Raw genomic sequence first — 115,343 nt, forward strand, 5'->3', positions numbered from 1 at the left:
CATTGCCTGGACCACCAATAAAGCGGTGACCATTTACATGAAGGTGCGGCCTTACAACTCACCAAAAGAAATTACCGTGAACCTGATGCTGGACCTGAGCAGCCAATAGGCCGCCAGGACCAGCCTGCTGTAACCGGAACCGAATAACCAGCCAATTGAGGGCAAAACCATGCGTTTATCTGGAATGAATTTTAACGTGCACATGGGCGACACGATGATCCATGTGGACACCGCCACCCTGACCATTACCGACAACAGCGCTGTGGTGCAAACCGCCGGGGTGCCGGATGGTGCCGTAGACGGTGACGTGTCAGCCAGCGGCGAACTGAACGTGAACGCCAGCCAGTTTGCGCTGATTTCAGCACAGGCGAAAAAGGCCGGTGCATGGCGGGCCATGGGCACCTTCGACATTATGTTTTACGGAAAAACCGCCCAGGACGAAACTAAAGTGGAAGCCTTTGGCTGCCGCATCAAACTGAGCGACATTCTGGACCTTGACCGCAAAGGCGGCCAGGCACAGCTGTTCAAACTACCGTTTGACGTAACCAGCCCAGACTTTGTGCATATCGACGGTGTGCCGTACCTGCGCCCGGACGAAATTGAAAACATTAAGCAGTAAGGGCGGCAGGTAACCATGACAAAGGTGAATTTTGATTTTATCGCAGAAATGGAAGGTGGCCCCGTGTTGCGTGGCTACGTGCCAGACCCTGAGTATTCAAAATCAGGCGTCACCATTGCCACGGGTTTTGATTTGGGGCAGTGCTCAGAAGACGATTTAATCAGGCTGCTACCCAAAGGCTGCGAGCTGGTAAACACGCTGGCCCCGTATTGCCTGCTGAAAAAAAACAAAGCGGTGGCAGCCTTGCAGGCTGCGCCGCTTCGGATCACGTCTGACGACGCCCACACCATTGACCAGTGCGTGAAACAGCAAAAGCTGGCGCAGCTGGTCGAGCGATATAACCGGGCTTCAGAACTGTTTTTTGAACAGCTGCCAGAGCCGGTGCAAACCGTTGTTGCCTCTGTGGCCTTTCAATACGGCGATTTAGCTAAACGCTGCCCGTTGTTTTGGAAAGCGGCCATTGCGGGAAACACACAGGCAATGGTGGCCGAACTGAATAACTTTGGTGATCGCTACCCGTCGCGCCGCCGCCGTGAAGCCAGGTATTTAGCGGGGACCGTATGAACTGGAAAGACATTGCAGGGGTAGTGGGTGACGTGGCGGGTTCCGTTGCGCCCTTGCTGGGCGGGCCTTTGGGTTTAGCAGTCAGCATTGGCAGCCAGATTGCTGGCGCCATTGGTACACCGAATAAACCGGATGCCGTCGCCGCAGCGCTGAAAAACGACCCGGGCGCTGCACTGAAACTGCAGGAGTGGGCCACGCAAGAGCGGGAGCAAATCCGCCAGGCGAATATTGAGCTGCAGCGCATTGCACTGGATGAACATAAAGCCATTCTGGCCGACCGCCAGAACGCCAGGCTGATGCACAAAGACCACTGGATGCCGTCAGCCATCACTTTATTACTTTTGTTCGTGATGTTTGGCGAATTAGTCATGTTGTTTTTCCTGAAAATTCCGCCGGAAAACAGAGACCTGATTGTGAGCATTTCGAGCAACTACCTGCCATTTGTTGCAGGTGCCGTTTACTACTGGGTCAGCAGCACCAAAGAAGCCAACGACCGAGAAAAGCAGCAGAACGGCCAGCCACAGGAGAGAAAAACATGGAATTAATCAACTGGCTGATGGTGATCATTGGTTTTCTGAGCCTGGTTGTTGCGGTCATGGTGCCGTTGATTTCTCACCTGTATGGCGTGGTGCATACCACCAGCAGTGAGCTGAGCAAACACCAGACCCATGTGGCCGAAAACTACTCCACCAAAATCGAAGTAGAAAAGCTGGCCTACCGCATAGAACGCCAGATGCGAGACGGCTTTGACAACCTAAAAGACTTATTAACAAACAGAAGAGAGAAGGACGCAGCATGAAACAAGCCATCACTTTAACCATTGCCGGCACGGATTTTACCTTTAACGTCACGGCACAGGACCACAGCAACTTTGTGGATGCTACCGCACGGCGCGAGTCGATTTCGGCCGCTGCCCATAACTTTGTGGTGCGTACCATTGCCCAGGAGCAAAAGGACGAGCTGAAAGCGTTGCTGGACAAATCCCCTGGTGCAGCGGTGCAAATCACCTCGTTACTGGGTGAGGAATTCAGCCCTGTACTGGAAATTGCCGTAAAAAAATAACGGATCTGGCTGACGCTTTAGAGCGCAACCAGATAGAGCAATTACTCACCCTGCGCCGCCACTGGTTGCCGGGTGAGGACGACAGCGAACAGTCATTGGCCAGGGCGCTGTGGTTACACAAAAACCAAGCGCAGTCGTTAGAGGCCATTGTGGCCAATGGCGTCAACCGTGCCTTTGGTGGCAAGTAGTCAAAGAAAACAGCTGCAGTGCAGTCAGCAATGGCTGCACTGGCCATAGCCTAAAGCCAGTAAAAAGGGCATCAGTAAAAGGGCCGCAAATGAGCTTACCAAAACCGCTAATGTTCACAGTGGGCCTGATTGACCAAATCACCAAGCCTATTGCGAAAATTACCCATGGCCTCGGCAAACTGACCGACGGTTACCAGCAAGGCACCATGAAAATGGCGGCGGGTGTCGGTGGCGTGGCGGCCAGTGGTTTTGCCCTGCAAAATGCCTTAATGCCAGCCATTGAAATGGGCCGTGCATTAGGCGAGGTTCAGTCTCTTGGGGTGCAGCAAAGTGCCCTGAAAATGCTGGCCGACACGTCTTACGACTACGCCTTAAAGTATGGCGAAAGCTCTACCGAATTTGTCCGCTCTGCCTACGACATTCAATCTGCCATTGCCGGGCTGAACGACACCGACCTGTCACGCTTTACCATGGCATCCAATGTGCTGGCCAAAGGCACCAAAGCCGATGCGGCCACCATCACCAGCTACATGGGCACCATGTACGGCATTTTTAAAAATGATGCCAAAGCCATGGGCGAGGGTGCCTGGGTTGAACGCTTAACCGGCATGACGGCGCTGGCGGTTCAAGCCTTTAAAACCGACGGTAAAAAAATGGCCGATGCCTTTGGCGCTTTGGGCGCTTCGGCTGGCCTTGCACCACTGCAAGAGCAAATGGCCATCATGGGCACCCTGCAATCCACCATGCAAGGCAGCGAAGCCGCCACCAAATACAAGGCGTTTTTGGCAGGGGTGGGTAAGGCCCAGGAAAAGCTAAACCTCAAGTTCACCGATACCCAGGGCAACATGCTGCCCATGGTCGACATACTGAACAAAATTAAAGGCAAATACGGCGATGTGATAAGTGTTGCCGAAGGTGACGCGCTGGCGGCAGCCTTTGGTTCGCAAGAGGCAACATCACTGATTGGCCTGCTGCTCAAAGACGTCAACGGTCTGGCGGGTTCTATCGACCAGTTGGGCAAAGTGAACGGTATGGAGCAGGCAGAAAAAATGGCCGCCGCCATGACCGACCAAAGCCAGCGCCTAAGCCAAAGCTGGTATGTTATTCGGGCCGCATTTGGCTCAGCCGTGTTGCCAGCGTTTAATGAATTTGTCGGCAAGCTGGCAGATATGAGCCGTTCAGTTATCGACTTTACCAGCAAATTTCCCAATATCACCCGCTGGCTGGGGTACTTTGCAATAGGACTGCTATCCATCGTTGCGATAGGTGGCTTAATCACCATTGCAATGGGTGCGTTGAAAATGGCCATGGTGACAGGGGGAGTTGTCACTGAAGCCTACAGTTGGATAAACACAAAAGCAGCGGCCACCTTGAAGTGGCTGCGCGGGGCAATACTAGCCGCAAACATGACCATGAACATGTGGAGCATCAGCACCGCTGTCGCTACCGCAAAAACATGGCTATATGGCGCAGCCAACAAAGCAGCAGCGGCCACCGTGTGGCTGTTTGAGGTGGCGCTGAAAGCGGGGAGGCTGGCGATGATGGGCCTGAATTTAGTCATGACCGCCAACCCAATAGGCCTGCTGGTAGTAGGCATTGGTTTAGCCATCGCCGCAGTGGGGGCCATGATTTACTACTGGGACGACCTACGGGCCAGCATGAGCGAATGGGGCTGGCTGCAAGCGCTGGGCGAATTTGTTGGCACTATCTGGCAAGGCATGAAAGACGGTTTTATCAGTGCGTTTAACTGGATAGCCGAAAAGCTCAATATGCTTGGGTTTGATATTCCAATCACGCCTGTCGTTGCACAGTTAGACACGCCAAAAATGCAGAGCATGGCCAACCAGGCTGATTTTGTGCAAAACGCTATGCCTGAGTGGATGCAGCGAAATGCCGCCAACGACTCTGCGAACTACGTCTATTCACCGGAAGCATTAAGCCCACTTAAAACAGCAGCGCTGAAACAATCCATTGATGTACAGCGTAATCTGCCAGCGACGTACACCCCGCCGGCACTGAAACAGCCGTTGCAGGTACAGCGGATCATGCCACCCGAGCAAACACCTGCGGCACTGACGCAACAGCTCAACGTACAGCGCAACCTGCCTGCGGCCTACGCACCGGACGCTATGCAACAGTCGTTGCAGGTACAGCGGATCATGCCACCCGAGCAAACACCTGCGGCACTGACGCAACAGCTCAACGTACAGCGTAACCTGCCGCCAGCCTACGCGCCGGACGCTATGCAACAGTCGTTGCAGGTACAGCGGATCATGCCAGCGGCTTATGCACCTGAATCGCTAAAACAGGTCATTGAAGTACAGCGCAAGCTACCGAAATCACTGGCACTGGACGACCTGACACAAACCGTCGCCATGCAACCTGCCGCCAATGAAACGTTGGCCAGCATCATTACGCCAAAAGTGGACCAACAAGCAGCTGCGACCGCCAACGCCAAACGCAGCAGCCAGAGCAACGCCATACCGTCTAAATCATTAAGTTTTGGCGATGTGATCATCAAGAACCCGCCGAAGGGGTTCAGCCTGGCAGAAATTGCCGAGCAGCAAGAGCTGTTGGCGGGGTAAGGCATGGAAAAGTACAGCGATTTATTTATTGAAGGCGGCGGCCTCGCTATGAACAGCATCAGCCAGCCGGATTTAATTCACAGCAGGGCCAGCATAGCGCAGGACGTCAAACACCGGCTGTTAGAGTCGGGATTAGTCACCAAGCTGTTGGCACAGCGCAGCAGCGCCTTGCGTAACGACGTATTTACCGAAATGGAACTGTTGATTGAAACCGACACCCGATTAAGGCCTGGCACCATTGAAATTACCGAGCAGGCCAGCGGCAGGGTGCTGATCACGGCAGAAACCTATGAATTTGGCAGCATCAGTACAGAGGTTATCACCAATGCGACCAACAGTTGATTTTGAAAGCATATTAAAAGACCAGGGTGTGCCGGTGACCAGTGACGAAGTGATAGCCATGGTGAATACCGACGTGACAGCGGCCAACTCCATCATATCCAACAACAGCGCCTTAAGCCCGTTCTGGCGGCTGTTCACTGCTTGCATAGTCAGCCCAGTGCTGTGGCTGATTAAAACACTGCTGGCCAGACATGTATTGCCGGCCATGTACGCCGCCACCGCGACAAAAACGTATTTGGAGTTAAAAGCCTGGGACGTGGGCATCAGCCGCAAAGCAGCGGTGAAAACCAAGGGATATATCGTCTTTACCAAAACCGATGTGAATGCAGCCATTGCCATACCGGCCGGTACGTTGATCCAGACAGACAGCACTTTAGGCGCTGTCTACAAAATGCGGGTGTTAACAGCCACGGTGATCCCAGTCGGCACATTAAGCCAAGCCATTTTATGCGAAGCCGAAAACACAGGTGCCGGTTACAACCTGCCAGCGGGTTATTACAACGTGCTACCGGTGCCGGTCGCAGGTATTGAGTCGGCCAGCAATGGCGCGAACTGGATTGAAACCGCAGGCGCTGACAAAGAAAGCGAGGACGCCCTGGCGCTACGTATACGCGATAAATTCGCCAGTGTGGGCAACTACCACATAGACGCCGTGTACCGTGCGGCCATTGCCACATTTGCCGGAATTCGTTCCGACCTGTTGTTTTTTGAACACGACGCACCACGTGGCCCAGGAACAGCCAACTGCTATGTGATGATGCCAGTTGGCGAAACACCGGCCAGCCTGATAGACGAAATAAACGACTATATCAGTGTGCAGGGCTACCACGGCCACGGCGACGATTTACTGGCCATTGCCATTCCGCCAGCACCCACGGCGCTGAGCTTAGAGTTTTGGCACAAAGACAACCTGAGCAGCGACGAAATTACCGTGCTTGAGGCCGCTATTGAAGCACGGGTAAGGGCTGCTTTTCGGGAATCAGACTTATACCAGGAATTAACCAGAACGCTGCCGCGCAGTGTGTTTGCCTTCTCGCGGCTGGGGCAGGAACTGCATAACGCGTTACCAAATTTAAAGAGTATTCGCTTTTTAAATGACGATTTAGAAAGCGGTTTAGAGCTACCGCGGATCAGCAGCTTAACCATCAGTAACGAGGGGCCAGCCCAGTGAGCGACGCACCAAAACTAACCAGCCTAAAACTGCCGTTTTGGATGGACGGTAAAACCCTGACTGAAAACGGCACCGAGCAAGAACCCGCCATGCTGAGAAACGGTGTGCAGAGCTTTTGGCAGCGTATGCGCGACTGGTTTTTGTGGCCACTGACACAGACGGACCCGCTGAGCTGCAACCTGGAATTACTCGATTTGCTGGCCTGGGAGCGTGGCATTACCCGCTTTAGCAATGAACCACTGTGGCTGTATCGCAAGCGCGTAGCCTTTGCTTTTGTAAACGCTGAGGATGCAGGCAGCACTCAGGGGTTTATCAACATCATGAGCCGCTTAGGGGTGCCGGTACTGGCAATTAGTGAACGCCAGGTTGGAATGGATTGGGACATTGTTTCAATTGAACTGGATGACAGCATTGTTTCTAGCGCCGCCTTGCTGGGCACCATTATTCAGGACTATGGCCGCACCTGCCGCCGTTATGAATACGTCTCAAACAAAGCCACTGCTTGCTATGTGGCAGCCACCGAATGCAATAACGATTACCAAACATTAACTGCGAGGGCCAGCTGATGGCGCGTTTAACCACCACAGGCCAAAACCTAGTGGCTGCAGCTGTGGCCAGTGGACCACAGCTGGAAATTACCAAATTTGTATTTGCCAATATTCCGGGGCTGGTTCACACCACGCCGGAACCGGCTGACGAGCCGATGCCAAACCCAGCATATGTGGTATTTGAAAGGGCACCAACTCGCCAAGGGATCATTGACGAAAACAGAGTGACCTATAGCCAAATGATGATGACCGATGTAGGTAACTTTTCATTTAACTGGATAGGTTTGGTGTACACAGACCCAGTTGAAGGCGATCAATTGGTAATGTTTGCGTATGTACCTCTGACACAAAAAATTAAAACCGAGGGTACGACTGCAGGCAATGTCCTGACTCGAAATTTAGTCATAGAGCACCTTGGCATTGCTAACGCCACGCCAATTGAAGTATCGGCTGAAAGCTGGATGTTCGACTTTGTCGGGGAAATTAACGCAGTTAGAAACAAAGCAGTAAATAAATTTGAGTACAACCCAGCAAGCCATGTGTGTAAAGGGATAGCTCAACGAGAAATCATCGTATTCGATGAGGGTCAAAATGAAACCGTCACTCTGGATGCAGCAGTACTTGTTGCAGGTGATGTTGTTGAAATTCAGAAGCTGAACACGTCAGGACGTATCGATATTGTGGGATCTGTAGAAATTACATTGCCGAATGGTATTAGTGAGATAAATCATTGGCTGCCGGACGGAAAGGTCGGAACCTTAATTTTTGAATGTGTCGCTGAAAACGAATTGCGGTACGCAGGAGGGTATTGATGGATTTAAGTGCATTAGGCGGGGGTGGGATTAAATCAGTTCAACGCGGTGTGACATCAATCGCAGCTCCGGCAGCCGTAATCAATGTCACTATTTCACCAGTAAATTTGTCAAAGGCCGTTGTCATTTCAAATTACGTTGCAGGGGGAAACTCGGGCGGCTCAGTGACATTCTCGGGCAGTGGTGCGGCAAGGCTAACGTCAGCAAGCAATCTTAGTGTACAGGGCGCACGGACAGGTGCAGATGGAAACATATCAATTCAGGTGTTTTGGCAAGTTTTGGAGTACTTCTGATGGTTTCATATGCACACGTAATCGGGGAAACTGTAGTCGGAATCTATCAGTTAACGAAAGCCGTCCAAAATGAAAACTACATTTTGTTACCTGCAAACGTAGATATTGATGTTGGTTGGCAATATCTAGATGGCGAATTTTCACCTCCAGCAACAGAGCAGATGTGATGCCTTGGGTAAATGCATCAGCCACATGGCCAGCTTCAGCGCTGGCCATTGCCGACAGTGCCGACGGCGTACTAAGCAACGTCGAATCTGCCATGGGCGAGGCGGTCGGGCGGGTGGAATCAGCCGGCGGCAAAGCCAGCTACACAAAGCACGATTTAAGCGCCGATGCAGCAGGGCTGCTGAGCCTGCGCAACGACCTGAAAGATTTACTGGTAACAGCAAAAATACTAACCGTTACGCCTGCCACCTATGGCCTGAGCAACCAGCCGGGTTATCTGTCTACTCAGGAAGCAGTCAACGCCTTAGCAGCCAAGCTGAACGACAACGCCGACCCACACAAACCAGCCAATCAGGCCCATGCCTTGGTGCTGTTGTTTAGTGACCAGTCACAGGGCCAGTTGCTGAACCAAATGACGCCCATAGCAAACCTACTGGCGTTGCCGTCGTTGCTGGCCTGTCAGCGCAGCCTGCAAAAGCTGGTGGCACTGGACACCGACAAAATGCAGCAGCCAAAAGCTGCATTAACACCACGTTGGAAAGCCAAAGGCCAGTTAAACTGCCAGCCACTGCGTACCGCATCAAACCTGATGGGCGCCCAAATAGCGCAGTTAGAATCTCTGGCGGCCGATGCACAAACCCCAGCGCAAAAGCTGAGCGCACTGGCCGACAAACGCAGCGCCATGCTGACACAACTGCAGTCAGATTTAACTGCACTGCAGAGCGTAACCGGCAGCGTATGGAAAATGACATTTGAAGGCTCAGCAGCACAATTGGCGGTGGAATTACAAACCACCGAACCACCAGTAAAAGCGCCGTTCAGTGCGGCGGTGGTGGTGAGCAGCAGCCAGCCACTGACATTTTTGCAAGAACTATTACCGTAAGGCTAAAGCAGTTACAACCTTGAGGACGCACTTACAATGGCCCAAATAGCGTTAGACGGCGAACTGATCAACCTAAAAAGCTGCCGCGTGGAACTGTCGATGCAGCTGGCGGATCAGGACCAGTCCGGCCAAACGTCTGGCACTGGCAGCACAGAGCAGGGCGACAAAGCCAAAGAGCTGAAAATTACCGGCCTTATTCCATTTACCGACCAAACCCAGCTCGCCCGTTTATTTGAGCTGGCAAGCGCCAGGGATGATGCAGGCAACCGGGTTATTCGCCGCATTGGCGCTGGTATTGCCCGTACTGCCAAAATTCGGCAGGTCAAGTTTTGCGGCAGTGTCACAGCGCCGGAACACGGCACCTTGCTGGCGTGGAATGTCAGTTTTAACCTGCGGGAACATTTAAGCGTGCCAGAGGTGACCGAGCAGCGCCAGGCACAAGCGACCGCAAGCACAGCACAAACCAGCGACCAAACTGCCAGCGCCATACCAACCACAGCAGCCACCGACGCGCCGCCAGCGGTTGAGCTTTCCTCAATGGAAAAATTCTTAAAAAGCATAGACGACGCCATTGGTGCGCCGTCCACAGGTGAAACCAATGAAACTGCTTAAACGCCTGACCATTGGCAGTGAAGTACGCGAACTGGTAGACCACCAGGTTATTCTGGAGCTTTCAAGCGGCGGCAGGGGCATTGTCACCGTCAAAGGCGACGCCACCAAAGGCCAGTTAATCAGCCTTGATTTAGGTTACAACAACCAGCCTGTGCGCTGGTTTACCGGCTATATCACCAAAGTAACACCAGCAGGCAACGGCACCAACCGCCTGGTGGTACGCGAACTGGCAGGCATATTGGCTGAAAACTGGCCGCTGTCTATTCAGCACCCCACGTTAAAACAGGTAATCACCCAACTGGCCACCGACACCGGCCTTGGTTTTGTGCTGCCAGAACAGGCCGACTACACCAATAAACCCATAGCCAACTTTACCAGCCAGGGCACCGGCTACCAGCTGCTGGCCAACCTGTTCAAAGCGTTCAATGTGCCGGATGGCGTGTGGTATCAGCAGCAAGACGGCCAGATATTTGTAGGCAGCTACCAGCACAGCCGCTGGGCCAGCAAACCGGTAGAAATACCCAAAGAATTAAGCCAACAGCAAACCAACAACAGTTGGAAGCTGCTGGCCATGCCCGCCATGCGCCCGGGTGCGCTGGTCAACGGCAACAAGGTCAACCAGATTGAGCTGCAAGGCGACAGCATGACGTTAACCTGGCTAACCAGCCAGCAAGACAACAGCCAGTTGCAGCGCCAGATAAAAACCGCCTTTCCGGAAATTGCCGGCGGCTACCATGTACCACGCTTCGCCGTGGTAACGGCCATCAGCGACAAAGCCAGCGCAGGCGATAGCAACAACCCATTTCGCCCACGCTACGCGGTAGACATTCAGCTGCAAAACGAATTCGGCCAGCCAGACGCCACAGTGCCAATTTACAAAGCCATTCCACTGCCGGTGATGTTTGCCGGAACAGAGCAGGGGCTTTTACAGTTTCCGCTCGAAGGCACAATAGTTGAAGTCGGCTTTGCCTACGGTCGACCAGATAAACCATTTATTCGTACCATCCTTGGTGCTGGCTGGTCGTTACCAACCATAGAGCCAGGCGAACAGCTGCAACAGCAACGCGCCGAAGTATTCAGCCGCACCGACACCGCAGGCAACCAACACCAGGCCACAGACCAAACCCAAACCAGCACCGCCTGGCAAAAAACAATTCAGGCCGACAGCTACCTGGCCGAACTGGGCCACAGCGAAACCCACGTACAGCAGCATTCACTGGAAACCATTGGCGGCAAAAAGCTAATTGAAGCGCTGGGCGCTATCGACCTGCTGGCCGGTGACGACATAACCCTGGGCAGCCTGGGCAATATGCACATAGCCACCGCAGGCGAACTGATAGAAACCGTGGGCAAACTGCGCCACTCAGTGGCTGAAGAACTGCAAAAAATTCAGGCACCCAAACACTGGGCCGGTGACGATGCCACCAACATTTACGACCTGCTAAAACAGCTGATGGACTGCGTTTCACAACTGGCTGACCACTGCGCAAACCACAAACACCTGGTAGGCACCACCATGTCACAAGCGCCAGACATAGCCAGCAGCATGACCAGCCGAAAATCACAGGCCAACGGCCTCAAAGACACCCTGACCCCGCTACTCGGATAAATCCAACGATTAAATAATTCAACCAAAAAGGTTGAATTCATAAATTAATCTGGTATTGTTATGGTGCGCTTATGGACTAAGCGCGCCAAAAACATAATTTATATTCACGACAGCATTTCATGAAATTGGAGAAAGAAACATGGCACTTACAGAGTTTGGTAAAGAGGTAAGAAAAGCCAGGATTGATGCAAATGAAACCTTAGTAACTATGGCAAAAGCGTTAGATACCACTCCGGCTTTTTTGAGCGCAATGGAGACTGGCAGCAAAAAAATTGCCGACAAATGGGTAACTGCAATCACAGATTTCTTTGAAAAAAGAGGTATCGCATTAACAACATTGAAAGAACTGGCAGCATCAGCCAATGAAGTTGTTTCTGTAGAGGGGTTAACTCACCAACAGAAAATGCTCGTTGCTGGCTTAGCAAAGTCACCGTTTAATCCAGCGCAGCTAAAGCAGTTTGCTGAATTACTGGAACAATTAAATAACCAACAAGAAGGAATTGAAGATGTATCAACTAAGAGGCCAAAGAGTAGAAGCCCTGTCTGAGGAACATATCCGACGAACAGCAATGTCGTTCTGCAACTTCTTCGGTATGAAACCAACGAAGGGCCGGAACAAAAGGTACGACAAGAGCCTGGAAAAATTAAGTAGTTACGGTATCACAATAAACCCTGTTGATGATGCCGAATGGTCTGCAGCACTTCACGGTCTGATCTCAGGCCATTACGATCCACAATCTGCAACAATTAGTGTCCCAGAACATATCTATCTGGAAGCTTGTGCAGGTGACAGAATTGCACTGTCGGTTGTCTTGCATGAGATTGGACATATGGTGTTGGGCCACCAGCCGCTAATGCACTTTTCATCGGTGCCAGCGACAGAAAACGAAGACGCTGAGTGGCAGGCAGATGCCTTTGCTGAACACGCACTTAAATTTTTGGGGTACGACTCAATGCAGTTATCATTCGAATTTTATTAAAAAAGCCCTATTGGCTAGGGCTTTCGGGGGCGGTAAATGTTGACGCATTCACCGTGTGTTATGGAGGAAACCCAACCACGACACTTGTTAATTGGCGTTCGCAAGTTTAGTGGTTCTCCCAACAATTCGCAAATATTTGTGGGTTCAGTGTTTGCGTACATCGTAGGAGAAGCCTCATGAAGACATGTATTTGTCCAAAGTGCGGTGAAGCTTGCGAGGTGATCTTCCGACGTTACATCGTGAAGAACGGTAAGACTATCTACCCAAAAAGTGGCAACGTCTTTCCAATCCCTCTGTGCAGCTGTAGTAAAACAGAGTAGTTTCTAAGCAATCCAAAAAAGCTGCCTCTCGGCGGCTTTTTTACATCTGCAGTAAAGCCAGTCTGACTACACCACCAGGTCACAAAGCCGCCGCTAACTACGCTGGACATAACGTTGTCCACCACAGTCAATTCCAACTACACATTCCGGCACTAGTAGCCAGCAATGGCTACGCTATCGACCAATCCATGAAAATGGGTTAGCGTGTGTATTCCTTGGGGGAACAAAAGGTAATTAAGGATGACTAAACGCAGAGACCTAGCTCAGGCAGAGTATGAAAAAGCATTGAATTCATTGTTAGGCATCATAGAAGGGATCACCATTGATAGCCTGATAAACAATGACGAAATCCAGTTTTTAGAGAACTGGATGAACGACCACCGCATAAACGAAAACCAGCCGCCATACAACGAATTGCTGCCGACTATCGCTGAGGTTCTATCTGATGGAGTTCTGACCCATGAGGAACTACAGTTGATTAAGCGGCTATGCAACGAATTGGCTACACATGAGTACTACAACCAAATAACCGCGGATATACAAAGGCTGCATACATTGCTGGCAGGAATTGCGGCAGACGCTGTTATATCACCAGCGGAGCTAACAGGCCTGTCCGAGTGGTTAGACGAACACGACCACCTAAAGAATGAATACCCATATAGTGAAGTGAAAAATAAGATAACCAAAGTTCTAGCAGACAAAAAGATAGACAGTGCAGAACATGAATCCATGATGAAACTGTTTAGTGAGTTTGTCTCTATGTATGACGACAAAACAATAACGAATCCAACCATTAACGATAACAACCTATGTGATACCAACCCGGTCATTAACTTTGGTGGACTGTTCTGTTTCACAGGAAAGTCGTCACGATATAGCAGACCAGAATTCAAGAAAGTAATCATCGAATTGGGTGGTCAATTCACAGACGATGTAACGACCAGAATCGACTATCTGGTGATAGGTGACAAAGGCCAGCCGCAATGGAAGTTCGGCAGCTATGGCGACAAAATAGATAAGGCCATTAAGCTACGTAAGAACGGCCATTCGCTCCTGATCATCCATGAAAAAGAAATACACAAAGCCATAGACGCTTTGAAACAGTAGTTACCACCACCAATAAAAACGGCCGCCGCAAAAAGCGGCCGTTTTTATTTCACCAGGACCAACTACGGCAGCCATCATCACGGTGGCTGTACTACCCAAACCGAAACCACCAGCTGTAACGCACCACAACGCCACCAATCCGCCAGCATGAAAACCGAAAGAGCAGGGCGCTGATCACCTGCCAGCGGCCCAACCACGCGCACAGGGGCGACATTCACCCCGCACCACGGAAACCGCCAGCCACTGAAACCACGCCACGGAAAGCGCGCTCTTCCACGCCCTCCTGCGCGCTCTTTTTGGTGCATTTTTTTCAGTTTTTTGGTGCTGCAAATCATAGGTCCAGACCGCGCCATTTCTAAAGGCTTGCGAGGATCGAGGATCTGAAAAAATTGCTCTTTTTTTCAGTTTTTTGAAATTTTGCCGCCTGAAATTTGACGGACTGAATTTTGTAAGTGGCTGAATATAAATAAGAAGTGCTGGTTTCCGTGGGGTTTTACGTGAAAGGGTGGTTTTTGGAGAAATCAATAACGCATTGAAAATAAACAAAAAACGCGAAAATAAAACTGAAATAAAAAACGCAGTAAAAGGATCTGAATAAAAGCGGCGCACAAAACGCACAATTGAAAAAGGCACCAAATTGACGTACATTAAGCAAATATGAGTAAGCAACGGAGGCAAACAAAATGAGTGCCATGTTAGACATGAAACAAGACCGGATTAATTTACGGTTAAAGCCAAGCGCAAAACGCGATTTAGAACGTGCTGCCAGCTTCGAAGGTAAAACTGTCAGCAGTTTTATTCTCAGCAGCGCTTTGGCACATGCAGAAAAAACGATCCACGAACACGAAACCATGCGCCTGAACAAACAAGACTCAGAGGCATTCTTCAACGCGCTGGCAAAACCAGTGCAGTTTAACAATGCACTGACTGCGGCATTTGCAGAACATGAAAAACGTGTGACCACTAAATGACTGAACAGCAAAACCTAATCATAAGGCCATTGGACGGCCAGCACGACAAAGCAGCATTTAGCTGTGGCACACAATCACTGGACCACTACATACAAAAGCAAGCCAGTCAGGATGAAAGACGGCGCATCAGCCGGGTGTTTATCGCCAGTACCGAGCTGAAGCCAGACAAAATAGTGGGGTACTACACACTATCCACGCTATCCATAGAGTTAAACCATTTACCGCCTGAACAAGCTAAAAAACTACCGCGCCACCCAGTGCCGGCCGCATTGCTTGGGCGTTTGGCCGTCAGCAAAGAAGCGCAGGGAACGGGTGTAGGTAAAATGCTGTTGGTCGATGCCATAAAGCGCACATTAGCTATCAGTAGCGAAATAGCCATTTACAGCCTGGTAGTGGATGCCATAGACGAAAACGCCCAAAAATTCTACGAAAAGTACGGTTTCACCCGCTTAAACACACAAAGCAACCGCTTGTGTCTAACGCTTCAAAACATCTAAATCAAAGGGCACTCTACGTGCCCAAATCAACTGCCAGTCAACTCCATCAGCAACTGGTTCAGGCTGGCCGCCGTACTTAAAAGCTGCTGCATTTTTTCCGTAGACTGCATTTCGCGGATCTGCGCCTTCGCCGCCTGCAAAGAACGGTTCGCCGCCGCGCCAGACCACTTATAGCGCCACAGCATGGCAATATCACCACTGGTACAACTGCCAAACGGCGTGTGCAAAACACCGTCTGCATCTATGCGGTACTGCGACCATGCACCGTTAGCAAAAGGCAAATAACCAGCGTGATGCACCTGCAGCAGTCGGTGAGCGGTGACGAGCGGCGTCTCGTCATACCAGGCTTTGCAGGTATCCGCCGGAACGCCAAAAAACTCAGCAGCTCGTTCATGCTTTTGGTCATCCATGCCAAAGGCATCACGGTACATCACACAAAAATCACCCAGCTTTTCTTTAATTTTCCGCTTCGGTTTGGCTGGCTTAGCCTCAGTATTGGCAGCAGAGTCGGCAGTAGTAGTTAAATTTTCCTCAGAATTTATAGATTTAATTTGAATGACCATAGCGTTACTTATTCCATGTAGTTATCAAAAACGAGAATTTCCCGCTAAAAGGTAACTGCATAAAACACGCCTTATCCTATGCGTTTTAACTAAAGTCGTAGAATCCCTGATTAACCTGAATTGATCATAATATTTGCGAAAATGGGGCTGTTCGCAAAATAGGCAATTAAAACAGTAACTTGAGATTTAACATAATGGAAATTAAGCGCACTTATTATTTCATAGCTCTCAGGCATATCCTTCTACAGGATTTGCCTTGGGATCTGCGTTTATTGGCCCTTTACAGCGTATATACACCACAATGGATTTGACTGTGTTTTTCGTCCAGAACCTGGATGTTGTCGTAATCCAGGCCAGGTTCGTTGGCTTTGATATGGCCGGTAAAACGATCTGCAGCCTGGCCAATTTTTTCGCCTTGTTCCGTTAACTGGTCGATATTGGGCTGGTATTGAGCAACCAGTTTTTCGATGTCGCTGGCGATCAGTTGTTGCTGGGCGATTTTGCTTTGGTCGATCACTATTTTGCCGTCTTTGTGTTCCACCACGGGTTCACCCAATTGCTTCATGGCGAGCTCATGCTTTTTCATTGCCAGCTCAAAGTCTTTCATGGGTAACTCAAAGTTTTTCATTTGAGTGCTCATGGCTTCTAACTGTTGGTGCGCAGCCAATTCGTCTTTGGTCATGGCACGTTGTTTTACAATTTTGCAGTCTTTCATAAATGCCAGTTGACTGGTCTGGCTGTTGTTCTCTGCATTGGCGCTGCTGCAAGCTGTGATGGCGGCAACTGAACTTAACGCCAGCATCAGGAACAATGGGTACTTTTTCATAACAGGCTCCGGTATCGTGCTTTAGATACTGTTAAGTCGGTACTCTGCGTCAAATAGTTGGAAGCCCAATAAAAAAAGCCGGAAAAATCCGGCTTCTTATTGATTTCTATTGAAAATTAATTAACGGCTGATGCGCTTATAGCTGCGGTATTCTGGTTTCCAGAAGTTCTTTTCAATACGTTGTTTCAGCTCGTCGTCGCTGATTTCCAGCGCCAATCCCTGCGCCATCGCTATTTTTGCGACTTCAAAAGCAATTTGCTTCGACAAACCGGACAAGTCTGACAGTGGCGGCAGCAGGCCGCCCTGCCCTGTATTGGCCAGCGGCGACGCCGCAGCCAGTGTTTCGCTGGCGGCTCGCAGCATTTCATCGCTGATTAAACGGGCTTTTACAGCAATCACACCTAAGCCAATACCAGGGAAGATATAGCTGTTGTTACACTGGGCAATTGGGTAGCTTTTGCCTTTGTACGTTACAGGTTTAAACGGGCTGCCGGTGGCAATAATTACTTTGCCTTCGGTCCATTTAATCACCTGCTCAGGTGTGGCTTCGACCTGACGTGACGGGTTGCTTAATGGGAAAATAATAGGCAATTCGCAGTGCTTTTTCATTGCGCTGATCACGGCTTCGGTAAATAAACCGGGGACACCGGACACACCAATCAGAATATCTGGTTTGGCACAGTTCATCACATCACGCAGTGACGCGTAGTCGCCGCTGTAGCTCCAATCAGAAACAGCCGATTTTTTCTGCACTAAAGCGTCCTGGAAGTCACGCAGGTCCGGCATGCCTTCGGTCAGTAAACCAAAGCGATCCACCATATAAATCTGGCTACGTGCAGTTGCTTCATCCAGGCCTTCGACCACCATTTGCTGGATCACCTGCTCGGCAATACCGCAACCGGCAGAACCCGCGCCGACAAATACTACTTTTTGGCTGGACAGCGCCACGCCTTTGCTGCGACAGGCGGCCAGCAGAGAGCCCACTGTGACAGACGCAGTGCCCTGAATGTCGTCATTGAAGCAGCAGTAGGTGTCGCGGTAGCGTTTTAAAATAGGCATGGCATTTGGCTGAGCGAAATCTTCAAACTGCACCATAGCTTCCGGCCAGCGGCGTTTGACGGCTTTCATAAAAGCGTCAATGAATTGTTCGTATTCTTCGCCGGTGATCCGCTTGTGCTTCGAGCCCATGTACACAGGGTCATTCAGCAGTTTCTCGTTGTTGGTGCCCACATCCAGCGTTACTGGCAAGGTGTAAGCCGGGCTGATGCCACCACAGGCGGTGTACAGCGACAACTTACCGATGGAAATACCCATACCGCCGACGCCCTGGTCGCCCAGGCCTAATACGCGCTCACCGTCGGTGACGACAATCACTTTCACTTTAGATTTGGTAACACTACGCAGAATATCGTCAATGTATTCGCGTTCGTTGTAGGACACAAAAATGCCGCGGGCGCTGCGGTAAATCGCAGAAAACTTCTCACAGGCATCGCCCACTGTCGGGGTGTAAATAATCGGCAGCATTTCTTCCAGGTGTTGCTGCACCAGGCGGTAAAACAGCGTTTCGTTTTTGTCCTGAATATTGCGCAGGTAAATGTGTTTGTTAATCGGCTCGCCGAAGCTTGAATACTGCATATAAGCGCGTTCCATCTGCTGTTCGATGGTTTCATAACGCGGAGGTAACAACCCAATCAGGTTAAAGGCGATACGTTCTTCTTTGGTGAAGGCACTGCCTTTATTCAGTAACGGCGTTTCTAATAAAGCCGGACCAGCATAATAGGTATACAAAGAGGGCTTGTTGCTCATGTTCACTACTCGTTATGGCGCAGTGCTGACTGCGGACGGAAATTGGCGGCGATCATAACAGCTCAGCCAGCCTGAGCAAGCTGATGCCAGATAAAGTGTGGTTATTTGACGACTTTTTGCTGCTGGTCAGAGCTGTTCGGTGCCTCAAAATCAGCCTCAGCGCTTAAATTTGGTTTCCAGGATCACCGCCGAGTCGGTGCGCTCTACCCCTTCCAGATTGCCAATATCATCCAGCAACTGGCTAAGCTGAGCGGTGTTTTGCGCCTGCAACACCGCAATCAGGTCGTATTCACCGCTAATGGCGTAAAGTTCCGAAATTTGCGGTATTTGTTTTAGCTCCACATTGGTTTTGGTGGTCAGCTTCTGCTTCACTTTGATGGACACATGGGCCGACACCAAAGAACTTAAATAGCCACTGCCATACTGCAGCACATAGCCTTGGATAACGCCGTTCTGCTCCAGCCTTTGCATCCGGTTTTGCACTGTGCTGCGTGACAAATTCAGCACCCGCGCCAGGTCCGAGATGCTGGCGCGGGCATTGCTACGTAAGATAGAAAGTAAGCGTTCGTCTTCATCAGTGATCATTTTGATAATTAATTCCGTCAATTTGATAAGTTTGCAGCACAAATATGCCAAGAATGATACTGCACTCTGGTAAGTTCGGCCAATATAATGAAAGGAACTGGTAGAAATGCGGCCCCTGCCGCCTGTACTTAAGGACTACGAAATGCAAGTCAGCAGAAGTTTATTTGATGAAGTGATGGTACCCAACTACGCTCCGGCGCCCATGATCCCGGTCAAAGGTCAGGGGTCTCGTTTATGGGACCAGTCCGGTCGTGAATACATCGACTTTGCCGGTGGTATCGCGGTGAACTGTCTTGGCCATTGCCATCCTGCTCTGGTGTCTGCATTAAAAGAACAAGCTGACAAGCTGTGGCACTTATCCAACACCATGACCAACGAACCGGCTTTACAGCTGGCCAAAGCACTGGTCGACGCGACTTTTGCTGAAAAAGTGTATTTCGCCAACTCAGGCGCTGAAGCCAACGAAGCCGCACTGAAACTGGCGCGCCGCTGGGCCAAAAATGAATTTGGCGAACAAAAGAGCCAAATCATTGCATTCAAACAAGGCTTCCATGGCCGTACTTTCTTTACGGTGACCGTCGGTGGTCAAGCTGCTTACTCAGACGGCTTTGGTCCAAAACCTGCGGACATCGTGCACGCGGAATACAATAACCTTGACAGCGTCAAAGCGCTGATCAACGACAATACCTGTGCTGTGATGCTGGAGCCTCTGCAAGGCGAAGGCGGCATTATCACACCAACCGCTGAATTTATTCAGGGCGTACGTGCGCTCTGTGACCAGCACAACGCACTGCTGATTTTTGACGAAGTGCAGTCTGGTGTGGGTCGTACTGGTGAGCTGTATGCCTATATGGGCCTGGGCGTCACCCCGGATATCCTGACCACAGCCAAAGCGCTGGGCGGCGGTTTCCCGATCGGCGCTATGCTGACCACTACGGCTATTGCCAAGCACCTGGTGGTGGGCACCCATGGTTCCACTTATGGCGGTAACCCGCTGGCCTGTGCCGTCGGTCTGGCTGCTTTCAATACAGTTAATAGCCCTGCGGTACTGCAAGGTGTGAAAGAGCGTGAGGCGGTGTTCCGTGAACACCTGCAGGCGCTGAACGCCAAATACAACATTTTCACTGAAATCCGCGGTCAGGGTTTGCTGCTTGGTTTTGCGCTGAATGAACAGTACCAGGGCAAAGCCCGTGACTTTATGCTGGCAGCGGCCGACGAAGGTCTGCTGATGCTGGTGGCTGGGCCTAACGTGGTGCGGATGGCGCCATCGCTGGTGATCCCACTGGACGATATCCATCAGGGCATGGCGCTGCTGGATAAAGCCGTTGCCAAACTGGTCGCCAAGGCCTGATTTTATTTTGACAACAAGGCGGCAACAGCCGCCTTTGCAGGAACCCTAAGCGCTTATGTTAGTGATCCGCCCTATCCGACAATCGGATTATCCTGTGCTGATGCAGATTGCCGAAGAATCTGGCGCAGGTTTTACCTCATTGCCGGTCAATGAGCAGAAACTGAAAGCAAAAATTAGCCGGTCGGAGCAAAGCTTTGCGGCTGCCATCGACAGCCCCGGCGACCAGGGTTACCTCTTTGTGCTGGAAGACACCAGCACAGGTGAAATTGTCGGTACCTCCGGCATAGAAGCCTCGGTCGGTCTGCAAACCCCGCTGTACCATTTCCACAAAAGTACTGTGGTGCATCACTCGAATGAGCTGAATGTGTTTAAACAGGTGGAAATTCTGACCATGTGTAACGACTACACAGGTGTCAGTGAAATTTGCACCTTGTACCTGCGCGACCATTACCGCCAGGGCTTAAATGGCCGCTTTCTGTCGAAAGTCCGGTTTTTATTTATGGCCGAGCATATGCAGCGTTTCTCCAAACTGGTGATCGCCGAAATGCGCGGTGTGGCGGATGAAACCGGCCTGCCCCCCTTCTGGAAATGGCTGCAGTCGTATTTCTTCAGCATTGATTTTCCAACAGCGGATTACCTGATTGGCGTCGGTAACAAAGGTTTTATTGCCGACTTAATGCCACGCCACCCTATTTATGTCAGCTTACTGCCGGAAACGGCGCAGCAAGTGATAGGTGAAGTGCACCAGCACACTAAACCCGCGTTAAAACTGCTGGAAAACGAAGGTTTTTTCCACCGTGGTTATGTGGATTTATTTGATGCCGGCCCGACAGTGGAATGCCAGTTACGCCAGGTTCAGTCGGTCCAGCAAAGCAAACAGGCCCAAGTGCGGGTACAGCAGGTATCTGCCGAGCAGACGCTGGCGATTTGTAATAGCAGCACCGAAAACTTCCGCGCTGTGTTTAGTAAAAATGCGGCGATGAACGAGGCGCAGGAACTGCTGGTAAGCCCCGAACTGGCAGAAGCACTGCAGGTGCAGACCGGCGATATGGTCCGGTTTCTGCCGCTTGATAAGGTCACAGACTAAGGTAACAGACTCATGACAGCACCCATTCAATACATCGCTGGCCAATGGCTGGCTGGCGAAGGTCAGGCCTTCCACTCTCTTAACCCGGCCACAGATAAGGTCATTTGGCAAGGCCAGGCCGCCTCTGAGGTGCAGGTTGACCAGGCACTGACCGCCGCCCGTCAGGCGTTTTACCTGTGGTCAGCCCAGTCGCTGGAACAACGTCTCGCCATCGTCGAGCGTTTTGCAGCGTTGCTGCAGGACAACACCGAACGCATGGCGCGTGCTATTGCCGAAGAAACCGGTAAAGCCCTGTGGGAAAGCCGCACCGAAGTAGCGGCAATGATTGGTAAAATCGCCATCTCCAAACGCGCGCACAGCGAACGCACCGGCACGGTAGAAAACCCGATGCCAGGCGCCAAAGCCTTTATCCGCCACAAACCTCATGGTGTGGTCGCCGTATTCGGCCCGTACAACTTTCCGGGTCATTTACCTAATGGTCATATAGTACCAGCGCTGATTGCCGGCAACGTGGTGGTATTTAAACCCTCGGAACTGACCCCTATGGTGGCAGAACTGACGGTGAAACTGTGGGAACAGGCCGGCATTCCGGCTGGTGTCATCAGCCTGTTGCAAGGCGAAGTGGCGACTGGCAAAGCGCTGGCCGCCCATGCGCAGCTCGACGGTCTGTTTTTCACTGGCAGCTCAAATACAGGCCATTTCCTGCATCAGCAGTTTGCTGGTCAGCCTGGGAAGATTCTGGCGCTGGAAATGGGTGGCAATAACCCGCTGCTGGTCAATGAAGTCGCCAATACCAAAGCCGCGGTGCACGACATTATTCAGTCGGCGTTTTTAAGCTCGGGTCAGCGCTGTACTTGTGCCCGTAAACTGTTTTTACCGAACAGCGCCAACGGCGACCAGATCCTGGCCGAACTGATTAGCGCAACCCAAGCTATTGTGGTGGGCGATCCGCTGGCAGAGCAACAACCCTTTTACGGCAGCATGATTTCTGCAAAAGCCGCGGCCGCTATGGTGAAGGCTCAGCAGCAACTGGTAGAACTTGGCGGTAAAGTGCTGGTGGAGTTAAGCGCTGATGGTGCCTTTGTCCGTCCAGGTATTGTCGATGTGACTGGTGTGACTGGTATCCCGGATGAAGAAAATTTCGGTCCTTTGTTAAAGGTATACCGCTACGACGATTTTGACGCTGCCATCGAGCTGGCCAACGCCACCAAATACGGCTTGTCTGCCGGTTTGCTGGCGGATTCTGCAGAGCACTATCAGCACTTCTTCAGCCGTATTCGCGCCGGTATTGTCAACTGGAACAAACCTATCACAGGCGCGTCCAGCGCAGCGCCTTTTGGCGGCATTGGCGCCAGCGGCAATCACAGAGCCAGCGCTTATTACGCGGCTGACTACTGTGCCTACCCTGTGGCTTCGGTCGAGGCCGAGTCTGTAGCATTACCGGCCAGTTTAAACCCTGGTTTATCGCTGTAATTTTGGATTTGGATCAATAAAACGCGCCAGCAGTTAAGTAACACTGCTGGCGACAAAAACAACCATCTTACCCGGACCACAACTATGCATACCAACGTAAAAGACCTGTTTGACAACCTGTGGCAGAACTACCTCGAAGTGACACCATCGGCGAAGAAAATCCATCAAATTCTGGGCTCAACGCAACAAGACGATGTGATTAATGACCACATTGCGCTACGCACCTTTAACATCGAAAAAGTGGGCCTGGACAAACTGGCGGCTCATTTACTGGCGCTGGGCTATACCGAAGGCGGTGAATACCACTTTGAAGCGAAAAAGCTGTATGCCAAGCATTTTGAGCACACAGACCCAAGCTTGCCTAAAGTCTTTATCTCTGAGCTGCTGCTGGAAAAATGTTCCGAGCAGTTGCAAAGCATAGTGCGCAAGCTGGTTGAGCAGATCCCAGCAGACGCTGTGACTGCAGATAACTTTTTGTATTCAGGCCGCCACTGGCAGATTGACCAGACAAGTTATGAAACCTTATTGCAAGAAAGCGAATACGCCGCCTGGATGTCAGTGTGGGGTTACCGCGCTAACCATTTCACGGTTAGCGTCAATGCGCTTGCCAATTATGAAACGCTGGAATCCGTCAATCAGGCTCTGAAAGACGCCGGTTTTGCGCTCAACACTTCAGGCGGTGAAATCAAAGGCACGCCGGAAGTTTTACTGGAGCAGTCGTCGACACTGGCCGACGAAGCACCGGTGCAATTCACCGATGGCAGCCGCAATATTCCAAGCTGCTTCTACGAATTTGCCCGCCGTTACCCAATGGCCAATGGCCAGCTGTACGGTGGTTTTGTCGCTGCTTCTGCCGACAAAATTTTTGAAAGTACCAACGTGCGTTAATCGCCTCTTTTAGCAAAAAGCCCCGCAAATAAGCGGGGCTTTTTTATTTGGCTGAGTCTGACAGCCAGCGCCTGACCTCAGACCAAAAATGCTGTGCTGCATCCGCCTGGTAATTTGGCGATAACGGGTTCACAAAACCATGGGGCTGCGGCGTGCTTTGTATGGTCAGCCAAGCTTTGCCTTTAAGCTGTTCAAGCAATTGTGGCATCGAGAAATGCTGCTCCTGCTGACAAAACAGTAAGGTTACCGGGCACGCAGGCTGTAAGTCGCTGTAGTCGCGGATTTGCCCGCCATAGAGCCCAAACACCTTATTCAGCTTGAGCCTTTTGTCTGCCGCACAAACCCAGGCTGCGCTGGCACCGGCACTAAAGCCAAGCAGGCTGACCGGCTCCGTCGCATCAGCAAGCTGCTGTTGCAGTTTGTCGATGTAAGCTGTCATGCCGCCTGCGGCCAGAAAGGCATGGTAGGCGGCGTCCTCAGTCTGAAAGGCGGGCATTTGCTGCTGGTAGGGTTGCACCAGATGGTAATCAGCGCCCAGCGTCGCCAGTTGCTGACGCAGCGGCGGCTGATCACCGAAAATATCGGTGACAACCCATAAACTCATAGCAGGTTTACCGGTAGCTTCAGGTACACCTTGCCGTCTTCTGCCGGTGGAAACTGCCCTGCTCTCATATTGACCTGCACAGACGGCAACATCAGTTTGGGCATACTCAGGGTTTTATCACGGCTTTGGCGCATCGCGACAAACTGCTGCTCTGTGGTACCAAGCTTTAAATGAATATTCTCTGCCTGCTGAGCGGCCACTGTGGTTTCATAGCTAAATTCGGCACGCCCGGGCGCTTTGTAGTCATGGCACATAAACATCCGGGTCGACGCTGGCAACGCAAACAGACGCTGCACCGACTGATACAAGGTGGCGGCGTCGCCGCCCGGGAAGTCACAACGTGCAGAGCCGTAATCAGGCATAAAGAGCGTGTCACCTACAAAGACAGCGTCTTCGACCAGATAGCTGACACAGGCTGGCGTATGACCTGGTGTAAACAACACCTGGATGGACAAGTCTCCCAAAGGCAATTGCTGGTTATCGTCCAGTAACAGGTCAAAACAGCGGCCGTCCGGGACCACGTCAGTGGCCTGAAAGATCGGCACAAAAATCTGCTGCACTTCACTGATGCGTTTGCCAATGGCGATACGACCACCCAGCTGGGACTTCAAATAAGGCGACGCGGACAAATGATCGGCATGCACATGGGTTTCCAGCAACCATTGCAGATGAAGCCCGTGCGCCTGCACCCGTTCAATCCAGTGATCCGCCATCTGGTGTGCAGTGCGGCCTGAAGGCGCGTCAAATTCCAGCACAGGGTCAATAATAGCGGCCTGTCGGCTGCTACTGTCCCAAATCAGGTAGCTGTAGGTATTGCTGTCCGGGTCAAAGGCATGTTCGAGCATCAACATCTGCGTTGTCCTCCACTCTGTTTTACTCAGAGTAACAAAATCCGAATATTCCCGAAAGATATAAGGTTATTCTTTTCGGCTATTTATAAACTTCTAAACGCCATCGTTATGTCATAAAAATTTAACGGTATGACTCCAAAATGCGGTCGCCTTTCCAAAAACTGTGCCGGAGTAGTATGAATATCGCACGTAAATTAACCCTTGGGGCTGGGGTATTGGTGGTGTCGGCTGTCATGGTGTCGGCCACATTAAGTGGGGTTCTGGCATTATCAGAAAGCTCCACAGCACTGAAAAAAGCAACAGAACAACAGTTTCTTGCCTTAACTTCAGGCCGCCACAGTTTATTGACACAGGAATTGGACAGCCAGAAGCAATTGCTCAGTGCAATGGCCAACAACAGACTCACTCAGGATGCGCTGTACGCATTTAAAAACCCTTTTGTGTCTTACCGTTATGAAGTACAAGCCCCTTCACTTGATGTGCTGAAGCAACAGGTTGGCCACTGGTATCAACAGAACTTTCAACCTTATTATCAACAACAGACACAAGGACAACCCTTTCCGCTTGACAACTATCTGGCGCAAAGCAAGCTGGAAAGCCTGTTACTGCAACAGTATTACGTGGTCAGCAATGACAAACCTCTGGCCCAACAGTATTTATTGGATGACCGCAGCGATGGTTCGGTGTACGGTCAGCAGCACCGCAAGTACCACCACAGTTTTCTGGAAATTCTGCAACGATACGGCTATCAGGATTTAATGCTTGTGGATGCCGCCAATCTCAATGTGATTTATAACGTCTCGAAAGGGCCACTGTTTGCCAGCAATTTACAACAAGGACCTTTTGCCAAAACAGAGCTGGCATCACTACTCAGCCGTATGCAAAAAACACCCAAAGCAGGCCTGCAGATCTCGGCCATTTCTGCCTACCCAGGATCGTTGCTGCAGCAGGTACTGTGGTTGGCAGTGCCGGTGATGGCGCCCGGCAGCCAGGAGCTGTTGTCCGGTTTTTTGGTGGCACAATACCCGGTCAGCCGTTTTACTCAACTGATGACAGCTGGCCAGAAGTGGGGCGAGCTGGGTTTAGGCCAAAGCGGTGATCTGTATTTAATCAATGACGAGCGTAAACTGGTCACCGAGCTGCGGCCTTATCTGGAAAACCCAACCGAATTTTTGCAACAAAATCCGCAGTTTCAGGCCGGACCTTATGGTCTGGGCGGCATCAACAGGCTGGATTCGGCCGAAGCTGAACTGGCATTGCAAGGCCAGTCTGGCATTGCCGAGGTGACAGATCATCGAGGTAACGCGGTACTGAAAAGCTGGACTCCCCTGCAGATTGGCACCCATCAGTACGCCTTGCTGGTGCAGCAGGACAGTGACGAAAGTTATGCGCCTGTGTCAGATATCCGCTGGTCCTTGATCCTCAGCAGTACCCTGGCGGTATTGGTGTTGGGGGTAGTCGTGATGTGGTTGGTGTACGTGGCGGCCCGTCGTTTTGCCAGCCCACTGCAGCGGCTAAATCAGCAAATTGACGATGCAGCACAGCAGCATGATTTAACAGTGCAGTTTGCCCACCGATCTGGCGATGAAATTGGCGCCATCAGCAGCGCCATGACCAGCCTGTTCCGCTCGTTCCGCGATTTAATCAGCCGGATCAGCAGTGCCACCGAACAAACAGCGTCTGCCGCCAGCCAGAACCTGCAAATCAGCCAGCTGTGCCGCGACGCCGCAGAGCGGCAAGGTGCAGATATGCAGTTGCTGGAGCAACAAAGTGAACTACTGGACCGTCAGTTGCAGCAGTCTGCTGAAGTGCTGCGTCGGTCCGCTCAGCAAGCCAGCCGTGCCGCAGAACAGGCTGAACAAGGTTACGAAGACATTGAACAAGTGGCACTGAACATTCGCCAGCTGTCGGGTCAGGTCAGCAATTCCAGTCAGAGTATGTCGGCGTTGCGTGACGCAGCGACAGCCATTGTGTCGGTACTGGACACCATCAAAGGCATTTCAGAGCAAACCAACCTGCTGGCATTAAACGCCGCCATTGAAGCGGCACGCGCCGGTGAGCATGGCCGCGGCTTTGCTGTGGTGGCCGACGAGGTACGGCATTTATCCGGCAGCACTCAGAATGCCACTGCAGAAATTCAGCAGATGCTGCGCCGCCTGATGAGTACAGTGGACGAAACTGCATTGGATTTAGCCAAGGAACGTGAAAGCGCAGAGCAGTGCCTGCAAGGCTCAGAACAGGCGCTGAATGCCTTATCCTCTATTCGCAGCCTGATTGGCACCATAGGCCAACATAGCGCCGAAGTCGCAACTAATGGTGAAGCTCAGTATCAGGCCAACCAGCGTCTTCGTGCCAAGCTGACAGCAGTGAAACAAGCCGCAGAGCATACGGTAGCCTCGATGAATGAGTTGTACCACACGGCCAGCTCGCAGGAGCGTCTGGCCATTCAGATGCTTGAAAGCAGTCGGGCTTTTAAGGTCTGATCCTGGCAGGGTCCTGTGCACCAGCAACACGGATAACAAGGGCCGACACTGCGGCCCTTCCGTTCCTTAAAAAGGCTTTAGCCTAACAGGCTGCGCAACATCCAGGCGTTTTTTTCATGCACTTGCATACGCTGCGTCAGTAAGTCCAGCGTCGGCTCATCCGAGGCTTTATCAGCCACCGGCACAATGGCACGGGCGGTTTTCGCCAATGCTTCCTGGCCCTGCACTAAATCTTTAATCATATCGACCGCGCTTGGAATACCTTCGGCTTCTTTAATACTGGTCAGTTTGGCGAACTCTTTGTAAGAACCCGGAGCAAACTCGCCTAAAGCGCGGATACGTTCAGCAATCAGGTCCACCGCCGCAGAGAGCTCAGTGTACTGAGTTTCAAACAATAAATGCAGGGTCTGGAACATCGGGCCTGTCACGTTCCAGTGGTAATTGTGGGTTTTCAGATACAGGGTGTAGGTATCTGCCAGTAAAGTCGCCAGCCCATGCGCAATAGCTTTGCGATCGTTTTCTTCAATACCAATATTGATATTCATCCTTTGACTCCTTGCGGTTCTGATCCGGTATTACAGTACCATATGGGGCTTTGGCTTCTCAAACCAAAGCCTTGTTGTAAAACAAAAAAGCCCGGAATAATCCGTAATGCCGATCAGATAAGCAGTTTTTATTCAAAAACTGCTTATCTATTCACGAGTTGGTTCAGTTGCAGCGGAAAAGGCAAAGCCCACGCAGACACGCCGTGAATACGTTCCCTGTAGGCTCGGCTTTGGCATCCATGCCAAAGACGGTCTGCTTAGTTTTTTACCTTTCCTCGCTTTGGATAGATTCAGTTCGTTTACTGTTTTAGTTCAGGTGAATTCTGATACTGTGCGGTAAAAAATAATGCCAGTCAGTTTAACTGACTGGCATTAGGAATAATCCGAGCTTTTTTTATCAGAACACCAACGCTAAGATTAACGGCCTTGTTGCAGCGCGTCCTGCTGCGCCAGGTAATCGTCGTAGCTACCCACGAAGTTACGCACGTCTTTATCAGTGATTTCGACAATGCGGCTGGCCAGTGAGGACACAAATTCACGGTCGTGGCTGACAAACAGCAAAGTGCCTTTGAACATATCCAGCGCCATATTCAGCGACTCGATAGATTCCATATCCAGGTGGTTGGTCGGTTCATCCATGATCAGAATGTTTGGTCGTTGCAGCATTAACTTACCAAACAGCATGCGGCCTTTTTCACCACCAGACAGCACCTTGACCGACTTTTTGATGTCGTCTTGCGAAAACAGCAGACGACCCAGAATGCCACGAATCGCCTGTTCGTCGTCCGACGGTTGTTTCCACTGGCTCATCCAGTCAAACAGGCTCATATCCGCTTCAAACTCATGGGCATGGTCCTGCGCGTAGTAACCGATATTGACGTTTTCAGACCACTTCACAGTACCGCCGCTGACGGCTTCGTCACCCACCAGACATTTTAGTAAGGTGGTTTTACCAATACCGTTGGTACCAAGGATGGCAACCTTTTCGCCGACTTCAATCATCAGGTTGAGGTTTTTCAGCACCTGATGCTCGTCATAGTTTTTCGAAAGATCAGTGACTTCAAGTGCCAGGCGGTACAGCTGCTTTTGCTGCTCAAAGCGGATAAATGGGTTCACCCGGCTGGAGGCTTTTACTTCGTCCAGTTTGATCTTATCAATTTGCTTGGCACGTGAGGTGGCCTGACGTGCCTTAGACGCGTTGGCCGAGAAACGGGCCACGAAGGTTTGCAGCTCAGCAATCTGGGCTTTTTTCTTGGCGTTGTCCGACAACAGACGTTCACGGGCCTGAGTGGCCGCCAGCATGTATTCGTCGTAGTTACCCGGGTAGACACGCAGCTCGCCATAATCCAGGTCAGCCATGTGGGTACAGACTGAATTTAAGAAGTGACGGTCGTGCGAAATAATGATCATGGTGCTGTTACGTTCCGCCAGCACGTTTTCTAACCAGCGAATGGTCAGAATGTCCAGGTTGTTGGTCGGTTCGTCCAGCAGCATGATATCCGGATCGGCAAACAGCACCTGCGCCAGTAACACCCGCAGTTTCCAGCCCGGTGCCACTGCCGACATAGGGCCGTAATGCTGTTCCAGTGGAATACCGACGCCCAGCAGCAGCTCACCGGCACGGGACTCGGCGCTGTAACCGTCCATTTCGCCATAAGCGACTTCTAAATCCGCCACACGCAGACCATCCTCTTCGCTCATATCCGGTTTAGCATAAATGGCGTCACGCTCAGCTTTGACCGCCCATAATTCGGCATGGCCCATAATCACGGTGTCAATCACGCTGAACTCTTCAAAGGCGAACTGATCCTGATGCAGCTTGGCGACGCGGAAATTCGGTTCGACCGACACATTACCACCGCTTGGGTCCAGCTCGCGGCTCAGAATTTTCATAAAGGTGGACTTGCCACAACCGTTGGCGCCAATCAGGCCGTAACGGTTGCCACCACCAAACTTCACAGAAATATTTTCAAACAGTGGCTTAGCGCCAAATTGCATGGTGATATTAGCGGTGGAAATCACGGTCGGCCTCACTCTGGTTAAACGCCGGCTCAGCCCGGCAAAAAGCGCGCTACTATACGCGTTTTTTGCGCGTCAGACCAGTAAAAAAGCCGTCTGAAACGGGCCAGCTGTCAGGCGAAACGCCGGCCAAGCGCGATACAGCCCACCACAGCACCAGCCAGCATCAGTTGCGCAGCAGACACAGTTTCATGCAGTGCTACTGCCGCTAAAAACAGCGCCACAAAAGGCGTTAACAGCTGCAGTTGACTGACCTCGGCAATGCCCCCCATGGCCAGACCTTTGTACCAGGCAAAAAAACCAAGAAACATACTGAAAATGGACAAATACGCCAGCCCCAGCCAGCCGCTGCGGCTGACGGCGCTCAACTCCTGCGGAAAATACCACCAGACCAGAGGCAACAGCAGCGGTATGCCCATCACCAGTGCCCAGCAGATCACCTGCCAGCTGCCAAGTTCTTTGGCAAGTACAGCGCCTTGCGCATAGCTGTAACCGCAAAGCAGGCAGGCCAGCAGCAAATACAAGTCGGCCAGATGTAAACGGCCATCGCCACTGTACAGGGCGTAACCAGTCACCAGCGCAGTCCCGGTCAGCGCACAACACCAAAAGCCCAGACGTGGCCAGCGCCGCGTCAGCCAGGCACCGAATACTGCGGTAAATAATGGCATCACACTGCTGACCAAAGTGCCATGGTTGGCGCCCATTTGTTGCAATGCCAGTGCTGATAGCAATGGATAGCCCATCACAGCACCAGCCAACACCCCGGTCAGCCCTTTCCATTGCACCCGGTTTGGAATGGGCTGACGGGTCAGCCACAACAGGGCCAGCGCCAGAGCGGCCGCTATCAGTGCCCTGGCCGCGCCCACAAAGACCGGGTCCAGGCTCAGCACGGCCGCCCTGGTGGCTGGAATTCCCCCGGAAAACATCAGCATACCGGCCAGACCATAACACCAGCCTTTCATTTTTTCTCTGGACACAACCTGGGGTTGGGCTTGCACACTCATCACTCTCTCCTTGCGCCTGGCGGACTGGACTTTCGCTTTCTTCTGGCACTATAGTGAATCTTTTGCCATGACAATCAGGACAGTTATGCAAAGATGCAGTCAAACTGTACAGGTGGTAAACCCATGACAATTACCTTATTGCAATGGCAACTGGACAAAAGCGCCCGTCAAAGCTTTGTCGAGCAGTTGTTTGTGCAGGCCAAAACCGCGATAGAAACCGGACGCTGGGCCGCCGGTGAACGCTTGCCTTCTATTCGCAGCCTGGCGACTGAACTCGGTGTCAGTAAATTTACTGTGTCTGATCTGTACGACCGGCTGGGAGCGGCCGGACTGGTGCAGGCCCAGGTCGGCCGCGGCGTCTATGTGCGGGCGCCGCGCCTGATCTCGCTGCAACTGGAAGCCGAACACCAGCAGAGTGAACATGCCTCAGACGTGCTGCTGATGCGCCAGACCCTGCAGCGTGAGTCCGACTGGCTGAAAGTGTCGGCCGGCTGGCTGGGCCCGGACTGGCTGCCGGATACCTTGATCCGCCAGGGCCTGCGGGAGCTCGCCCGGCAAGGTCAGACGCTGACCGACTACGGCCCGGCTCAGGGCTATTTCCCGCTGCGCCAGCAACTCACTGACCGGCTAAAAGCCTTTGGTATGGAACTGAGCCCTGCCCAGCTGCTATTGACCCACAGCGCCTCGCATGCGCTGGATTTATTGTTACGCCAACTACTGCGACCAGGCGATGCGGTGCTGGTGGACGACCCCGGCTTTTACAACTTTTTTGCGCTACTGAAGCTGCATCAGGCGGTGGTATTGCCAGTGCCCCGTACGCAGGATGGGCCGGACCTTTCTGTACTGGAGCAGCAGCTGCAGCAATTCAGGCCCAGGCTTTATTTAACCAATTCAATGTTGTCGAACCCCAGCGGCGCCAGTGTAAAAAGCCACAGAGCCTATCAGGTGCTGCAACTGTTGAAACAGCATCAGGTGCTGCTGATTGAAGATGATATTTACGCCGATTTTGAAAGCACGCCCGGACCACGTTACGCCAGCCTGACTGGCCTGGTGGACAGTGTGTACCTTGGCAGTTTGTCGAAAACCCTGTCGGCTGATTTACGGGTGGGCTTTATAGCAGCAGCACCGTCGCTGATCGCCAGCCTGACGGACTTAAAACTGATCACCGGCATGTCAACCTCGGCCGGTATCGAGCGCCTGATGTATCTGGCATTGACAGGCGGCGGTTACAAGCGTCATCTGGAGCAGCTGAGGCGGCGCTTGTCAGAAGCCCGCGCTAAAGTCCAACACGAACTGCTGGCGCTTGGCTGCAGCCTGCCGCTGCAACCCGATGGTGGTTTTTTAATTTGGGTGCGGCTGCCCACAGGTATCAGCAGCGCCTTGCTGGCCGAACGGCTGGCGATGCATCAGGTGATACTGGCGCCTGGACGGCAGTTCAGTAGCCAGCCTGACGCCGACCAGTTTACCCGGCTGAATGTAACTCAGTGCCTGAACAGTGAGTTTTGGGCCTTACTGGGCAAGGAATTGCGGCGCCTTGCGCTGGATCAGCAGAACGCGCACGAAAACCGACTATAGTCGCACAGACAAAACTGCGGCGACTCCGTAGTGTGAGGATATATGGCAAAAAAGACCAACTCCCTGCCCTGGCAGGATTTATTACAATCAGGCAACCGGATCTTTATTGGCTCCCATGCGGCAGCGCCGCAAGCGCTGCTGGCCGATCTGATGGCACACGCCAAAAATTTGCACGATATTGAACTGGTGCAGATGATGGTGCTGGGCGACAACCCCTGGGTCGAACCCGGTCTGAATGATTTGTTTAAGGTCAACGCGCTCTTTATTGGTGGGGATCAAGTACGCCAGGCCGTGGCAGAGGGCCGGGCTGACTACACGCCCTGCTTTATGTCCGAAATTCCGTCGTTATTTAAACAGGAAGTGTTACCCCTTGATGCCGCGCTGGTGATGGTCAGCCCGCCAGATGAGCTGGGCTATTGTTCATTAGGGGTATCGGTCGACGTGGTGTCAGCCGCGGTGCGCTCGGCGAAAAAGGTCATAGCGCAAATTAACCCGCTGATGCCCCGTACCAGTGGTTACACCTTTATCCATCAAAGCCAAATTCATGCTTTTATCGAAGCCAAACAGGCGCTGCCGCAACTGGACGCACCTAAACTGGACGCTGTCACAGAGCGGATCGGCCAGTACGTGTCGATGCTGGTCGAAGATGGCGCCACTTTACAGCTGGGCATTGGTAAAATTCCGGAAGCGGTGCTGCGCTACCTGGGCAACCATAAAGACCTCGGCATTCACAGCGAAGTGATTTCTGACGGCGTGATGGAGCTGGTGCGCAAAGGCGTGATTAACAACAGCAAAAAAAGCTTCCATCCGGGCAAAACTGTTACCAGCTTCTGCATGGGTAGCCAGGCGATATACGACTTTGTGCACAACAACCAGCACGTCGAGTTTTACCCCAGCGAATACGTCAATTCGCCCACCAACATTGCCCGTAACGACCAGATGGTGGCCATTAACAGCGCCATTGAAGTCGACCTGACCGGCCAGGTGGTGTCTGACTCCATTGGCCATAAGTTTTACAGCGGTATTGGTGGTCAGGTGGATTTCAGCCGCGGCGCCTCGATGAGCAAAGGCGGCAAACCTATTATTGCACTGCCCTCCACCGCCAAAGACGGCTCGGTGTCGCGTATTGTGCCGCAGATCAGCGAAGGCGCAGGTGTCGTCACCTCCCGCGGCCATGTGCATTATGTGGTCACTGAGTTTGGTGTGGCGTCACTGCGCGGTAAGAGCATTCGCGAACGTGCGCTGGAGCTTATTCGGGTGGCACACCCGAAATTTCGCAAAGCGCTGTTGGAGCAGGTACGCCAGCATTATTGGGTGCCGCATTATCAGAAAGATTATCCGAAAGACGTGCCTGAGCTGGGTAATCTTGGGGTGAAAACCTTAAAAATAGCCGGCGAAGAATTTGATTTACGGCCGCTTAACCCAGCCGATGAACGCCGTTTGCAGGAGTTTTTCTATTCGCATACCAAAGAAACCCTGCTACTGCGCTATAACCACCACCCTAAACAAATGAGCCGGGAGAAATCCTGTACCCTGGTCAGTGTCGATCAGTCGCGTGACCTTGCGCTTTGTATCGTTAAACAAAAAGGCTCCATCCTGGAAATTCAGGCCGTTGGCCGTTATTACCTGAATGACGCCGATCAAAGCTGTGAGGTGGCCTTTGTCACCCGGGAAAAGCACCAGGGCAAAGGTATGGCCAAACGCTTGTTGCTGGAAATGATTGAGATTGCCCGGGTGCGCCAGCTTCACCGTATGCTGGCCTATGTACGGGCCGACAATAAACCTATGCAAAAAGTCTTTGAAAAAGCCGGATTTAAACGCCTGCGCAGTGGCGATCCGGACGAAGTTTTCCTTGAGCTGCTGCTACAGCCTGTTGAGAAACAACCCCAATGAGTATTTGTATCTTCAGTCATGGCCGCTGCCTGCAGTACGACGTCGGCCATGACCACCCCGAATCTGCATCACGCTTGCACGCAGTGCAGGACCAGCTGCTCAGTTCCGGCCTGGCCTATGTGGTGGAACAACGGGATAGCCAAGAAGCCAGCCGCGATGAGCTGGCATTGGCGCATGACCCCGCCTATGTCAACTCCTTATTTGAACGGGTGCCATCACAAGGCCATATCTGGCTGGATGACGACACTCAGTTGAACGCAAAAATGCTGCGGGCCGCGCTCTATTCGGCCGGTTGTGGGATCAGCGCCATTGACTACCTGATGCAAGGGGTCGAGCGCAAAGCCTTTTGCCTGGTACGCCCGCCGGGCCACCACGCCGAGCGCGCTGCCGCCAAAGGCTTTTGCTTGTTTAATAACATCGCGATAGCGGCGGCTTATGCGCTGCAGCACTATGGCATCCAGCGTATTCTGATTGTTGATTTTGATGTGCACCATGGCAACGGTACTGAAGATATCTTCCAGCATGAGCCCAGAGTGCGGTTTTTTTCATCCTTTCAGCACCCCTATTACCCCTACACAGACCCGGTCAGCACCAGCGCCTCTGTGGTGAAAATGCCACTGGACGCCGGTACCACGGGCGCCCAGTACCGCCAGCGCTGGCTGGACGAATGGTTACCGCTGATGCAGCAGTTTCAACCTGAACTGGTGCTGGTCTCCGCTGGCTTTGACGCTCATATGGACGATGAAATGGGCCAGATGAAACTGACCGATCTGGATTACTTCTGGCTCGGTCAGCAGCTGGCGCAGTTAGCGGCCCAGTACAGTCAGGGCCGGGTGCTGTCGATGCTCGAAGGCGGTTATGAGCACAGCCCGCTGGCCCGCTCTGTGGTGCAGTATTTAAAGGGCCAGCTTTAATCGCAAAGCGGGCTCCAATCTTTATACAATCTTTACAGCAAAGGTCGGTCAGATTTTATAAGCTATTCTCAGCATTCAATTTTCTGTTGGGCCATTTAGAGCTTTTATGTCTGTCCCCTCGTTGACGCTTGCATCCCCGCTCAAGGGCACAGGCTATCAGATGATTTGTAAAGTGCTTGGGCATTTGCTGCTGATCTTGTCCTGCGTGCAGCTGGCGGCCACTGCCGTCGCCGTGATTTTCCGCGAACCTGTGTTTTGGGTCTTCCTGGGCTGCGCTTTTTTTACCTTGTGTTGTGGCTACCTGCTTAAATACAAAGGGCGTAACGCCCACCAAATTAAAAACCGCCAGCTGTTTCTATTGACCACCTTAAGCTGGCTGTCACTTTGTCTGTTTTCGGCTTTGCCACTTTACCTGCTGGTGCCAGGCTGCACTCTGACCGATGCAGTATTTGAAACAGTCTCTGCCGTCACAACCACCGGCTCTACCGTGTTTTCCGGCCTGGATACTATGCCCAAAGCCGTTTTGTTCTGGCGGGCAGTGCTGAACTGGATGGGTGGCATTGGGATTATCGTGATGGCCATTGCCATTTTACCGGCGTTAAAAATTGGCGGTATGCGGCTGTTTAAAACCGAAAACTCCGACACCTCAGATAAAATACTGCCACGCAGCTCCTCCTTGTCCGCCGCCATCGGCCTGGTCTACCTGTTTTTGACGGTGCTGACCGGCAGCAGCTATTACCTGGCGGGCATGGCGGGCTTTGATGCACTGACCCACGCCATGACCACAGTCGCCACCGGCGGTTTCGCCAATTACGATGCCTCCTTTGGGGTCTACAAAGACAAACCTCTGGTGCTTTGGCTTAGCAGTCTGTTTATGCTGCTGGCGGCACTGCCCTTTGTGCTCTTTGTCAGCTGGTTTAAAGGTGACCGTCATGCCATTTGGCGTGACCCTCAGGTGCGGGTGTTTTTGCTGCTGGTGTTCAGCTGCGCTTTGGTCCTGACCTGTTACCAGGTCTGGCATAACCAGCGCGGCTGGTTTGAAGCCGCTACCCACAGTGTATTTAACGTGGTGTCAGTGATCACGACCTGTGGCTATGCGTCGGAGGACTACACGCTGTGGGGCAATATGGCCATCATGCTGTTTTTTTACCTGACCTTTGCCGGTGCCTGCTCTGGCTCTACCTCGGGGGGCCTGAAAATTTTCCGTATTCAGCTCTGTGCGCTGCTGCTGTTTAAACAGCTGAAACTGCTGGTGCACCCCAAAGCCGTCTGGCACCCGACCTATGGAGGCCGTCGCATCGACGATCAGTTACTGGGCAATGTGTTGTCGTTTTGTTTTGTTTATTTCGCCACTATAGGCTTTATTGCGATGATGCTGGCCTTTTCGGAGCTGGACCTGGTGACCGCAGTCACAGGCGCTGCCACGGCGGTGGCCAATGTCGGCCCAGGGCTAGGCAACATCATTGGCCCGGCCGGTAACTTCTCCAGCCTGCCGGATGCAGCCAAATGGTGGTTAAGTCTTGGCATGTTATTAGGACGACTGGAAATTATGACCCTGCTTATTCTGTTTACCCCTGCGTACTGGCGGTACTGATGCGTTTTGCTTTCTGGATCTGGACGCTTGCGCTCTGCTGCCCTGTGCTGATTGGCGCGGTGCTAATGCCGTTTCGTTCGTCCATCAGCCCGACCGACGTCGCCATGTTGCAGCTGCTGTGGCTGGTGTATCTGGCGCAGCGCAGCGGCTACAAACCGGCGCTGCTCAGCACCCTGATGGCGGTACTGGTGGTGAACTGGTGTTTTGTGCCGCCCTATTACACGCTGGCGGTGCATGACGCCAGTTTTGTCATCAGTTTTTTTGTGATGGCATTTTTTGGTGTGATGGTGAGCTATTGGGCCGATCAGGCCAAAGCCCGGCGACAACGGGTGCGACATCTGCGCCGGCAGGCACAAAAAGCCTCAGTGCAGGCACGTTTGGAGCAGCAAAAGGCTATGCTGCTGCGATCCTTGTCGCACGATTTACGCACCCCGCTCGCCACCATTATGGGCGCCTCCAGTATGCTGGCTGACGATGAACTGCCATTAAGCCCACAGCAGCGTCAGCAGCAGGCGCAAAATATTTATCAGCAAAGTCTCTTACTCAGCCAACACTTCGAGAAAGTATTAGAGCTGTCGAAAACCCAGCTGACCGGCTCGCTTTCGGTAAGCAGTTTCAGCTCGGACGATTTAGTGGCGGCAGCCCTGGCCCGCCGCGGCGAGGACTTAACCGCGCTAGCGGCTCAGCTGCAGCTCTCTGGTGTGCTGGAGCTGACGGGGGATATGGAGCTTTTGGAGATCTTGCTGGCGAATTTGCTGGAAAACGCCTGGAAGTACGGACAAACGCCCTTTGTATTGCAGTTCCAGTTGCTGAACCAAAGTTATCAGCTGACGCTTAGCAATGCCGTCGCCGTCAGAACGCAGCAAGCCGATAGCGGCTATAACTTGGGGCTGGCCATTTGTCAGAGTATTGCACGCCTGCACAAAGGGCAGTTTGAGTTTCAGCTGGACGGTGAGCAGGCTGTAGCTCAGCTGGAGTGGCCACGATGAACACACAAATCCTGCTGCTGGAAGATGACAGCGCCTTACAAAGTTTTTTACAGACGCTGCTGGAAAGCCAGGGTTATCAGGTCGAAGTGCAGGCCTATGGCCAGAAGGGTTTGCAGTGGCTGGGCCAGCATCACTGCGATTTATTGCTGCTGGACTTAGGGCTGGCCGACATGGATGGCATTGCGGTATTGCAGCAATTGCGCAGTTGGTCTGATCTGCCGGTCATCGTCATTTCCGCGCGAGGCAAAGAGCAGGATAAAGTCAAAGCGCTGGATTTAGGTGCCAATGACTACGTGACCAAACCCTTTAGTTCCGCCGAGTTACTGGCGCGTATTCGCGCTTCGCTGCGGGTGCCGAGGGGCCAGAGTCAGCAGTTTCAGTTTGGAGACATAGTACTGGACCCGGTGCAGCATCAGGTCAGCAGAGCCGGTACGGCCGTGCATCTGACCAAAACCGAATACGAGCTGCTGCTGATGCTGTGCCGTCATGCCAATCAGGCGCTGACCCATAACCAGATCCTGAAACATGTCTGGGGGGAAACCTATCAGGACAGGCCCGAGTATGTGCGGGTGCATATGGCGCAGCTGCGGCAAAAACTGGAACAGCAACCGGCCACACCACGTTTCCTGCGAACCGAAGCCGGTGTCGGTTACCGGCTTTGTATTGACTAGCTCACGCGCTCTGCTGCAAGCCACAGAAAACTCAGATCATCCAAACACACACCGCAGAAAATAAAAAACCGGAGTAAAACTCCGGCTCTTTTATCGGGCTGAGTCGATATTACTCGTCGTCAGCTGGCACGTCATCTGCGTCTGACTCCGCATCAGCCGCATCATCGGCATCGACCACCAGCGCTGCAGCTTCTGCGCGCGCTTCGGCTTCCGCGGCTTCCAGCTCTTCCTGATCCTGAATTTCGTCAATGCGCTGTACGCCCACGACTTTTTCACCTTCGATGGTACGGATCAAGATAACACCAGCGGTGTTACGGCCAACCAGAGACACTTCTTTCACCCTGGTACGTACCAGCGTGCCTTTGTCTGAAATCAGCATGATTTCATCCAGCGCACTCACCTGCACAGCGCCAACGACGGCGCCGTTCCGCTCAGAGACTTTGATCGACACCACACCTTGGGTGGCGCGGCTCTTCTGCGGGTACTGGTCCAGCGGCGTGCGTTTACCATAACCGTTTTCGGTAACGGTCAGAATGGCACCTTCGGCTTTAGGCACAATCAGGGAGACCACTGAACCACCTTCGCGCAGACGGATACCACGCACACCTGTGGCGGTGCGGCCCATACCACGCACTTGTTCTTCGTGGAAACGCACCACTTTACCGTCGTCCGAGAACAGCATGATCTGGCTGTTGCCGTCGGTGATATCCACACCAATCAGCTGGTCGCCTTCGTTCAGGTTCACCGCAATAATGCCGTTTGAACGTGGACGCGAGTATTCAGTCAGGGCGGTTTTCTTCACGGTACCGTTGGCGGTTGCCATAAACACATACTTGCCTTCTTCGTATTCACGAACTGGCAGAATAGCGGTAATACGCTCGTTTTCTTCCAGCGGCAGCAGGTTCACAATAGGCTTACCACGGGCCTGACGCGATGCCAGCGGCAGCTGGTACACCTTCAGCCAGTACAGACGGCCACGGTCAGAGAAACACAGAATGGTGTCATGAGTGGACGCAATCAGCAGCTGATCAACGAAATCTTCGTCTTTCACTGTCGTCGCGGCTTTACCACGGCCACCACGGCGCTGCGCTTCATAGTCAGACAACGCCTGGTACTTGGCATAACCCAAGTGAGACAAGGTCACCACCACGTCTTCTTCGGCAATCAAGTCTTCCATATTGATATCCAGCGCATCGGCCTGAATATCAGTGCGGCGGGCATCGCCGTATTGAGCTTTCGCCGCTTCCAGCTCTTCGCAGATCACTTCCATCAGACGCTCAGCGCTTGACAGGATATGCAGTAACTCTGCAATCAAGGCCAGCAGCTCTTTGTACTCGTCGAGGATTTTTTCGTGCTCAAGACCGGTCAGTTTGTGTAGACGTAAATCCAGAATGGCCTGGGCCTGCTGTTCGGTCAGGTAGTAATAGCCATCACGAATACCAAAGTGCTCTTCCAGCCACTCTGGGCGGGCCGCGCTCTCACCGGCACGTTCCAGCATTTCCTGCACATTGCCCAGCACCCAACCGCGGGCGACTAAGCCTGCTTTGGCGTCAGCCGGACTGGCTGAAGTTTTGATCAGCTCAATAATCTCGTCGATATTCGACAGCGCAATCGCCAGACCTTCCAGGATATGGGCACGGTCACGGGCTTTACGCAGGTCGTACACTGTGCGACGTGTCACCACTTCACGGCGGTGCAGTACGAAACATTCCAGAATTTCTTTTAAGCCCAGCAGCTTCGGCTGGCCCTGGTCCAGCGCCACCATATTGATACCAAACACGGTTTGCATTTGGGTATTGGTATACAAATGGTTCAGCAGTACATCGCTGGATTCGCCACGTTTGACTTCAATGACGATACGCATACCGTCTTTGTCCGACTCGTCCCGCAGTGCACTGATACCTTCAATGCGTTTTTCTTTCACCAGCTCGGCGATTTTTTCAATCAGACGGGCTTTGTTTACCTGGTACGGAATTTCGGTGACGATAATAGACTCACGGCCGGTTTTGTCATCGGTTTCAACGTGAGTTTTGGCACGGATATACACCTTGCCACGACCAGTCCGGTAGGCTTCTTCAATACCACGGCGGCCATTGATAATAGCGGCGGTCGGGAAATCCGGCCCCGGAATGTGTTCCATCAGCTCGGGAATGGTGATGTCCGGGTTGGCGATAATCGCCAGACAGGCATTGATGACTTCCGTAATGTTGTGTGGCGGAATATTGGTCGCCATACCGACGGCAATACCGCTGGAACCGTTGATCAGTAAGTTCGGGATCTTGGTCGGCAGTACCGCAGGAATTTGTTCGGTGCCGTCGTAGTTCGGTACGAAATCAACGGTTTCTTTATCCAAATCAGCCAGCAATTCCTGGGTGATCTTGGCCATCCGCACTTCGGTATAACGCATGGCTGCTGCGGAGTCACCGTCCACCGAACCGAAGTTACCCTGACCATCCACCAGCATATACCGCAGTGAAAACGGCTGAGCCATCCGGACTATGGTGTCATACACGGCGCTGTCGCCATGCGGGTGGTATTTACCTATGACGTCACCAACCACACGGGCCGATTTTTTATAGGCTTTGTTCCAGTCGTTACCCAGCTCCTTCATCGCGAACAACACGCGACGGTGCACCGGCTTTAAGCCATCACGCACATCAGGCAAGGCCCGCCCTACGATTACGCTCATCGCGTAGTCGAGGTAAGAATTCTTTAATTCCTCTTCAATATTAATGGGAACAATTTCTTTGGCCAAGTTAGTCATAAACAGCTTTTTTCCCTTAAATCAATAAGATAACCTGCGTTTTTTACTGTCATAGGTCGCAGGACAAAGGCGGATTCTACCACCAGAACGAGCACCTTGCCATGGCGAACCGCTTTTGTACAGCGCGACTGACGATTGCTCAAACAGCTACAGGCTTTATAATGCCGAAAACTTTTTTCAGGACTGGTTATGACTTCTGCATCTAACGTCGACTCCACCGAAATTGCCAAATTCAATGACATCGCTTCCCGTTGGTGGGACCCTCAGGGTGAGTTCAAACCACTGCATCAACTAAACCCCACCCGCCTGAGTTATATCTCTGATCAGGTGCAAGGCTTATTTGGTAAGAAAACCATTGATGTCGGCTGTGGCGGCGGCATTCTGGCCGAGTCGATGGCGCGGGCCGGTGCTGAGGTCACAGGTATTGATATGGCGGATGAAGCTTTAACTGTGGCCCGCCTGCATGCACTGGAAGCTCAGATTACCATCAGTTATCAGCAAAGTACCGCCGAAGCTTTTGCCGAAGCGCAGCCGGCGTCTTTTGATTTGGTCACCTGCATGGAAATGCTGGAACACGTACCAGACCCAGAATCGGTGATCCGTGCTTGTGCCGCGCTGGCCAAGCCAGGCGCCACCCTGGTGTTTTCCACCTTAAATAAAACCTGGAAAGCCTATGCGCTGGCCATAGTGGCAGCGGAGCGGCTGTTAAAGCTGGTGCCACAGGGCACGCATGAATTTAACAAATTTATCCGCCCGTCTGATTTAATGCGCGCCATCGAAAACGCCGGGCTGGAACTGGTCGATGCGACCGGCTTGCATTACAACCCAATCAACCAAAGCTTTAAAACCGGTCCTGGCCTGGATGTGAACTACTTTGTGGTGGCGCGCAAGCCATGTTAAAGACGAACCAGGCGGTGCTGTTCGACCTGGATGGCACCTTAGTAGATACAGCACGCGATCTTGGTGCAGCGTTAAACCATGTGCTCCAGCTGCATGGCCAACCTGTCACTCATTATGAGCAGTACCGGCCGGTCGCCTCCCATGGCGTGCGTGGTTTGCTGCAGCTGGGCTTTGGTCATTCGCTGCCGGATTACCCCTATGAGTTGCTGCGCACGCAGTTTCTGGATCACTACCAACTGCACAACGGCGACACCAGCCTGTTATTTCCAGGCGGTGCTGAACTACTGACGTATTTACGTGAGCAGCAGATCCCCTGGGGCATTGTCACCAACAAACCCTACCGTTTTGCTGCGCAAATCTGCCGGGCATTGCAACTGAGCGACTGCCGTATTCTGATTGGCGGCGATTCACTGCCAGTGCGAAAACCTGATCCGATCCCACTTTGGGTGGCTGCCCATCAGCTGGGCATAGCACCAGCGGCATGCTGGTATCTGGGCGATGCAGAACGCGATATAGAAGCAGGCCGGCGGGCTGGCATGCGAACTGTATTGGCAGGCTTTGGTTATCTGGCAGACAGCGACCAACCGGAGTTATGGCAGGCCGATTGCCGAATAGACAGTTTGCTGCAACTGACAGATTTCCTTCACAAATCTGTTTGATTTTTCAGCAAAATGGCCAGTGTCTAGACACTGGCTTTTTTTCAGCCAGGTAAAAAATCGTCGATCAAATTCTGAAGTTTTTTTCTTAAGATCCCTTGCATCCTGAAGGTGGGTTTTGGTTACGCATTTTCGGCGTTAGCAACCACTAACATGCTGCTTTTTTCGCCGCCGTAAAGGGCTTGCAATCAGGGTTCAACCCCTCTATCTTGTGATCCGTTCACCTGTAAACCCTAGATATTGTGTCCCGCCGTGCGCTATCACCCCAGGACACACATTGGGTTGAATTGATCGTTCTTTTCTTCAGAAAAAAGCGGTAGAAAAAAAGATAACAATACAGAAGGAATCTTGGCGGAAATGACTCAACCATTATACGTAACCAAAAGAGACGGTCAGCGTGAAGCGCTGGACCTAGACAAAATCCATCGTGTCATCGACTGGGCGGCAGAAGGTTTATCGAACGTCTCAGTGTCTCAGGTTGAGTTAAGGTCACATATCCAGTTTTACGACGGCATTAAAACCTCGGACATTCACGAAACCATTATTAAAGCGGCTGCTGACCTGATTTCTAAAGAAACGCCGGATTACCAATACATGGCCGCCCGTCTGGCCATTTTCCATTTACGTAAAAAAGCCTATGGCCAGTTTGAACCACCAAAGCTGTATGACCATGTGGTCAAAATGGTGGAATCCAAACGCTACGACGCACACATTCTGGCCGACTACACGCCAGAAGAGCTGGCACAGCTGGATGGTTTTATTCATCATGAGCGGGATATGGATTTCAGCTATGCGGCAGTCAAGCAGCTGGAAGGCAAATACCTGGTGCAAAACCGCGTCACCGGCGAAATTTACGAAAGCGCCCAGTTTCTGTATATCCTGGTTGCCGCCTGTTTGTTTGCCAATTACCCGAAAGCGACCCGGCTGGACTTTATCCGCCGTTTCTACGACGCGGTGTCCACCTTTAAGATTTCTCTGCCTACGCCCATTATGTCCGGCGTACGCACCCCAACCCGTCAATTCAGCTCTTGTGTACTGATTGAATGTGGTGACAGTCTGGATTCGATTAACGCCACCAGTAGCGCCATTGTGAAATACGTGTCTCAGCGCGCTGGTATTGGTATTAACGCCGGTCGTATCCGTGCCTTAGGCAGCCCAATCCGTAACGGCGAAGCTTTCCACACAGGTTGTATTCCGTTTTACAAGCATTTTCAGACTGCAGTAAAAAGCTGTTCGCAAGGCGGCGTGCGTGGCGGTGCAGCCACCCTGTTCTACCCACTGTGGCACCTGGAAGTCGAATCTTTACTGGTACTGAAAAACAACCGTGGCGTTGAAGAGAACCGTGTGCGTCACCTGGACTACGGCGTGCAGTTTAACCGCCTGATGTACACCCGGATGATCAAAGACGACATGATCACCCTGTTCAGCCCATCCGATGTACCAGGCCTGTACGACGCCTTCTTTGAAGATCAGGAAAAATTTGAAGCGCTGTATGTGCAATACGAAAACGACAGCAGCATCCGTAAGAAACGCATCAAGGCGCTGGAACTGTTCACGCTCTTTATGCAGGAGCGCGCCAGCACAGGCCGTATTTACCTGCAGAACGTGGACCACTGCAACACGCACAGCCCGTTCAATCCAAAATACGCACCGGTACGCCAGAGTAACCTCTGCCTGGAAATTGCCCTGCCGACCAAACCATTGGAAGATGTGAACGATCCAAATGGTGAAATTGCACTTTGTACCCTGTCGGCTTTTAACTTAGGCGCCATTTCAAACCTGGATGAGCTGGAAGAATTAGCTGAACTGGCGGTACGTGCGCTGGATAGCCTGCTGGATTACCAGGACTACCCAATTCCGGCCGCTTACCACGCCAGCATGGGCCGCCGCACTTTAGGTATTGGTGTGATTAACTACGCCTATTACCTGGCCAAAAACGGTGTGAAGTATTCAGACGGTTCGGCCAATGGTTTGACTCACCGTACCTTTGAAGCCATTCAGTACTACCTGATGAAAGCGTCGAACAAGCTGGCCCGTGAGTTTGGTGCCTGCCCGAAATTTAATGAAACCACCTACGCCGAAGGTATCCTGCCAATCGATACCTACAAAAAGGACCTGGACAAAGTCTGCGCTGAACCACTGCAGTATGACTGGGAACAGCTGCGTAAAGACGTGGTGCAATATGGCCTGCGTAACTCCACACTGTCTGCGCTGATGCCGTCGGAGACCTCGTCTCAGATCTCAAATGCCACCAATGGTATTGAACCGCCACGTGGTCATATCAGCATCAAAGCCAGTAAAGACGGTATTCTGAAGCAAGTGGTGCCCGAATATGAACGTCTGAAAGACAGCTACGAGCTGCTGTGGGATATGCCAGGCAACGACGGTTACCTGAGCCTGGTGGCTATTATGCAGAAGTTTATCGATCAGACCATTTCTGCCAACACCAACTATGACCCGGGCAAGTTTGACGGTGGCAAAGTGCCAATGAAGCTGTTATTAAAAGATTTGCTGACCGCTTATAAACTGGGTGTGAAAACCATGTACTACCACAACACCCGGGACGGCGCGTCCGATGTGCAGGAAGACTTAAAACCTGCGGTGGAAGACGATGGCTGCGCCGGTGGCGCTTGCAAGATCTAATGTGTAACCGGGGCCTGTACAGGCCCCGCTGTTGTTTCAGTAGTGGCACGAATAATAAGAGAATCGCGTAAATGACTTACACCACCTTTAACCGGACCAATAACGACCAGTTAAAAGAACCGATGTTTTTTGGTAACCCTGTCAATGTGTCGCGTTACGACCAGCAAAAGTACGGCATTTTTGAAAAACTGATCGAAAAGCAGCTGAGTTTTTTCTGGCGTCCGGAAGAAGTGGATGTCAGTAAAGACCGGATCGACTTTCAGCATTTGCCAGAACATGAAAAACATATTTTTATCAGCAACCTGAAATACCAGACCCTGCTGGACTCTGTGCAAGGCCGTTCACCAAACGTCGCGCTGTTACCTATCGTCTCCTTGCCTGAGCTGGAAACCTGGATTGAAACCTGGGCCTTTAGTGAAACCATCCACAGCCGCAGCTACACCCACATTGTGCGCAATATCACCAATGAACCTCACAAGGTGTTTGATGATATTCTGGAAAACGAACGCATTATCGAACGCGCTGACGAAGTCACCAAGTACTACGACGATCTGATTGAAGCCATCAATGTGTATCACCTGCATGGTATCGGCACGCACCAGATTGACGGCAAAACCCACAGCGTCACCCTGCGCGAGTTAAAGCGTAAGCTTTACCTTTGTGTGATGTCAGTGAACGTGCTGGAAGCCATTCGTTTTTACGTCAGCTTTGCCTGTAGTTTTGCCTTTGCCGAGCGTGAGCTGATGGAAGGCAACGCCAAAATCATCAAACTGATTGCCCGCGACGAAGCATTACACCTGACCGGCACCCAGCACATGCTGAATATTATGGCGGGGGGTGAAGATGACCCTGAAATGGCCGAAGTGGCCAAAGAATGCGAAGAGCAAGCCTATGCCATTTTCCGCCGCGCCGCCGAGCAGGAAAAACAGTGGGCTGAATTTTTGTTTAAAGACGGTTCGATGATCGGTTTGAACAAAGACATTTTGTGCCAGTACGTCGAGTACATCACCAATATCCGGATGGCGGCTATTGGTATGAAACCTGTGTTTCCGACCACCCAAAACCCTATCCCGTGGATCAATGCCTGGTTGGTGTCTGACAACGTTCAGGTGGCACCGCAGGAATCCGAAATCAGCTCTTATCTGGTAGGCCAGATCGACAACGAAGTCGACAGCTCCGACTTCGGCGATTTCGACCTCTGATATGCCCAAGGTACTGGTGAATGGCCAGCTCTGTGTTGTATTCAGCGCGGAGCAAGGCAGCCTGCTCGACGCATTAGAAGCCGGTCAGCAGCAGGTCAATTACCAGTGCCGCGAAGGCTACTGTGGTGCTTGCCGCTGTAAATTGCTCAGCGGTAGCGTCAGCTACCTGAATGAACCTCTCGCTTTCGTCCGCAAAGGCGAATTCCTGCCGTGCTGCAGCATCCCTGTGACCGATATTGAAATAGAAGTACCTTAAACCTCGCCTATCAGCTTTTTGTTAAGAACCATCAAAAAAGTCAAAAAATTTATTGATGATTTATTGACCATTTCCATTTCTACAAATACGCTCTGTAAGCGCTTTCAAATGACGCAGGCAGTTTCACTCATCCGGGGTAACTGACCATATAACGAAATAACAACAGGGCAAGAATTATGAATAGACGGACCATTTTGGTTGATGCGTTCTGCATCAGCCTATTGTCGCTTGGTATCTTTGGGTGTGGCGGCGGCGCCGAAACCCAGACAATACCTGACAAAGTAGACCCAACAGAACCCGTATCTTCCTGGACTTTAGTCTGGAGTGACGAATTTAGTGGCAGTGCTATTGATGCCAATAAATGGAACTTCGAGGTCAATTGTGCCGGCGGCGGCAATAACGAAAAACAGTGCTACACCGCAGAAAAAGAAAACGCTTTCATCAGCGATGGCATGTTAAATATTGTTGCTAAACCTGCAGCAACCGGGGCGGAAAAACCTTATACCTCAGCCCGACTGACCACCAAAAATAAAGCAGATTTCAAATACGGCCGCTTTGAAATGCGCGCCAAACTGCCATTCGGTCAGGGCTCCTGGCCAGCCTTCTGGATGATGCCTGCCGATTCTGTTTACGGCGATTGGCCACGTTCAGGTGAAATTGACATTATGGAAGCCGTCAACCTGAAGGTGACCGACAGCACAGGCCAGGCCGAGGCCAATGTGCATGGCACTCTGCACTATGGCAAACCCTGGCCAGCGAACCAAAGCTCCGGCAAAAACTATGCGCTGCCCAATGGCGCCAGTCCGGCCGATGACTTTCACAATTACGCGCTGGAATGGCAACAAGGTGAGCTGCGCTGGTACGTAGACAACTATCTGTTTGCCACCCAGCGTCAGTCCGAGGTGCGCTTCAACAGCAAAGGCCAGGCGGTTGGGCTGAAACACAAAGGCTGGTTCACTGAGTACTTTGATCAAACCGACGGCACCCTGAAGACGTTCTGGAGCAGCGCGCCTTTTGATCAGGATTTTTTCCTGATCCTGAACCTGGCGGTTGGTGGCAACTGGCCGGAAAACGTCAACAACAAAGGCATAGACGCCAGCGCCTTTACCAATGGCCAAAAATTTATTGTCGATTATGTCCGGGTTTACCAATGTGCAGCCAATCCGGATACAGGCAAAGGCTGTGAAACCATCAGGCCGGGGTACGATAAACCGGAAGACGGCCTGGTTGAAGGCAAAGCCCCGGTTCCAGTGCCTCCTTCGGATGGTGTGGCGAGAAACCTGACCATTTTTGATGGTACGCCAAATCCAAACTGGGCGGCCTGGGATTGTTGTGGTGGTACTACCCCATCCGTTGTCACCGACACGCAACAAGGCCAAGTGATGGAATTCAGTGTTGCCGCAGCACCTACCGTGAATGGCTTTACCACCAGAGCAGAATTTATTACCGACCCGGCCGGTGTGCCCTCGCCTTTTGATGCCTCTCCATTACTGGAAACCGGCAGTTTAAGTTTTATGATGCAAATGGTGTCGGCCCCTAACAATCAGGCTGCGGCCTGGAAACTCAAAGTAGAAAGCAATAATGCCGCAAGTGCTGTGGAGCTGGATTTATCCGCCAGCAGCGAAGGCATGGCTCCGGCGACCGGCGTCTGGCAACGCTACACTTTTCCGCTCAAACAGCTGGCAGCCGCTGGGCTGGACTTATCTGCCATCGACGTGGTGATGATTTTCCCGGCATGGGGCAGTGGTGAAGGTGCAGTCTATCGCATCGACGATCTGACTATTGCAGGCCCTGCCACCACCAAACCTAAGCTGGTGCTGTTTACCGATCAGGAAAACCCGGATTGGCCAATGTGGGATTGCTGTGGTGGCTCAGATCCAACCGAACAAATGGACGACAACAGCCACGGCATGACCGCCGAGTTTCGCATTGGTACCACACCGACCGTGATGGGTTTCATCACCCGTTCGGCCAACGGCGGTTCAGACAAACCTTTTGACGCCACCGCATTACTGGACGGCGGCATGCTGCGCTTTGAGATGAAAGTGGTGAATGCGCCTTCAACAGCCGGGGCTGCCTGGATAGTGAAACTTGAATCGAACAACGCAGCTGAAGCCGTGGATTTTAATTTAAGCGAAAGTACCGAAGGTCAGGCACCTGTCACAGGCCAGTGGCAAACCTACAGCTTTCCCGTGGCCAAACTGGCCGAAAAAGGCCTGGACATCAGTGCCATTGACGTGGTGATGATTTTCCCTGCCTGGGGTGCAGGCGAAGGTGCGGTCTACCGGGTCGATAACGCCCAAATTTACGACCCGACGGCTGACGCAGAACCAGGCCTGACGTTATTCGCCGATCAGGTCGCCGAGCAATGGAGCATCTGGGATTGTTGTGGCGGCTCAACCCCGACAGTCGAGCAAGACGACACTGACCATGGAGCCACAGCGCAATTTATCATCGGCGCCGCACCAACAGTCATGGGTCTGTTGGCGGATGACGATGTGTATTACGACGCCAGCGCCCTGCTCTCTGGCGGTATGGTCAGTTTCGATATGAAAGTGATCTCAATGCCGAATGATTCCTCGGCCCAGTGGCTGTTCAAAATTGAAGGATTTGATGCCGCTTCGGCTGTTGAGCTCAAACTCAGTGACAGCCTGGAAGGCAAAAACCCGACACCTGGTCAGTGGCAGACTTACAGCTACCGGCTACAGGATTTAGCAGACAAGGGCCTCGACGTCAGTGCGATAGACGTGCTGATGGTTTTTCCGGCCTGGGGCGCTGGCAATGGTGCCGTGTATCGCCTCGACAACGTCAAAATAAGCCAACAATAACAATGAATAACATCCGCACAGAGGCGCTGAAGCGACGCGTCTTTGCTGCGAACAAGCAACAGGTTTAATTATGAAAATCAAACAATTTACGTTGAGCCAGACGGCAGTTGCTGTCGCCATGGTCCTGGCAACGGCGCCTCTCCCCGCAGTACATGCCCAAGAGCAAGCGACGGTAGAATCGAAAGAAAAAAATGTTGAAGTGATTCAGATCAAAGGGATCCGTGGCAGCCTGATCCGCTCCATGGATATGAAACGGGAATCCAATGGCGTGGTGGATGCAATTTCGGCCGAAGAAATGGGTAAATTCCCGGACACTAACCTGGCCGAATCCTTACAGCGGATCACCGGTGTCTCGGTCAGCCGATCCAATGGCGAAGGCAGTCAAATTACCGTGCGTGGATTCGGACCGGATTTTAACCTTATTACATTAAACGGCCGCCAGATGCCGGGTACCGGCTATACCCGCTCCTTTAACCTGGAGAACCTGTCGTCCGAAGGGGTTAGCGCGCTGGAGATCCAAAAAACCGCCCGGGCGGAGAACCCTAGCGGTGGCTTAGGAGCGACAGTCAACATCGTTACCACTAAACCGCTGTCCAATCCGGGCCAGCACGGTTCAGTGTCTGCCAAAGGATTGTATGACAGCTCCAATGTCGCCGGCGAAGACGTCACGCCAGAGTTTGCAGCTGTATACAGCAACACCTTTGACGATGAGCGCTACGGCATCGCGTTTTCGTTCTCCCATCAACAACGCGATTTTCAAAAGCAACAAGCCAATATCCAGGGCTGGCAGGCTAATGTGGCCCTACCCGACCTGGACCCTGAGTTTGTGGTCGACCGCAGAGCCACAGGCGCAGATGGCGAGAAGCTGGGGAATTACTATTTCCCTAAAGATATGAACTACGGCATTGAAGATATTGAACGTGAGCGTACCAATGGCCAGCTGACCCTGCAGTTTGCTCCCACCGACAATTTTGTCGCGACGCTGGATTACACTGCCAGCAATGCAGTGACTGGCGTCGAAAGTATTGGCTGGGGCGTCTGGAACGAATTTGGTGGCAATATCAATGCCTATGAGCTGGATGAAAACGGCACGGCTGTGTATGCCGACATAGGCGGTAATGACGGCTCCTTCACGGCCAACCGTGGCACCACAGAAATTAAAGCCGAATCTGTTGGGGTGAACTTTAACTGGACTGCCAATGCCGACTGGCAGTTTGAGCTGGACTACCACGATTCCAACAACAAAGCCGACAATGGAGCCGACAAAGGCCTGGGCAGTCAGGGCCAAATCATTTTAGGTTCCGATCAGCTGATCACTAAATACTACGATTACCGCACCGGCGATGTACCGCAAGCCTGGATCCTGTGGAAAAACGGCACCAATGAACTGGCAGCAGGAGAAATTGACTCCAACTTCAGTCAGTTTACCCATTCTCCCGGCGAAACCAGCATTGAACAGCTGCAGCTGAACGGGCAATGGACCAACAATGATTTCCAAATCCCATTGGTGAATGTCAAATTCGGCGCCGCCCGCACTGAACAAACCATGGGAGGCCATTCAGGCTGGAGTGGACTGCGTGGTGGACCTGGCTTTAACCCGGCTTACCCACAAATTTTTCCGGATCAGATGTTTATCCGGCATAGCACGGACGGCTTCCTTGATAGCTTTAACATGGGCAGCCTCAATCCGCATTACTACTACAGCTACGACTTTGACGAAGCACTGGCACGTCAACTGGCCTTTCTGACCGAAGATGTGATGGGCGCTGACGTTTATTCCATCGATCCTTATTTCGACGGCATTGACAGCGAAAGTTATGTCGAAGAAGTGACCAATAGCCTGTTCCTGCAATCGCAGTGGGATACCGAAGTTGCCGCCATTCCGCTGCAATTTAACATTGGCGTGCGTTACGAAGAAACCGACGTCACCAGTACAGTGCGTCAACGGGTAGAAACTCAGGTCAACTGGGAAAGCCCTTCGGAGTGGATCACCCAGTACGAGCAAGGTGGCACAGACAACTTCCTGGAGCAACAAGGCAAACATGATGTCTTGCTGCCGATGTTTGATTTGAAAGCAGATCTGACCGACGAGCTGGTGGCACGTTTTTCCTGGGGCAAAACCATTTCCAGAGCGCCACTGGGCTTTTTAGCAGGCGGGCGTTCCTTGAGTGGCAGTCCGAAACCGGGCTCTCGTAGCGGCAGCCAGGGCAATACCAACCTGCTGCCGTTTGAATCCACCAACCTGGATTTCACGCTGGAATACTACTATGCCGAAGGCAGTTATGCCGCCATCGGCTATTTCCGCAAAGACGTCGACAACTTTATTCAAACCACCATTACAGAAACCACCATCGAAGGCTTGCACGACATTCTGAATGGCCCACGCTACCAGCAGGCAGTGCGGGACATTGAGGCGCGTGGCGAACAGGCCACCAGTACCGCCATCTTTGAACAGATGTTGGCCAATGGCAACGGCAATGCGGACGGCAAAATAGAACCCGATGCGGCCGATCCATTGATAGTCTGGCAAATCAGTCAGCCAGCCAATACCGATGCAAAGTCGGTCGACGGTTTTGAAGTGGCAGTGCAACACTTGTTTGGCGAGTCTGGCTTTGGCTTTGGCGCCAATGCCACCTTTGTCGATGGCGATGTGAAATTTGACGTCAACAGCCTGCAACAACAGGCTCCACTCACCGGCTTAAGCGATTCAGCCAACGCTCAACTGTTCTACGAGCGTGACGGCTTATCGGTCAAATTAACCTACGCCTGGCGGGATGAATACCTGATTGGTGTGGGTCAGTCACAAGGCTCCGCCGATGCGCCGCCGCAATTTGCCGAAAATTATGGCCAGTGGGACTTCAGCGTCAATTATGAGCTGACGGATGAACTGACCGTTTTTGCCGAAGGCATCAACCTGACGGATGAAACGGAACGCGGTTATGGCCGCTTTAAAGAACAGTTCCTGTTTGCCCGTCAATACGGTCCCAGGTACACATTAGGCGCTCGCTACCGCTTCTGAACGCTCGTTTAAGCGATAGAATAAAGCCCCATTTCGGGGCTTTATTCTATCGTGCTCTTACTTACGTACGCCTTCAACCACCAGATCCAGATAGATGCTTTCTGAGGCTGGGCCTAAGATGTTTTTAATACCAAAGTCTGTCAGTTTGATTTCTGTAGTGCCTTGGAAACCAGCACGGTAGCCACCCCAAGGGTCTTTGCCTTCACCGGTTTTGCTGGCGGCGATAGTGATTTCTTTGGTCACACCGTGGAAGGTGAAGTTACCAACTACATCAAACTTACCGTCTGCTTTAGGCACGATTTTGGTGCTGCTGAAGCTGGCTTTTGGGAAGTTGTCGACGTGCAGGAAATCTGCGCTGCGTAAGTGCTTATCACGCTCGGCATGGTTTGAATCCACACTGGCGGTGTCAATTTCCAGCTGGATTTTTGCGTCAGCCAGCTTGGCTTCGTCATAGCTGAAAGTACCTTTGAAGGTATTGAAACGGCCATGCAACCAGCTGTAGCCCAAGTGGCTGACTTTGAAATTAACAAAGGCGTGAGCACCGCTGGTGTCAATGTCATAATCAGCTGCATGTAAAGCTGGAGCAGCCATAGCTGCAGACAACAGAGTTGCCAGAATTAATTTTTTCATTACTTTGTTTCCTCGTTTAAGTTTGAGCTAAGCATACGTTTTAACGTCAGGTCTTTATCTACAAAATGGTGTTTCAGCGCCGCCAGACCATGGACAACCGCAAATCCAATTAGGCTGTAAGCCGCAAATTGGTGTACTAAGCCAGCTCGGTCGGACTGCTGATCAAATAACTGCCCAAGCGCTGGCACTTCAAACCAGCCAAAAACATCGATACCACGGCCGTCAGCCGTCGAAATCAGGTAACCACTGCTGACAATCACCACCAACAACAAATACAACAGCGCATGTGCCAGATGGCTACTTTGGGTGACCAGCTTGCTATGGCCAGGCACAGGGTCAACAGCGCCCTTTTTCAGCCGTAGCAGCAGACGCCAGACGACCAGCGCAGCCAACACGACCCCGACACTTTTGTGCCAGAATGGCGCTGTCTTGTACCAAGGGCTGTAATAGGTCAGTTCAACCATCCAGAAGCCTGAAGCGAACAAGCCCACTACGACCAGTGCAACTATCCAGTGCAGGCTGATTTGCAGCCGGCTATAGCTTTTCATTCGGTACTATCCTCTTCTGTCAGATGATTCAGCTTATCTTTTCGTTTTATTGTTTTAAATCGCTAAATTTAGCTTATTTAGTTCTAATTTATAGAATAAATGTGCCAATTTGTTTTCCTCTAAAAACTTAAGACAAAAAAAAGGAGCCCAAGGGCTCCTTATTCATCTGTTGTAGCGACTTAGAACTCTACTTTCCCGTCGCGGATATGCTGCTCGCCACGACCTTTGGCCAGCTCAATTTGTTTTTGACGCTCGGTAAAAGAGGCACGCTGTTCATCACTGATTTTGTCATGACAATGCGGGCAACTTAACCCTTTCACGTAAAGCGATGATTGCATGTCGTCTACAGACAATGGCATCCGGCAGGCATAACACTGATCGTAGCTGCCTTGCTCAAGACCATGTTTCACCGCAACGCGTTGGTCAAACACAAAACATTCACCTTGCCATAAACTGTTTTCTTCCGGCATTTCTTCCAGATACTTCAGAATACCGCCATCCAGGTGATAAACGTTTTCAAAGCCCTGCTCTTTTAAATAAGCCGTCGACTTTTCGCAGCGAATGCCGCCCGTACAAAACATGGCTACTTTTTTATGTTTGGTTTTGTCCAGATTGTCGGCCGCCCACTGAGGGAATTCTCGGAAACTGGTGGTGTTTGGGTTCACTGCATTTTTAAAGGTGCCAATCGCCACTTCATAGTCGTTACGGGTATCGACCAAAATGGTGTCCGGGTCTGAAATCAACTGGTTCCATTCGTCACCTTTCACATAGGTGCCGACAATATGAGCCGGATCAACGCCTTCCACACCCATAGTGACGATTTCTTTTTTCAGTTTGACCTTGGTACGGTAAAACGCCTGAGTTTCCGCAAAGGATTCTTTGTAAGACATGCCGGCAAAGCGGCTGTCCTTAGCAAACCAGTCCTGCATGGCATTAATACCTTCACGCGGACCGCAGATGGTGCCATTGATCCCTTCCTCGGCCAATAATAAGGTCCCTTTGACCTTATTCAGCACCAGGTGTTGATACAAGGCATCACGCAACTCTTCGTAATCGGGTAAACGGACAAACTTATATAAAGCGGCTACAACAAACATCAGATTTTCCTTCTGCAAAAGCCGGATCGCAAATCCGGGGCAAAAAAGCGGCCGTTATTATAACCAAGCACGTTTTAGACGCAAGCCAGAGCCTGGTTTGCCACGCCATTAATGCAACAGCGTCGGAGCAAATGTCAGCTCCAGGCTATGCTGACCGTCGGTGATCAGCAGCTGGTCGCCATCCCGCCACACATCAAGCTGCATATGGCCTTGCAACATCTCACAGAAGCTCAGCAGTGACTCATGTGTCAGTAAGGTACAGATCAGGTTGGGGAAGTGTCGGCGATAACTGCCTTTGCTTTTGCGATAATCCAGCTCGTCCACCAGCAGCAAAACCTGCTCAGCCTGGTGACTGGCGCGCTGCATCAGTTTTTCATCCAGCACATCGACAGCGCACCACAGCCGCAACTGGCTGTATTGATCTTCAATATACAAATCCGGACTTTTGCCCCGGCCGTCCTGCCGGGCTATTGCAGGAGAGTGTTCAAACAACGACAGATACGCCAGGATGCGACGGGCAAAATGCTCTGCGCTTTCTTCTTTAAAAGGCGCCAGATAGGTGGTGGTCTTGCGGTAATAATGGCTTTGCTCTGAACTGTAATTCAGATCAAGTCGAATTACTTTACTCGCCAGTTGCATACAACCTCCGCTCTGGCTCCAAGTCAGTTTGAGTGTAGTTCAGAACGCCAGATTGCGGAAATCTCGGCATTGCCTGTGCCAAACACAGCAAATTATCTAGTCGCTAAAACGACGAAGACCCTGCGTTGCAGGGCCTTCGTTTCCTTTAATCCGGTGAATTATTGGCCTTTAGCAAAAAGACCTACTGATTTATCTTCCATCGCTTCGCGATAGCCGCCGAGCCATTGGCATCGGGCGTCGAGGTTTTGGTAAGGGCAATTGTCTTTGGAGCGACCAGTGACAGCAGCGCGATAACCCTGGGCGTGGGCTCTTTCTAAACGATCTCTTTTCTGTCTTTTCATAATGGAGTATTCCTCGATCTGATCTGATACAAGCAACTGGCGTTGCTTATTTATAGATAGTCGAGCACAGAAAAAGGTTCCAGCGGATTAATTCCACAGTCAGGCTTGACAATAGCTAACAACCTGAACTGCATTACAATTTGATGGCAAATTTTTTAAAAATTTTTTATTGAAGGATATAAAAAAAGAGGCGGATTGTTATCCGCCTCTTTTCTGCTTAAAAATAACGACGTCGCATCCAAGCCAGCGGCACCAGCAGTACCATCAGCCAGGAAGAGCTACCACTCTTGCGCTCATAGGTTTCACCGTCATCGCTGCCAGAACTGCAATCATCCACTGTGCCATTGGCAACAGGCTTTAATAACACAGTGCGGGCCACACTTTCCATCACCGGGTTACCGGCGCTGTCACGTACCACTTCACCTAATGAATCGCGGCCTTCGACCGACTTCACAACAGTGGCGACAATTTCATTGTTCTCATTGATATCGCGGGCATCAACAACATTGTAAGTACTGTTGCATGGCAGCAAGGTGTTCAAATCTGTAAAGGTGTCTGCAGCAATGTCATACAGAAAGGCCACCTGGCGTCGTGTGGCAGAATCGGACAGAAACACTTCGCCAGCACCAACCACCATACCATGGTCATTGACAGCTGTTGGCATAGTACCTGAGCTGACAAAGAAACCTGTAGGGTATTTCACTGTATTGGTGTTGTAGTCAAAGACAAACATCTTGCTGCGAGTGGTGCCATTAATGTTCTTATAGGCGGTTCCAACGACAATATTTTCGTTGTTAATATCAACAGCCGAACTGCTGATCCATTCTAGCGGGTCCACGACAGGTGACACTTCGCCCTCATGGAATACAGTCGCATGCACCTGGTTATAAATGTCCCGGGATTTGTCGGTGTAAGAAGAGTAACCGACAGCAACACCATTATTATTGACCGATAATGCACGGCTGAGGTAGGTCAGGCTGATGCCTTCTTCGTTAATTTCAGGACCCAAGAAGCCGTACTCAACAGGAGCACCAATCTGACCAGAACTGTTCAGTTGCCAGACCAAAGCCCGTTCAGTATAACTGCCGGCGTAGTTTGCCTGACAAATAGCAATTGGTGCGCTGTCGCCTGTACAGTTGGTCTCAATCTGCTCGACCACAGTATCCGACATCCCCACACTGCCTGAACCAGCAATGTAATTGTTGCCACTGATTTTCTGCGCCACGGAAAAACCGCCGCCGTTTTCAGCATAAGGAATAGGCAAAGCCTGGCGGCTGCCACCATTGAGTAAATAGGCTTGTTGATACGGGTTTTGTGGTACCCATAAGGTGACAGTTTCCGGAGATGGATCATCGTCTGTCGCTGCAGGCGTAAAATCTTGTTTCTGATACACAGGCGTCGCCATACCTATCGCGTTGCCAAGATTATTGATGTCGTATAAGTATTCACGACTGGTTGGCACTTCACCTTGATCGCGAATTTTGACCTGTTCGCCAGTATCAAAGTCAAACGCCTGCACGTCGCCAACCCGCTGCACTTCATAACTGGTTGGGTTCATAAAGAAACTCAATAGCTTTGAGTTTAATGCCGCATTGATATTACCAATTTTGATGTTTTCAATTTCTTCTGTGGTAAAGGCGGCTGTCACCACAGTGGATTCAAGATCCAACGCATCCAGGTCAAATGGCTGGTTATAGACATAATTTGCTGAACCAACGATGTCGCCGTTATCATTTAATGCATTACCAAACTGGGAGCGGACCGTGGTGATCTCAGGCAATTCCTGCACCTGGTAAACGGCCGCATTGGCTGAAACGGCACAGGCCGAAAGTACAGCTAAAACTACGGGTGATAATCTCATTCGGGTCCCCTGACTACGAATTCATGGCTTCTAATTGTTCCCAACGCTCATAAGCGTGCGCGAGCTTCGACTCAGCCTCGTGCAATTGGTTCAATGTCGCCTGGGTACTGATGGCATCTTGCCGGAAAAACTCAGGATCGTTCACTTGCTGCTGTAAGCTGGTAATTTGCGCATCCAGCTCTTCAATCAAGGCAGGTAACTGCTCGAGTTCGCGTTTTTCTTTGTATGATAACTTCTTAGCTGCTACGGATGAAGTCTGATTTGGTTTTTCTTCCTGCTGTTTTGTTAACTTCTGTGGCGTTTCCGTCAATTTTTGTTGATTCGCCTGGCGCTGCTGGTAGGCCAGCACGTCTTCGTAATCGCCAGCGATATCGACAATACGGCCCTGACCAGCAAAATACAGCGAACTGGTCACTGTGTTATTAACGAATTCCCGATCGTGACTGACTAACAGCACAGTGCCCTGGTATTGCTGCAGAATATCTTCCAGCAGCTCCAGTGTTTCCACATCCAAATCGTTGGTCGGTTCATCGAGAATAAGCAGATTGCTTGGCCGGGCAAATAAGCGGGCGAGCAACAGACGGTTTTTCTCGCCACCCGACAGTGCCCGTACCGGTGTGCGGGCACGTTCAGGCGCAAATAAGAAGTCTTGCAGGTAGCTCAGTACGTGGCGGGTATGGCCATTCTGATTGATTTCCTGTTTGCCGTCGGCGACATTGTCCTGGACTGTGGCATCCAGGTTCAACTGCATGCGGTGCTGGTCAAAATAAGCCACTTCCAGGTTGGTGCCCCGTTTGATTTCTCCACTGCTGGCCTGATAGTCACCCAACAGGGTTTTAATAAGGGTCGATTTACCCACGCCGTTCGGCCCCACCAGTGCAACCCGATCGCCGCGCATAATCAGCAGGTTGAGATCTTTAATCACCGCCTCACCATCAAAGCTGACGGTAACGCCTTGGGTCTCGAATACAAGCTTGCCGGATTTTTGCGCCTGCTCGATGGCAAACTCTACTTTGCCTTGCTGTTCGACACGGGCCGCACGTTGCTTGCGTAACTCTTTCAGCGCCCTCACCCGGCCTTCGTTGCGGGTGCGACGGGCTTTAATGCCCTGGCGGATCCAGACTTCTTCTTCCGCCAGCTTTTTGTCGAACAGCGCATTGTGCTGCTGCTCCACGTCCAGTGCTTTTTGTTTACGCTCCAGATATTCAGCGTAATTGCCTGGGTGCGAGGTCAGCATACCCCGGTCCAAATCAATAATGCGGGTAGCAAGCGCGCGGATAAAAGCCCGGTCGTGCGAAATAAAGATGATGGCGCCCTTAAATTGTTTCAGGAACTGCTCCAGCCACTGAATAGCCGCGACGTCCAGGTGGTTGGTGGGCTCGTCCAGCAGCAGCACATTCGGCTCCGCCACTAAGGCCTTGGCCAGTGCCGCCTTACGTAACCAGCCACCAGATAAACTGGCCAGCGTGGCCTCCGGGTCCAGTTCAAACTGCAAACATAAATCCTGAATGCGGCCTTCCAAAGCCCAGGCACTGCGAGCATCCAATTCATGCTGCAAGGTGCCAAACTCACGCTGTTCGGCGTCCGACGCGTCCGCCAGGTGGTCAGCCAGATGGTAAAAACGCTGCAGTTTCTCAGGCAGATCACCGGCGCCTTCACGGATAAAATCAGCCACTTTGACATCAATACGAGCCGGCGGGTCCTGCTCCAGACGCGCCACCAGCACATTGCTTTGCCGAACTATCTGTCCATCATCCAGATTTTGATGTCCGGTCAGCAATTTCAGAAAGGACGATTTACCGGCACCGTTGCGACCAACCAGACAAACCCTTTCTTCGGTGAACAGACTGAAATCGACGTGGTCGAGAATAGGATGGGTACCAAAAGCCAGACTGGCCTGCTGAAAACGTATCAGTTCCATAACACTCTACTTGGTTTGCTGACCGAAATGCTGCACATCGATCAGATTAAATGGCCAAAATAACTCACGCTCACCGTCGACCAACACGGGAATATGCACGCGGTAGCGCTCAAATAATTCTGGATGGTCCACAATGTCCAGCACCTGGCAGTACTGCAGCAAGCCGGCCTGCTGCAGCAGCAACTGAGCGTCTTCGCACAAGTGACAACCCCAGGTGCTCATCAACTGCATTAATCATCCGCCTTGGTCAGTTCGAAGCACACATGAATCGTCGGATTACGCTTGAAATCTTCCGGCAAGCTAGCAGCACTGATGTCCTTATAGGACCAGCCCGCTTCACGAAGCGCTTCGGCATCCAGCTTAAACTTCCGTTTGTTGTTGGAAAAAATCACTTTGGCACCAGGCGCCAGCACCCGACCAATCAACGTGAGCAACTTTAAATGGTCGCGTTGTACGTCCCAGGTGTCTTCCATCCGCTTGGAGTTGGAAAAGGTTGGCGGGTCAACAAACACCAGGTCAAACTGATTTTTGCACCCTTTCAGCCAATCCAGCACGTTGTCCTGCACAAACTGATACTGCTTACCAATCAGGTTGTTGAGCTCAAAATTACGTTTGGCCCAGTCCAGATAGGTATTGGACATATCGACGGTAGTCACTGTTTTGGCACCGCCAAGCGCGGCATGCACGGACGCAGAGCCGGTGTAAGCAAACAGGTTCAGCACACGCTTACCTGCCGACTGGCGCTGAATGGACAATCGTGTGGTGCGGTGGTCTAAAAACAGGCCAGTATCCAGATAATCGCGCAGGTTCACGTAGAACTTGGCGTTGTATTCTGACACTATTTTATGCTGACCCGTCCGGCTCAGCGCCTGGTACTGGTCTTTACCTTTTTGCTTTTCACGTACTTTCAGGATCAGTTTATCGCTTGGGATCTCCAGAATACGCGGCGTCAGATTCACCACATCAAACAAGCGTTTTTGCGCAATTTGTTCGTCAACATTGGCTGGAGCTGCGTACTCGTGAACTACCACCTCGCCGTCGTACCAGTCAACAGCCACGTTGTATTCAGGAATATCTGCATCATAGAGTCGGTAACAGCTGACGCCTTCGCGTTTAGCCCATTTATCCAGCTGCTTCAGGTTCTTCTTCAGGCGGTTACCAAACGACTCACTTTCGGCAAAGAACAACGCCGGCGCCGAGCTGCTGCTTTGCACCTGCTTTTCCGTCAGGTCAAATAAGGTGAATTCACAGTCCAGCGGACCATTGCTGAATTTGTATGTCTTCAGACGGGATAATTTTAGTGCCCGCAATAAATCCGGGCTCGAGGTAATAATTGCCAAGCGCCAGCCCTGGTAAAATTTCTTCAGACCTAAGGCAAAATCTGCGTACACCGGGATCAGCGCCGGCATATCGCTTAAACGCTCCCCATAAGGCGGGTTGGTCAGCACCACACCCGCTTGTTCAGCCACCACTTCGCTCAGCTGAGTGGCGTCTGCCACCCGAAACTCAATAAAATCGGCCACGCCGGCTGCTTCGGCATTCTTGCGCGCTTTTTGTAAGGTGCGCTCGTCGTTGTCACTGCCAATAAACTGGCAGCCATCCGCAATCGCTTTGCGGGCGCCAAAGGCTTCGGCACGCACTTGCTGCCATAAGGTTTCCTGATCGCCTGGCCAGCGCTCAAAAGCAAATTCAATCCGCTTTAAGCCAGGTGCAATCTGCCGCGCCATCAACACGGCTTCAATCAATAAGGTGCCGCTACCACAGAACGGATCATACAACGGCTGGTCGAAATTCCAGCCTGAGCGTTTGATCAAGGCTGCCGCCAGGTGCTCTTTTAACGGCGCCTGGCCCTGCTCTTTACGATAACCACGCTGATGCAATGACGGACCGGAAAAATCCTGCAGAAAATGGAAGTACTGTTTTTCCAACCGCACCTGAAAACGCAAGTCCGGGTCAACCCGATCCACGTCCGGGCGTTTTTCATACTGCTGGCGGAACTGGTCAACAATCACGTCTTTGACGCGCTGCGCGCCATACTGGGTATTGTCGATCGTTGGGTGTTTACCGACACATTCCACCGCAAAGCTTTGACTCAGACGCATCTGACTTGGCCAGTTTAAATGGCTGGCAACCTGATACAGATCTGCATCTGCAGTGACGGGCTCTGACGCTAAATGCCGCAAAATCCGGGTGGCGAGGCGGGACCACAAACACAGCTGATAGGCTGTTTTCAGCTCAGCATTAAAACGGACCACACCTATGCCCAGTTTAATGACTTCACCGCCCCATTGACGGACTTCGTCCGCCAACAACTCTTCGACCCCTTTGGAGGTTAACGCCCAGAATTCCAACATAAAATCTGCCTGTATCAAAAACGGCGCACAGTATAGCAGAAGCCGTTGGAACAGAGTCTGCTGTTTTCTGGTAGATCTTAGCTTTCCAGCTTTTTCTTCAGCGGGCCTGCCAGGCGGATCCCAAGCAACATACAGAGAATAAATATCGCCGCATCGCTAAAACCCGCGCCAAGCAGCACCAGCGCCGGCCCGGGACATATTCCGGCCAGGCCCCAGCCAATGCCAAATAAGACACTGCCAACCAATAAAGCGGGTGAAATCTGACTGGCTTGCGGCCAGTGAAAATCATCCTCCAACGCCGGTTGTTGTCGTGATTTGCTCCACCAAAAGGCCAGCATGGCAACAGGAATGGCCGCCGTCATCACCAACGCCAAAGATGGATCCCAATCCCCTGTTACATGAAGAAACGCCAGCACCTTGGCCGGATTGGCCATCCCCGCCAGAATTAAGCCGAAGCCAAACACCAGACCCGCGGCAAATGCTGAAATAGCTGAACTGATGCGCTGTTTCATCATACGCCCCCCAGGTTAGCCATAACAAAGACCGTCAGCATGGCCATGCCCATAAAGATCAGTGTTGCCACAATGGAGCGCTTCGACAAACGGGCTATACCGCAGACGCCGTGCCCGCTGGTACAACCCGAGCCTAACTGCACGCCCATGCCAACCACTAACCCAGCCACGGCTAACATCACGGGCGATGCCTGCATGCGGATGTCTGGCAAAGGCGCCAGCAACTGCCAACAGGCAGGCGCCGCCACCAGGCCCACAACAAAAGCCAGTCGCCACCATTGCACCTGCGACAAGTTGGTTACCAAACCGCCACAAATACCGGAAATACCTGCAATCCGGCCATTCACAAGCCAAAGTAAGGCCGCAGCGCCCCCTATCAACACGCCTCCCGCCAGGGAGGTCCAAGGGGTAAAGGAGCTCCAATCGATCATTTGCATCACCTCATATTTAATTATGGAATAAGCATATTCACAAATGGAATATAAAGCAAGTTTGTGTCGTTAGATACCGCTCAGTCTGAATCGGGTTTGATCAAAAAATCCAACTCGCTCCTGGAATTGAAGCTAAAACATACCAGCTTAATATGGTTAGGTACCTGGACGGACGAATTTCAGACACAAAAAAACCAGCATAAAGCTGGTTGATTTGTTGGTTGCGGGAGCCGGATTTGAACCGACGACCTTCGCCCGGGGTTATCAATAGGAGCCCGACGGACGGCACGAGTGAGCCATGTCCATATCGTAAAGTGGCAATCACAAATTTCAGAGACAAAAAAACCAGCATAAAGCTGGTTGATTTGTTGGTTGCGGGAGCCGGATTTGAACCGACAACCTTCGCCCGGGGTTATCAAGAGGAGCCCAACGAGCAACCAGGCTGCTCCATCCGACATCTACGCCACGTTCGCGTTTCAACAAATTTCAGACACAAAAAAACCAGCATAAAGCTGGTTGATTTGTTGGTTGCGGGAGCCGGATTTGAACCGACGACCTTCGGGTTATGAGCCCGACGAGCTACCAGGCTGCTCCATCCCGCGTCCGTGGTGTTTGCAAACTTCGTACGATGTTAATTGGTTGCGGGAGCCAGTTTTTACCAGCGCCCTTCGCTTCGGGGTTATAAAGAGGAGCCCGTTGAGCTTTCTACTTTAGAACTCAGTTGCGAATTGGTTGCGGGAGCCGGATTTGAACCGACGACCTTCGGGTTATGAGCCCGACGAGCTACCAGGCTGCTCCATCCCGCGTCCGTGTTTGCGGGGCGCATAGTAGAGCTTTCATTTCATTCGTGCAAGGCTTAATTTCTAAAGTCGCACTGACTGCCGAATAATTAAACTATCTGCCTGTTGTTGCAGCAGATTTGCAGCCCTTTCAGGCTAACTCTGCTGCAACAGACTTTCCAGGCAGTGTTCTTTGATGCCATAGAAAGACTTAATTTGCTGAATTTGCTCAAGAACCAACCCTGATGCTTTGGTGCCCTGATTTTTCACCGCCAGGATCATTTTGTTTTTGCTGGTGTGTTCCAGCGAGATAAATTCAAACACCTGGGTATCGTAACCATTGGCTTCCAGCAGCAAGGCCCGCAAGCTGTCGGTCAGCATCTCAGCCTGCTCACCCGCATGAATGCCATGTTTTAACATAGGGGCCAATACCGCAGGGCTTTTTAACTGAGGCCGGATTTGTTTATGGCAACAAGGCGAACACAGGATGACAGAAGCTCCAGCCCGAATGCCCATGTGGATAGCGTAATCGGTGGCAGTATCGCAGGCATGCAAGGCAATCATCACATCCAGCCCGGTCTGCTGATAGTGCTTTACATCGCCCTGCTCAAAGCGAATACCGGCTAACTGCAGTTGTTGTGCGGTCTGATTACATAAATCCACCAACTCCTGGCGCAGCTCCACACCTATGACGTCGACATTGGCATTTAACTGTTCCGTCAGGTAATGGTGTAAGGCGAACGTCAGATAGGCTTTGCCTGAGCCGAAATCAGCTACCTGCAACGGGGAGCGTTTAAGCAACTCTGTCTGCTTCAAGGCCGCAGCAAAGACTTCAATAAACTTATTGATTTGCTTCCACTTACGCGACATGGCCGGGATCACCTGATGCCTGGCATCTGTGACCCCCAGCTTTTGCAGGAAGGCCGCATGTTGGTTGATATAGCGCAGCTTTTCTTTGTTATGGCTGACCAGGTCTGCTTTGCCGCTCTGGTCGGTCTTTTTATGTTCAGACAGCAGAATTTTGCCTTTTTTACTGATCCCTAACTGAACATCAGCAGCAACGCTGCTGAAATGAGCCGCTTTAAAATCAGCGCTTAATAAGGTCGAGACTAGTGCCAGACCTTCGTCATAACTGTAATTTTTGGTGATATCGCGGGTTTGATAGCGGTATAAAAAACTCAGCACTGGGCTTTTTAACTGCACAGGCCGCACTTCAACGCGCTGCAAGGCGGCGTCATCGCCCTGGTATTTACTCAGCACCAGCTTTTGCCATTGCTGCGCCTGTAACGCCTGGTGTAACCGGTCTGTGAAGTCGTTTAATTGAAAATCCGCCACAACTGCCCCCTGCTTTCAAAGCGCGCCAGTATAAAGATCTGTCCGGCCTTACTCCAGCCTGTCTGCCAGCTTTGGGTCTATCTCCAGTTCCAGCTCGGCTTTCTCGGTAAAATATTCCGGTAATTCCGCCTGAATGGCCGGCGTCAACAACTTAAACTCATTGACCTGTTTGACCAGGTTCGCTTTGCCGTTGACCAGCTGCCCTTCGGCCGCTTCATAAGCGTCCTGCGCGCGTTGCAGGTTTTCCCGAATTTTGACAAAGCTCTGTAAAAAAGTGCGTAGCTTGTTAAACAAATTGTCCGCACGTTTGGCCAGTTCAGCGCTGTGTTTGTGCTGCTCTTCAAAGCGCCATAACTGCCGCACAATATTCAGGCTGGTTAATAAGGTGGTCGGTGTGGCCACCAGAATATTCTGGTTCAGCGCTTGCTGGAAAATTCGTTCGTCCGAGCGCAGCGCATCAACAAAGGCTGATTCAACCGGCACAAACATAAACACCAGGTCGGGCGAATTGAAGCCCGGCAGTTTGCTGTAATTTCGTTCTGCCAATTCTTGGATACGTGCCGAAATGGCGGCAATATGTTGCTTCAGTGCCACAGCACGCTCAGCGTCATCCTCGGAATTGATATAGGTCGTGTAAGCGTTGAGCGAGACTTTGGCGTCAATAATCAAATGTTTATTCTGTGGAAGGAACACCACGACATCGGGGCGCTGGCGATCGCCTTCCTGGTTTTGCCGGCTGACTTCCCGCTGATAATCGACACCTGCACGCAAGCCTGAACGCTCCAGTACATTCTCCAGCACCAGCTCGCCCCAGTTACCCTGAGCTTTTTTCTGTCCCTTCAGTGCAGTAGCCAATTGATGGGCCTCCAGCGTCATTTGCTGATTCAGCTGTTTCAACTGCCCCAGTTCATGCTGCAACAAGGTTTGCTGTTGGCTTTCCTTCAGATGGATATCTTCGACTTTCGTTTTAAAGGCATCCAGTTGTTGCTGGAAAGGTGTCAGCAGCTGGCCGAGCAGTTGCTGCTGCTGCCCCTGAAAACTCTGCTGTTTCTCGTCAAAAATCCGCTGTGCCAGCTGGGAAAACTCAAGACTCAGTTGCTGCTTGTTCGACTGCAATAACGCCTGCTGCTCAGCAAAGCTTTGTTGTTTCTCGCGCAAGCTGGTAGCCAAGGCGCTATGGTCCTGTAACAATTGCTGGTAGTTTTGCTGCTGCAGTGCGCTTTGTTGCTTTAGCTCCTGCCAGAGTTGCTGCAGTTGTTGGTATTGGCTTTGTACCCGGCTGAATTCAGTGTCTTTGTGCTGTAACTGCTGGCGCAGTGTTTTATGTTCCTGCTCAATCAGCAGCAACTGATGCAGCTGTTGCTGCTGCAAGGCCAACTGCTGGCGTTGTTGCAATAGCCTCCACGCCAATAGCAATGTGGCCAGAAATAAAACGGCGGCGACAACGGCCACCGCCCACAGATTATCCGTCATAACTAGGGCTCCGGCTGATCAGCGGACATCCCCCTGATCGAACACACATTGAGACTGCTGACAACTGGCCATAGGTGCCATCAGCATTTGACAGGTCGATACCAGTCCCAACTTATCATTTTGTTTACGTTTTAACTGCTGATAGCGCTCCGCCGTGTACTGCAGCATTTTTTCGTCGGTTTGCCCTGTGGAATACAGCATATAGACCTCAGGACCACCGCAAGGACGCGCTCCCACCGGGATCACCTTGCATTGATTGTCATGGCTGCAGCTTTTGTCTTCGGTCAGCTTGTCCAACCGTAACTGCAGTTGTCGGGTATCCAGCTGCAGCTGCGCCAGAGGACCGTCCAGTTGAGTTTTTAAAACATTGGAATTTTCCGGCACAGTGGCGCAGGCAGATAACCCCATTAACATCGCAATCAGTGCGGCTTTATACATAAACTACGTCCTTCTTTGCCAGTATTTTTTGCTTTGTTATCAGTGGGATCAGACTGACATAAAGTTGCATTGGCTGAAAAGAAATATTTTGTAAACAAATGATGTACTTAATGTTCCTGCTATTCCGGCATACCGTACGTCCTGTACATAAAAAAGGCCGGGAGTTCCGGCCTTTTCTGATTTAGAGTTTCGCTTCGAGCTCTGGGAGCGCCGTAAAGAGGTCAGCCACCAGACCATAATCAGCCACCTGGAAAATCGGTGCTTCCGGATCTTTGTTGATGGCGACTATCACTTTAGAATCTTTCATACCGGCTAGATGCTGAATAGCGCCGGAAATACCGACAGCAATATACAACTCTGGCGCCACAATCTTACCAGTCTGACCAACCTGCATATCATTAGGCACAAAACCGGCATCTACAGCGGCACGTGACGCGCCAATAGCGGCACTGAGTTTGTCGGCAATACCGTCCAGTAACTTGAAGTTCTCGCCGTTTTGCATGCCACGGCCGCCCGAAATAATCACCCGTGCAGCAGTCAGCTCAGGACGTTCAGATTTAGTCAGCTCTTCGCTGATAAAGCTGGAAACGCCTGCATCCTTCACCGCAGTAACTGGCTCAACAGGCGCGCTATTGCCTTCAGCCACCGCATCAAAGGCCGCAGAACGCACTGTCATTACTTTAATCGCATCGGCACTTTGCACTGTGGCAAGGGCATTACCGGCATAAATTGGACGGACAAAAGTGTCGGCACTTTCTACCGCAATAATGTCGGAGATCTGTGCCACATCCAGTAAAGCGGCCACCCGAGGCAGGAAGTTTTTGCCCGTGGTGGTAGCACTTGCAAGAATATGGCTGTAGTTCGCGCCAAGCTCAGCCACCAGCAGACTGACATTTTCGGCCAGCTGATGCTGATAACAAGGCTGGTCTGCCACCAACACTTTGCTGACGCTTTGCAACGAGGCAGCTTGTTGAGCTACAGCATCACAGCCCTGGCCTGCAACCAGCACATGAACATCACCGCCAATCTGCGTGGCTGCACTGATCGCTTTGGCCGTATCGGCTTTTAACTGCTGATTGTTATGTTCTGCAATTACTAAAATAGCCATCAGATCACCTTCGCTTCTTGTTTTAATTTCGCTACTAACTCGTCGACTGAGCTCACCATCACTCCGGCACTGCGGCTTTGAGGCGCTGTCACCTTTAAGGTGCTGACCTTACTGGTCAGCGCCACGCCAAAACTGTCAGCGGCTTTCACGTCCAGCGGCTTTTTCTTGGCTTTCATAATATTTGGCAGTGACGCGTAACGTGGTTCATTCAAACGCAGGTCTGTCGATACCACTGCTGGCAACGTCAGTTCAACCTGTTGCAGGCCGCCGTCGATTTCGCGGGTGACCTTGACCTTCCCGTTTTCTACCTGAACTTTTGACGCAAAAGTACCCTGACCCATGCCAGTTAATGCAGCCAACATCTGGCCAGTCTGGTTATTGTCGGAGTCAATCGCCTGTTTACCTAAAATCACCAGCGAAGGTTGTTCATCCTGCACTACTTTGGCCAGCAGTTTCGCCACTTGCAGCGAATCCAGCTGTAATTCAGTGTCAAGCTGGATAGCCCGATCAGCGCCCAGCGCCAGAGCAGTGCGCAGTTGTTCCTGCACAGCAGCAGGGCCAATCGACACCACCACCACTTCCGTGGCAACGCCCGCTTCTTTTAAGCGCACCGCTTCTTCCACCGCAATTTCACAAAACGGATTCAGTGCCATTTTGACATTGGCTAAATCCACTCCGCTCTGATCGGCCTTTACCCGCACTTTTACGTTGTAATCAATGACCCGTTTTACCGGAACTAAAATTTTCATATAAACCTCATTGGCCGCAGCGTCAGAACGTCAGGTTGACGTGAAGGTAAAGCTCTACCCTTTTTCGACGCCCAATCTACTTACTGTTGACGTTAACGTCAACCTGAAATACCCTTAAGCAAAGAATTCTTCCAATACAAGAACAACAGTATTTTCCAGTGCCTGTGCAGAGGCCTGTTAACTCAGGGGTGGGTCGTGATCGAACGTGAATCAATGGACGTAGATGTAGTCATTGTGGGCGCCGGCCCTGCTGGATTAAGTTGTGCTATACGCCTGATGCAACAAGCAAAAGCAGCCGGCACTGACTTACAAATAGTCGTTGTAGAAAAAGGCTCAGAAGTTGGCGCTCATATTTTATCTGGCGCCGTATTAGAAACGCGCGCCTTAAATGAACTGCTTCCTGACTGGCAAAGTATGGGTGCCCCCATTACTGCCGCTGTCAGTACTGACCATATCTATTTGCTGAATAACGCCGAGAAAGCCACCCGCATGCCGAACTGGTTGGTGCCTAAGACCATGCACAATGAAGGCAATTACATTGTTTCGATGGGCAATGTCTGTCGTTGGCTGGCACAACAAGCCGAATCTCTTGGAGTAGAAGTTTTCCCTGGTTTTCCAGCGGCTGAACTGATTATTGAAGACCATGTCGTTAAAGGCATTGTGACCGGCGATATGGGTATTGGCGCCGACGGTCAGCCTAAAGACAGCTTTACACCGGGGATGGAGTTACGCGCTCGCTATACGGTATTCGCAGAAGGCTGCCGTGGCCATTTAGGTAAGCAGCTTATTCAGCAATTCCAGTTGGATGAAGGGAAAACTCCACAGCATTACGCACTGGGCTTTAAAGAAATTTGGGATATTCCAGCCGAACAGCATCAGCCGGGTCTGGTGGTGCATAGTGCGGGCTGGCCACTGGATATCAACACTGGCGGTGGCGGCTATTTGTACCATGCTGAAAACCAGCAAGTGGTGGTGGGTCTGATTATCGATTTGAACTACAGCAATCCGCACCTGAGCCCATTCGAAGAATTCCAGCGCTACAAACAACACCCTGCACTGAAGCAGTATTTGCAAGGTGGTAAACGGGTTAGCTATGGTGCCCGCGCCATTGCCAAAGGCGGATACAACAGCCTGCCCAAGATGAGCTTCCCTGGTGGACTGTTAGTAGGTTGTGACGCTGGCACCCTCAACTTTGCAAAAATTAAAGGCAACCATACGGCGATGAAGTCCGGTATGTTAGCAGCTGAATCTCTGTTCAGCGCCTTGCAAGCAGGTCGCGGTGCCGATGATGTCACCGAATTTGCCAGTCACTTCGAACAAAGCTGGCTCTTTGACGAGTTATTCCGCAGCCGGAATTTTGGCCCGGCCCTGCATAAATTCGGCACCTTGATGGGTGGTGCATTTAACGTGCTGGACCAAAACCTGTTCGGCGGTAAACTGCCACTTACCATCAAAGATTGGGGTAAAGATCACCAGAGTCTTAAACTGGCCAGCGAATCTGACCCCATCCAGTACGCCAAGCCTGACGGTATTCTGAGCTTTGATCGGCTGTCTTCTGTGTATTTGTCTAACACCAACCATGAAGAAGATCAGCCTTGCCATCTGAAGCTCTCTGACAGTTCTATTCCGGTTCAGGTCAACCTGGCCCTGTACGACGAACCGGCGCAGCGCTATTGCCCTGCCGGAGTGTATGAAATTGTTGGCCAGGACAGTGGCGAAGCACGATTGCAGATCAATGCGCAGAACTGCATTCACTGCAAAACCTGCGACATTAAGGACCCGAAACAAAACATCCAATGGGTCACGCCGGAAGGCGCAGGCGGCCCCAACTACCCGAATATGTAAGTCACGGTCAGGGAAACGGGATCAGAAGTCAGAAGGCCTAACAAAAAACTCACTTCTGATCCCGCTCTATTTACATGCTTGCCTGCCAGTTCCGTTACCTTACTGAAAGTTCGATAAAAACTTCGGTTTCCTGCTGAGATTTTTCTGTACTGTCTATCTCTCCAATTGTAATAATAGCCGCACAAGACTATGGTTAATTCAGTGCGCGTTCATACTAAAAGTTAAGCCCGGAAGGTTCTGCATGAGTACAAAAGTTATAAAAAGCAACGCAGGTAAAGATGATGTCAGTGTCGCAATCCGGCCCTTTGTTTCCTCGGAGACTGAAGCAGACTTAAACTTTGGTTCTGGTCGCTACATGTATTTTACCGAACGCGACATTAATAAGATCCTCGCCAACCTGGATGCGTTGCGTAACAGCGTTTTCCCGGTTCAAAACCAGGAAATTGAAGGGGTTAGTCGTAAGCAGCAATTCCCCTCTGTCTGTTTAATTGGCCTCGGCCGCTGCGGTTCTAATATCGCGCTTGAAGTCGCGTCGCTGGTGTACAACGCCCGCACCTTCTATATGAGTGAGTTCAGTCAGGAAGAGAAAGCGCAGAAAGAGCAGGAATACCGCCCCGTACGCTGGATTAAAAAAGGCCTGAACCTGGATAAATCGCATCAGGTAAAACCTGTTTTCTTAATTGAACCTCTGGTGATGCTGGGCGATTTGGACAAAGACATTGAGGGCCGTATCCGCTTCTCTAACCGCGGCGAAAAATCGACCTTCCTGCAGGATTACAACAAAATGAAAATCATGGACTTGTCAGAAGTCCATGCCGGTGGTGCCGGTAACGCACCAATTCTGGGTCAGTACCTGGCGAAAATTATCCTGAACAAAGACACCCATAAGTTCTCCAACGCGGATTGGAAATTTATCCATTCTTACCTGATTGATTCCTGTGGCATTAAAGCCAACCAATCCCGGCTGTATTTTTATATCTTCTCCGCAGGCGGAGGTACAGGTTCTGGTATGGCATCTGAATTTGGCCTGGCTCAGCAATACGCCTATATGGCCAAAACGTTCGACACCAGACCCGAGCTGGAAAACGAAGCGAATTCAGGCCACTCCTTTGTGTTTGAGCCTATTTTCACCAGCGGGATCTGTATTCTGCCGAACATTACCGACCACGGTGTTGAGATGTCTGAAGCACTGCATATCAACTCTGGGCGTCTGCTGTGTAAATACCTGTCGGAAGAATGGGACTTCTCCTACAACCTGGAGAATGAAGACAGTAATGAATCCAGCGTGATGCAGCGTATCCGTCCATGGAACGCCATGATGCTGATCTCCAACGACATCATGCGTTACGCTGAAGAAACCGATGACGGTGAAATTCAGCACATTGATGTTAACGCGATGGAGAAATATGCCAACCAGTATATTTCCCAGCAGATTTTCAACATTCTGACCGCCCAGGCGGTGACCACCGACTACGATGAGAATTACTTCCGTCGTGCCGGTATCGATATTGGTGAAACTATTCGCCTGGACGCCAACGACCTCTTTATGAGCCTGGCCGGTCCGGTTGCCGTGGCCTATGCAGAATCTGTGGTGCCCACCCAGCCTGCCTCAGTCGATAAGCTGAAGCTGTTTGATAAAGCGAACAGTGGCCTGAATATTGACGACCTGTTCTTCCGCTCCATTGACCTGCCACATTTTAATAAAGTAACGCAGGCCATTGAAGGCATCAGCTTACTGCCGATCGAATCAGGCCGTTACCGCGAGGCGTTGGCCTCCTATGTGAAAAATGGCTATGACCCTAAAGATTTAAAAGACCTGCATTTCTTTAAAAACTGCTCGTCCGTGGTCTCCATTATTTCGCTGCCAAAAGACTACAAATTGTCCTATATGGACCTGAACCGGTTGAAGAGCCATCTGAACGCGCTGTTCCCGAACACCACGTTAAAACGCTATGCGCTGGTGATTGGAGCATCCGCCAATATCTCGCTGACGACGCTGATTGTGAAAAGCCCTTGTCTGAGCGACGATTTCCTGACTCTGATTGTGTCCTTTATTAAACGCTGTTTCGCTAAAGACGATTACCGCTTTGACGACTCGCTGGACAAAGCCATGCTGGACTTTATCCGCTCTGATGAGTTCGATGAAGAACGTTTGGACAATATGCTGTTCGAATACGAAAACCCGGCCAAGATCCTGGACACTAACTGGTATGCAATCAAACCTATGTACGAGAAGAAGTACCGGGAGCTGATCCGCGATAAGAACAAGTTTGTTTCCATCAACGACATTCGGCTGTCCCGCGACAGTGTGAAGAAAGCCATTCACTACCTTCGCGAAATTTACCGGCATAAGATCAGTAAGACCAAGGTGATTTCTCTGAATGGTCCGGCAAAACCAGCCGAATAAAGCCAAACAGCCATGCATACAAAAAAGCCTGCTAACGCAGGCTTTTCTTATGGTGCGGAGTTTAAGGTAAAGCGTGGCCTCTGGCGGCCACATATAGCGCATACCAATGCTCACGGGTTAACTGCAACCCAACGGCCTCGCGGCAAGCGCGGATCCGCTGCGGCGACGTAGTCCCGATCACGGGCTGAATGCCTGCCGGGTGTCGCATTAAAAACGCCAGCACTATGGCTTCAGGGCTGCATTGATAACTGGCCGCCAGCTGCTGCACCAAAGTTGCAGTCGCCTGATCTGCCGCGGACGTCAGTTCACCACTTCCGCTGTACAGGCCCTGCGCCAGACTGCCCCAGGATTGCACCTGTACTTTGTGTTGTTGGCAGTATTCCAAGGTTCCATAGGAGAAGAAATTGGACGCGCCTTCCGCCATACCGGTCAGCACGTTTTGTTCCAGCCACTGGTGCTGTTTCAGGCTCATCTGCAACTGATTCACCACAAGCGGCATCAGGCAGGCGCTTTGTAATAACTGCAACTGCGGCCAGCCAAAATTGGACACGCCAAAGTGCTTCACTTTGCCCTGCTCTTTCAGCCGTTGCAGTACAGACGCCACTTCATCCACCTGCATCAATGGATCGGGTCTGTGCAACAGTAGCAAGTCCAGGTAGTCCGTTTGCAGTCGGCGTAATGAGCCTTCGACCGATTGGCGAATATAATCGGCACTAAAGTCATAACGGCCTACAGAGGCTTCATCTGCAAAACGGATGGCGCATTTGGACTGCAGGAGAAGGTTGTCGCGCAGTCCGGCATGATGTTGTAAATAGTCGCCAAACACCTGCTCTGCTTTGCCTTTGGTGTAAATATCGGCGTGATCAAAAAAGCGGTAACCTGACTCCAGTGCCGCGTCGAGAGCCTGATAGTCTTTTTGCCGCTGCTCAGCGCTGGTAGAGCTTGCATCCCAGCTGCCGCCTAAACCCATACACCCAAAAACCAAAGTATCTGCCGAAGGAAAATAAGTTGAGATCGGCTGCATTATGTTGTCCTTTGATCAATAAAAACCGCAGCATAGCATGAGTGGGCGGCAAAGAAAGCCACCACAACTGACTCGCCTTTCTGCTGATCTGACTTGTCGCGTCTCCCGCAGCGCCCTACACTAGCCGCACTTTTACCGATCCCGGAGCTCAGGTGCCACGCGTACGCCGCCCTATCCCGCTACTATTGGCCTTGTATCTGCTGATGCTGGTGCTTTGCGCCATGCTGACACAAAGCTGGTTGCTGCATAGCGTCGAACAAAAAGCCAGCGAGCAACGGGCCATGATCGCTGCCTTTATTCGCTACGAAATTGGCCGCTACGCCAGTTTGCCGCAAGAATTGACGGGCTCGGTGCTACTGCAACAATTAGCGCGCACGCCTGGGGCTGAATTAAATGATTACCTGAAACAGCTGCAGCGTAGCGCCAACATCGCCGATTTATACCTGGTGGACAGTTCCGGACTGGTCTTTGCCAGCAGCAATACCGATCAGCCCCATTCCTATTTAGGCAAAGACTTTGGCTTTCGCCCTTATGTGCAACGCGCGTTGTTGGGCCAGACGGGGTATTACTATGCGCTGGGGCACACCAGCGGCCGCCGTGGCGTCTACTACAGCGCCCCACTGCTCAACAACAAAGCAGTGTCGGCCGTATTGGTCGCCAAGCTAGATCTTGAACCTATTGAAAACCACCAGCAGGAAGTAGCAGGCCTGTCCAACCACCACTTTATGGTGACAGGCCCTAGCCAGGATATCTTTTTATCTGACGTCGAAGCCTGGCGTCTGACCCGACTGACTGACGCCTCACCGTCCATCCAGGAGCAACAGCGTTATCTGACCGGTCAACTGGCGCCCGTCGGGCTGGAACAGCGTCGTTCCTGGTTACAACCCTGGCAACAATATTGGGTGCTGCCTTACCGTGGCAAGCCACAATCATTTATTACAGTGCAGCAGGAATTGCCTGAGTTTGGCTGGGTGCTGACTGTGCTGACGCCCGCGCACAGCACAGTGCCAAACCTGCTCTGGGCGTTATTGGCTTTTTCTTTGCTCTACCTCAGTGCCGTCTTGCTGTTTGGCTTACGACGGGAGCGTCGAAAACGACACCAGCAATTGCTCGCCCATAACCAACAACTGGAACAACGGGTTATTGCCCGGACCAAAGATTTGGCCGACAGCAACCGACAACTTATCCGTCAGATTGAACGGCGCGAACAGACAGAATCGGAACTGGCACAAACACAGCAGGAACTGATCCAGGCCGAACGCCTGGCCACCATTGGCGCGTTGTCGGCGTCATTAAACCATGAATTGAATCAGCCACTGACTGCATTAAACAGTTACGCGCAGACCACCGAAAAAATGCTGGATAAATCCATGTGGCAAGATGCCCGGCAAAATCTGAAAGCCATGCAGCAGCTGGTGCAGCGGTTATCCGCTATCGTGGCGCAGTTTAAGGATTTCAGCCGCAAATCTGCCAGCAAGAGTGAGCCGCTGCCGGTCAATAAGTTAGTGATGGATGCGCTTGGCATCGTGCATCCGCAGTGTCAGCAGGCTCAGGTCCGCTTGCGTCTGCAACTGCCAGAACAAAGTCCTGTGGTGCTGGCCGATGCGATACAGCTGGAGCAGGTGCTGGTCAATATCCTCACCAATGGTATTCAGGCAATGGCGGCGTCTGCGGATAAAGAACTGACAGTGACGGTCCGGCAACAGCCTGATGCAGTGCAAATTCTGATCCGGGACCAGGGGCCTGGCATTGAACCGCACCATCTGGAAAAAGTCTTTGAAGCCTTTTTTTCCACCAAACAACGCGATGGTCTTGGCCTTGGGCTGGCGATATCCCGACGGATCGTTCACTCACTGCACGGTACACTGCAAGTGTGCAACCATCCCAAAGGCGGTGCTGAGTTTGTGATCAGCCTGCCTGTTCAACCGACCGGATTGACCTTATGACTGCACAAGTAATTTTTATTGACGATGAACAGGACATTGGCCTGGCGGTCAGCCAACTGTTCCGCCTGGAGTCCATTGATTGCCAGCACAGTACCAACCCAGGAGCTGTGCTGAAACAGCTGAGCCCCAGCTGGCCTGGCATTCTTATCACCGACATTCATATGCCCGCCATCAACGGTCTGGAGCTGATGGAGAAAATCCATCAAATTGACGCTGAAATTCCAGTGGTGGTATTAACCGGTTATGGCGCTGTGTCACTGGCGGTCAAAGCCATGCGTCAGGGCGCGTACGACTTTCTGGAAAAGCCGTTCGATAATGACCATTTGTTGGAAGTGGCACAGCGGGCCATGGAAAAACGCCGGCTGGTGCTGGAGAACCGCGAGCTGAAGGCTCAGGTGGCACGACAACAGCAGCCTGGTTTACGAATTCTGGGGCAAAGCAAAGTAATGCAGCAGCTGCGTCGTACGCTGGATGCTGTGGTGGACGCGCCTGCGGATGTGCTGATTTTTGGTGAAACCGGTTGTGGTAAGGAGCTGGTCGCCCGTTACCTGCATGAACAATCCTGCCGGCGCGAGCATAACTTTGTCGCGATTAACTGTGGCGCCATTCCAGAGCACCTGATTGAAAGCGAATTATTTGGCACCGAAGCTGGCGCTTTTACCGGTGCTGACAAAAAACGCATCGGTAAATTTGAGTTTGCCAATGGTGGCACCCTGTTTTTGGATGAAATTGAAAGCACGCCATTGTCGCTGCAAGTCAAACTGCTGCGGGTACTGGAGGAGCGTAAAGTCACCCGTCTCGGCTCCAATCAGACCATTGATCTGGATATTCGCGTAGTTGCCGCGACTAAAACCGACCTGCGACAGTTAAGCGAGCATGGCCAGTTCCGTGCGGATTTGTATTACCGCCTTAGCCTGGTGGAGCTCAGTCTGCCACCACTGCGACAACGACCGGACGATCTGATGATACTGTTCAGCCACTTCGCTCAGGTGGCGGCAGCCCGTTTTCACAAAGAGTACCAACCGTTGTCCATTCAGCAAATTCAGCAGCTGCAACAGCACCAGTGGCCAGGCAATGTGCGTGAACTGCGCAATATGGCGGAGCGTTACGTGTTGTTAGGCCCAGCTATCGTATTTAACGAACAACCGGCGGCAGCAGAGCAAGGTCTGGCGGGTTCAATGAGCCTGCAGCAACGGTTGGAGTCTTACGAAAAAGCCTTGCTGGAAGATGCGCTCAGCCAACACAGAGGCGCCATTAAAGCCGTTATGGCAGAGCTTGGCCTGCCCCGCAAAACGTTGTATGACAAAATGGCACGCTACCAGTTAACCCGTCGCGACTTCCTCGGTACCGACGACAGTGCGGATTAAGTGACAGCCTTTTACCCAAGTTGTGCGAAAATCCGCACAACTTAGAACTCTCCTTGTTAAATATAAACGTATCCATCTGTTTTATATAGATTAATTAAATTCACCCACGTTGGCCTGCCGCTTGCTCTTTCAGGTTCTTCACGTCCAAAACCATAAGAGACAACACGATGAAACAAGCAACAGGTCGGCTGTTTTCCAGCCTTTATGTACAAGTACTGCTCGCCATTAGCGTGGGTATTCTGCTCGGCCACTTCTATCCGGAACTTGGTGCTGCAATGCAGCCACTGGGGACCGCCTTTATCAAACTGGTCAAGATGCTGATCGCTCCCATCATTTTCTGTACCGTGGTGATAGGTATCGCCGGCATGGAAGATATGAAAAAGGTCGGTAAAACCGGTGGTTACGCCCTGCTTTACTTTGAAATTGTGTCGACCATCGCGCTGATTATCGGCCTGGTGGTGATTAATCTGGTGAAGCCCGGTGAAGGTATGCATATCGATCCTGCCAGTCTGGATCAGGCCTCGATCAGTAAATACACAGCGCCTGGGCAAATGCAAAGCACAACAGATTTTCTGATGAATGTGATCCCCAGCAGTGTATTTGACGCCTTTGCGCGTGGCGAGATTTTACAGGTGCTGTTCTTCTCCGTGTTGTTTGGTTTTGCCTTGCAACGCCTGGGTGGCCGCAGCAATATTTTGTTTCAGTACGTAGAAAAAAGCTCTGAACTGCTGTTCTCCATCGTGCATATGATTATGAAAGTGGCACCCATTGGGGCTTTTGGCGCCATGGCCTTCACCATAGGCAAATACGGGATCGATACACTCTGGTCGTTGGCCGGTCTGATGGCGACCTTCTATTTAACCTGCCTGCTGTTTATTTTCCTGGTACTCGGCGCTATCTGTCGCTACCACGGCTTTTCGGTGAGGCGTTTTATCCGTTATATCCGCGAAGAATTATTGATTGTGCTTGGCACCTCATCGTCTGAAACTGTATTGCCCCGCATGATGGCCAAACTGGAAAAATTGGGTGCCAGCAAGTCCACCGTGGGTCTGGTGATCCCTACAGGCTATTCATTTAATCTCGATGGAACAGCCATCTACCTGACCATGGCCGCTGTCTTTATTGCTCAGGCGACGGATACGCCGATGGATCTGACCCAGCAGCTGACCTTGCTGGCCGTGCTGTTGGTGACGTCTAAAGGCGCGGCTGGCGTGACAGGCTCAGGCTTTATTGTACTCGCTGCCACCTTAGCCTCAGTTGGCTCGGTCCCTGTTGCCGGTATAGCCTTGATCCTGGGTATTGACCGCTTTATGTCAGAAGCTCGTGCGTTAACCAACCTGATCGGCAACGGTGTTGCCACGCTGGTGGTGTCGAAGTGGTGCGGTGACTTAGACGAAACCCAGCTGCAGCTGGAGTTGGCAAAAGGATCTAGTCCCGCAGCAGCAGCGGAGCTGCAAACTGCGGAGGTTCGTCATGGTTAAGCTGTCTGCTAAGGCCACAGCACTGAGTCTGCTGGTGAGCGCGATAACCCCATGCAATCCCGCAGCTGCCTTTGACTGGGATTATTACGGCAAGCTGGAGTTGCAGGGGCTGTACACGGATCAGGATTTGTTTCGTTACGTCGATGAAGGCTGGCAAATTGAGGCGCCATTTTCCCGGCTTGGATTGAAGGGTAGCCAGCAGCTGACAGAGTCCGTGGCGCTGATTGCCGTCTACGAATGGCAAGTGAACGGCCTGGATCAGGCCAATAAAGACCATCGGCTCGGCAGCCGAAACACTTATCTTGGTTTCAGCACCGCTTGGGGTGAACTGGTGTTTGGCAAAAATGACACCCGTTTCAAAAAATCCGAAGGCAAACTCGATCTGTTTAATGAAACCCTGGCGGATATGGCACAGCTGACGCCAGGCCAAGACCGAATGGAAAACACAATCAGCTACACAAGCCCGGTGCTACAAGGCTGGCAATGGTCTGCGACTTATCAGACAGGCGCCAGCGATGAGCAAGCCGGTGGCTATGATTGGGTCATGAGCTATGGCGATGCCAGCTTTAAACAACAGCCTTATTATCTGGCTTATGGCCAAACCAGCGAATTGAATGGCCTGGACGCGGAGCGGCTATTGGCCCATGCCAAACTGGCTGACTATGCTGGCAGCGTTTTTTCGGCCGGTCTGATGTGGCAATACAGTGATTCAGGTTGCCCGGCAGCGCTCTGGCCATGCCTTGCTGACTCAAGTAGCCTGGAACTATCAGAACTGGCAGACCAAGCTGCAATGGCAACGAGACAACAGTCGCACACGCCATAATGAAAACGCCCGCATCACCAGAATCGGCCTGGATTATGATTGGCAAAAACAGTTGACGCTTTATACGCTGCTGTCCAGACTAGACTTAGGATCCGCACAGGACAATGCCGCTGCTGTTGGCGTCAAATACCTGTTTTAAACCCGACCACAAAGGACAATTATGACTTTTCGCCAAAAGGTTCTGCTCTGTGCAGGACCTGTTTTATTGCTACTGACCCTGCTGCTGCCAGCCCCTTCCAGCGAAATGAGCCAGGCGGCCTGGTCGACCTGTGGCCTGATGGCCTGGATGGTGCTCTGGTGGATCAGTGAAGTGGTGCCAATCCCTGTCACGTCGTTACTGCCGATGATCTTTATCCCACTACTAAGTATCGACTCGATGTCGGCCGCCACTTCACCTTATGCTAACCCAATTATCTACCTGTTCTTTGGTGGATTTTTCTTGTCCATTGCGATGGAAAAAACCGGCTTGCACCGCCGGATTGCGCTGTCAGCCCTGTCGCTTGTCGGCGCTCAGCCAAGCAGACAGATCGCCGCATTGATGGCCGTAACCGCATTTTTATCCATGTGGATGTCAAATACCGCTACTGCCGTGATGATGCTGCCAATTGGCTTATCCATTATCGCCATGGCGGGTGTCAGTGACCAAAGTAAGTTTGCCAAAGCTATTTTGCTGGGGATCGCCTACAGCGCCAGTATCGGCGGAGTCGCTACACTGATTGGCACTCCACCCAACGCATTGTTGGCGGCCTATCTGCAGAAAACCTATCAAATGCAAATCAGTTTTGCCGACTGGATGCTGATAGGGGTGCCTATTGCGAGTCTGATGCTTGTCATTTGTTGGCTTTGGCTTACCCAATTTCATTTCAAACTGCCAGCCAGCACGAACAGCAGTGCAACTCAGTTTAAGCAACAACTGGCCGGTGAAGGACCACTTCCTTCTGAACAAAAATGGGTATTGCTGGTGTTTGTTTTAGCGGCCTTTTGCTGGGTATTTCAGCAGTGGCTTGCCAGCACGACAGGGCTCGCCATCAGTGATACCCTGATCGCACTGGGCGCAGCGACCTTACTGTTTTTATTACCAGGGAAAGCAGGAAAAACCTTACTGGAATGGCAGGATGCACAACAAGTTCCTTGGGGCGTGTTGCTGCTGTTTGGTGCCGGCTTGTCGATGGCGGACCAGATACAGAAAACCGGCGTGGCACAATTGCTCGCGCAGCAGCTGCAAATGCTGCAAGGTGTTGAGCCTGTGTTGCTGCTGTTGGCAGTGACTTCGTTGATTATATTTTTAACTGAAGTGACCAGCAATACGGCGACAGCTGCGGCCTTTTTACCTTTGCTTGGCCCTGTGGCCGTTTCAATGGAGTTGTCACCGCTTTATCTGGCGTTGCCAGCTGCATTAGCTGCCAGCTTCGCCTTTATGCTGCCGGTCGCAACACCGCCAAATGCTATCGTCTTTGCCAGTGGGAAACTGGAAATCAAGGATATGGCAAGAGCTGGACTGGTGCTAAATGTACTGGGGATCCTGGTCATAGCCCTGTTTAGCCATTACCTGGCACCCCACCTATTCGTGTGAGTCAGTGCAGGCCGGGGCTTTAACTCCGGCCTGAGTACCAAAGTCAGAATTGCAGAAATAAAAAAACAGCCATATGGCTGCTCTGAATTGATCTGATTTTTCTAAGTTCATTAGAACTTGGAGCGGGCAACGAGGCTCGAACTCGTGACCTCGACCTTGGCAAGGTCGCGCTCTACCAACTGAGCTATGCCCGCATTTTTTATTCTATTTCAGCAACTTGGTATTTCACTGAAATGGTGCCCGGGGCCGGACTTGAACCGGCACGGGGTTTCCCCCGAGGGATTTTAAATCCCTTGTGTCTACCGATTTCACCACCCGGGCAGACAACTTTTTTAACGCTACATGGAGGCGGGTCCCGGAGTCGAACCGAGGTGGACGGATTTGCAATCCGCTGCATGGCCACTCTGCCAACCCGCCATCAGGCGTAAATTTGGAGCGGGCAACGAGGCTCGAACTCGTGACCTCGACCTTGGCAAGGTCGCGCTCTACCAACTGAGCTATGCCCGCTTTGCTATGGCCAATCGCCGTAACACGAGACGCATTCTACTGGTTTCTGATAAGGCGTCAACAACAAATTCCTGCTTTCAAAACCGTTTGCTCAAAAAGTAGCAAATCCGCTTAAAATCAGTGCTTTTGCGGTTTATTTTGTCAGCGCAGGCCAGGCTGCGCGCAAATAAGCCAGCATGGACCAGACCGTCAGCAGCGTCGCCGCATACAGCAAGACAAGACCTAAATCAGTGATCCAGCCTACCGGCTGCCAAATTAAACCGATTAATGCCAACATCTGTGCGGCCGTTTTGTATTTACCCACTTCCGACACTGCGACTTGGCCACGTTGGCCGACTTCCGCCATCCATTCACGCAAGGCTGAAATCAGAATTTCGCGGCTAATCATAATAAAAGCCGGAATAGTGACCCACAGTGTTTGCATATCGACTGCTATCAGCACTAAAGCCGCCGCCACCATTAATTTGTCCGCAACAGGGTCAAGAAAGGCGCCAAAAGGCGTCATTAATTGCATCTTACGCGCCAGGTAACCGTCCAGCATATCGGTAATAGCCGCCAGCCAGAAACAGAAGGCCGCAAAAAAGCGGGCATAAGGGATGTCCGCATAAAAGCAGGCTAAACAAATCGGGATCAGGCACAAACGAAACACCGTCAATAAGTTGGGAATATTCCACATGCTGCGTTACTTCTCGTTCTAATTTTGATGACAGGCCTGGTAAATCTTTTCGGCTTGTTGCCTTGAAATTCCCGGTACAGTAGCCAGTTCGTCCACCGACGCTTTTAATACGCCCTGCAAACCACCGAGGTATTGTAACAAAGCTTGCCGGCGTTTCTCACCCACTCCATCGATATTTTCCAGCGGGCTCTTCAACAGATTTTTTCCACGTTTATTCCGATGTCCGGTTATAGCAAACCGGTGCGCTTCATCACGAATTTGTTGCATCAGATGCAGCGCCGGTGATTCAGCAGGTAACGCAAAACCAGTTGGGTTATCCGGCAGTATTAATGTTTCCAGACCCGGCTTGCGACTGGTGCCTTTGGCCACGCCAACCAACAAAGGTTTGTGAGCAAAGGTCCAGCCAGAAAAAAACTCGACTGCCTGGTTCAGCTGACCTAAACCACCGTCTATCAGGATCAAATCTGGAATTTTACTTTCGTCCTGCAATTTGCCGTAGCGTTTTTCCAGTGCAAAGGCCATAGCCGCATAATCATCGCCAGGGGTAACCCCTTCGACATTAAAACGACGGTACTCCGATTTATTCGGCCCCTGACCATCAAAAACTACACAGGAGGCGATGGTCTGTTGCCCCATGGTGTGGCTGATATCAAAACACTCCATCCGCTCAAGCTGCACCAGACCGAGCAATTCCCGCAGTTCCCGATAGCGCACCGCCACCTGGTCTTTCACCGACAGCCGGGTTGCCGCCGCCACGGCAGCATTTTTTTGCGCCAGCGCCAGGTAACGGGCTTTTTCGCCCCGCTTGGCCAACGTCAGACTGACTTTCCGTTGCGCCATTTCAGAAATAGCCTGAGCCAATTCGGTTTCATCTTCAATGCTTTGACTGAGGACGATTTCTTTAGGCACCATCTGGCCGCCAGCGCCACTTAAGTAAAACTGAGCCAAAAAGGATGGAAGAATTTCAGTGGGCTCGGCATCTGCCGGCACCTTCGGAAAAAAATTCTTACTGCCAAGCACTTTATGGTCGCGAATAAACAGCACATGCACGCACGCGACGCCATGAGACCACTCGAGCGCGACCACATCCATTTCTTCCTGATCGCCGCTGACGTATTGCTGCTCCTGCACCTTACGCAGCGCAATAATCTGATCGCGAATGCCTGCTGCTTTCTCAAAAGCCAGCTCATTACTGGCCTGTTCCATAGTACCCACCAGTTGTTCAATCAACTGATGGCTTTTGCCCGATAAAAAAAGACTGGTGTTGCGCACCTGCTCCGCATAATCCTCGTCAGAAATTTTACCGACACAAGGCGCAGAACATAGTTTCAGCTGATACTGCAGACAAGGTCGGGTGCGGGCCCGGTAAAAGCCATCTTCACACTGGCGGATAGGAAACACTTTTTGCAACAGCTTCAGGCTCTCCCATACAGCACCTGCACTGGGGTAAGGGCCAAAATACTGACCTTCTACTTTACGGGGCCCACGATGCGCACTGATGCGAGGATGCTTATGGCCGGAGATCAGAATAAAAGGATACGACTTGTCGTCCCGTAGCAGCACATTGTATTTGGGTAAAAACTGCTTGATCAGGTTGTTTTCCAGGATCAAGGCTTCAGTTTCACTTTGGGTGACAGTAAATTCGACCTGACGGATATGGCTGACCAAAGCACGGGTTTTCACCCCAGCGACGTTTTGTCGGAAATAACTCGATAAACGCTTTTTCAGCTGCTTGGCTTTGCCTACATAAATGACGGTATCTTTTTGATCCAACATCCGGTAAACACCCGGTAAGTCAGGCACTGTCTTAAGAAAGGTTTTGGCATCAAACATCTGCGTTAAAACTTGGCAATATCAATCATACCGTGACGTAAAGCCAGGTGGGTCAGCTCTACGTCGCCGCTGATATCCAGTTTTTCAAACATGCGGTAGCGGTAGGAATTCACCGTTTTGGCGCTGACATTCAGCTGTTCGGCAATATCATTGACCTTTTCGCCCCTGGTGATCATCAGCATAATCTGCATTTCACGGTCGGACAGCTCGTCGAACGGGTTGTTGCTGCTACTGGTGACTTTACTCATCGCCATCTTTTGCGCCACTTCAGCACTGATGTAACGCTCACCTTGATGGACCCGGCGAATGGCTTGTACCACTTCGGGCGGCGCCGCATTTTTTGATAAAAACCCGGCTGCGCCTAATTGCATCACTTTAGTCGGGACAGGTTCTTCACAGGACACCGACAAGGCCAGTACTTTAATATCGGGGCAATAATGCAAAATACGTTTGGTGGCTGTCATGCCTCCCATACCCGGCATATTCATATCCATCAACACCACATCTGGGGTGTTTTGCCGGCAGAATTGCAAGGCAGTTTCACCTGAACAGGCTTCGCCGATGACTTTAATGCCCCGCTCGTCCATTAGTATACGACTGATGCCGGTACGAACCAGCTCATGATCATCCACTAACAATACTTTTATCACCAGAATTTCTCCGTGTTCAGAGGGGACAGCAAACAATACTGAGCATAAGCAATGGCAACCCAAAGCTCAAGCGCCGTGACGGATTTTGTGGTGCAGGATTCGTTCGAAAATACTATGAAAAACAAAAAGATGCAGAAACAAAAAAACCAGCATTAAGCTGGTTTTAAAGTGGCGGAGGGAGAGAGATTTGAACTCTCGGAAGGCTATTAACCTTCGCCGGTTTTCAAGACCGGTGCATTAAGCCGCTCTGCCATCCCTCCGCGATAGGACGGCATGTTAGACAGGTCGCATTTCTTTGTAAAGTGCTTTTCTGCGTGTGCAATACTGTTTGCTCATCAATTGTTCAACCTGCTGAAAAATTGCCTGTTTCATCTGACACTAGTGCACTTGCGGCAGTACAATAAAGAAAAAACGGATACGACGCATGAACAAGAAACGCATTTATGTCGCCTACACAGGCGGTACTATCGGTATGCAGCAATCCAGCAATGGTTTTGTGCCTGTACCTGGGTTTTTATCGGACACAGTCCGTGCCATGCCCGAGTTTTATCGCGGTGAAATGCCTGAGTTTGATATTCACGAATACAACCCGGTGATTGATTCTTCCGACATGACACCAGCCCACTGGTCAGAAATAGCAGCGGACATTAAAGCAAACTACGCTGACTACGATGGTTTCGTGGTACTGCACGGCACGGATACCATGGCATACACCGCGTCTGCCTTGTCCTTTATGCTGGAAGATCTGGCTAAACCCGTGATTGTGACCGGCTCGCAAATTCCGCTTGCGCAATTACGCTCCGACGGCCAGGTGAATTTATTAAATGCCTTGTACCTCGCCGCTTATTACCCTATCGCCGAAGTCGCGTTATTTTTTAACAATAAGTTGTTCCGTGGTAATCGGGCGACCAAAGCCGATGCCGATGGGTTTGATGCGTTTGCTTCTCCGAACTTTCCCCCGCTTATTGAGGCCGGTATCCATATCAATCTGATCGCAGGCCATCTGACCACAACGGCAGTCCCGAAAGCACTAAAAGTAGCAGAGATCATCCCTCAGCCAATCAGTGTAGTCACTCTGTATCCGGGCATCAGCGCTGACGTGATCCGTAATATGGCTGCAGCACCGGTGAAAGCATTGATTATCAAGTCTTATGGGGTTGGCAACGCCCCCCAACAGCCCGCATTACTGGAAGCACTGACGGAAGCCTCAGACCGTGGCACTATTATTGTCAATTGCACTCAGTGCTTTAAAGGCAAGGTCAATATGGGCGGTTATGCCACCGGAAATGCGCTGCGCTCCTGCGGCGTGATCAGTGGCTATGATATGACGCTTGAAGCTGCGTTAACCAAACTGCACTACCTGCTCAGTCAACCTATCAGCACAGAACAGGTGCGACTCTTTATGCAGCAAAGTTTGCGTGGTGAACTGACGCTCTGATTTTGCCTGTAAAGCCGCACTCCCTGCGCCAAGCCTGGTAATTTACCAAAAAGAAAGCCGGTCAGTACCGGCTTTTTTATCAGACTAAGGCCAGGCGTAGTTGCTGCACCAGCCCCAGCTCTTCTGCTGTTGGCATCCCTAAGCTGAGCCAACGCAACAGCAGCGCCTGGGCAGATAACTCCTGAGCCTGATTGTGTTTTTCAGACAACAGCATTAACTGCACCTGAGCGCGCTCTGACTCTGAACAGGCAGGTGTTTTGCCCTGCACCACTGCAATAGCCCAGGTCAGTTGGGCACGGCTGAACACCGACTCTCGTGTCTTGGTTAATTGCTCCCGGTACAGTGCAGGTAACAATTCAGCCTGTTGCTGTTCCAGGGCGCTTAGCAGCTGTTCCAGTCCGGCATTGGCCTGCTGGTTCTGTAACTGCTCAAGACGTAGCACAATGGCCTGACGTAGCTGATGTTTTTTACTGGCCGTTTCTGACTTCGCTGGCGCATTGACCGCTGACAGCTGAGTCAGCAACTGCTGGAGTTGCGCTGTGGTCTGCTCGGTTTGCCACAGGGCTTCCAGTTCAGCAATTTGCTGATCTGCAAGTTCCAGTTCCTGCAATGCCTGCTGAGCCCGAACTTCCCGCTCTGCCGTCAATGCCGCAAAAATTTTGTCGCATTCAGCACGAAACTCCTGCCACAACGACTGATCCGCTTTTCCGGCAAAGCCTTGTGTTTTCCACTGCTGTTGTAAGGCTTTCACCAGTGAAACCGCCTGACCTGAACCAAGTTCCAGCGCCGCTTTGGCTTGAAGGATCAGTGCTTTTTTCGCATCTGCATTGGCCTGTTGCCAGTGACTTAGCCGCTGCTTTAACTCAGCACTTATTTCTTTATAGTCGGCTGACAACGTTTTATGCACAGCAGCATCGACAGGCCCCACTGAGCGCCATTGCTGTTGCAGTTTAGCCAGCTGAGTATCCAGTTCTTTACCTGCCGGCAGTTCCAGCAAGCCCTTAAGCTGCGCCAACAGTTGCTGTTTCAGTGCTGCATTAGCGGTTCGCTCTTCATCCAGCTTAGCGAAATATTCACGGCAGGGTGCAAAGGCCTGTTCACAGGCCAGGTTGAACGCTTGGTTCAGCCCTTCTTCCAGCCCGGCATCGGCTTTACCCAGGCTCAACCAGTTGGCTCTGGACTGTTTCACCAAAGCCGCACGCTGCGTAACATCTGTTGCTGGTTCTGCAGCCAACTGCTGCATCTGAGCGACCAGTTCCTGCTTACGTGGCGTCGCAATATAACTTTGCAGCTCAGTCAGCTCAGCAATCACCGCCCTGGCCTGCTGCAGATCTTTCTCCAGCAAGGCTTGCATGGGTGTCGGCCATTGTTGGTAGCTCTGCTCTATGCCTTTGAGTAAGCCAAACAGCACATTAAACCGACCGGCGCTGTGCAAGCGTCTGAACTCCGCCAGTTTGGCTTTCAGCTGCTTCTGCTCGCGTTCCAGATTGGCAGCAAAGTCCTGCATCGGTTGCTGCCACTGACTCAGTAATTGCTGCTGTGCCCGCTGTAAATGGTCTGGCAGCAAGGCCCCTAAGGAATAGGCAGCCTGTTTCCATTGCTTTTGCCACAGCTGGTAGCTTGCACGGTGCTGCAGGTACTGTTCAACATCTGCCGGAACTGCAGTGGCAGACCACTCGGCAATCAATCGGGTCAGCAGCGCCAGCTGCTCCGCCTGATGCGGCAGTTGCTGCAGCTGTTTACTGAGCTGCTGCAGTTGGCTGTTTAGTTCAGCACTTGCGGCTGAAGATAAGCCCAGGCTGCTTAGTCGTGCTGAAAATGCCTGCAGCGACGGTGACAACTCCATCGCCTGTGTCAATTCACCTTGTTGCAACAGTGACTGCACCTGCAAACGAATTTGTTGCAATTCAGCGGACAATTCGGCTTGCAGTGTTTGTTGCGCTTGGTGCGCAGCCAGAGCGGCCTGCTGTTCAGCCTGTTGAGCCAACATCGGCTTCCAGCTTTGCTCAGTCTGGTGCTTAATTTTCTGGAATTTGTCAGTCAGCTCAACAGCGTCCGGTAATAACGCGAGATCACTGCTGCACTCTTGCCATTCGCGCTCGAACTGCGCCCATTTCTGCTGCATCTGCTCAAGCGAACCTTTTTCGCGCACACTGTTCAGCTTGGCCAGTACCAGGTTCACCTGCTTACGCAACAAAATAGGTTTTTCCCGTGCCTGCGCTTCGTGCTGCAATTGCAGTTTCAGCTCGCTCGCCAGAGGTTCTGTCAGCTGACGGCTGAGTTTCTCCAACAGTTTCGGCTCGTCGACCTGCTGGAGCAAACTGCGCTTTTGCTCGAGGCTCAGTAAATTCTGCTGCAGGTTCAGCGCAATCAGCTCGGATTTATTCAGCCGTTGCAACACAAAGAAACGTAAATCAGCATCAGGTTCAGACAACGCCAGTTTTTCCAGTACAGAACTGCGGTGGCATTGTTCAACAAATTGGTGTTTTAAATGGCCAGATATCCGATTATCCAGCACCATCTGGATCAGTTGTTGCTCGGCGTATTGCTTAAGACGCTCAGCGTTATCCTGCTTACTCGCCTGCCACCACAAGGAAAACTCATTGAGTTTATCCAGTGCGGCCCGACGCACTGCTTCATGACCGTCGTTAAACGCCAGTTCATGCAGAATTTGCTTGTGTTCGTTTGTGACGGACAGTTCGGCGATTGCCTGTTGCCGCACCGCAGCATCCTTGTGCTGCCACTTCGGCGCGAACCAACGTTTAAATATCATCATGCGTAAACCTGGCAATGGAATCTGGAGAAAGTTCTTTTTTCATCTGCGCTTTGGACTTCACCACCATCTGGCCATCCGGACCTATGGTGTAAGGCTCATCCGACTTCAATACATAGGCCTGGTAGGCCATCACCAGCTGATGGGTCTGATCTTTTTGCGCCTCGGTAAGCGCAACCCCATCCGCCCAGCGCCCGGTGGCAATAGCATCGAGCAACGACTGGTAAGCGTCAGGTGAAAGTGAACTGACTATTGCTTTGAAATCCATAATTAATTCTTACGTTTCAGATAAATAACCATCGCTCTTGCAGCGATATACCAGAGAAAACCAACAGCGATAGCCGCTTCACTGGCCAGCAGTTGCCAGCTTTCCGGCTCGGATTGCCAGAAATACAGCACGCAGAAACCAGCCAGAAACACCACTAACGCCAGCATTGACTGGTTAATGTAACTTTGCAGCCGGTCAATACGTTTACGGCTGTTGAGCTCGTCAATCCTGTCTGAGGTCATGCCCGTCAGAGATAGCTGACAATGCGGACACGACTGGCTTTTATCAGAAATTTTTTTACCACATTGTGGGCAGGCAATAATGGCCATGAATACCTTTCCATAGTTGAGTTGGCAGCACTATAAAGTAACAGGCAGACTTTGCAAACAGAGCTGGCCGTCCATCAAGGACGGCCAGTCTGTTCTGGGGTGCTGTTAACGCAGTTGTTTGACGACGGCCAATACCGCTACCAGCGTATCGGCACCAAACTTCATGGAACGAACGTCCGACCACCCATAAGCCGCATCAGGCAAATTGGCATTGTCTTTAAATGGCATTTCAACTGTGTACGACAAACATTTAAATTGCTCTGCCACCCAGGTAGACGCAATGGTCAGGTTAGCTTGGCCAGGTGCATCCAGTTCATAGCCAAATTCGGTCTGAAACTCCGGAGTGACCGCCAGCAGCGCCTGTTTGAAGCTTTGCTCCAGTTGTTGCATACGTGCATCGTACGAAGGCACGCCTTCAGCGCCAGCGACAAAATTGTATGGCAGGTTTTCATCGCCATGGATGTCCAGGAACATGTCGACGCCAATCTCCAGCATCTTCTGGCGCACCAGATAGACTTCCGGGCTTTGAGCCATTGACGGCGTCTGCCACTCGCGGTTCAGGTTAACACCGGCCGCATTGGTACGCAGGTGACCACGGACTGAGCCGTCCGGGTTCATGTTTGGCACAATGTAGAACACCGCTTCTTCTAACAAGCGACGTGCGACAGCATCGTCTTCATCCAACAGTCGGTCTAACAAGCCTTCGACAAACCACTCTGCCATACTTTCGCCTGGGTGTTGACGGGCGGTGATCCAAATCTTTTTCTTGGTAGCGGACGGCTCACCGACCACCAGCAAGGACATATCCCGTCCGTCCAGCGTCTCACCAAGCTCCAGTAACTGAGCTAAACCACTTGCTTGAGTCTGGTGCAACAAATCCATGTGGCGCTCATAGCTGTAGGGGGCAAAATAAGCGAAATAAACAGACTCAGCTTCCGGATAATGGGTAATGACCAGCTCGTCATTAATGTAGTGGGTGTCAACACGGAACCAATGCTCACGGTCATACGACGCCACAGCCTGGTAATCCTGCCAGCCACCCGGATAGGCAGACTCTTTCACGTTGGTAATACGAAGTGTGTGCGGCTCAGGACTGCTGGAATTCAGCCGAAAGTGAAACCACTGGTAAAAATCTGAGTTGTTGTCTTTACGGATGGCCAGCTGAATGTCAGCGGGCGAATCTGCTTTAATGACATCGATATTGCCACTGTCAAAATTGCAGGTAATTTTCATTGGAATGTCCACCTGGTTGTTAAATAGGCCTCTGCAGGCCAGAAGCTGCCTGAATCATACTCTTTTTGACCCGGGCTTTGTAGTGTTAGCTTAGGATGTCGCTGCATCACTCAGAAAGTTGCCGATAAAAAAAGGCGCCTGATGCAGCGCCCTTCGAAGGTATTATCTGTTGACCGGCAAGGTCGGATAATTAATGCCGGCCATTTCGTTCATCACCCGGATCACCTGGGTGCTGTAACCAAATTCGTTATCGTACCAAACGTACAAGACACAGCGGTCACCGTCGACTATGGTAGCTTGCGAATCAACGACCCCGGCGTAACGTGAACCGACCAGGTCGCTGGAAACAATTTCCGTAGAGCTGGTGAAATCAATTTGGTCCTGTAATTCAGAGAACAACGAGGTTTTCTGCAAAAAGGCATTCAGCTCGTCCCTGCTGGTTTCTTTATGCAGGTTCAACGACAAAATCGCCATCGACACATTCGGTGTCGGCACCCGGATTGCGTTGCCCGTCAACTTGCCTTTTAATTCCGGCAGCGCTTTGGCGACCGCGCTGGCAGCACCTGTCGAGGTGATCACCATGTTCAGTGGTGCCGCACGGCCACGACGCTCGGCTTTGTGGTAGTTGTCGATCAGGTTTTGATCGTTGGTGTACGAATGCACAGTTTCCACGTGACCGTTGCGGATGCCGTACTCGTCCTGCAACGCCTTTAATACTGGCGTAATGGCATTGGTGGTGCAGCTGGCGGCAGAAACAATATGGTCTTCTGCGCTGATCATCCGATGGTTGACACCGTACACCACGTTTTTTACATCGCCTTTGGCCGGTGCTGTTAACAGCACTTTGGCTGCGCCTTTGGCTTTGAAGTGAATCGATAATTCTTTGTCATCTTTCCAAATGCCGGTGTTATCGACCACCAGTGCGTTGTTGATGCCGTATTGGGTGTAATCCACCAACTCAGGTGAATCGGCGTAAATCACTTTAATAAAGGTCCCGTTGGCCTTAATGCCGCCGTTTTCTTCGTCCACAGTGATGCTGCCGTTAAATGGGCCATGAATGGAGTCACGACGCAATAAGCTGGCGCGTTTTTCCAGATCGCCCTTGCGACCACCCCGCACCACCACAGCGCGCAAGCGCAGCTTGCTGCTTGGGCCTGAGCGTTCCAGCATCAGACGGGCTAACAAACGACCGATACGACCGAAACCATAAAGCACCACGTCGACCGGTTTGATTTCATCAGCATGGTTGAGAATATCGGTCAGTTCACGTTCAAGGTATTGTTGCAGGCTTACACCTTCAGCCGCGTTTTTGTACAGGTAGGCAAAGGCCAGCTTACCGATGTCGACCCGGGCCGGGGCTAAATTCATCTGGCTGATGGCTTCCAGTACAGGAAAACTTTCTCGTAACCGCAGCTTCGTGTGCTCAAAACGTTCGACCGTCTTGTGCGCTTTGATGATATCAATGGTGGTCGCATTGACCAGTGGGCGGCCGTAAACCACCACTTCAATACCTTTGTTCCGGTACAAACGGCCAATAATTGGCTGCATATTTTCGGCATATTCCTGGCGTTCCTGCCAGCTGCGTTGGTACTGTTCTTCGTGGGATAAGGTCATGTTTTTGCCTTTTACGTCATCTAGGGTCAGAGGTAAGCCTGTGGTCGTGCGCCACTTGATGGCCGGCGCATTGTAATTTAAACCGTAACCCTACAACAACAATTACAAAAAGATTTTTTGTTTAAACTTCGTTATGCTAGCTACAGCTAATTTTTGCCGGATCCCTTATGAAACTTTTACTCCCGCTGTCTTTGGTCATCGCGCTCAGCGCCTGCTCTGAAGCTGACTTAAATGTGCGCACTGTCTGTGAAAAAGACTCAGGGCTTTGCATTGATTTAAATGAAGATTCGCATTGCAACGTGCAGCGCCGCGATGTGATCCTGAGTCGCTACGAAGAAAAACGTCTGCCATCGGACAATCACAAGTATTTATTGTTGAATGCCTTTGAAAAGTACTCGAAATGTATAGAGCTGGCCGCCGGCATTGAACACATCAAGCTGAAAGAAAAGACGACCTCACGTATGCAGGGTTATATTACGAGTATCAATGAAATCAAGCGCTTAAGTGATGAGACTGTGTCATCAGAAGACCCACGGCTGCTGTACTACCACTGGTCACGCAATAAAAGTGAAAGTCATCTGGAAAAGTTTTTATTGGCAGAACAACAAGGCCAGACCGAAACACCTGAGCTACAGCTGGCACTGGTCAGCTACTACAGCAAAAGAGATATCAATAAGAGCATTCGTTTACTGCACCATGCATTGGAACTTTATCCGGCCAATGCGGCTATTGACCCGGAGATCTATGCGTCTTTAGCCACCATCTATTACAAGAAAAGAAATTATGCAGCCTCCTACCACTGGGCTTATCTGGCACAGCAAAGTGGCGCCTTTAATGTCGAACTGCAGGAACTGAAAATTCAACTGGAACAAGCCAAACTGAATCACGAACAAATTCAGCAGCAGGCAGAACAGACCCTGCAGCAGTTACAACAGGGTCAGTACAAGGAAAGAGAGATTAAGGCTTAGGCTCGAAGCTGAGCGACACAGAGTTTACGCAATAACGTTGGCCCGTTGGCGCCGGGCCATCGTCAAATACATGACCCAAATGGGCGTCACACTGGGCACAGAGAATTTCTGTTCTGTCCATACCATGCGTCAAATCCCGTTCATAACGTACCCGCCCGGCAATGGCGTCGCTGAATGACGGCCAGCCGCATCCCGAATCAAACTTAGTTTCTGAACTGAATAACTCACTCTGGCAGCAAATGCAGAGATAGCTGCCGGTGCTTTTATTGTGCAACAAGGCGCCGGTAAACGGATATTCAGTGCCCTTTTGCCGGGTCACCCTGAACTGCTCAGCAGTCAGTTGCTGTTGCCATTCCTGTTCAGTTTTTTTCATGCGGACAACCCCTGTGTAATGATGAGTCAGGTATACCTGAGCCCGATAAAAACCACGATAAAAAAAGGCCCAACAGGGCCTTTTTTCGGTTATTTTACTTTTTGCATTGGCCTGTCGCTATGACTCCAGTCAACGTGGAAAGTTTTTCCTTTGGCTTTGTCTGTGCGCTCAAAGGTATGAGCACCAAAGTAATCCCGCTGACCTTGCAGCAAGTTTGCTGGCAAGACCGCCGTGCGGTAGGAATCGTAATAGCTAAGCGCTGAGCTTAGGGCAGCAACAGGAATACCTGTCATGGTGGCTTCTGCTACGGCACGGCGCCAGTTGGACTGGTTTAACGAAATTTGTTTGGCAAAAAACGGGTCCAGTAACAGGTTAGCCAGATGATCATCACGCTCATAGGCTTGAGTAATGGACTGCAGGAAGACGGCTCGGATGATACAGCCAGCCCGCCAGATTTTTGCTATTTCTGCGAAATTCAGCTGCCAGCCGTGTTCAGCGGCAGCGGTTTTCATCAAGTCAAACCCTTGGGCATAGACACAGATTTTTGCGCAGTACAAAGCGTCATGCAGCTGTTTAATCAACTGCTCTGCCGTTTGACTGGTGCAATGTTCACGAACCGGGCCTGCCAATAAGGTTGAGGCCAGCACACGCTGATCTTTTAAGGTGGAAATAGAACGGGCGTACACGGCTTCAGCAATAGTCGGTGCCGGACACCCCAGTTCCAGACTACTGACCGCTGTCCACAAACCAGTGCCTTTCTGACCGGCTTTATCCAGGATCACGTCCACCAGTGGTAAACCGGTTTCCGAGTCTTTGGTCGCCAACACTTCGGCGCTGATTTCCATCAGGTAGCTGCCCAGTGGGCCTTTGCTCCAGTCTTTAAACACCGCACTGATCTGCTCTGCGCTCATACCCAGGGCGTCACGCATCACCTGGTACACTTCGCAGATCAATTGCATATCGGCGTATTCAATGCCGTTATGCACCATTTTGACATAGTGACCAGAACCACCAGGACCAATATAAGTCGCACAAGGTTCGCCTTCAGTCACCGGGTTGCCTGGCTCATAGCGTTCAATAGCACGACCGGTGTCCGGGTCAACTTTAGCCGCAATGGCGCGCCAGACAGGTTCAATCCGGGTCCAGGCATAGGGGTCGCCGCTTGGCATTAAAGATGGACCAAATCGGGCCCCTACTTCACCGCCGGATACTGCGGTGCTGAAGAAAATAAACTTGCCTTCAAAGTGTTTTTCCCGCCGCACCGTGTCAGTCCACAGGCTATTGCCTGTGTCGACAATAATGTCGTCCGCTTCAATACCCGCATCAATCAGTTTCAGACAAACGTCATCCACTGGTTTCCCTGCAGGTACAGACAACACAATTAAATGCGGGGCTTTGAGTTTACTGAGTAATTCGGTATAAGAGCTGCAGGCCAGAACCCGTGCTGGCTGGCTGCCACGTTCGGCTTCATCCTGTGTCAGTACCCCTTCCAGTTTTTTATGGTCTAAATCAAAAGCTGCGACCTTGTAGCCATGGTCTGCCAGGTTCAGGATCAGGTTTTTCCCCATGACACCGGCACCAACAAAACCGATATCGCATAACATGGAGCTCTCAGACATTTGATTTTCCTTTTAAAATCAGGCACTGCAAAAGTGGCCGGCATTATACTGGAAAATGTGGGATAAAGAAAAAGCTCTATTCGCCGTTCAGGGTCCAGATGGACAAAGAACGGCCAGCTTGCTGGTAGGTCTGGCTGATGATCGCTTCAGCCGGCTCGCCTGTGACCAGGCTGGTATCCAGCAACAAACGCCAGGGATGTTCGGGCAATTCCAAAGCTAGCTCCTGTTCAGCCGGGTTCATCACCACCAGCAATTCTTTGTGGCTTGGCAGCTGTTCTATCACCAGGATCAGGGATTGTTCACTGGCATCAGACCAATCCTGATCCTGCATCAGTTCAGCATCCGGTTTGTACCAACTGACTTTGTGTTTGGCTCCATGCAACTGGTACTGATCATCCAATAACGACAGTTGCTGCAGGCAACTGAATTCCTGCCGAAGTTTGATTAAACGGCAAACAAAGCCATAAAACTGGGTGGCGTGATAATCCATCGACCAGTGTAACCAGCTGATGTCATTGTCCTGGCAATAGGCATTGTTGTTTCCTTGCTGGCTGCGGCTTAACTCATCGCCAGCCAGCCAGTGGATCAGGCCCTGACTCAACAATAAAGTCGCCACCAGATTCCGTTTATGCTGGTACCTGGCCTGCAGAATAGCAGCGTCTGGACTCGGACCTTCCACGCCATAATTCAGACTGAGGTTATGGTTATGGCCATCGCGGTTTTGTTCTGCGTTTAGCCAGTTGTGCTTGTCCTGGTAACACACCAGATCATGCAAAGTAAACCCATCGTGATAAGTCAGGCAATTCAGGCTACAGACCGCCGGTTTACGGTGTTTCTGAAAAATGTCACGTGAGCCCATCAGCCGGGTGGCAAATTCTGCACGACCGCCCTGATGGGGTAACCAGTAGGCACGGAAGCTGTCTCGGCTTTTGTCGTTAATTTCACTCCAGTGCGCCGGAAACTGACCAAGCTGGTAACCATAAGGTCCGACATCCCAAGGCTCAGCAATCAATTTGACCTGGCTTAACACAGGGTCCTGCGCCACCACTTGCAAAAAGGCGGCATGGGGTTCGAAGCGTTTATTTTCTCGCGCCAGGGTGACCGCTAAATCAAAGCGAAAACCGTCCACCTGCATCTCAGTTGCCCAGTAGCGCAACGCATCCAGCACCATGCGCTGCATCATTGGATCGGCCACATTTAAGGTATTGCCACAACCGCTGAAATTGCTGTTATTGCGGTAGTCCGTCATGTTGGCGTGGCTTTCATACAGGTAGTACTGCCGGTTGGCCAGGCCACGGAAACTCAGCAGATAGTCGTCGCCTTCTGCGCTGTGGTTAAACACCAGGTCAAGGATCACTTCAATATCGTGCTGATGAAGCGTGCGGACCATGGTTTTAAATTCTGTTACCGGGTCCGTCTCTGCGTAGCGGGCGTCAGGCGCAAAAAAATTCACCGGGTTGTAACCCCAGTAATTCGATAATTTCAGCTTTTCCAGCCGGGGTTCAGACATGAAACTGGTCACTGGTAACAACTGAATACTGGTGATCCCCAGTTTTTTGTAATGCTCCAGCATCACCGGGTGACACACCCCCAGATAACGCCCTTGCTGCTCAGCCGGAATATCCGGGTGTAATTTGGTCAGCCCTTTGACATGGGCTTCATAAATAATGGTTTTTTCCCGGGCAATGGCCGGTTTTTGAACACCCTGCCAGTCGAAGTGTTGTTGCGACAACACGGCTTTTGGCACCATGTAATGACTGGCGCTTTGGTACAGGCGTTCGTTCCAGACCAAAGCCCGGTTCAATTGCCTGGCGTAAGGGTCGATCAACAGCCGCTGTGGACTGAAAAGTAAGCCCTCTTCCGGTCGCAAAGCGCCATCAGTTTTCAGGCCATACAGGCTGCCGTCCGCAATACCCCGGACTTGTAGATGCCAGATATCACCGGTACGCCCGATAAAAGGCAATTGCTGCTGCAATTCTTCCGTATCAGGGCAATACACGCAAAGCCAGACCTGGCTGGCTTCAGGCGCATAAACCGCGAAATTCCAGCATAACGACGCCTGTCTGCTGGCTCCCAACGGATAAGCCCGCCCATAGTCCGACTGCAGCTGCATCTGTTACTCCGGCTTGCGTCTGAGGTATAAGGTCGACAATGGAGGTAAATCCAGCCGAAGTTGGTAAGGTGCAGTCGCGCCCGTACCCTGCAAATTATCCAGCCGCACTATGACCGGGTAATTACTGCCCCAATAATAAGCACTGTCGGTATTCAGGATCACTTCGTACTCACCTGCTTCGGTCACCGGCAACACATGACCTTCCCTTGGCACCGGGGTAAAGTTCGCGACCACATAGAGCCTCTGTTGCTCAGAATCCTGACGGATAAAACTCAGGGTGCTGTGTTCACTGTCCTGGTAGTTCAACCAGCGAAAGCCCGCCGCTTCGTGGTCCAGCTCATGCAGTGCCGCCACTTTGCGGTAGGTCAGATTCAGGTCCCGCACCAATTGCTGGATCCCTTTGTGTTTATCAAATTCCAGCAGGAACCATGGCAACTGCTGGTTATGGTTCCACTCAGTGCCCTGACCAAACTCATTGCCCATAAAATTCAGCTTTTTGCCGGGATGTGCGTACATAAAGGCATAATAAGCTCGCAGATTTGCCGCTTGCTGCCACTCATCGCCCGGCATTTTGCCAAGGATACTGCCTTTGCCATGCACCACTTCGTCATGGGATAACGGCAGGATAAAGTTTTCGTGGTAGGCGTACACCATCGAAAACGTCAGGTCATTATGGTGGTACTTACGGTACGCCGGGTCTTTGCTGATATAACGCAGGCTGTCATTCATCCAGCCCATATTCCATTTATAACCAAAACCCAAACCACCGGCATCCACCGGACGACTGACCCCAGCAAAGGAGGTCGACTCTTCGGCAATCATCATGCCATTGGGAAAGCGGCTGTAAACTTCGGAATTCAACCATTTTAATAAGCTGATGGCTTCATAATTGTGGTTGCCCCCGTCAATATTCGGGATCCACTCGCCTGCACGGCGGGAGTAATCCAGATACAACATAGAAGCCACGGCATCCACCCGCAAACCGTCGACGTGGAAGTGATCAAACCAATACAGGGCGCTGGCGACCAAAAACTGCCGGACATAGTCTTTGCCATAGTCGTAAATGCAGGAATTCCAGTCAGGATGCCAGCCTTTGCGCGGGTCTTCGTATTCATACAAACAGCTGCCGTCAAACCGTGCTAAGCCATGGCCGTCTTCCGGGAAATGTGCTGGCACCCAATCGAGGATCACGCCAATACCGGCCTGGTGACAAGCGTCGACAAAAGCTTTGAACTGGTCTGGGCTGCCGTAACGCGAGGTGGCGGCAAATAAGCCTAATGGCTGGTAACCCCATGAGCCGGTATACGGATGTTCCATCACCGGCAGCAATTCGATATGGGTATACCCCATATCCAGCACGTAAGGGATCAACTGGTCAATTAACTGCAGATAAGTCAGCGGTTCATTTTTGCTATTGTACTTCCAGGAACCCAAGTGCACTTCATAAATGCTCATCGGCTGGTGGTAGCCGTCCATCTTACGGGTTTGCCAGCGCTGATCCCGCCATTGGTAGCTGCTGTGGTCGTACACCAGGGAGGCATGTGACGGGTATTGTTCCGCAGCAAAGGCCAGTGGGTCCGACTTATGCGGTAACAAGGTGCCAGTGCTGTCTTTAATTTCATATTTGTACCGCACGCCAGCCGCAATATCCGGCATAAATAACACCCAATGCCCACATTCGGTGCGCTGCATTGGATGACGCCGGCCATCCCAGTGGTTCATGTCACCAATCAGGCTGACGCTGGAGGCATTCGGTGCATAGACGGAAAACCTGGTGCCTTTGATCAGGTGTTTGTCCTGTTCAAATTCCACCAACTGGGCCCCCAGCTGCATATAAAGGTTTTCAGGCAGAGAATTGACATAATGCACTGCGTAATAGGCCTGCTCTCTGAACTGATAAGGGTCAGTCAGCACATAGCAATGGCCTGAGCCGAGGGTCACTTTTAGCTGATAAAGACAAGTTTTGCGCTTTCGCGGCAATTCCAGTTCAAATAGGCCGTGCAATTCCTTGCATGCCACAAACAGTCCTAATGACTTGGCTGTCCCCAGCTCCAAAGCTTCGACTTGCAAAGCATCAGGCAGGTAACAGCGCAATAGCAGCCCCTTGGTTTCACCACTTTGCCAGGACAACAACGAAAAAGGGTCAGCACACTGGACCGCAGCGAGTCGGGCAACAGACATAAAAATTCCTTGTAAATCAGCTAAAAAGACTGGCTTTTATCGGGTTCTAAACACAAGAGTCTTGTTTAAGATACCAAATCAAAACAAAACTGCCATCCTGAGATGGCAGTTGTTTGGGTATTTTTATCAGGCGTGACGTAATGAAGTCAGTTGTTGCAGCAGCACCGTAATGTCATCCCGACCAGCCAGCTGTTCCAGCGTCATGGTTAATTTGCGCCGCCAGTTCGGGTACTCATCACTGGTGCCCGGAATATTGACCGGCTGGGTCATCTCCATCCAGTCTTCCAGTTGCAGACAAAGCAACTGGCTGGCCCCTTTGGCAACGTGGCGCTGAATAGCGTGACTCAGCTCAGTGCTCATACCCACCTGCTCAACCGACGAAGGGAAATCAGGCCGCAGCATAGCGTGGCCGTGCAACGAGTCCAGAATACGCTGTTTATCCTGGTGGCGGGATGCAAATAAAGCAGGCAATTGATCATCACGGTACAAGCCAACTTTTTTACCCAATTCCAGATCGCCACAATGCCAATAACCAATCAGGGTCGGCATATCATGGGTAGTCAGGGTCGCCATCGCTTGCACCGGGTAATGTGCAGGCGAAATGTAGCCGCCGTCTTCCGCCTGTTCAAAAAAGAACACCCGGTAAGAATACATGCCGTATTCAGCCAGTATTTCGCGGATACCGTCCGGCACAGTCCCAAGGTCTTCGCCAATCACCACCACCTGGTGGCGCTGTGATTCCAGCGCCAGAATGCCCAACAAATCCTGGATAGGGTAATAGATGTAGGCGCCTTCGCCGGCACTTTCCGCTCCTTTGGGCACCCACCACAAACGTAGCAAAGCCATCACGTGGTCAATACGCAGTGCACCGCTGTTTTGCATATTGGCGCGGAAAAGTTCAATCATCGGCCGATAGGCCTGACGGAACATCTGATAAGGAAGCATAGGTGGCAACCCCCAATTCTGGCCCTTCGGTCCGAGAATATCGGGAGGTGCGCCCACACTGGCGTCCCGGCAATACAGGTCAGGGTTGCCCCAGATTTCTGTAGAGGCTTCACTGACCCCCACCGCCAGGTCGCGATACAGGCCTATTAACATGCCTTTGTCTTTTGCCAGCGCCTGCACTTCAGCCAACTGCTCGCGGGCCATAAACTGCAGGTAACAATAGAAATCCAGCTCGTCGGCATGGGTTTTGGCAAAGGCCTGCACTTCATCACTGTCTGGACGCTGATACTGTTCGGGCCAAACAGGCCAACCCCAGGCGTGTTGGTCCTGGCTGATTAAATGAGCATGGATAGCATCATAAAGCGCCAACTGTAATAAACTTTCACCGCCCTGTTGTTTAAATACAGAAAATGACTGTGCAAGCTCAGCATGTTTCGCCTGATGCTCACTAAACCAGTGGTACAGCGCCTTTAATACCGGCAACTTCAGCGCAGTCACATTTTTATAATCGACCCACTCGGTCGCCCGCACTGCCTCTAACTCCTGAATAAACCCTGGTGCTGAGGTCAGCTGTTTAACCTGTTGACACTGGGCGTAGCCTGGCATTGAAGCCACGGACAAATAAATCACATTCAGCCAACGCCGTGACGAAGGGCTGTATGGGCTGGCCGACTCCGGCATCGCCGGGTACAAGGCATGAATAGGGTTCAAGCCAATAAAATCAGCCCCCTGGGCGGATAAATGAGTGACAAGCTGTTTTAAATCAGCAAAGTCTCCGATACCCCAGTTTTGTTCAGAGCGGACACAATATAGCTGAACTGACACGCCCCACTGTTTCGCGCTTTTAAATTGGGCCGGTTGATAGCAGGCGGCTGGAGCAATAATCAGGCTTTGGCTAAAGCTCTGCTGCTCCACAGTTAAATCCAACTGGTGATAACCCAGTTCCAGCTGTAATGGCAGCGTCCACTGGTACTGCTGAAATTCTTCATCGTCCAGCAACATCACATGGTTCAGCTCAGCATCTTCAGTGGCGACCAACTGGAATTGATGCTGTTGCCCCTGTTCAGTGGTTAACGTCAGCTGCAGAGGCTGATTGGCCTGACTGATCGCCAACTTCAACAGAATTTGAATATCCTGCCCTGACTTCTGCACAGACACCGGGTCCAACACCTGTTGCCAGATCTCCAGCTGACGCTCCAACAATTGTTCTTTGGCTAAATCGTCGTTATCAATCGCAAAGCCTTGGGCGGCCAATAAGGTCAGCAGGTTTTTTTCCTGCACTTCGGCTTCATTTCCCCAGGCATCAGTAAACCGCGTCTCAATTCCGCAAAATGCGATCAGATCAGCCAGCAAAGTTTTATCCATAAAGGCTCCAGCAGTATGACTATATTCAGTCTGGTAAAGGATGTGGGCAACACTAACTACCACAGTCTACTGTAGATGCAAGAGCCTCAGGCAGAAAATACGAATGCATAGATTTATTTGGCTTGAAAAACACTAGAAAAAATGTAATTTTATTACAGAATTAAATTACATCCTGGGGTGAGTGATGACTATTCGTGTAGCAATCAACGGTTTCGGCCGTATCGGACGCAACGTTTTACGTGCTTTGTATGAATCAAGCAAAAACTACGACATCAAAGTTGTGGCTATAAATGACCTGGGCGACGCAGCTATTAACGCCCATCTGCTAAAGTACGATACGGCACACGGTATCTTCTCTGCCGACGTCAGCCATGACGACAAAGCAATTTATGTAAACAAAGACGAAATCCGCACACTGAGCGAGCGCAATCCAGCCAACCTGCCGTGGAAAGAGCTGCAGGTTGACGTGGTACTGGAATGTACAGGTTTGTTCACAGACCGCAAAACAGCTGGTGCCCACTTAGAAGCTGGCGCGAAAAAAGTGATCATCTCGGCTCCGGCTAAAGACGTCGACGCGACCGTGGTTTATGGTGTGAACCATGACGTGATCACCAAAGATATGACCATTATCTCTAACGCGTCATGCACCACCAACTGTTTATCACCAGTCGCCAAGCCGCTGTATGAGGCGCTGGGTATTGAATCTGGCCTGATGACCACTATTCACGCCTACACCAACGACCAGCGTCTGAGCGATGTCTATCACACCGACGTACGCCGTGCCCGTGCTGCGGCTATGTCGATGATCCCAACCAAAACAGGTGCCGCAGCGGCAGTAGGTTTGGTGGTTCCGGCTTTGAAAGGCAAGTTCGATGGGTTAGCGGTACGTGTGCCAACCCTGAACGTGTCTCTGGTGGATTTAACCTTTATTGCTGGCCGTGAAACCACGGTTGAAGAAGTGAACGACATCATCCGTAAAGCAGCTGCCGCAGCACCGATGAATCAGGTACTGGCCGTGAACGATTTACCTCTGGTTTCGGTCGATTTCAACCATAACCCAATGTCATCTATTTTTGACGCCACCGAAACCCGCGTGTTAGGTCGTTTAGTTAAAGTGATGGCCTGGTATGACAACGAGTGGGGTTTCAGTAACCGTATGCTGGACAACACTGTTGAATTGATGAAATTCGATCGTTAAGCTTAAAGTCTGTTCAGTAAAAAGGCGGCTCAGGCCGCCTTTTTTACCCTCTGTTCCCCGCATTTATCTGATTTGGAGCACCACGTGGCCGCAACAATCGAAGCTGTATCGGGTTTTGCCCATCTAACCGATTTACCTTGTCTGCGTTTGGTCTACGGCCAGGCGACTGCTGTGATTAGTTTGTACGGAGCTCACGTCTTGTCTTACCAACCCGATGGCAATACCGAAGTACTTTACCTTTCGCCGCAAGCTCGATGGAAAGATAACACTCCGATACGTGGCGGAGTTCCGGTCTGTTGGCCCTGGTTCGGCCCTGCGGCGGCCGAGTTCCAACAACCGGGCATCACACGACCCAGCCACGGCCTGGTGCGTAATCAACTCTGGCAACTAAAAGGACAACTGACGGATCACAGCAACACTCAAGTCCGCCTTGGTATTGACTTACCAGCCCCGGCAGGTTTCCCATCCCCCCTCAACGCCGAACTGGAATTGACGTTGTCTGCTGACGGTCTGCAAATCGCTCTTTTTGCACCTGCGTCATTGCAACAGGCCGCACTTCACAGCTATTTTTGCGTACAACAACTCGAGCAAGTCGAAGTTAGTCCGCTCGCAGGAGTCTATCGGGATAAAGTGAAAAACGAGAATGCTCGGCAGCAGCAGTCCAGCCTGACCTTTACCGAGGAAATTGATCGTGTGTACGTGGAAACCGCTGAGCAGCTCTCAGTCAGCACAGGCCAGCATCAGTTAACTATCACGCAGCAAGGCCATGACGCCAGCGTGTTATGGAACCCATGGCAAGACAAAGCGGCCAAACTGACCGATTTGCCGGATCAAGGCTATTTGGACTTTGTCTGTGTCGAAACGGCCCGGTTGAGTTTAAACAACCAAAACCCACTGCACCTAGTGCAGCACATTCGTTATTTGGGCCAACTGGTATAAAACGGCACGTCGAGCCGCAGGGGCATCCCTGCTGCGTCTATCAATGATAACTGCAACTGCCACTGCATATGGGGGTCAGCACAGGCCCCCAATACAAATTCACTTTGATAGCTTCGATTTCTGGCTTCAATCCGTAATGGGATGAGCCCCATAGCCATCGACAAGCCAACAATCTCTGCCTTCTTAAGGCTGGCACCAGCAGGCAACTGAACATCCAACTGAAGGACTTGCTCAACAAGTAGTGGTTCGGGGCCAACCCTGACCGTGATACCGTCGTGCTGATACAAAACAACCTGCCTGACAGATTGTTTTTCGGCCGGGCCACAAGCCGCCAACACCATGACCGATACAAAAACGAAGATGGCTTTCATTGAATGGGTCTCACTAAGCAGAAGCTATAGTGTATAAAAAATGCAGGTATCGATGCAAAAGCTTGTTGTGATTGGTCATTTTACAACCAGCACTATTGTTCTACATCATAAAAGCGGCGCATTTGCCTATCTTTTTCAGGTCAAAACTTTTATTATTCAGGCCCAAAATGACCTAGGCTTTGTCAGGGCGGTGGCTTGTTCATCCCTTGTAAAACCGAAGTCAACAATAAGAAGGGTCACCCTCGGGTGAATTTTTAACCAAACGCAATAAACTGCAGCGGAACTCAACATGAGCCAGACCAAATCGTTAAATGTTGACTACAACTACACCGTTGTCCGCCTCTTCGCCGTCACCACAGTTCTGTGGGGTATTGTCGGTATGGGGTTGGGTGTCTTTATTGCAGCCCAGTTATTCTGGCCTGCATTAAACTTCGATACGGAGTGGTTGACTTACAGTCGTCTTCGTCCTCTTCACACTAACGCAGTCATCTTCGCTTTCGGCACCAGTGCCCTGTTTGCTACCTCCTACTATGTAGTGCAGCGTACCTGTCAGGTCAGATTGTTTGCTGAAAAGCTGGCGATGTTTACCTTTCTTGGCTGGCAGGCCGTCATTATTGCAGCCATTATCACTCTGCCGCAGGGCATTGGCCAAAGCAGTAAAGAGTACGCAGAACTGGAATGGCCTATAGACATTCTGATCGCGGTAGTCTGGATTTCTTACGCTATCGTGTTTTTTGGCACCTTAATCAAACGTAAAACCAGTCATATTTATGTCGCTAACTGGTTTTATGGTGGATTTATTATCACGGTAGCCGCCTTGCATATCGTCAATAGCATGGCAATCCCAGTGTCGATGACCAAGTCTTACTCCATTTATGCTGGCGCTGTCGATGCTATGGTGCAGTGGTGGTACGGTCACAATGCTGTAGGCTTCCTGTTAACCGCCGGCTTCCTCGGCATGATGTACTACTTTGTACCCAAACAAGCGGGTCGCCCTGTCTATTCTTACCGTCTGTCTGTCGTGCATTTCTGGGCCCTGATTGCTCTGTATATTTGGGCGGGTTCTCACCACTTACACTACACTGCCCTGCCTGACTGGACTCAGTCTGTCGGTATGGTGATGTCGGTAATTTTGTTCGTTCCAAGCTGGGGTGGCATGATCAACGGTATCATGACGCTGTCAGGAGCCTGGCACAAACTGAAAACTGATCCTATCCTGCGCTTCCTGATTGTCTCGCTGTCCTTCTACGGCATGTCGACCTTCGAAGGTCCAATGATGGCTATCAAATCAGTAAACGCATTGTCGCATTACACGGACTGGACAGTTGGCCACGTTCACTCTGGTGCTTTAGGTTGGGTCGCCATGGTGTCTATCGGTGCGATTTACCATGTGATACCAAACGTATTTAACCAAGGCCGGATGTACAGCATCAAGCTGATTAACACCCACTTCTGGCTGCACACTGTCGGTGTGGTTCTGTATGTCGTGGCCATGTGGATCAGCGGTATTATGCAAGGCATGATGTGGCGTGCAGTGAATACAGACGGTACCTTGACCTACAGTTTTGTTCAGGGCCTGGAAGCGTCGTATCCGTTCTACCTGATGCGCTTTATCGGTGGTTGTTTTGTTGTTATCGGTATGCTGGTAATGGCCTACAACGTGGTGAAAACCATCAGAGCCAAAGACGGTGCTCTGGAACCCGTTGCTGAAGCTGCTTAAGGAGCCCTATCGTGTCTAAGAACCATCACGAAAGATTTGAAAAAAGCGCCGGTCTGTTGGCTATCGGTACTGTTGTGGCAATCAGCTTCGGTACTTTAGTGGAAATCACCCCACTGATTTTCTTAAAAGAAACCACAGAGCCAGTAGACGGGCTAAAACCTTACACTGCACTGCAAATGGAAGGCCGTGATATTTTTATCCGTGAAGGTTGTGTCAACTGTCACAGCCAGATGATCCGCCCATTCCGGCATGAAGTAGAGCGTTACGGCCACTACTCAGTTGCAGGAGAAAGCGTGTGGGAACACCCATTCCTGTGGGGTTCCAAACGAACAGGTCCAGATCTGGCCCGTGTTGGTGGTCGCTATAGCGATGACTGGCACCATGCTCACCTGATGGATCCACGTTCTGTTGTGCCTCAATCCAATATGCCAGGCTACCCATGGTTAGACCGCAACGTACTGGATGGCAAGTTAACAGCGAAGAAGATGGAAGTCTTTAACCTGTTAACCAAAGGCAAAATGCCCCCGAACGATGAAGATGGCGTGATGTACTCCGCTGACGACATCGCTGGCGCAGAAGAAGCAGTGAAGGGCAAAACTGAAATGCAAGCCCTGATCTCTTACCTGCAGTCACTGGGCACGGCGTTGAAGTAATCCTATGGATTTCGCAACTCTACACAGCATTTTTACAGTGGTCGTGTTTGTAGGCTTTATTGGCCTCGTTGTCTGGCTGTTCTTGTTAAAGCGCAGACCAGACTTCGATGAGCAGGCTAACCTGCCTTTTGCCGATGACAAGCCACAACAACAACAGAAACAGGAATCGGATCATGAGTAGCTTTTGGAGCATTTGGATCATCGTTTTAACGCTTGCCGTTATAGTATTGTGCTTCGTGCTGCTGACCTGGAACCTCAAGAACTATGTTGGGGTGAAAGAAGGCGAATCGACTGGCCATGAATTTGATGGCATAGAAGAAATTAACAACCCGCTGCCGAAATGGTGGACTTACATGTTCTACGCATGTATTGCCTGGTCTGTCTATTACTTCGCAGCTTATCCAGGTCTGGGCCAATGGAAAGGTTTATTGCAATGGACCAGCTCTAATCAGGGCATAAAAAGCCTGGCAGAGTCTAAAGCGGCTATTGAATCAGCCAAAGCCGAAGGCCGCAATGTGCAGTTGGACCGTGAATACGAAGCGGCTAACGAGACTTATGGTAAAGAATTTGCCAAGTACACCAGTCGCGACATTATGGACCTGGCATACGACCCTGCCGCACTGAAAATTGGTCAGCGCCTGTTTTTACAAAACTGCGCTCAGTGCCATGGGTCAGATGCCCGCGGTCAGCGAGGCTTCCCTAACCTGACGGATGACGACTGGTTATATGGTGGCACGCCGGATAAAATCGTCGAGACTATTACCCATGGCCGTAAAGCCGCCATGCCTGCCTGGGGTGAAGCTTTGGGTGAGCAGGGTGTGAAAGAAATGACGGCCTATGTGCTAGGTTTGTCTGGTCGTAAGGTGAACGATAAAGACGCCGAAGCCGGTAAAGCCAAGTTTGGTATGTGTGCAGCCTGTCACGGCGCTGACGGTAAAGGCAGCCTTGCCCATAACCTGCCCTTTGGTGCACCTAACCTGACTGACAACATCTGGTTGTATGGCGGTTCAGCTGGCACTGTCGCTGAAACCATCAACCACGGTCGCAATGGACAGATGCCCACGTTTAAAGACACACTGGGCAATGATAAGATCCATATTATCGCTGCCTATGTCTACCGGTTATCCCGTCCGGAAGAGTCCACCAAATAACCCGGTGGTTTGACTAAACTAAGCCCCACCTGTGGGGCTTAGTGCTATCTAAAGTGAGAGAATTTGATGTCAACTGTGCAAAAAGCTTGGTACAAGCAAGTCTGGCCCTGGGTATTACTGGCTTTTCCTTTAGTATCCTTTATCAAAGCTGGCCATACCATCTATGTGATGCAAGGCGCCAATCCAGATTTGGTTGTCGATGATTATTACAAAGAAGGCCGGGCTATTAATATGAACCTGGCACTGTACCGCGAAGCCGCGCTTAGAAATTTGCATGCAACCACGCTGATTGCCGGTAATCAGGTGATTGTGCGCTTCCAGGAAAATAAAACCCTGGGCCAACATCTGAAAGTCGAATTCTTCCACAATACTATTGCAGCCAAAGATTTCGTGGTGACGGCAGAGCGCAGCGGGGAAAACCTCTATGTAGCAACCCTACCCTCCACCTTAAGCGGCAAATGGAACCTGATCGTGTCTGATGAGCACAAAGACTGGAAATTAAGAGCCACTGCAATGCTGCCCGTGCAGCAAGAAATTCCGTTGGGTTATTAATCAGGAGCTGTTGTTGTGTTGTGTTTTCATTGCCATGAACCTGTTCCTGACGGCAGTCAGTTTCTGCTGACCATCGAAGGCCAAGCCCAGCCATTTTGTTGCCCTGGCTGCCAGGCGGTGGCGCAGACCATAGTCGAACAGGGACTGACGGACTATTACAAATTCCGCACCGCTCCGGCCAGCAAAGCTGGCCTGGTGCCTGATGAGCTGAAACTGCAAAACTACGATAGTGCCGACGTACTCACGGATATTACCCAACACACTGCCGCTGGCACTCAAATCGAACTGTCGTTATCCGGCATGAGCTGTGCGGCTTGCGCCTGGTTGATTGAAAAGCAACTTAGTGCTGAGTCTGCTATTCATAAGGCTTCCGTCAACTCGTCAACTGCCCGCCTGCAGCTGGTTTGGGATGCTGACCGATTAAAACTGAGCGCCATACTGAAAAAAATCCAGGCGCTGGGTTATCAGGCCAACCCTTTTATCGCTGACAATGAAGAGCAACAGGAACAGGCAGAGCTACGCCAGTTTCTGAAACGTCTGGCCGTATCAGGCATTATGAGCATGCAAGTCATGATGCTGGCGGTTGGGCTCTATTTCGGCGAATACACCGGAATTGAAGCGCAGTTTGAAGGTTTTCTGCGCTGGATTTGTTTATTGCTCGCCACGCCTGTGGTGTTTTATGCCGGCAAACCCTTTACCCAAAGTGCCTGGCGCGCCGTAAAAGCTGGCCAGCTCAATATGGATGTGCCAGTCACACTGGCGGTGTTCTATACTTTTTTCGCTTCTGTGTATGCCACCGTATTTAAAACAGGTGAAGTGTATTTCGAATCTGTCACCATGTTTATCTTTTTGCTGCAGCTGGGCAAGTTTTTTGAATTTCGCGCCCGCGCCCGCGCCAGAGCAGCCACAGGCAACCTGCTGAAAGTGATGCCAGTGTCGGCCCGCTTGCTTGGTGGCGGCGAACCGCAGATCGTCTCGGCAAAACGTTTACAGCCGGGCGATCGCATTCTGGTGCAAGCCGGAGAGACCATAGCGGCAGACGGCCTGGTGCGTTCAGGCATCAGCTCAGCCGATGAATCCATGATGACCGGTGAATACAAAGCGGTCGCCAAACGGCCGGGCGATACCGTACTGGCTGGCAGTTTGAACCACGATGGTCTGTTGGAGATTGAAGTGTCGCAGGCGTTGCCTAGTTCGCGACTTGGCCAAATCATTGCGCTGCAGCAGCAAACACTGAACCAAAAACCACAAATTATTGAAAAAACTACCCGCCTCGCGCAGTTTTTTATCCAGCGCTTACTCATTATTGCGACCCTGACCTTTATCGTCTGGTACTTCTGGATTGACCAGGAACGTGCCTTCTGGGTGACCTTATCTGTGCTGGTCGCAACCTGCCCTTGCGCACTGACCCTGGCCACCCCAACAGCCATCACCTGTGCCTTAGCCCGGTTGAATCGCCAGGGCATTTTGATTAAGAACCAGCAAGTGCTCGAAGCGCTGCCCAAACTGACCACCTTGTTTCTCGACAAAACCGGCACCCTGACCCAAGGCCGCTTTAGCATCGCGCGCAAGGTCAGCTTTTCAGACCAATGGTCGGAAACAGAACTGCTGGCTCTGATTGCCCGGCTTGAGACCTATTCAGAGCACCCTATAGCCAGCGCATTTGCCCCCTACCTGACTCCAGGCGACCCACTAAGTCAGGTACAGCTGCATGTGGGTGAAGGTCTGTCCGCACTCTGGACAAGCCCCGATGGTCAGCAGCGTCAGCTTCAGGTTGGTAGTGCAGCATTTTGCCGTTGCACGACCGTTGAGGCAGCGCAAGTTTACTGCTCTATCGACGGCAAACTTCAACTGGCTGTGGAGCTGGACGATAAACTGCGCCCGGAAACTGCTGCCACTCTGGTTGCACTGCATCAACAACAGCTGAAACTGGTCTTATTGACCGGTGACAGTTCTTCTCAGGTTGAACAACTGGCCAGTCAGCTGCCATTTGACCGGGTCGAAAAAAGCTGTAGCCCGGAACGCAAAGTCGAACTGGTGCAACAGGCTGTGCAGCAAGGCGAACATGTGCTGATGTTGGGAGACGGTATCAATGACAGCCCTTCATTCCACGCCGCGCATGTGTCCGTTGCGCTCGACAGCGGGACGGATTTGTCGAAAAACCAGGCTGACGTTGTGCTGCTGCACAGTGATCTGCGCCAGTTGCCTCAGCTGCTCAGCGGTGCAGTGCTGGCGCAGCGCGTTATTAAGCAGAATCTGTGGTGGGCTATGGGCTACAATCTGCTGATTGTGCCGCTGGCCGTCTGTGGTTTTGTCTCACCGCTGGTCGCGGTGATTGGGATGTCCTTCAGCTCTGTGCTGGTGGTGTCCAATTCATTGAGGTTACTCAAAGCATGAGTATTATTTATGTGCTGATCCCTATCGCCATTCTGTTTGTCTGTCTGGGGCTGGCCATTTTTTTCTGGGCCGTTCGTAGTAAGCAGTTCGAAGATTTGAATAAAGAAGGCTACAGCATTTTATTCGACGACAAACCCCAGAAACCCGAATCGCACGATGACTGAATTTGGCTTGCAACTGCTGAGCTTATTCAGCATTGGCCTGCTTGGCAGCGGGCATTGCCTGGTGATGTGCGGAGGCATGGCTGCCGCGCTGCAGCTTGGCATGACCGATCAAAGCCCTTCACAGCGCACCGCATTACAACTCTGGCTAAGTCTAGGCCGCCTGACCACGTACAGCCTGCTTGGTGCGCTGGTGGCCAGCTTTGGCGCCTTGTTGCTGGCAAGCCTGGGGCTTGCGCTGTTCTGGCTCAAACTACTGAGCGGGCTGCTGTTGCTGGCGATGGCGCTGTATCTGACCCGCCTCTGGTTTGGTCTGAATCAACTGGAACGCGCCGGGGCCGTGCTTTGGCGGCAGATACAGCCCGTTGCCAAAAAGCTATTGCCGCTGAACAGTCGCCGCAAAGCACTGGGCTATGGGTTGTGTTGGGGGTTTTTGCCCTGTGGTTTAGTGTACAGCGCCTTAGGCTGGAGCCTGGCCAGTGGCCACGTCTGGCAAGGCGGCACCATGATGTTCGCTTTTGGTATGGGCACCCTGCCGGCCATTCTGCTGTCCGGCTCGGCAGCCGCCGCGTTGATCCGCCTTAAAAGCCAATTATGGGTGCGTGTATTAACAGGCTTGTTATTAGGCATTTACGCCATTTATCTAATTTGGCTTGCTCTGGCGCCACGCATTTTTTAAGCTGGATTAGTTTTTTATTCAGGGTGGAATTCCACAGGAAGGTTTTATGTCGCACTCCAATCTCAATTGCCAGCACTGTGGCTTTAGTCAGCTTTGTTTGCCTTTTACCCTGAGCACTACCGAGCTGGACACGTTGGATGAGATTATTGAGCGCAAAAAGCCGTACCACAAAAGCGATTATCTGTTTGAGTCTGGAAAAAAGCTGACTGCACTCTATGCGGTACGTAGTGGATCCTTTAAAACCTACACCCTGACCGAATCTGGTGAGGAACAAATCACCGGTTTCCATCTGCCAGGCGATGTGATTGGCTTTGACGCCATTGGTGAACAGCAGCACCCAAGCTATGCGCAGGCGCTGGAAACCGCCATGGTCTGCGAAATTCCCTTTTCACAAATTGACCAGCTGATGGACCAGCTACCTAAGTTACGTCAGCAATTGATGCGGCTGATGAGTCAGGACATCAGCGGCGATCAGCAGATGCTGCTCCTGCTCAACCGGAAAAATGCCGAAGAAAAACTGGCAGCGTTTTTAGCTAATCTGGCTAACCGCTTTGGCAACCGCGGTTTCTCGCGTAAAGAGTTCCGGCTCAGCATGACCCGCGGCGAAATTGGCAATTATTTAGGCCTGACCGTTGAAACTATTAGCCGCTTATTGGGTCGATTCCATAAGGATGAGCTGATCCTGGTCGATGGCAAACTCATTACCATTGTCGATCCTGACGCCCTGCAGCAGTTAGCCGGACAGTCAGTGATTGCCCGCTAAATCCGGGCAAAATTGCCCAGACTCTTGATTTAAAACAAGGTCTGGGCGGGACGATCAGCTTATCTTGGCTACACTTAACTCAAGCGAACGCCAAGCAGGAGATCGACCATGACATCATATGCCAACATTCTGGTGGTGCTCGACCCTTCAGTGGTTGAGCAAAAGGCGCTGGGCAGAGCGATCGAACTGGCCAGATTGCAGGACTGCCAACTCACCGCGTTTTTATCTATTTACGATTTTTCCTACGAAATGACCACCATGCTGTCCGGCGAAGAACGCGAGTCCATGCGCCAGGCCGTTATTGCAGACCGTGAACTCTGGATCCGCGAACTGGTGGCAGATTACCAAGCCGCCGGCCTGCGGATTGATATCCAGGTGGTCTGGCACAACAGACCGTTCGAAGCGATAGTACAGGCCGTACTTGAGCAGCAATTCGACCTGGTGATCAAAGGTACCCACGATCATGACGTACTGAAGTCGATGATTTTTACCCCGACCGACTGGCACGTACTACGCAAATGCCCCTGCCCGGTGTTACTGGTCAAAGACCATGACTGGCCTGAACAAGGCAATATCATCGCGGCAGTGAATGCCGGCAGCGAGCAGACGCATCACAGCTCACTGAATCAGCGTATTTTGCAGCAGGCCAACGCATTGGCCACTTTGCTGCACAGTAAAGTACAACTGGTGAATGCCTACCCGGGCACACCGGTCAATATTGCCATCGAAATTCCTGAATTTAACCCGCAGGATTACAACCAGAACATGAAACAACATCACCAGCTGGCCGTACAGAAGCTGGCGGCCGAATTTGGCATTCCGCAGGAGCAGACTCACGTCGCGGAAGGTATGCCGGAAGATGTGTTGCCCCGGCTGGCGTCTGAGCTGGACGCGGAAATGGTGGTGATTGGCACCATTGGACGCACCGGTTTGTCTGCCGCTATTATCGGCAATACCGCAGAACACGTGATTGACCGGCTCGACTGTGACGTGCTCGCGGTTAAACCGGCGAATTTTGTCTGTCCGCTCAGTAAAAACTAACGCTGCCAGATGACGGGACTTGTGGCGCACAGTATAATGTGCGCCTTTTTTCGTCGGGGTTTTAGTCCATGTCACATTCAGTTCAAGCCAAAGCACAATACAATCTGAACAAACTGCACAAACGTCTGCGCCGCCACGTGGGTCAGGCCATCGCAGATTTCGACATGATTGAAGCTGGCGACAAAGTGATGGTGTGTTTGTCAGGCGGCAAAGACAGCTACACCCTGCTGGATATTCTGCTGAATCTGCAGCAGTCTGCACCTATTGATTTCTCTATTGTGGCAGTGAATCTGGACCAGAAACAACCAGGTTTCCCGGCCGATGTATTGCCGGCTTATCTGAGCCAGCTTGGGGTGGACTTTCAGATTGTTACTGAAGACACCTACTCCATCGTCAAAGAAAAGATCCCGGAAGGCAAAACCACCTGCTCGCTCTGTTCACGCCTGCGTCGTGGCATTTTATACCGCACAGCCAAAGAGCTGGGCGCCACGAAAATTGCCTTAGGTCATCACCGCGACGACATGATTGAAACCATGTTCCTGAATATGTTTTACGGCGGCAAAATGAAGTCCATGCCTCCCAAACTGATCAGTGACAATGGCGAGCACATTGTGATCCGCCCGTTGGCCTACTGCAAAGAAAAGGACATCGAAAAGTACTCCGAAGCCAAAGGCTTTCCGATTATTCCATGTAACCTCTGTGGCTCGCAGGACGGCTTGCAACGTCAGGTGGTGAAAGAAATGCTGCAGGATTGGGATAAACGCTTCCCTGGCCGCATTGAAACCATGTTTCAGGCCATGCAAAACATCACCCTGTCCCATATGCTGGATAAAA

Annotated in this window: 103 protein-coding genes and 8 tRNA genes (2 of these 111 running past the window's edge); 61 read left to right on the forward strand and 50 right to left on the reverse strand. The window is 51.5% G+C overall.

The window, feature by feature from the left end:
* The 19 genes from ACFO3I_RS04935 to ACFO3I_RS05025 all read left to right on the forward strand — a co-directional run.
* Positions 1–109 carry the final stretch of a DUF2586 domain-containing protein gene (locus ACFO3I_RS04935; protein ID WP_377332234.1) on the forward strand. The gene continues 995 nt to the left of window position 1, outside the view, so the window shows 109 of its 1,104 coding nt (coding positions 996–1,104); its start codon lies beyond the left edge, outside the window; its stop codon occupies positions 107–109.
* Positions 110–169: 60 nt separating this feature from the next.
* Entirely contained in the window at positions 170–619 is a 450-nt protein-coding gene (locus ACFO3I_RS04940; RefSeq protein ID WP_377332235.1) for a phage protein, read from the forward strand.
* Positions 620–634: 15 nt separating this feature from the next.
* On the forward strand, positions 635–1,183 hold the full coding sequence (locus tag ACFO3I_RS04945) for a pesticin C-terminus-like muramidase (protein ID WP_377332237.1): 549 nt from the start codon (positions 635–637) through the stop codon (positions 1,181–1,183).
* Positions 1,180–1,728 carry a hypothetical protein gene (locus ACFO3I_RS04950; protein WP_377332239.1) on the forward strand — a complete coding sequence of 183 codons (549 nt, stop codon included), beginning with the start codon at positions 1,180–1,182 and terminating at the stop codon, positions 1,726–1,728. Before ACFO3I_RS04945 ends, ACFO3I_RS04950 begins: the two co-directional genes overlap by 4 nt.
* Positions 1,719–1,982 carry a hypothetical protein gene (locus ACFO3I_RS04955; protein WP_377332241.1) on the forward strand — a complete coding sequence of 88 codons (264 nt, stop codon included), beginning with the start codon at positions 1,719–1,721 and terminating at the stop codon, positions 1,980–1,982. The genes ACFO3I_RS04950 and ACFO3I_RS04955 overlap by 10 nt, the downstream gene beginning before the upstream one ends.
* Positions 1,979–2,245: a putative phage tail assembly chaperone gene (locus ACFO3I_RS04960; protein ID WP_377332243.1), complete on the forward strand. Its 267-nt coding sequence runs from the start codon at positions 1,979–1,981 to the stop codon at positions 2,243–2,245. Before ACFO3I_RS04955 ends, ACFO3I_RS04960 begins: the two co-directional genes overlap by 4 nt.
* A gap of 50 nt (positions 2,246–2,295) precedes the next feature.
* Positions 2,296–2,433 carry a DUF6890 family protein gene (locus tag ACFO3I_RS04965; protein WP_377332519.1) on the forward strand — a complete coding sequence of 46 codons (138 nt, stop codon included), beginning with the start codon at positions 2,296–2,298 and terminating at the stop codon, positions 2,431–2,433.
* An 89-nt stretch (positions 2,434–2,522) separates the two neighbouring features.
* A complete protein-coding gene (locus ACFO3I_RS04970; protein ID WP_377332244.1) occupies positions 2,523–5,018 on the forward strand; it encodes a phage tail tape measure protein in 2,496 nt (831 codons plus the stop codon).
* A gap of 3 nt (positions 5,019–5,021) precedes the next feature.
* Positions 5,022–5,360 carry a DUF2590 family protein gene (locus ACFO3I_RS04975; RefSeq protein ID WP_377332245.1) on the forward strand — a complete coding sequence of 113 codons (339 nt, stop codon included), beginning with the start codon at positions 5,022–5,024 and terminating at the stop codon, positions 5,358–5,360.
* On the forward strand, positions 5,344–6,531 hold the full coding sequence (locus ACFO3I_RS04980) for a baseplate J/gp47 family protein (RefSeq protein ID WP_377332247.1): 1,188 nt from the start codon (positions 5,344–5,346) through the stop codon (positions 6,529–6,531). Before ACFO3I_RS04975 ends, ACFO3I_RS04980 begins: the two co-directional genes overlap by 17 nt.
* A complete protein-coding gene (locus tag ACFO3I_RS04985; protein ID WP_377332248.1) occupies positions 6,528–7,097 on the forward strand; it encodes a hypothetical protein in 570 nt (189 codons plus the stop codon). The genes ACFO3I_RS04980 and ACFO3I_RS04985 overlap by 4 nt, the downstream gene beginning before the upstream one ends.
* The gene (locus ACFO3I_RS04990; RefSeq protein WP_377332249.1) at positions 7,097–7,891 is read left to right on the forward strand and encodes a phage tail-collar fiber domain-containing protein; all 795 of its coding nucleotides are present in this window, start codon (positions 7,097–7,099) and stop codon (positions 7,889–7,891) included. Before ACFO3I_RS04985 ends, ACFO3I_RS04990 begins: the two co-directional genes overlap by 1 nt.
* The gene (locus tag ACFO3I_RS04995; RefSeq protein WP_377332251.1) at positions 7,891–8,184 is read left to right on the forward strand and encodes a hypothetical protein; all 294 of its coding nucleotides are present in this window, start codon (positions 7,891–7,893) and stop codon (positions 8,182–8,184) included. Before ACFO3I_RS04990 ends, ACFO3I_RS04995 begins: the two co-directional genes overlap by 1 nt.
* Positions 8,185–8,350: 166 nt before the next feature.
* Positions 8,351–9,232: a hypothetical protein gene (locus tag ACFO3I_RS05000; protein WP_377332253.1), complete on the forward strand. Its 882-nt coding sequence runs from the start codon at positions 8,351–8,353 to the stop codon at positions 9,230–9,232.
* A 36-nt stretch (positions 9,233–9,268) separates the two neighbouring features.
* On the forward strand, positions 9,269–9,844 hold the full coding sequence (locus ACFO3I_RS05005; protein ID WP_377332254.1) for a baseplate complex protein: 576 nt from the start codon (positions 9,269–9,271) through the stop codon (positions 9,842–9,844).
* A complete protein-coding gene (locus tag ACFO3I_RS05010) occupies positions 9,831–11,453 on the forward strand; it encodes a hypothetical protein (RefSeq protein ID WP_377332256.1) in 1,623 nt (540 codons plus the stop codon). The genes ACFO3I_RS05005 and ACFO3I_RS05010 overlap by 14 nt, the downstream gene beginning before the upstream one ends.
* Before the next feature lie 139 nt (positions 11,454–11,592).
* Complete coding sequence (locus tag ACFO3I_RS05015) at positions 11,593–12,000, forward strand: helix-turn-helix domain-containing protein (protein WP_377332257.1); 408 nt, start codon at positions 11,593–11,595, stop codon at positions 11,998–12,000.
* Positions 11,960–12,433, forward strand: coding sequence for an ImmA/IrrE family metallo-endopeptidase (locus tag ACFO3I_RS05020; protein WP_377332259.1), 474 nt, complete (start codon positions 11,960–11,962; stop codon positions 12,431–12,433). The genes ACFO3I_RS05015 and ACFO3I_RS05020 overlap by 41 nt, the downstream gene beginning before the upstream one ends.
* 560 nt (positions 12,434–12,993) lie before the next feature.
* A complete protein-coding gene (locus ACFO3I_RS05025; protein WP_377332261.1) occupies positions 12,994–13,860 on the forward strand; it encodes a BRCT domain-containing protein in 867 nt (288 codons plus the stop codon).
* Positions 13,861–14,034: 174 nt separating this feature from the next.
* Here ACFO3I_RS05025 and ACFO3I_RS05030 read toward each other — a convergent pair whose 3' ends face one another.
* Positions 14,035–14,478, reverse strand: a complete 444-nt coding sequence (locus tag ACFO3I_RS05030) for a hypothetical protein (RefSeq protein WP_377332262.1) — start codon at positions 14,476–14,478, stop codon at positions 14,035–14,037.
* 65 nt (positions 14,479–14,543) lie between these two features.
* Between ACFO3I_RS05030 and ACFO3I_RS05035 the strand changes: the two genes are divergently transcribed.
* Together ACFO3I_RS05035 and ACFO3I_RS05040 are read left to right on the forward strand one after the other, a co-directional pair.
* Positions 14,544–14,831, forward strand: coding sequence for a type II toxin-antitoxin system TacA family antitoxin (locus ACFO3I_RS05035; protein ID WP_377332264.1), 288 nt, complete (start codon positions 14,544–14,546; stop codon positions 14,829–14,831).
* Complete coding sequence (locus ACFO3I_RS05040) at positions 14,828–15,328, forward strand: GNAT family N-acetyltransferase (protein ID WP_377332265.1); 501 nt, start codon at positions 14,828–14,830, stop codon at positions 15,326–15,328. Before ACFO3I_RS05035 ends, ACFO3I_RS05040 begins: the two co-directional genes overlap by 4 nt.
* A 26-nt stretch (positions 15,329–15,354) precedes the next feature.
* On the opposite strand, the gene ACFO3I_RS05045 is transcribed toward ACFO3I_RS05040, so the two are convergent.
* The 4 genes from ACFO3I_RS05045 to ACFO3I_RS05060 all read right to left on the reverse strand — a co-directional run bounded on the left by ACFO3I_RS05045 (position 15,355) and on the right by ACFO3I_RS05060 (position 19,108).
* Positions 15,355–15,762, reverse strand: a complete 408-nt coding sequence (locus ACFO3I_RS05045) for a hypothetical protein (protein WP_377332267.1) — start codon at positions 15,760–15,762, stop codon at positions 15,355–15,357.
* Positions 15,763–16,171: 409 nt separating this feature from the next.
* Complete coding sequence (locus ACFO3I_RS05050) at positions 16,172–16,717, reverse strand: hypothetical protein (RefSeq protein WP_377332268.1); 546 nt, start codon at positions 16,715–16,717, stop codon at positions 16,172–16,174.
* Positions 16,718–16,837: 120 nt separating this feature from the next.
* Positions 16,838–18,523 (reverse strand): NAD-dependent malic enzyme, encoded by a 1,686-nt coding sequence (locus ACFO3I_RS05055; protein ID WP_377332270.1) that lies wholly within the window; start codon positions 18,521–18,523, stop codon positions 16,838–16,840.
* Between the two features lie 156 nt (positions 18,524–18,679).
* Positions 18,680–19,108 carry an Lrp/AsnC family transcriptional regulator gene (locus tag ACFO3I_RS05060; protein WP_377332272.1) on the reverse strand — a complete coding sequence of 143 codons (429 nt, stop codon included), beginning with the start codon at positions 19,106–19,108 and terminating at the stop codon, positions 18,680–18,682.
* A gap of 142 nt (positions 19,109–19,250) precedes the next feature.
* Between ACFO3I_RS05060 and ACFO3I_RS05065 the strand changes: the two genes are divergently transcribed.
* The 4 genes from ACFO3I_RS05065 (at position 19,251) to ACFO3I_RS05080 (ending at position 23,907) form a co-directional block, all read left to right on the forward strand.
* Positions 19,251–20,459, forward strand: coding sequence for an aspartate aminotransferase family protein (locus tag ACFO3I_RS05065; protein ID WP_377332274.1), 1,209 nt, complete (start codon positions 19,251–19,253; stop codon positions 20,457–20,459).
* A 55-nt stretch (positions 20,460–20,514) separates the two neighbouring features.
* Positions 20,515–21,546 (forward strand): arginine N-succinyltransferase, encoded by a 1,032-nt coding sequence (astA, locus tag ACFO3I_RS05070; protein ID WP_377332276.1) that lies wholly within the window; start codon positions 20,515–20,517, stop codon positions 21,544–21,546.
* Between the two features lie 12 nt (positions 21,547–21,558).
* A complete protein-coding gene (gene astD, locus ACFO3I_RS05075; protein WP_377332278.1) occupies positions 21,559–23,019 on the forward strand; it encodes a succinylglutamate-semialdehyde dehydrogenase in 1,461 nt (486 codons plus the stop codon).
* A gap of 84 nt (positions 23,020–23,103) precedes the next feature.
* Complete coding sequence (locus ACFO3I_RS05080; RefSeq protein ID WP_377332281.1) at positions 23,104–23,907, forward strand: DUF1338 domain-containing protein; 804 nt, start codon at positions 23,104–23,106, stop codon at positions 23,905–23,907.
* 43 nt (positions 23,908–23,950) lie between these two features.
* On the opposite strand, the gene ACFO3I_RS05085 is transcribed toward ACFO3I_RS05080, so the two are convergent.
* Positions 23,951–24,511 (reverse strand): dienelactone hydrolase family protein, encoded by a 561-nt coding sequence (locus tag ACFO3I_RS05085; RefSeq protein ID WP_377332282.1) that lies wholly within the window; start codon positions 24,509–24,511, stop codon positions 23,951–23,953.
* Entirely contained in the window at positions 24,508–25,362 is an 855-nt protein-coding gene (locus ACFO3I_RS05090) for an MBL fold metallo-hydrolase (protein ID WP_377332284.1), read from the reverse strand. Before ACFO3I_RS05090 ends, ACFO3I_RS05085 begins: the two co-directional genes overlap by 4 nt.
* Before the next feature lie 176 nt (positions 25,363–25,538).
* On the opposite strand from ACFO3I_RS05090, the gene ACFO3I_RS05095 reads away from it, so the two are divergent.
* Positions 25,539–27,845: a methyl-accepting chemotaxis protein gene (locus ACFO3I_RS05095; protein WP_377332286.1), complete on the forward strand. Its 2,307-nt coding sequence runs from the start codon at positions 25,539–25,541 to the stop codon at positions 27,843–27,845.
* Between the two features lie 77 nt (positions 27,846–27,922).
* On the opposite strand, the gene ACFO3I_RS05100 is transcribed toward ACFO3I_RS05095, so the two are convergent.
* From ACFO3I_RS05100 to ACFO3I_RS05110, 3 genes are all read right to left on the reverse strand, one after another.
* Complete coding sequence (locus tag ACFO3I_RS05100; protein ID WP_377332288.1) at positions 27,923–28,390, reverse strand: Dps family protein; 468 nt, start codon at positions 28,388–28,390, stop codon at positions 27,923–27,925.
* Between the two features lie 417 nt (positions 28,391–28,807).
* Positions 28,808–30,412, reverse strand: coding sequence for an ABC-F family ATPase (locus tag ACFO3I_RS05105; RefSeq protein ID WP_377332290.1), 1,605 nt, complete (start codon positions 30,410–30,412; stop codon positions 28,808–28,810).
* Positions 30,413–30,522: 110 nt separating this feature from the next.
* Positions 30,523–31,413: a DMT family transporter gene (locus ACFO3I_RS05110; protein ID WP_377332291.1), complete on the reverse strand. Its 891-nt coding sequence runs from the start codon at positions 31,411–31,413 to the stop codon at positions 30,523–30,525.
* 123 nt (positions 31,414–31,536) lie between these two features.
* Between ACFO3I_RS05110 and ACFO3I_RS05115 the strand changes: the two genes are divergently transcribed.
* The 6 genes from ACFO3I_RS05115 to ACFO3I_RS05140 all read left to right on the forward strand — a co-directional run bounded on the left by ACFO3I_RS05115 (position 31,537) and on the right by ACFO3I_RS05140 (position 39,049).
* The gene (locus tag ACFO3I_RS05115) at positions 31,537–32,988 is read left to right on the forward strand and encodes an aminotransferase-like domain-containing protein (RefSeq protein ID WP_377332293.1); all 1,452 of its coding nucleotides are present in this window, start codon (positions 31,537–31,539) and stop codon (positions 32,986–32,988) included.
* A gap of 42 nt (positions 32,989–33,030) precedes the next feature.
* Positions 33,031–34,881: a GNAT family N-acetyltransferase gene (locus tag ACFO3I_RS05120; protein WP_377332294.1), complete on the forward strand. Its 1,851-nt coding sequence runs from the start codon at positions 33,031–33,033 to the stop codon at positions 34,879–34,881.
* Entirely contained in the window at positions 34,878–35,795 is a 918-nt protein-coding gene (locus tag ACFO3I_RS05125; protein WP_377332295.1) for a histone deacetylase family protein, read from the forward strand. Before ACFO3I_RS05120 ends, ACFO3I_RS05125 begins: the two co-directional genes overlap by 4 nt.
* 106 nt (positions 35,796–35,901) lie before the next feature.
* Positions 35,902–37,389, forward strand: coding sequence for a TrkH family potassium uptake protein (locus tag ACFO3I_RS05130; protein ID WP_377332296.1), 1,488 nt, complete (start codon positions 35,902–35,904; stop codon positions 37,387–37,389).
* Positions 37,389–38,378, forward strand: coding sequence for a DUF4118 domain-containing protein (locus ACFO3I_RS05135; protein WP_377332298.1), 990 nt, complete (start codon positions 37,389–37,391; stop codon positions 38,376–38,378). Before ACFO3I_RS05130 ends, ACFO3I_RS05135 begins: the two co-directional genes overlap by 1 nt.
* Positions 38,375–39,049, forward strand: coding sequence for a response regulator (locus tag ACFO3I_RS05140; protein ID WP_377332299.1), 675 nt, complete (start codon positions 38,375–38,377; stop codon positions 39,047–39,049). The genes ACFO3I_RS05135 and ACFO3I_RS05140 overlap by 4 nt, the downstream gene beginning before the upstream one ends.
* A gap of 109 nt (positions 39,050–39,158) precedes the next feature.
* Here the strand turns inward: ACFO3I_RS05140 and gyrA are convergent, their stop codons facing one another.
* On the reverse strand, positions 39,159–41,813 hold the full coding sequence (gene gyrA / locus ACFO3I_RS05145; protein WP_377332301.1) for a DNA topoisomerase (ATP-hydrolyzing) subunit A: 2,655 nt from the start codon (positions 41,811–41,813) through the stop codon (positions 39,159–39,161).
* Between the two features lie 189 nt (positions 41,814–42,002).
* Between gyrA and ubiG the strand changes: the two genes are divergently transcribed.
* The 7 genes from ubiG to ACFO3I_RS05180 all read left to right on the forward strand — a co-directional run bounded on the left by ubiG (position 42,003) and on the right by ACFO3I_RS05180 (position 53,317).
* Entirely contained in the window at positions 42,003–42,713 is a 711-nt protein-coding gene (gene ubiG / locus ACFO3I_RS05150) for a bifunctional 2-polyprenyl-6-hydroxyphenol methylase/3-demethylubiquinol 3-O-methyltransferase UbiG (RefSeq protein WP_377332303.1), read from the forward strand.
* Positions 42,707–43,372 (forward strand): HAD family hydrolase, encoded by a 666-nt coding sequence (locus ACFO3I_RS05155; protein ID WP_377332305.1) that lies wholly within the window; start codon positions 42,707–42,709, stop codon positions 43,370–43,372. The genes ubiG and ACFO3I_RS05155 overlap by 7 nt, the downstream gene beginning before the upstream one ends.
* A 354-nt stretch (positions 43,373–43,726) precedes the next feature.
* Complete coding sequence (gene nrdA, locus ACFO3I_RS05160) at positions 43,727–46,012, forward strand: class 1a ribonucleoside-diphosphate reductase subunit alpha (RefSeq protein ID WP_377332306.1); 2,286 nt, start codon at positions 43,727–43,729, stop codon at positions 46,010–46,012.
* A 71-nt stretch (positions 46,013–46,083) separates the two neighbouring features.
* Positions 46,084–47,214 carry a class Ia ribonucleoside-diphosphate reductase subunit beta gene (gene nrdB / locus ACFO3I_RS05165; protein ID WP_377332308.1) on the forward strand — a complete coding sequence of 377 codons (1,131 nt, stop codon included), beginning with the start codon at positions 46,084–46,086 and terminating at the stop codon, positions 47,212–47,214.
* A 1-nt stretch (position 47,215) separates the two neighbouring features.
* Entirely contained in the window at positions 47,216–47,470 is a 255-nt protein-coding gene (gene yfaE, locus ACFO3I_RS05170; protein WP_377332309.1) for a class I ribonucleotide reductase maintenance protein YfaE, read from the forward strand.
* Positions 47,471–47,646: 176 nt separating this feature from the next.
* Positions 47,647–50,298 carry a family 16 glycosylhydrolase gene (locus ACFO3I_RS05175; RefSeq protein ID WP_377332310.1) on the forward strand — a complete coding sequence of 884 codons (2,652 nt, stop codon included), beginning with the start codon at positions 47,647–47,649 and terminating at the stop codon, positions 50,296–50,298.
* Positions 50,299–50,368: 70 nt separating this feature from the next.
* Positions 50,369–53,317 carry a TonB-dependent receptor gene (locus ACFO3I_RS05180; protein ID WP_377332312.1) on the forward strand — a complete coding sequence of 983 codons (2,949 nt, stop codon included), beginning with the start codon at positions 50,369–50,371 and terminating at the stop codon, positions 53,315–53,317.
* 57 nt (positions 53,318–53,374) lie between these two features.
* Here the strand turns inward: ACFO3I_RS05180 and ACFO3I_RS05185 are convergent, their stop codons facing one another.
* The 19 genes from ACFO3I_RS05185 to ACFO3I_RS05275 all read right to left on the reverse strand — a co-directional run bounded on the left by ACFO3I_RS05185 (position 53,375) and on the right by ACFO3I_RS05275 (position 69,533).
* Positions 53,375–53,947, reverse strand: a complete 573-nt coding sequence (locus tag ACFO3I_RS05185) for a YceI family protein (protein ID WP_377332314.1) — start codon at positions 53,945–53,947, stop codon at positions 53,375–53,377.
* Positions 53,947–54,495, reverse strand: coding sequence for a cytochrome b (locus ACFO3I_RS05190; RefSeq protein ID WP_377332316.1), 549 nt, complete (start codon positions 54,493–54,495; stop codon positions 53,947–53,949). The genes ACFO3I_RS05185 and ACFO3I_RS05190 overlap by 1 nt, the downstream gene beginning before the upstream one ends.
* Before the next feature lie 179 nt (positions 54,496–54,674).
* Positions 54,675–55,592 carry an oxygen-dependent tRNA uridine(34) hydroxylase TrhO gene (trhO, locus tag ACFO3I_RS05195; protein ID WP_377332317.1) on the reverse strand — a complete coding sequence of 306 codons (918 nt, stop codon included), beginning with the start codon at positions 55,590–55,592 and terminating at the stop codon, positions 54,675–54,677.
* A 108-nt stretch (positions 55,593–55,700) separates the two neighbouring features.
* The gene (locus tag ACFO3I_RS05200; protein WP_377332318.1) at positions 55,701–56,231 is read right to left on the reverse strand and encodes a YaeQ family protein; all 531 of its coding nucleotides are present in this window, start codon (positions 56,229–56,231) and stop codon (positions 55,701–55,703) included.
* A gap of 158 nt (positions 56,232–56,389) precedes the next feature.
* On the reverse strand, positions 56,390–56,572 hold the full coding sequence (gene rmf / locus ACFO3I_RS05205; protein WP_377332320.1) for a ribosome modulation factor: 183 nt from the start codon (positions 56,570–56,572) through the stop codon (positions 56,390–56,392).
* A gap of 217 nt (positions 56,573–56,789) precedes the next feature.
* Entirely contained in the window at positions 56,790–58,433 is a 1,644-nt protein-coding gene (locus tag ACFO3I_RS05210) for a DUF3466 family protein (protein WP_377332321.1), read from the reverse strand.
* A 13-nt stretch (positions 58,434–58,446) separates the two neighbouring features.
* Entirely contained in the window at positions 58,447–60,354 is a 1,908-nt protein-coding gene (gene uup / locus ACFO3I_RS05215; RefSeq protein ID WP_377332323.1) for an ATP-binding cassette ATPase Uup, read from the reverse strand.
* Positions 60,355–60,360: 6 nt separating this feature from the next.
* On the reverse strand, positions 60,361–60,585 hold the full coding sequence (locus ACFO3I_RS05220) for a glutaredoxin family protein (protein ID WP_377332325.1): 225 nt from the start codon (positions 60,583–60,585) through the stop codon (positions 60,361–60,363).
* Positions 60,585–62,708, reverse strand: a complete 2,124-nt coding sequence (rlmKL, locus tag ACFO3I_RS05225; protein WP_377332326.1) for a bifunctional 23S rRNA (guanine(2069)-N(7))-methyltransferase RlmK/23S rRNA (guanine(2445)-N(2))-methyltransferase RlmL — start codon at positions 62,706–62,708, stop codon at positions 60,585–60,587. The genes ACFO3I_RS05220 and rlmKL overlap by 1 nt, the downstream gene beginning before the upstream one ends.
* Positions 62,709–62,785: 77 nt before the next feature.
* Positions 62,786–63,223 carry a DUF6691 family protein gene (locus ACFO3I_RS05230; RefSeq protein ID WP_377332328.1) on the reverse strand — a complete coding sequence of 146 codons (438 nt, stop codon included), beginning with the start codon at positions 63,221–63,223 and terminating at the stop codon, positions 62,786–62,788.
* Positions 63,220–63,651: a YeeE/YedE family protein gene (locus tag ACFO3I_RS05235; protein WP_377332329.1), complete on the reverse strand. Its 432-nt coding sequence runs from the start codon at positions 63,649–63,651 to the stop codon at positions 63,220–63,222. Before ACFO3I_RS05235 ends, ACFO3I_RS05230 begins: the two co-directional genes overlap by 4 nt.
* Before the next feature lie 369 nt (positions 63,652–64,020).
* A tRNA-OTHER gene (locus ACFO3I_RS05240) sits at positions 64,021–64,108 on the reverse strand.
* A 68-nt stretch (positions 64,109–64,176) separates the two neighbouring features.
* Positions 64,177–64,253, reverse strand: a tRNA-Met gene (locus tag ACFO3I_RS05245).
* 127 nt (positions 64,254–64,380) lie between these two features.
* Positions 64,381–64,457, reverse strand: a tRNA-Met gene (locus ACFO3I_RS05250).
* A gap of 129 nt (positions 64,458–64,586) precedes the next feature.
* Positions 64,587–65,765, reverse strand: coding sequence for a class I SAM-dependent methyltransferase (locus tag ACFO3I_RS05255; protein ID WP_377332331.1), 1,179 nt, complete (start codon positions 65,763–65,765; stop codon positions 64,587–64,589).
* A 48-nt stretch (positions 65,766–65,813) separates the two neighbouring features.
* A complete protein-coding gene (locus tag ACFO3I_RS05260) occupies positions 65,814–67,238 on the reverse strand; it encodes a DNA recombination protein RmuC (protein WP_377332333.1) in 1,425 nt (474 codons plus the stop codon).
* Positions 67,239–67,256: 18 nt separating this feature from the next.
* Complete coding sequence (locus ACFO3I_RS05265) at positions 67,257–67,676, reverse strand: hypothetical protein (RefSeq protein ID WP_377332334.1); 420 nt, start codon at positions 67,674–67,676, stop codon at positions 67,257–67,259.
* Positions 67,677–67,857: 181 nt separating this feature from the next.
* Entirely contained in the window at positions 67,858–68,784 is a 927-nt protein-coding gene (locus ACFO3I_RS05270) for an electron transfer flavoprotein subunit alpha/FixB family protein (RefSeq protein WP_377332336.1), read from the reverse strand.
* The gene (locus ACFO3I_RS05275; protein WP_377332338.1) at positions 68,784–69,533 is read right to left on the reverse strand and encodes an electron transfer flavoprotein subunit beta/FixA family protein; all 750 of its coding nucleotides are present in this window, start codon (positions 69,531–69,533) and stop codon (positions 68,784–68,786) included. The genes ACFO3I_RS05270 and ACFO3I_RS05275 overlap by 1 nt, the downstream gene beginning before the upstream one ends.
* A 213-nt stretch (positions 69,534–69,746) precedes the next feature.
* On the opposite strand from ACFO3I_RS05275, the gene ACFO3I_RS05280 reads away from it, so the two are divergent.
* Positions 69,747–71,378 carry an electron transfer flavoprotein-ubiquinone oxidoreductase gene (locus tag ACFO3I_RS05280; RefSeq protein ID WP_377332520.1) on the forward strand — a complete coding sequence of 544 codons (1,632 nt, stop codon included), beginning with the start codon at positions 69,747–69,749 and terminating at the stop codon, positions 71,376–71,378.
* A 355-nt stretch (positions 71,379–71,733) separates the two neighbouring features.
* A complete protein-coding gene (locus ACFO3I_RS05285; protein WP_377332522.1) occupies positions 71,734–73,785 on the forward strand; it encodes a hypothetical protein in 2,052 nt (683 codons plus the stop codon).
* A gap of 61 nt (positions 73,786–73,846) precedes the next feature.
* On the opposite strand, the gene ACFO3I_RS05290 is transcribed toward ACFO3I_RS05285, so the two are convergent.
* On the reverse strand, positions 73,847–74,809 hold the full coding sequence (locus ACFO3I_RS05290) for an aldo/keto reductase (protein WP_377332340.1): 963 nt from the start codon (positions 74,807–74,809) through the stop codon (positions 73,847–73,849).
* A gap of 152 nt (positions 74,810–74,961) precedes the next feature.
* Here ACFO3I_RS05290 and ACFO3I_RS05295 point away from each other — a divergent pair, with 152 nt between their 5' ends.
* From ACFO3I_RS05295 to ACFO3I_RS05315, 5 genes are all read left to right on the forward strand, one after another.
* A complete protein-coding gene (locus tag ACFO3I_RS05295) occupies positions 74,962–76,755 on the forward strand; it encodes an ATP-binding protein (protein WP_377332342.1) in 1,794 nt (597 codons plus the stop codon).
* Entirely contained in the window at positions 76,752–78,122 is a 1,371-nt protein-coding gene (locus ACFO3I_RS05300; RefSeq protein WP_377332344.1) for a sigma-54-dependent transcriptional regulator, read from the forward strand. Before ACFO3I_RS05295 ends, ACFO3I_RS05300 begins: the two co-directional genes overlap by 4 nt.
* Before the next feature lie 167 nt (positions 78,123–78,289).
* The gene (locus ACFO3I_RS05305) at positions 78,290–79,603 is read left to right on the forward strand and encodes a dicarboxylate/amino acid:cation symporter (RefSeq protein WP_377332345.1); all 1,314 of its coding nucleotides are present in this window, start codon (positions 78,290–78,292) and stop codon (positions 79,601–79,603) included.
* Entirely contained in the window at positions 79,596–80,426 is an 831-nt protein-coding gene (locus ACFO3I_RS05310) for a porin (protein WP_377332347.1), read from the forward strand. Before ACFO3I_RS05305 ends, ACFO3I_RS05310 begins: the two co-directional genes overlap by 8 nt.
* Before the next feature lie 160 nt (positions 80,427–80,586).
* The gene (locus ACFO3I_RS05315; protein WP_377332348.1) at positions 80,587–81,999 is read left to right on the forward strand and encodes an SLC13 family permease; all 1,413 of its coding nucleotides are present in this window, start codon (positions 80,587–80,589) and stop codon (positions 81,997–81,999) included.
* Positions 82,000–82,117: 118 nt separating this feature from the next.
* On the opposite strand, the gene ACFO3I_RS05320 is transcribed toward ACFO3I_RS05315, so the two are convergent.
* From ACFO3I_RS05320 to ACFO3I_RS05355, 8 genes are all read right to left on the reverse strand, one after another.
* Positions 82,118–82,193 (reverse strand) — tRNA-Gly (locus tag ACFO3I_RS05320).
* A gap of 40 nt (positions 82,194–82,233) precedes the next feature.
* Positions 82,234–82,320, reverse strand: a tRNA-Leu gene (locus ACFO3I_RS05325).
* Between the two features lie 22 nt (positions 82,321–82,342).
* Positions 82,343–82,416, reverse strand: a tRNA-Cys gene (locus ACFO3I_RS05330).
* A gap of 14 nt (positions 82,417–82,430) precedes the next feature.
* Positions 82,431–82,506: transfer RNA gene (locus ACFO3I_RS05335), tRNA-Gly, on the reverse strand.
* Between the two features lie 133 nt (positions 82,507–82,639).
* Positions 82,640–83,182, reverse strand: coding sequence for a CDP-diacylglycerol--glycerol-3-phosphate 3-phosphatidyltransferase (gene pgsA / locus ACFO3I_RS05340; RefSeq protein WP_377332349.1), 543 nt, complete (start codon positions 83,180–83,182; stop codon positions 82,640–82,642).
* Between the two features lie 18 nt (positions 83,183–83,200).
* Positions 83,201–85,015, reverse strand: coding sequence for an excinuclease ABC subunit UvrC (gene uvrC, locus ACFO3I_RS05345; RefSeq protein ID WP_377332351.1), 1,815 nt, complete (start codon positions 85,013–85,015; stop codon positions 83,201–83,203).
* 5 nt (positions 85,016–85,020) lie between these two features.
* Entirely contained in the window at positions 85,021–85,665 is a 645-nt protein-coding gene (uvrY, locus tag ACFO3I_RS05350; protein ID WP_377332353.1) for a UvrY/SirA/GacA family response regulator transcription factor, read from the reverse strand.
* A 169-nt stretch (positions 85,666–85,834) separates the two neighbouring features.
* Positions 85,835–85,925 (reverse strand) — tRNA-Ser (locus ACFO3I_RS05355).
* 164 nt (positions 85,926–86,089) lie between these two features.
* Here ACFO3I_RS05355 and ansA point away from each other — a divergent pair.
* Positions 86,090–87,103, forward strand: a complete 1,014-nt coding sequence (gene ansA / locus ACFO3I_RS05360) for an asparaginase (protein ID WP_377332355.1) — start codon at positions 86,090–86,092, stop codon at positions 87,101–87,103.
* A 79-nt stretch (positions 87,104–87,182) separates the two neighbouring features.
* Here ansA and ACFO3I_RS05365 read toward each other — a convergent pair whose 3' ends face one another.
* From ACFO3I_RS05365 to ACFO3I_RS05385, 5 genes are all read right to left on the reverse strand, one after another.
* Entirely contained in the window at positions 87,183–89,879 is a 2,697-nt protein-coding gene (locus ACFO3I_RS05365; RefSeq protein WP_377332357.1) for a DUF349 domain-containing protein, read from the reverse strand.
* Positions 89,866–90,144, reverse strand: coding sequence for a YeaC family protein (locus tag ACFO3I_RS05370; protein WP_377332358.1), 279 nt, complete (start codon positions 90,142–90,144; stop codon positions 89,866–89,868). The genes ACFO3I_RS05365 and ACFO3I_RS05370 overlap by 14 nt, the downstream gene beginning before the upstream one ends.
* 2 nt (positions 90,145–90,146) lie before the next feature.
* Positions 90,147–90,473 carry a zinc ribbon domain-containing protein gene (locus ACFO3I_RS05375; RefSeq protein WP_377332360.1) on the reverse strand — a complete coding sequence of 109 codons (327 nt, stop codon included), beginning with the start codon at positions 90,471–90,473 and terminating at the stop codon, positions 90,147–90,149.
* A 105-nt stretch (positions 90,474–90,578) separates the two neighbouring features.
* On the reverse strand, positions 90,579–91,706 hold the full coding sequence (locus ACFO3I_RS05380; protein ID WP_377332361.1) for a M14 family metallopeptidase: 1,128 nt from the start codon (positions 91,704–91,706) through the stop codon (positions 90,579–90,581).
* Positions 91,707–91,868: 162 nt separating this feature from the next.
* A complete protein-coding gene (locus ACFO3I_RS05385) occupies positions 91,869–93,320 on the reverse strand; it encodes a glyceraldehyde-3-phosphate dehydrogenase (RefSeq protein ID WP_377332363.1) in 1,452 nt (483 codons plus the stop codon).
* Between the two features lie 167 nt (positions 93,321–93,487).
* Here ACFO3I_RS05385 and ACFO3I_RS05390 point away from each other — a divergent pair, with 167 nt between their 5' ends.
* Entirely contained in the window at positions 93,488–94,288 is an 801-nt protein-coding gene (locus ACFO3I_RS05390; RefSeq protein WP_377332365.1) for a DUF2989 domain-containing protein, read from the forward strand.
* Here the strand turns inward: ACFO3I_RS05390 and msrB are convergent.
* From msrB to malQ, 5 genes are all read right to left on the reverse strand, one after another.
* Complete coding sequence (gene msrB, locus ACFO3I_RS05395) at positions 94,278–94,661, reverse strand: peptide-methionine (R)-S-oxide reductase MsrB (protein ID WP_377332366.1); 384 nt, start codon at positions 94,659–94,661, stop codon at positions 94,278–94,280. The two genes, ACFO3I_RS05390 and msrB, sit on opposite strands and share 11 nt — an antisense overlap.
* 89 nt (positions 94,662–94,750) lie before the next feature.
* Positions 94,751–96,280 (reverse strand): NADP-dependent phosphogluconate dehydrogenase, encoded by a 1,530-nt coding sequence (gndA, locus tag ACFO3I_RS05400; RefSeq protein ID WP_377332368.1) that lies wholly within the window; start codon positions 96,278–96,280, stop codon positions 94,751–94,753.
* Between the two features lie 76 nt (positions 96,281–96,356).
* Positions 96,357–98,393: a glycogen debranching protein GlgX gene (gene glgX / locus ACFO3I_RS05405; protein WP_377332369.1), complete on the reverse strand. Its 2,037-nt coding sequence runs from the start codon at positions 98,391–98,393 to the stop codon at positions 96,357–96,359.
* 3 nt (positions 98,394–98,396) lie between these two features.
* On the reverse strand, positions 98,397–100,574 hold the full coding sequence (glgB, locus tag ACFO3I_RS05410; RefSeq protein WP_377332370.1) for a 1,4-alpha-glucan branching protein GlgB: 2,178 nt from the start codon (positions 100,572–100,574) through the stop codon (positions 98,397–98,399).
* Positions 100,575–100,700: 126 nt separating this feature from the next.
* Positions 100,701–102,884 carry a 4-alpha-glucanotransferase gene (gene malQ / locus ACFO3I_RS05415; protein WP_377332371.1) on the reverse strand — a complete coding sequence of 728 codons (2,184 nt, stop codon included), beginning with the start codon at positions 102,882–102,884 and terminating at the stop codon, positions 100,701–100,703.
* 184 nt (positions 102,885–103,068) lie between these two features.
* Between malQ and gap the strand changes: the two genes are divergently transcribed.
* Both gap and ACFO3I_RS05425 read left to right on the forward strand, forming a co-directional pair.
* A complete protein-coding gene (gap, locus tag ACFO3I_RS05420) occupies positions 103,069–104,082 on the forward strand; it encodes a type I glyceraldehyde-3-phosphate dehydrogenase (RefSeq protein WP_377332373.1) in 1,014 nt (337 codons plus the stop codon).
* An 84-nt stretch (positions 104,083–104,166) separates the two neighbouring features.
* Positions 104,167–105,021, forward strand: a complete 855-nt coding sequence (locus ACFO3I_RS05425) for a D-hexose-6-phosphate mutarotase (protein ID WP_377332375.1) — start codon at positions 104,167–104,169, stop codon at positions 105,019–105,021.
* Here ACFO3I_RS05425 and ACFO3I_RS05430 read toward each other — a convergent pair.
* A complete protein-coding gene (locus ACFO3I_RS05430) occupies positions 105,000–105,392 on the reverse strand; it encodes a hypothetical protein (RefSeq protein WP_377332376.1) in 393 nt (130 codons plus the stop codon). The two genes, ACFO3I_RS05425 and ACFO3I_RS05430, sit on opposite strands and share 22 nt — an antisense overlap.
* A gap of 289 nt (positions 105,393–105,681) precedes the next feature.
* Here ACFO3I_RS05430 and ccoN point away from each other — a divergent pair, with 289 nt between their 5' ends.
* The 11 genes from ccoN to ttcA form a co-directional block, all read left to right on the forward strand.
* Positions 105,682–107,112 (forward strand): cytochrome-c oxidase, cbb3-type subunit I, encoded by a 1,431-nt coding sequence (gene ccoN / locus ACFO3I_RS05435; protein WP_377332377.1) that lies wholly within the window; start codon positions 105,682–105,684, stop codon positions 107,110–107,112.
* Positions 107,113–107,123: 11 nt separating this feature from the next.
* The gene (ccoO, locus tag ACFO3I_RS05440; RefSeq protein ID WP_377332379.1) at positions 107,124–107,765 is read left to right on the forward strand and encodes a cytochrome-c oxidase, cbb3-type subunit II; all 642 of its coding nucleotides are present in this window, start codon (positions 107,124–107,126) and stop codon (positions 107,763–107,765) included.
* A 4-nt stretch (positions 107,766–107,769) separates the two neighbouring features.
* Positions 107,770–107,946: a cbb3-type cytochrome oxidase subunit 3 gene (locus ACFO3I_RS05445; RefSeq protein WP_377332381.1), complete on the forward strand. Its 177-nt coding sequence runs from the start codon at positions 107,770–107,772 to the stop codon at positions 107,944–107,946.
* A complete protein-coding gene (gene ccoP / locus ACFO3I_RS05450) occupies positions 107,939–108,916 on the forward strand; it encodes a cytochrome-c oxidase, cbb3-type subunit III (RefSeq protein WP_377332382.1) in 978 nt (325 codons plus the stop codon). Before ACFO3I_RS05445 ends, ccoP begins: the two co-directional genes overlap by 8 nt.
* 66 nt (positions 108,917–108,982) lie before the next feature.
* Positions 108,983–109,468: a FixH family protein gene (locus ACFO3I_RS05455; RefSeq protein ID WP_377332384.1), complete on the forward strand. Its 486-nt coding sequence runs from the start codon at positions 108,983–108,985 to the stop codon at positions 109,466–109,468.
* Between the two features lie 15 nt (positions 109,469–109,483).
* Positions 109,484–111,865, forward strand: coding sequence for a heavy metal translocating P-type ATPase (locus tag ACFO3I_RS05460; protein ID WP_377332385.1), 2,382 nt, complete (start codon positions 109,484–109,486; stop codon positions 111,863–111,865).
* Complete coding sequence (ccoS, locus tag ACFO3I_RS05465; RefSeq protein ID WP_377332387.1) at positions 111,862–112,029, forward strand: cbb3-type cytochrome oxidase assembly protein CcoS; 168 nt, start codon at positions 111,862–111,864, stop codon at positions 112,027–112,029. The genes ACFO3I_RS05460 and ccoS overlap by 4 nt, the downstream gene beginning before the upstream one ends.
* The gene (locus ACFO3I_RS05470) at positions 112,022–112,705 is read left to right on the forward strand and encodes a sulfite exporter TauE/SafE family protein (RefSeq protein ID WP_377332389.1); all 684 of its coding nucleotides are present in this window, start codon (positions 112,022–112,024) and stop codon (positions 112,703–112,705) included. The genes ccoS and ACFO3I_RS05470 overlap by 8 nt, the downstream gene beginning before the upstream one ends.
* Positions 112,706–112,751: 46 nt before the next feature.
* Entirely contained in the window at positions 112,752–113,468 is a 717-nt protein-coding gene (gene fnr / locus ACFO3I_RS05475; RefSeq protein ID WP_377332390.1) for a fumarate/nitrate reduction transcriptional regulator Fnr, read from the forward strand.
* 108 nt (positions 113,469–113,576) lie between these two features.
* On the forward strand, positions 113,577–114,509 hold the full coding sequence (gene uspE, locus ACFO3I_RS05480; protein WP_377332392.1) for a universal stress protein UspE: 933 nt from the start codon (positions 113,577–113,579) through the stop codon (positions 114,507–114,509).
* 68 nt (positions 114,510–114,577) lie between these two features.
* Positions 114,578–115,343, forward strand: partial view of a tRNA 2-thiocytidine(32) synthetase TtcA gene (gene ttcA / locus ACFO3I_RS05485; RefSeq protein WP_377332393.1) — the 5' portion only. 164 nt of this gene lie beyond the right edge of the window; 766 of the gene's 930 nt are visible here — the first part of the coding sequence; the start codon lies at positions 114,578–114,580; the stop codon falls past the right edge of the window.

Source organism: Rheinheimera marina (assembly GCF_042654345.1).
In the GTDB taxonomy this organism is placed as follows: Bacteria; Pseudomonadota; Gammaproteobacteria; order Enterobacterales; family Alteromonadaceae; genus Pararheinheimera; species Pararheinheimera marina.

Excerpts from the sequence above, each read along its gene's own strand:
- ACFO3I_RS05445 (WP_377332381.1), top strand. The coding sequence starts at position 107,770 with ATGGATTTCGCAACTCTACACAGCATTTTTACAGTGGTCGTGTTTGTA.
- ACFO3I_RS05285 (WP_377332522.1), top strand. The coding sequence starts at position 71,734 with ATGTATTTTACCGAACGCGACATTAATAAGATCCTCGCCAACCTGGAT.
- ACFO3I_RS05290 (WP_377332340.1), bottom strand. The coding sequence starts at position 74,809 with ATGCAGCCGATCTCAACTTATTTTCCTTCGGCAGATACTTTGGTTTTT.
- ACFO3I_RS05115 (WP_377332293.1), top strand. The coding sequence starts at position 31,537 with ATGACAATTACCTTATTGCAATGGCAACTGGACAAAAGCGCCCGTCAA.
- glgX (WP_377332369.1), bottom strand. The coding sequence starts at position 98,393 with ATGCAGCTGCAGTCGGACTATGGGCGGGCTTATCCGTTGGGAGCCAGC.
- ACFO3I_RS04950 (WP_377332239.1), top strand. The coding sequence starts at position 1,180 with ATGAACTGGAAAGACATTGCAGGGGTAGTGGGTGACGTGGCGGGTTCC.
- ansA (WP_377332355.1), top strand. The coding sequence starts at position 86,090 with ATGAACAAGAAACGCATTTATGTCGCCTACACAGGCGGTACTATCGGT.
- astA (WP_377332276.1), top strand. The coding sequence starts at position 20,515 with ATGTTAGTGATCCGCCCTATCCGACAATCGGATTATCCTGTGCTGATG.
- fnr (WP_377332390.1), top strand. The coding sequence starts at position 112,752 with ATGTCGCACTCCAATCTCAATTGCCAGCACTGTGGCTTTAGTCAGCTT.
- ACFO3I_RS05100 (WP_377332288.1), bottom strand. The coding sequence starts at position 28,390 with ATGAATATCAATATTGGTATTGAAGAAAACGATCGCAAAGCTATTGCG.
- ACFO3I_RS04980 (WP_377332247.1), top strand. The coding sequence starts at position 5,344 with ATGCGACCAACAGTTGATTTTGAAAGCATATTAAAAGACCAGGGTGTG.
- ccoP (WP_377332382.1), top strand. The coding sequence starts at position 107,939 with ATGAGTAGCTTTTGGAGCATTTGGATCATCGTTTTAACGCTTGCCGTT.
- ACFO3I_RS05040 (WP_377332265.1), top strand. The coding sequence starts at position 14,828 with ATGACTGAACAGCAAAACCTAATCATAAGGCCATTGGACGGCCAGCAC.
- ubiG (WP_377332303.1), top strand. The coding sequence starts at position 42,003 with ATGACTTCTGCATCTAACGTCGACTCCACCGAAATTGCCAAATTCAAT.
- nrdA (WP_377332306.1), top strand. The coding sequence starts at position 43,727 with ATGACTCAACCATTATACGTAACCAAAAGAGACGGTCAGCGTGAAGCG.
- ACFO3I_RS05090 (WP_377332284.1), bottom strand. The coding sequence starts at position 25,362 with ATGTTGATGCTCGAACATGCCTTTGACCCGGACAGCAATACCTACAGC.
- rmf (WP_377332320.1), bottom strand. The coding sequence starts at position 56,572 with ATGAAAAGACAGAAAAGAGATCGTTTAGAAAGAGCCCACGCCCAGGGT.
- ACFO3I_RS05035 (WP_377332264.1), top strand. The coding sequence starts at position 14,544 with ATGAGTGCCATGTTAGACATGAAACAAGACCGGATTAATTTACGGTTA.
- ccoS (WP_377332387.1), top strand. The coding sequence starts at position 111,862 with ATGAGTATTATTTATGTGCTGATCCCTATCGCCATTCTGTTTGTCTGT.
- rlmKL (WP_377332326.1), bottom strand. The coding sequence starts at position 62,708 with ATGTTGGAATTCTGGGCGTTAACCTCCAAAGGGGTCGAAGAGTTGTTG.
- nrdB (WP_377332308.1), top strand. The coding sequence starts at position 46,084 with ATGACTTACACCACCTTTAACCGGACCAATAACGACCAGTTAAAAGAA.
- ACFO3I_RS05020 (WP_377332259.1), top strand. The coding sequence starts at position 11,960 with ATGTATCAACTAAGAGGCCAAAGAGTAGAAGCCCTGTCTGAGGAACAT.
- ACFO3I_RS04945 (WP_377332237.1), top strand. The coding sequence starts at position 635 with ATGACAAAGGTGAATTTTGATTTTATCGCAGAAATGGAAGGTGGCCCC.
- pgsA (WP_377332349.1), bottom strand. The coding sequence starts at position 83,182 with ATGTGGAATATTCCCAACTTATTGACGGTGTTTCGTTTGTGCCTGATC.
- ACFO3I_RS05385 (WP_377332363.1), bottom strand. The coding sequence starts at position 93,320 with ATGACCTTATCCCACGAAGAACAGTACCAACGCAGCTGGCAGGAACGC.
- ACFO3I_RS05065 (WP_377332274.1), top strand. The coding sequence starts at position 19,251 with ATGCAAGTCAGCAGAAGTTTATTTGATGAAGTGATGGTACCCAACTAC.
- ACFO3I_RS05055 (WP_377332270.1), bottom strand. The coding sequence starts at position 18,523 with ATGAGCAACAAGCCCTCTTTGTATACCTATTATGCTGGTCCGGCTTTA.
- ACFO3I_RS05305 (WP_377332345.1), top strand. The coding sequence starts at position 78,290 with ATGAAACAAGCAACAGGTCGGCTGTTTTCCAGCCTTTATGTACAAGTA.
- ACFO3I_RS05190 (WP_377332316.1), bottom strand. The coding sequence starts at position 54,495 with ATGAAAAGCTATAGCCGGCTGCAAATCAGCCTGCACTGGATAGTTGCA.
- ACFO3I_RS05310 (WP_377332347.1), top strand. The coding sequence starts at position 79,596 with ATGGTTAAGCTGTCTGCTAAGGCCACAGCACTGAGTCTGCTGGTGAGC.
- ACFO3I_RS05050 (WP_377332268.1), bottom strand. The coding sequence starts at position 16,717 with ATGAAAAAGTACCCATTGTTCCTGATGCTGGCGTTAAGTTCAGTTGCC.
- ACFO3I_RS05370 (WP_377332358.1), bottom strand. The coding sequence starts at position 90,144 with ATGGATTTCAAAGCAATAGTCAGTTCACTTTCACCTGACGCTTACCAG.
- ACFO3I_RS05220 (WP_377332325.1), bottom strand. The coding sequence starts at position 60,585 with ATGCAGTTGATGAGCACCTGGGGTTGTCACTTGTGCGAAGACGCTCAG.
- ACFO3I_RS05300 (WP_377332344.1), top strand. The coding sequence starts at position 76,752 with ATGACTGCACAAGTAATTTTTATTGACGATGAACAGGACATTGGCCTG.
- ACFO3I_RS04990 (WP_377332249.1), top strand. The coding sequence starts at position 7,097 with ATGGCGCGTTTAACCACCACAGGCCAAAACCTAGTGGCTGCAGCTGTG.
- ACFO3I_RS05375 (WP_377332360.1), bottom strand. The coding sequence starts at position 90,473 with ATGGCCATTATTGCCTGCCCACAATGTGGTAAAAAAATTTCTGATAAA.
- ACFO3I_RS04955 (WP_377332241.1), top strand. The coding sequence starts at position 1,719 with ATGGAATTAATCAACTGGCTGATGGTGATCATTGGTTTTCTGAGCCTG.
- ACFO3I_RS05470 (WP_377332389.1), top strand. The coding sequence starts at position 112,022 with ATGACTGAATTTGGCTTGCAACTGCTGAGCTTATTCAGCATTGGCCTG.
- ACFO3I_RS05185 (WP_377332314.1), bottom strand. The coding sequence starts at position 53,947 with ATGAAAAAATTAATTCTGGCAACTCTGTTGTCTGCAGCTATGGCTGCT.
- ACFO3I_RS05140 (WP_377332299.1), top strand. The coding sequence starts at position 38,375 with ATGAACACACAAATCCTGCTGCTGGAAGATGACAGCGCCTTACAAAGT.
- ACFO3I_RS05180 (WP_377332312.1), top strand. The coding sequence starts at position 50,369 with ATGAAAATCAAACAATTTACGTTGAGCCAGACGGCAGTTGCTGTCGCC.
- yfaE (WP_377332309.1), top strand. The coding sequence starts at position 47,216 with ATGCCCAAGGTACTGGTGAATGGCCAGCTCTGTGTTGTATTCAGCGCG.
- ACFO3I_RS05110 (WP_377332291.1), bottom strand. The coding sequence starts at position 31,413 with ATGAGTGTGCAAGCCCAACCCCAGGTTGTGTCCAGAGAAAAAATGAAA.
- ACFO3I_RS05230 (WP_377332328.1), bottom strand. The coding sequence starts at position 63,223 with ATGATGAAACAGCGCATCAGTTCAGCTATTTCAGCATTTGCCGCGGGT.
- ACFO3I_RS05380 (WP_377332361.1), bottom strand. The coding sequence starts at position 91,706 with ATGAAAATTACCTGCAATTTTGACAGTGGCAATATCGATGTCATTAAA.
- ACFO3I_RS05210 (WP_377332321.1), bottom strand. The coding sequence starts at position 58,433 with ATGAGATTATCACCCGTAGTTTTAGCTGTACTTTCGGCCTGTGCCGTT.
- ACFO3I_RS05235 (WP_377332329.1), bottom strand. The coding sequence starts at position 63,651 with ATGATCGATTGGAGCTCCTTTACCCCTTGGACCTCCCTGGCGGGAGGC.
- ACFO3I_RS05175 (WP_377332310.1), top strand. The coding sequence starts at position 47,647 with ATGAATAGACGGACCATTTTGGTTGATGCGTTCTGCATCAGCCTATTG.
- ACFO3I_RS05025 (WP_377332261.1), top strand. The coding sequence starts at position 12,994 with ATGACTAAACGCAGAGACCTAGCTCAGGCAGAGTATGAAAAAGCATTG.
- ACFO3I_RS05120 (WP_377332294.1), top strand. The coding sequence starts at position 33,031 with ATGGCAAAAAAGACCAACTCCCTGCCCTGGCAGGATTTATTACAATCA.
- msrB (WP_377332366.1), bottom strand. The coding sequence starts at position 94,661 with ATGAAAAAAACTGAACAGGAATGGCAACAGCAACTGACTGCTGAGCAG.
- ACFO3I_RS05200 (WP_377332318.1), bottom strand. The coding sequence starts at position 56,231 with ATGCAACTGGCGAGTAAAGTAATTCGACTTGATCTGAATTACAGTTCA.
- uup (WP_377332323.1), bottom strand. The coding sequence starts at position 60,354 with ATGGAACTGATACGTTTTCAGCAGGCCAGTCTGGCTTTTGGTACCCAT.
- ACFO3I_RS05265 (WP_377332334.1), bottom strand. The coding sequence starts at position 67,676 with ATGTATAAAGCCGCACTGATTGCGATGTTAATGGGGTTATCTGCCTGC.
- ACFO3I_RS05430 (WP_377332376.1), bottom strand. The coding sequence starts at position 105,392 with ATGAAAGCCATCTTCGTTTTTGTATCGGTCATGGTGTTGGCGGCTTGT.
- gndA (WP_377332368.1), bottom strand. The coding sequence starts at position 96,280 with ATGTCTGAGAGCTCCATGTTATGCGATATCGGTTTTGTTGGTGCCGGT.
- trhO (WP_377332317.1), bottom strand. The coding sequence starts at position 55,592 with ATGTTTGTTGTAGCCGCTTTATATAAGTTTGTCCGTTTACCCGATTAC.
- ACFO3I_RS05390 (WP_377332365.1), top strand. The coding sequence starts at position 93,488 with ATGAAACTTTTACTCCCGCTGTCTTTGGTCATCGCGCTCAGCGCCTGC.
- ACFO3I_RS05080 (WP_377332281.1), top strand. The coding sequence starts at position 23,104 with ATGCATACCAACGTAAAAGACCTGTTTGACAACCTGTGGCAGAACTAC.
- ACFO3I_RS05260 (WP_377332333.1), bottom strand. The coding sequence starts at position 67,238 with ATGACGGATAATCTGTGGGCGGTGGCCGTTGTCGCCGCCGTTTTATTT.
- glgB (WP_377332370.1), bottom strand. The coding sequence starts at position 100,574 with ATGTCTGTTGCCCGACTCGCTGCGGTCCAGTGTGCTGACCCTTTTTCG.
- ACFO3I_RS05005 (WP_377332254.1), top strand. The coding sequence starts at position 9,269 with ATGGCCCAAATAGCGTTAGACGGCGAACTGATCAACCTAAAAAGCTGC.
- ACFO3I_RS04975 (WP_377332245.1), top strand. The coding sequence starts at position 5,022 with ATGGAAAAGTACAGCGATTTATTTATTGAAGGCGGCGGCCTCGCTATG.
- ACFO3I_RS05155 (WP_377332305.1), top strand. The coding sequence starts at position 42,707 with ATGTTAAAGACGAACCAGGCGGTGCTGTTCGACCTGGATGGCACCTTA.
- ACFO3I_RS04960 (WP_377332243.1), top strand. The coding sequence starts at position 1,979 with ATGAAACAAGCCATCACTTTAACCATTGCCGGCACGGATTTTACCTTT.
- ACFO3I_RS05365 (WP_377332357.1), bottom strand. The coding sequence starts at position 89,879 with ATGATGATATTTAAACGTTGGTTCGCGCCGAAGTGGCAGCACAAGGAT.
- ACFO3I_RS04970 (WP_377332244.1), top strand. The coding sequence starts at position 2,523 with ATGAGCTTACCAAAACCGCTAATGTTCACAGTGGGCCTGATTGACCAA.
- ACFO3I_RS05130 (WP_377332296.1), top strand. The coding sequence starts at position 35,902 with ATGTCTGTCCCCTCGTTGACGCTTGCATCCCCGCTCAAGGGCACAGGC.
- ACFO3I_RS05015 (WP_377332257.1), top strand. The coding sequence starts at position 11,593 with ATGGCACTTACAGAGTTTGGTAAAGAGGTAAGAAAAGCCAGGATTGAT.
- ACFO3I_RS05455 (WP_377332384.1), top strand. The coding sequence starts at position 108,983 with ATGTCAACTGTGCAAAAAGCTTGGTACAAGCAAGTCTGGCCCTGGGTA.
- ACFO3I_RS05085 (WP_377332282.1), bottom strand. The coding sequence starts at position 24,511 with ATGAGTTTATGGGTTGTCACCGATATTTTCGGTGATCAGCCGCCGCTG.
- malQ (WP_377332371.1), bottom strand. The coding sequence starts at position 102,884 with ATGGATAAAACTTTGCTGGCTGATCTGATCGCATTTTGCGGAATTGAG.
- ACFO3I_RS05270 (WP_377332336.1), bottom strand. The coding sequence starts at position 68,784 with ATGGCTATTTTAGTAATTGCAGAACATAACAATCAGCAGTTAAAAGCC.
- ACFO3I_RS05095 (WP_377332286.1), top strand. The coding sequence starts at position 25,539 with ATGAATATCGCACGTAAATTAACCCTTGGGGCTGGGGTATTGGTGGTG.
- gap (WP_377332373.1), top strand. The coding sequence starts at position 103,069 with ATGACTATTCGTGTAGCAATCAACGGTTTCGGCCGTATCGGACGCAAC.
- ACFO3I_RS05060 (WP_377332272.1), bottom strand. The coding sequence starts at position 19,108 with ATGATCACTGATGAAGACGAACGCTTACTTTCTATCTTACGTAGCAAT.
- ACFO3I_RS05010 (WP_377332256.1), top strand. The coding sequence starts at position 9,831 with ATGAAACTGCTTAAACGCCTGACCATTGGCAGTGAAGTACGCGAACTG.
- astD (WP_377332278.1), top strand. The coding sequence starts at position 21,559 with ATGACAGCACCCATTCAATACATCGCTGGCCAATGGCTGGCTGGCGAA.
- uspE (WP_377332392.1), top strand. The coding sequence starts at position 113,577 with ATGACATCATATGCCAACATTCTGGTGGTGCTCGACCCTTCAGTGGTT.
- ACFO3I_RS05125 (WP_377332295.1), top strand. The coding sequence starts at position 34,878 with ATGAGTATTTGTATCTTCAGTCATGGCCGCTGCCTGCAGTACGACGTC.
- ccoN (WP_377332377.1), top strand. The coding sequence starts at position 105,682 with ATGAGCCAGACCAAATCGTTAAATGTTGACTACAACTACACCGTTGTC.
- ACFO3I_RS04995 (WP_377332251.1), top strand. The coding sequence starts at position 7,891 with ATGGATTTAAGTGCATTAGGCGGGGGTGGGATTAAATCAGTTCAACGC.
- ACFO3I_RS05000 (WP_377332253.1), top strand. The coding sequence starts at position 8,351 with ATGCCTTGGGTAAATGCATCAGCCACATGGCCAGCTTCAGCGCTGGCC.
- ACFO3I_RS05315 (WP_377332348.1), top strand. The coding sequence starts at position 80,587 with ATGACTTTTCGCCAAAAGGTTCTGCTCTGTGCAGGACCTGTTTTATTG.
- gyrA (WP_377332301.1), bottom strand. The coding sequence starts at position 41,813 with ATGACTAACTTGGCCAAAGAAATTGTTCCCATTAATATTGAAGAGGAA.
- ACFO3I_RS05135 (WP_377332298.1), top strand. The coding sequence starts at position 37,389 with ATGCGTTTTGCTTTCTGGATCTGGACGCTTGCGCTCTGCTGCCCTGTG.
- uvrC (WP_377332351.1), bottom strand. The coding sequence starts at position 85,015 with ATGTTTGATGCCAAAACCTTTCTTAAGACAGTGCCTGACTTACCGGGT.
- ACFO3I_RS05280 (WP_377332520.1), top strand. The coding sequence starts at position 69,747 with ATGGACGTAGATGTAGTCATTGTGGGCGCCGGCCCTGCTGGATTAAGT.
- ACFO3I_RS04940 (WP_377332235.1), top strand. The coding sequence starts at position 170 with ATGCGTTTATCTGGAATGAATTTTAACGTGCACATGGGCGACACGATG.
- ACFO3I_RS05275 (WP_377332338.1), bottom strand. The coding sequence starts at position 69,533 with ATGAAAATTTTAGTTCCGGTAAAACGGGTCATTGATTACAACGTAAAA.